Source organism: Spirosoma flavus, from assembly GCF_054778555.1.
On sequence record NZ_BAAGZL010000004.1, the window covers coordinates 346,028 to 461,370 of the forward strand.

Genomic DNA, 115,343 nt, shown 5'->3' on the forward strand with positions numbered 1-115,343 from the left:
CCTTGAGCGTTACCGACGTTGCTTATGCGGTGGGCTTTGACAATCCCCGGTACTTCAGTCGGGTTTTTTCGGAAGAGAAAGGGGTTTCTCCCAGTAATTTTCGGGAGACAAAGTAGCCGATCTACCGTTTACATTCGTTGGAAGCGGTCTGCCCTATTTCGGACTACACCTTTCTAAAGTAGTTTGGTTAAAGCGTACGAATATTGGCAGCCTCCATTCAAGCACCCCAATATTGAAACAGACACATGAGCGCTCGTTCGTCTCACGTAGGAGGGTTTTGTGAGGATTTATAAAACAGAGCTATTCTATCGGGTACAACACTCATCGAAGCGTGTCCTTTGTTATTAAGTGAACGGTCGTGGCTCCAGGCGATCAGTGTGGCTTTACAATCTTATTGTCTGAAGTTCTGTTCGGTTTGTTTACGATCAAGCCTGATGCAGGGCTCTCCGTGTTCGCGTCGAAGCGCTTTCCTTTTTGTGTGCATAGTTTTGATGTAAACTGACATCTAATGCCCTTAAACACTTTATCTCAAATTGCCCACACTTTAATTGGTGGATAGAACCAATGGAGTTAAAACAGTTGATGGCCTATCACCGCAAGGAGCATCTTTGCTCAACAATAAACAACAAGGGCACCCACACCGGGTAGCTTCATTCCAAATCAAAACAACAAAGTACTAATGAAAACATTCATTAAACGTAGTACCTTACTTACGAGTGTCTTCCTATCGATCGGTCTAACTGCCTGCGAGAAAGACAGTTTCCTCACCCCAGGTCAAACCGGTAGCGCCCGGTCAGCAGCCCCGCCCGATGGCATTGAAGTCGGCGTTCCCCAAGTGCACAAGCTTACCCAATATGGGGATGCTAAGCTGACTTATGCTGACAACGGTCAACTGCTGGCGGTGACAACTCCCGTTCGTGGCAGTATGCCTGTTCAGACCGACTACACCTACAGTCCTGGCCAGATCAGGGCGTTTACCCATCAGGGAAAGATCGTCCTTCGTGATGAAACGTTTACCCTCGACGCCAGCGGTCGCTGTACGGAATCTGTCGAAGCTGGGGCTTACAGTGATATCCACTGGATATACAGTTATACTGACAAAGGTCAATTATGGTCTTGTATGAATAAAAACAGTTGTGTTGGCGGAATCACGTACAGCTATAACTCAGATGGCGATATGACTGGAGCAAGGCTTACTACGGGTATTTCAGATGGTATCGACATCAAATTTGCTTATAATGAGCCAGTAAGTGCCCCCCTGCTGAACGATGCCTACCCATTGAACATTACTGTTCCCAAGATGGCTGCACACGATACCTACCTACGCATTTTTGGTAAACCCAGTAAGCACTTACTTAAACACGTATCGTATGAGCGGTCTCCGGGCAGTTCCTTCTTCTATGTTCCCAGTGATTTGTTTTACGTATACACGCTAGACACAGAAGGCTACGTAACGAAAAAAATTGAATATAACGGCCAAAGCGGTACGTTGCCTAAAACGTTTCTACATGAATACGTACTGACCAATATACCCTTACAGCTTTAGTACGTATATAGATCTGCGTTCGATCTTTTCTGCACCCTTGATAAATGCAGACAGTTATAAGGGTTTTACTACGTTGGGAATGGCTTCGGTATTTTCATCGGAGCCATTTTCGGGTTTATAGCTACCTGTCACATACGATGAAAAGACTCTTAACAGCCTGATAAAGTTGGTAAAACCCAAAAAACAGTTAAACGCTTTTTGCCTACTACTTAACGGCTGACGCACCCACTCAACCTGAAATTTTTTAGTGATAAGGCTTTCCGAAGCCAGATTTACATCAGGATGCTTAATCAGTAGCCATACGCTCGTGCAGGCAGCCAAATTCAGGTACAGTTTCATTACGTTCACCCTTTAGTTTATACAGTACACAAATATGAAAAAGCGATATTTACGTTCTCAAACGAATGTAGTCTCAACCCATTTTGATACGTCGATTTGGCTACGTAAGTGGCTGATCAACGCCATTCTGTTCATAACTGCATTGAGCGCCAGCGCCCAAACCAACTGGATGGCACGTCCGCAGATGGGCAGTAAACAGTTGTCCGATATAGCGTATGGAGCGGGAACTTACGCAGCTGTTGGTGCCGAAGATGGCCTTATCCGAATCTCGACCGATGGCAGTACCTGGGTTAATCAGGTTGCCGGAACCACAGCGGCTAACGGCTTAAGCGCCATCGTGTATGCTGCGGGTAAGTTCGTGACGGTGGGCAATAACGGCCGGGTTCTCTCCTCATCGGATGGTCTGACGTGGACGAGCCAGGTTTCCACTACGTCCGCACTCTTAATTGGTATTGCTTACGGAAACGGAAAATTTGTGGCGGTCGGGTACAATAGCACCATCATTACGTCGTCCGATGGTATAAGCTGGACGAGCCAGGTGGCTGGCCCACCGGGTCCTGCTATTTCATTCTTGGATGTAGCGTACGGGAGCGGCAATTTTGTCGCAGTAGCCTCAGAGGGTGTCATTAAAACGTCACCGGATGGCGTAACCTGGACCACGCGTACATCCGGCACCACCCAAAATCTGTACGGCGTTACGGCTGGAGGCAACGGCAACTTTGTCGCCGTAGGCATCAACAGCACAATAGTAACTTCGCCTGATGGGATTACCTGGACTCCGCAGACAGTTGCTAGTTCGGCGTCCTTCCTAACTGGTGTAGCTTACAAACCAACAACGGGCCAGTTTGTGGCCGTAGCCAATATAGATAATAAACTGCTTACGTCGGCGGATGGCCTGACTTGGACAGAACATTCGTCTGGTACCTATTTGTCCTTGAAAGCGGTTCATTACCTTAACGGTCAGTTTGTGGCCGTTGGAGATGAGGGTGCGATCCGTTCCTCATCCGACGGAATTAACTGGAAGCCGCTGACAATTGATTATACTATGGTTTTCAAAGGAACTGCGTATGGTAACGGACGCTACGTTGCCGTGGGTAGCTATCTGAACGAGCCGACTAATTCGACTAGCCTGGCTAATCTTGCCGTTACGTCGGGCGATGGCCTGAACTACGCCCTAGGCGATGTTCAGCAACTCAACGGAGGAGGAAATGGTTTGTACGATGTTGCTTTTGGCAATGGATTGTTTGCCGCTGTTGGGAGCGGTGCCCAGATTCATACCTCCACCGATGGTAAAGTCTGGGTTAAGCGCTACAATGTTCTGTTCGAAACACTCAACGGAATTGCCTATGGTGGCGGGCGGTTTGTGGCTGTGGGCGCGGGACTTACGGCCCGGTCAACTGATGGCATTACCTGGACTGACAATTTTACCCAATCGGCTAATATTTACGGAGGAGTTACCTACGGGGGCGGTCAGTTTGTGGCCGTTGGGTTTAACGGGGGAATCGGCACTTCGCCCGACGGAGCCCTATGGACACCCCGGACCTCGGGAACTACCAGTACGTTAAACAGTATTGCCTACGGGAATGACGCCTATGTGGCAGTTGGTGTTAATGGTAAGGCACTTCGCTCGACCGATGCCAGTAACTGGACGACGATAGCTGAGTTCGCGGGGGGAAGCGACCTTGACCACGTACTATTTGCCAATAGTCAATTTGTGGCCGTGGGCAAGAATGGTATACTTTTTACCTCACCTGATGGCATTACCTGGACGGCCCGTACTTCCAATAGTAACGGAAAGAGGCTCTATAGCCTAACCCATGGCAATGGCCAGTTCGTAGCCGTTGGAGACGGGGCAACGATTGTTACGTCGCCGGATGATAACGTAGTGCCACCTGTGAATCAGCCACCTGTGGCCCCGGTCATTGGTAATCAAAGTGGTACGGTAAATCAGATGTTTACCCAAACTCTCCCACCTTTCACCGACCCTGAGGGGTTAGCACTTACCTATAATGTGACTGGTTTGCCTGCTGGTTTGATTTTCACGGCCCCGGCCACCATCAGTGGTACTCCCACTGCCCAGGGGGTGTCAACAGTAACCATCACGGCGACCGATCCGGGTAATCTGAGTACCCAGGCTACCTTTACCATCACGATCAATCCAGTGGGTAATCCAGGTAATTTTGCCATTACGGGCGTAACGACGGTGAATTGCCAGGTGTTGGCGGCTGATCAGCGCTTGCTGACATTTACGCCAGTATACGCCGGAACTAACGGCCAGCCGGTAAGTTTCTCGGTGGTGAATGAACTACTGCCTACTACCAACTCAGGCCCCTATTCATTGCACATGTACATTGATAACCCCACTATCGCTCTTAAAGCAACGCAAAGCGGTACGGCGGGCGAAGCCAGCTTTTCCTACAACTGGCTGGCGGTTTGTGATGGCGTATCGTCAGGCAACCAGGCGCCTATTGTCGTTAATACCATTCCCGCGCAGGCTGCCACCCTAAATCAACCCTTCAACTATGTCATTCCGGCGGCCACCTTCGCCGACCCAAACGGCGATGCACTAACCCTGTCAGTAGCCAGTCTGCCAGCGGGCTTGCAATTTACCGCTCCGGCAACCATCAGTGGTGCGCCCACAAACCTGGGCACGTCAATGGTAACGATTACCGCCACCGACGGAGGCAACTTGAGTGTCAGCACCCAGTTCATCTTGGCGGTAAACCCGGAGTCAGGGAATGGCGCATTTGCCATCACAGGCGTTACACTAGTGAGTTGCCAAGTCGTTTCAGCCAACGAGCGATTACTCAATTTTAGCCCACAATATGCAGGTCTGAGCGGTCAACCGGTAAGTTTCTCGGTGGTCAATGAAATGCTCCCTACTACCAATGCAGGCCCCTATCCGCTGAAAATGTACATCGACAATCCGACTATTACCCTGAAAGCAACGCAAACCGGCACGGCGGGCGAAGCCAGCTTTACCTACAACTGGTTGACAGCTTGTAATGGAAATGGTGCTCGCAAAGGGACTAGTGAATCTGAGGAGAATGGTCTACGGGTACGCTTGCTGGGCAATCCGGTGGAGAATAACGTACTAGAGGTCGAGGTTCAGGGAGCAGCGGGCCAACTCTTAGCGTTACGTCTAACCGATTTGAGCGGGCAGGTTATTGATAGCCAGCAGGTAACACCGGCTGACGTGACTGGGCAATATCGTTTTGAGATGCATCGGCAGTCAGGAGGAATGTATTTGCTACAAGTCAGTACGTCCACTCAGGTACGGACACTCAAGGTACTCAAACGGTAACTAGTGCACTACGAATCAATCTAACAGAAAGCCCTCCGTCATTCGTGCTGGAGGGCTTTGGCATGAAATGCTTGTAAGAGCCAAAAACACGCAGTTATCTACAATAAGCCAACTGTTGATTTCTGCTTAGCGAAAAGCAATTGAATTAGTACTGAAAACTAGATTATGAAAGCCACCGATTGGTATGAAGCATCTGGTCCTTCCCAGCCTGATAATAGTGGTTGCTCGACTGTTGGCCATAAGTGGGTGGAGGTCCGACCCGGTAAATCATTTCTGTTTACCATTGTTCGTCAACGTAACGGCGACTTTGTCATTACCTGTGATCAAGCCAGTCTGGCGGCAGTTCACCTAACGTATAGGCCCTGCACAATTTATGCCTCACAAGCGCAGACGATGCCTTCTCAGGTACTTTGGAGCATCATTTTGGAAAATATAAATCCAGATAAGTAATACCTAAAATGATAATTGCCCACTCTTTAGGGTTGAATAGATAGCTAAATGTCGTCCACTAAAATTATTAAGGTCAAAGCAAGGGAACTTTCACGATGAACGTAGTGTCGGTTTCCTCAATTAAAAGCGGATGGTCGCTTAGGTAGGCATAGAGTTTTTTCAGACTATCCAGACCCTGTTTGTTCGAGGTTTTGACCAGCGGCTTTTTTTGACGGTTATTTGCCACCCACACATACGCATCCTGGACAAACACTCGGATTCGAAGCGGGCTATCCTCATCTGTGGTATTATGTTTAATGGCGTTCTCCAGGAGGTTTTGAAGCGTGACGGGTACGATTTCGTAGGATAAGTAGTCAGTAGCTATATCTATGGAAATTTGTAACCCATCTTCAAGTTGCGCTTGCTGTAAATCAATATATTGTTGTACAAAGGCCAATTCGCTAGCCAGGCTAATGGTTTCTTTCTCCTTGTTCTGTAAAATGTAGCGGTAAATCGCTGATAATTTTTGTAAAAATCCAGAGGCCTGTTTAGGATCAATAATGATCAGACTGTTGAGCGAAGTAAGGCTATTGAACAGAAAATGTGGATTGAGGTGATTGATCAGGTTCTGATACTGGATTTCGGTCTTGTCGCGTTCGAGCCGCGTCGTCTGCACCTGAAGGTGATGCAGCCGGGCGGTTTGGGCCACCCGGTAGCGAATCAGGCCGATAGTGATGGCCAGTAAGGCCAATAGCAGCAACGCTTTGAAGGCGGCTGTTTGGTAAAATACCGTGTCGATATGAATCGTGAGTCGGCGGACTGGCGTTTCCATGTTGTTGATAGACACCCCCTTCACGGCAAACACATAATCGCCACCCGGCAGTTTGGTATAGCCAGCGCTGGTTTGAGAACTGGCTTTGCTCCACTCTGTATCGTAGCCCTCCAGCTTATAGCGAAACAAATATTGCTTTTCGTGGAGCGGGCCTAGCACCGAATACTGAACGGAAAACGAATTGTCCGAAGCCTTAAGTTGCACCGTCGGTTTTGGGCCATTTAGTAAGTACGTTGAATCGCTGGCAACTAGTCCACTGAGTAAAACAGGAGCCGGCTTAACGGAGAAACGTGACAAGACTTCCGGTTTAAATTCGATCAGATACCCTTTAATCGCGGCCAGGATATGGCCATTTCTCAGCGGCCACATATGGTTAAAATACTCCTGATTATCTTCACTGTAGGGTAAACTAATAGTCAAAAACTGATTACGAGCGGGCGTAAATATGGAAAACAGGTTATAAGACCCCACCCAGATATGTCCGTATTGATCTGGTAAAGCCGCCAGACAATGGTCATCACCTAATCCATTGTGTACGCCCCAGAACCGATACTGCTGGGTGCGGGGATCATAGCGGGCCAGCCCGTAGCCATTGGTCGCCAGCCAGAAATAGCCCTTTTTGTCTTCGATAAATGAAGAAATCGTATTCTCAAACTCGGCTTCGGCAGGACCTTTTTGCAGAATAAATTGCCTTGCCTGGGGGGAGAATTTGGCAAAGCCTTCCGGATAGAGCTCCAGCCACACCTCATTATGGCGGTCAATCAGCGCATTTCTAACCCAGAATCTGGGGTGGTCTGAACTAGACAGAATAGGATACTGGTGCCATTGGCCTGTCGTAATCTGATAACAAACCGTTTGTTTATCCTCGTAAAAAAGCCACAGTAAATCGTTCTGCTGAAGCAGTCGATACCGCCCACCCCGTATCCTGTCGGTTCGAACATAGGCGGGCAGCGGGATGGGAGAAAATTGGCGAGTCTTTTTGTTGAATCGAAGCAAGTGTGTTGGGCTAGCCACATACAAATCAGGGCCGTAGGCTCCAATGCCATAGGCGAAGAAGGCACCTGGTGCCCGATACCGTTCCTGATGGTCGGTTTCAGCCGAATAGTGCAGTAGCGTCGCTGGGGTATGTACTTCGCTACCCCACCAGGAGCCATCAGAATCCTCATAGAAGCTATTGATCAGCGCTCCCGTTTTCAGGGTTGGGAACCAACGGCTTAAGGGATTGGCTTCGTATAAAGCCCGGCCTGGATTGGTGTAGGAAATGCCATTGACGGTGCCCAGCCAGATGGTGCCGTCCTCATCCTGCCAGCCCGCCCAGAAACAACTCCCCGCAATGGAGGTGCGCCGGGTGTCTTTATGCATCAGTTCGCGTATCTGGTCGGTACCCGCCTTCACATAAAACATCAGGTAACTCAGGCTGCTGATCCAGATATTATGCTGGCGATCCACAAAAATCGAGTTCAGTTCATCGACCCGGCGCCCCGTTTGGCTGATAGGTTTGATCGTTCGCAGCAGGCGACGGCTTTTCAGGTCGAAGACGACAATCTGCTCTTTGTTATTATCCGCGTACAGCATCTGGGTTCCGTCCAGCGTCAGCGCCCCCGTAAAATGGGGGGTGAAGATGGGTAATGCTTCCGGGTTGTTGCGGTAATTCTGAAATTCCCCCGTAGCAATATCCAGGTAATTTAAGCCGCCATCACGCCGGGTTCCTATCCAGATACCAGCCCGAAGAGGATCTTCCAGCAGCCCATTGCCGGAGATATAGTTTTCGGATAGGGAACGCGGATCCTGGGGGTTATGGGTAAAGAGCGTTAGGTGGTCCGTGCGTATATCATAGCGAAACAAGCCGTGATGAATCGTCGAGAACCAGATTGTCCCCGCCCTATCGCAAAGGATACTCAGGCAATTGCCCAACACGCGTCCAAGCCCCGTCGACATCGTTCGGAACTGAGCCGTCTCCGGATTGAATTCACTAATACCGGTATCGGTAGCCAGCCATAGGTGCCCGCGTTTGTCCTGACAAATGGCATGAACGGCATTATTGCCCAGCGAGTGAGGATTGGCCGGGTCGTGACGGAAGATGGTGAACTGAGCCCCATCAAACCGGTTGAGGCCGTTGGTGGTGCCAATCCATAAAAACCCATCCCGGTCTTTAAAGAGACATCTGGCATAATTAAAGGACAATCCATCGGCCTGTTGGATGTGATTGAATTCATAGGGCACCAGGGGCGGCTGTTGCGCCCACAAAGCAGAATGGATCAATAGTGTTAGCAGCCAACTTAAAAAGTCGATGCGTTTTGGGGAGGCCATCATCAACGATTTAGCCAGCGCTTAAAAGCTGGTGCTTTGTGGCGGCTGATCTGCACATCGACCGTATGGTGGGGAGACCGTAACCGAACGACCAGCTTATCATTTTCCACGCTCTTGACCGACTGAACCGTATCGCAGTTGATAATGAGCTGGCGGTTAGCTCGAAAAAACCGGGCTGGGTCAAGCAGTTCTTCGATCTGTTCCAGCGTGTCGTAATCGACCGGATAGCGTTCATTCGCCTGAGTGACGATGAAATTGATGGAATCGTATTGAAAATAAGCGATATCCGTCGTTTTTACGGGCACCCAGCCCGCCCGCGAATTACCCAAAAACGTTTCTTTATGCGTCGGCTTCAGGGACATGCCCGGCTGACCAAACAGGGCCAGCAATTGCTGCATATCGACCGGTATATTAGACCTGTTTTTATGCAGACTCCAGGCCCGCTCAATGGCTATTTTTAATTCAGTCTGATCAACGGGCTTAAGCAGGTAATCGATGCCGTTGGCTTTGAAAGCCTGAATCGCGTATTCATTATAAGCCGTCACAAAAATGACCGGGCAACTGAGCTGGAACTGTTTAAAAATGTCGAAGCTCATCCCGTCGGCTAATTCGATATCGGCAAACACCAGGTCGGGTTCTTCGTTTCGGCCAAACCAGTTGAGTGCCGTCTTCACGGATGGTAATGTTTCTACAATTCGGATAGCGGGATCAATTTCTCCGATTTTAAAGGCTAACTCTTTGGCTACCAACTTAACATCTTCAATAATAACGGCATTCATCGGCGAAAAAAGAGAGAAGCGTGAACGGGTATCCAAAGTTTAGGATAAGGCGTAAGATAGTCAAAAAAAAGCAGTTGAGTGGTGGGAAAAAAGGAATGAAGCGTAGAAACAAGACGGCCAGAAACGCCAGCAACCTGGCGCTTTGGCTAATGCAAATCAGAAGTGACTGCTGAATTACCCGTTAAACCGGTCTACATATTAAACCTGCTACGTACGTTTAAGCACTGCCTAGACTTGTCAAGTGTGCAGTTTGACGGCAGTCATGCCCCGGCTAACAACGGCCAATCCTTATCATATACATCTGCGAACGACGGCTGACTGGAGTCGGTAGCTTGACGGTCAATCTTGAAAATCTGATCACTTGTTTACTACTGCCCACCACTCGGCGGTTTTTTTTTGTCCATCCTTTGGCCACCCGCCATCTTCGTTATGTCAATCGGCGATAACTCGAGGCAACACAGGGAAGCCGAAAACTGATCAGAGTAGGCAATACGTTTCAAAGTCGCCAAAGCGGCTATGTTTTCTAGCATTCATTTTTAAAAACACAACGATTTAATGAACACATTCACCAAAACAACACTAACCGTTTTCGTTTTAGGTCTTACCTTGAGTTCCTGTGAAAAGGACAATGTACCCTATCCGACCACTCAGGTAGAGCCTCAATCGAAGGCAAGACTCGCTGCCACGTATAAAAAAATGACCAAGTATGGGCCCTGGCAACTGAGCTACAACAGCCTCGGGCAGGTAAGCAAATTGACGTCTACGCTTACCCCGGGCTTAATTCGTGAATACAACTGGGGTAGTAATGGAAAGACCCTGGGAATTCTGGAAAGTCAAAACGGAACCTGGCTCAAGAAAACAATCATGACGTTCAACGAGCATGGGTATTGCGAGGAAGCTTGGATCAAAACGTTTAGCATCGCGACCTTTGAGCAGCACTATAAGTACGATTACGATGCCAAGTACCGATTGTATGCCATTCGGGATCAGGATTCAAATGCGCGGTATGAATTCTCGTACGACAATACGTCGATTTACACCATTACCAAGATTACAGCTTTGTCAGGCAACGTGAAAAAATGGTATACTACTTTTGAGTATCAGAGCGGAAATTTGGTCTCGGCGGTACCGACTGTCGACTATCGCGCCTGGCCTAAGGGCGATCTTATCGATGAATTTATTCCGATCTATGGTGGGCTTGCTGGCAAATTAGTAAGTTCCTACAAAACGTATCGCTACCTGCCCAATTCAAGCCAAGTTGAACTCCTAGACGCTCCACAGTTTAACTACACACTGGACAATACTCAGCACTATATTCTGAAGCGGGAAGATACCAAGCAGCTTTTTGGCCAACTCGTGAAAACAGTCTACGACTATGGGTACTCTGACATACTTATAAACCCATAAAGTACGTACTTTCCAAGGCCCGAAGCTGGTATGGTTATCTGCACTGGCTTCGGGCTATTCTCTGTTAGGTAGCCAACTTTTGACAATCTTCCTTGTATTAGCTGCTACTCGTCAACCTATATTTTTCAGGTTGGTACTGGGTAACTAAGCCTGGAAAGCGGCCCATGCTTTTTTCGTCAACTATTCATGTAGTACGGGGAGCATTTGATACGAACTAGCGCAGTCGTTCCCCGAACTAACAGATTTTGAGTGTTCTATAATTTGTAAGTAATGTATCTCGAATAGAATGCACTCATCTATTTTATCGTCTCGCGAAACGACCCAATAGTAAAATAGACACATGAACGTTCCTTCGTCTCAAGTAGGAGTGTTTAACGAGACGAGTTAGAGTTGATTGCTGCTGACATAGGGCTGTCAGTAGGTACGTATAGTTTTGCTCAGTTGACACTTAATTCTAATCAATCATGAATCTTATCTCAGTTCGGATTATTACTGCCGATGTCAAGCGCTTGACTACCTTCTACCAACAGATTACGGCTACCTCGCTCACTCAGTATACAGACGATTTCGCCGAACTCAAGACGGCCATCGGTACGCTAGCCATCGGTAGTACCGCTACGTTAGCGCCCTTTGGAGGAGCCAGCGTTGCTCAAGCTGCCAGGAACCATTCCGCCATTATTGAGTTTCGAGTGGATAATGTGGATCGGGAATATGAGCGGTTAGTGGATCTACTTGGTAACAATGTTGTTCAACAACCAACGACTATGCCTTGGGGAAACCGATCGCTGCTCTTCCGGGATCCGGATGGTAATCTGGTCAATTTCTTTACGCCGGTGAGCCCAGAGGCCCTGGCAAAGTTTGATGGATAGGGCTACTTCTTGCTTTATCAAGTAGCTCAGTATTTTTTAGCAGGTACTGTGCTGCCAGTCATCTGTCTTATAGGATAGAGCGTTTGGTGAGAATTTATTATATGTCCTCTGCTTCCTACAAAAACAGCCAGATCAGAAACGGTCTGGCTGTTTTGTAGGAAGCAGAGGACAAAGGCAGGTCGGATTCCTTCCTGTATATGGCGAGCTTAGCGCTAGAGGGCTACTGGCACTAGGCCATGACGAAATATGATCGCTTTGAGTTGCTGCATATCCGGTGGTCCCCCTGCGTTCAGTACAGCGGCAATTTCTTTAAAATAGGTTGAGCCAAATACACCTGGGGTTACGTAACACAGCATTTCTACGGTTTCCTGGGTTTTGTTAACAAATCCCTGTGGTGTGCCCCGGGGAATAAAATAGTAATCCCCTGCCGCTAATTCGACAGGATTACCGTAAATGGTTTCGTCAAAATGCTGGTGATAGTGAGCAGCGGGCACCCGGGCATTGGGGTGAATGACTACTTTAAACATGGTTAACTGCTGATTAGTATCCTCTGCATCCAGGTAAAAGTAGATTGCCAAGCCACCCCCTAACGTAATTTCGGTTTGCTTCATTGAGATTGGTAATAGCGTGATTAGGGTAAAAGCGCCATAAATAGCCTTCGACGTTCTGAGCGATAGCCTGTACATCGTCGAAATCGAGTCCGTTACGTTGTTTCGTATAAGTAGTGAACTTTAAGCCATCGAAGCGGTTAAGGCCGAACTTGGTGCCGAACCACATAAAGCCCTGCTTATCCTGGAAAATAGCGTTCACCTCCCGGTGCGACGAAAAGGCTAATGGCTCCAACGACAACAGTTTTACTCATGTTAGTTACTAGGCATCACATGCCATAAGTATACTCTATCTCCCAATAACAAGATACCGCTAATATGGGTAACGTATTGATATATACGGATAAAATAAGTTACCTAGCTTCCTTGATCTTTCATCAATTAAGACGAATATGTTGTTTGACATCTATTAAATGGGCAGACTTAATTAAGGCACTTACCAACTTCATCTCACAAATTCTGCTTAATCTAAGTTTGTGATACGTTTAGAAACAAAATAGATCGGGCTAACCACTCAACCGACTCTGGCTAAACCAAGAATAACAAAAGATTCCCATCTGTATAAGAATAGAAACGATTCTAGCCTGATTTCGCACATTAACCGCTACCTCCCCGTAGGATTATTATATTGATGAACAGATAGTTATTCTGTTAGAGCAGAGCCTAGAAGCTAAATGGCGAACTTGAGGACCAGACGTGATTGAGAAGTGAGCAAAGGACTGATGCGGAACTATGTAAGATTACTATCATTACCTCGTAGCAAGCACTGGTGTAATAATAAAAATCGCTGTTATTCAGTTGATTAACAGCGATTTTGAAACCTGACCTATGAGAAATGTTTTTGCCAATAAGTATCCCTCAAAATTACTTAGTGGCGACGTAACAAAGGTAGATTGGAAACAAGCTTTGGTGAAAGAGCAAAATCCCCTTTTTTCATAGTGGAATCGTACGGGCAAAAGCACGTAATTCACTACGTAAAACTACGCATTGAAAAGTATATTGTTTGACTTAATTGGTTGATTACAAGTACATTAAACTGTGGCGCTATTTTCTTTCAAGTTTGCGTCAGTTCTACAGTTGTCGTAGGTTAGAGGTGCTTTCTGCTTCTATTATTCACATTACGTTCATTAATCACTACCATTTTATATATTATGACTATAAAGAACCCGGTTTTTAATGAAAATGCTGGTGAGTTTATCAGTGTACGTAAGGCTCAGGCGCAAAAAGATACGTATTATAATGCCAGATTAGCAGGTGGGCTAAAACAAGAAGAGGTAACCCGCTCAGAATTTTTTGGTTTAGATAATATCAAGCAGTTGCTCAATCAAAAAGGGTGCGTTGGATTACGTATTCATTACGCCAATCGCTGGGAAGATGAAAACGGCCGCGAAGTATCTCCAACGGAAGGTAAATTTAAACCCCGCATTCTGATTACGAGCGTCGATTCGAGAGGGAGAGATTTACCGGCCAATGCCGCTTCCGGGGGACTGAAAGATGATGATGGCGAAGGCGAAACAATGGTATTGGCAGATGGACCAGTATGTCCGCGACATTGCGGAGAATAAACGCTATTATGTGGGAGGAATTTAAAAGGCTATTTCTACTTTATCCTTTAGATTTTATTTCTCAAATTTTAGGGTTACTACCCATCCTTGTCGGCCTGTGTTATAGTAAACGCTTGACATTAGCTATGAAATGGGTAGTGATCTTTTTTTTTACTCTTTTCATTAAAGATTGTATTGCTTTAGTATACAGTTTAAATATAAAGAGCAACCTTTATCTTTATAATTTACAATCCTTTTTTGAGATAGGAATAGTTGCCGTTATTTATGCGTTAAATTTACCAAAGAGAGCCTTATTTATTTTAATTGCAAGTGTTTTAACGCTGATTATCAATACATTTTTCTATTCAAGTCAGGAATTGTCGGCGGGAAATCTTTCGATAGCCCGATTATTTATTTTAGTAATAGTTCTAATTTATTTGAGTCATGTGTTGAATGAAGCTGTTATCCAAAATATTATGCGGCACAATTTATTTTGGATAAGTGCTGGTTTTTTAATTTATGCAACAGGTACTTTTTTCGTATTCTTATCAGGGAAATATCTTTTTGATAAAAATACCTCTGATGAAACATTTAATTTTTACTGGGGTCTACAAGAAATTATATACATTATTTTTTGCCTGTTAGCGGCTTACGGGCTTTGGTTAAGTAAATACGATAGAGAAAACCTGGCTTAATTCATATCTGTTCACCTGATCAATTAATTACTGCCTAATAAGCCTGTTTTATCCGAAGTAAATATATCTTTTTGACCGCTCACTCAATCATAGAGTAAATCGTTGACATTCAATGCATGATTTGTCAATTTTACTATACACATCATGTTGAAAACACTATTAAATGTCTGTTGATACTGGTTTTATAATTGCCGTAGGAACGGCCGTGTTATTGATGATGGCAGTGTTCATCATTGTATTCGTGGCCTATTACCAGCAAAAACAGACGAAACAGCAACTGGCTTTTACAGAACTTCAGGCCAAGCACCGGCGCGATTTGATGGAAGCTACCCTTAGGGGGCAGGAGGAAGAACGACGGCGACTAGCCGAAGATCTTCATGATGGTATTGGAACAATGTTGTCGGTGACGAAAATGAGCCTGAATCACCTGGAGCGGCAGGTAGGTGGCGAAGTGACAATGGGATTCGAATTTCAGAAAACCCGTTCCATGATCGATGAAACAATGACTAACGTCCGTCGAATCAGTCGGAATCTGGTTCCTACTACGTTGGAGCGATTCGGCCTGCTGCCAGCTCTTGAAGAATTGGCCGAAAAAGCTACGGACGCCGACACGGAGGTTCAATTGGATTGCCCTGAATTTGTGCCGCAACTCACGCCTGCGCTCGATTTGATGCTGTACCGAATTGCCCAGGAATTGCTCAATAATGCCATCCGGCACGCCCGCGCCCGCCATATTGTTATTCAGCTATTTAATCTGGGAAGCGAGATTCGTATGTCGGTTATTGATGATGGTATTGGCTTCGACTTCGACGCGATTATGGAAAATCGCCAGAGAGGTTTGGGGCTACGTAATATTGAAAGTCGCCTGAGTGTTGTGGATGGCCATGCTACGTTCGACGTAGTGCCGGGCCGTGGATCACGAATCCATATACAGGTTAAGCAATTTGATGCCCAGCCTGTTGAATTATTACGTTAATTTGTTCTTTATCCGACTGTTAAACGTGAAGCCTAATCCTATCATCTCCATGCGTAAAATTAAACTGGCCCTCTGCGATGACCACAATCTGTTCCGCTTAGGAATGGCCACCATTCTCGGCCAGATTTCGGATTTCGAGCTGGTTCTGGAAGCAGGCAACGGCCAGGAGCTACTCGACCGAATTCCCCGGAAAACGCCCGACGTAGTACTGCTTGATCTGCAAATGCCCGTCATGGATGGAACCACCACCGCCGACCATCTTCGCGACAATTACCCGTTGATTAAAATTGTGGTGTTAACGATGCACGATGAAGATCGTATGGTGCTGCATCTGCTCGAGAAGGGCGTAAGTGGATATTTATTGAAAGATGCCGAAGCGGGTGAAGTTGAAAAGGCAATTCGTAAAGTGATGGATGAAGGCGTTTATCTGAACGAGTTTGTCTCGAAAGCCATGCTTCGCAAAATGACGAACAAGCCGAACGCTACTAAACCGGCCAACGGCTTTTATAACAGCAAAATTTTACTGTCGGAGCGCGAAAAAGAAGTGTTGACGCTCATCTGCGAAGGGTTATCGACCGTTGAAATCAGTGAAAAAATCTTCCTGAGCCCCCGCACTGTCGAAGGCCACCGACTCCGAATCCTCGAAAAAACCGGCACCAAAAACACCGCTGGTATGGTGGCGTATGCCTTTAAGAATAATCTAGTTTGAGTTATAGAGTTATAGGGTTGTAAGGTTATAAAGTTGGCTAGCGCGTGAATTGCTTTCGCGCCAGCCAACTTTATAGCCTTACAACCCTATAACTTCCTAAAGGCTTCCCGTCTTCCCTCCATCCACAGGCAGGTTAATGCCGTTGATGGAAGAGGCCGCGGGCGTACACAAAAACGCTACGGCAGCGGCTACTTCCTCCGACGTAGCGAATCGACCGATTGGAATTTCACGTTCCAGTTGTTGCGCAATTTCTTCTTCTGTTTTGTCTGCTGATTTAGCGCGCATACGTAGCGTCGATTCTAAACGAGCGGTTTTTGTGTATCCGGGTAATACGTTGTTGATTGTAATGCCCCAGTGCGCAATCTCCAGCGACAGGGTTTTGGCCCACTGAGCTACGGCCCCGCGAATAGTATTCGATACGCCCAGACCAACAATCGGTTGCTTGACCGAGGTCGAAATAATATTGACGATACGTCCATAACCTGCCTGCTTCATCGACGGAACTACAGCCTGAACCAGAATCTGGTTGTTGAGCAGATGATTATGAAACGCCTGCACAAACTCTTCCGGTTTTGCATCGAACAATGGGCCACCCGGAGGGCCGCCGGTATTGTTCACCAGAATATGGACGTCAGGAAATTGCTGTAAGTGGTGAGTAATCGCTTCAGAAACAACACCTGCCTGCCCAAAATCGGCAATAACGTAGCGATGCTGCTGCCTTTTCGACGTATCGAGTTGGGCCAGCGTTTGTTGGAGACTTTCTTCATTTCGTGCCATGAGCACTACGTTCGCGCCAAACAAAGCCAGCTCGATAGCCGACGCCCGACCGATACCCTGCGTACAGCCGCATACAAGGGCCGTTTTTCCAGTTAAATCAAGATTCATAGTTGTATTTGATAGGTCTGAATTATACTGAAACGATTGAACGTAGTGGCTTGAGCCAAACACAATTGCCAGTTAGATAGTATTATATGAGCTTGATTCGCGTTGAGAAGCATTGATAGCTACCAGTCATCAAAACAAACCCCCGGCAAAAATGAGAAAAAAGCCGCTAGCGTAGTTTTGTGATGGCAAATTATCGAGTTTTGTCAACTTTGAATCCAGTAATAACCTTTTGCATTCACAAACCATGTCAAAGTCGCTAATTATCGTAGTCGTTGTCGCCCTTATACTGGGCATGTATGGCTGTAGCTCTTATAATGGCCTAGTAGAGAAAGATACGAAAGTACAAAATGCCTGGGCCAACGTTCAAACGCAGTATCAGCGCCGGGCCGATCTGATTCCTAATCTGGTTAATACGGTTAAAGGAGCCGCTAATTTTGAGAAAAGTACACTGGAGGCCGTTGTAAACGCCCGCGCCCGCGCCACAGGTGTGACCTTAAGTGCAGACCAGTTGACGCCAGAAAACCTTCAGAAGTTTCAGGCCGCTCAAGATCAGTTGAGCGGTACGTTGTCGCGACTGCTGGCCGTAGCCGAGAATTATCCGCAGCTCCGGGCTACCCAGAATTTTTCGGAGCTGCAAGCCCAGATTGAAGGTACCGAAAACCGCATCAACGTTGCCCGCAACGATTTCAACGGTGTCGCAACGAGCTACAATCAATCGGTACGTTCGTTCCCAAACAACATCTTCGCCGGTGTTTTTGGCTTCCAGCGTAAGGGCTTATTCGAAGCGTCGCAAGCTGCCCAAAGCGCGCCAACTGTTCAGTTTTAAAGTTATGAGGTTATAGAGTTATAAAGTTGTAGAATGCCAGTTCCAATGCTACAACCTTATAACTCTATAACGCTACAGCCTTGTAACTTATGACCAATCCCTTCACTCCCGACGCTCAGCAGCGTATCATTAATGCTATCCGGCAGGCTGAAAAAGCTACGTCGGGCGAAATCCGGGTGCACGTTGAGCCGCATTGCGCCAGCTCCGATCCGGTGCAGCGGGCCATTGAGGTGTTTGCGCAGCTAGGTATGCATCGGACTAAAGACCAGAATGGCGTTCTGTTTTATCTGGCGCATATAGACCGAAAATTTGCTATTGTGGGTGATAAGGGGATTGATGCAAAAGTACCTGCCAATTTCTGGGAAAGCACCAAAGAATTGCTACGTCATCATTTTGCCGCTGGCGATTACGCCGAAGGACTAAGTCGGGGCATTGAGCGAGCCGGAGAGCAGCTAAAACACTATTTTCCGTACGCCAGCGATGATGTCAATGAACTTTCCGATGACATTTCATTTGATTCGTAGAGCCGTGAACATACCATATCTTACCAGTCTGTTACGTATCGGTTTATTTCTGCTGCTGGCAATAACTCCGCTGGCACTTCGGGCGCAGGATACCGCTACCGACATGGGCAGCACGGCCGATTCAGTTATTCCGGCCAGGCCCAATCCTCCACGTCTGGTTAACGATTATGTGGGTATACTAAGCGGTAGTGAACGGGATCGGCTGGAACGAAAACTACGCGAATACAACGATTCGACATCCACGCAGATTACCATCGTTATTGTTAAAACCACCGAACCCTATCCGATTGGTGATTTTGCCTTTCAGGTTGGCCGGAAATGGGGCGTTGGACAACAGGGTAAAAACAACGGCCTTGTATTAGCATGGGCCACGCAAACCCGAAAAATCTACATAGCAACTGGTTATGGGCTGGAAGGGGCAATTCCGGACGCTATTGCTAAACGTATCATCAGCAATACGTTGGCTCCTGCGTTCAAGCAACAAAAGTATTTTGATGGTTTAGACGAAGCCACTACAGAAATCATTCAACGCGCCAAAGGTGAGTATAAAGCCGAGCCAGATTCAGGAGGTGGGGGCGAAGGCGCCGGCGCATTTTTTATCTTCCTGATTATCTTTATTATCATTATCATCATCATTTCCCGACGAAATAGAGGTGGTGGTAACAACCGCAACCGGGGTGGGGGATGGGGACCCGTTTTCTTTCCAACTTCAACGTTCTCAGGCTGGGGCAATTCGGGCGGGGGAGGCTGGAGTAGTGGCGGATTCGGGGGTGGTAGTTTCGGGGGCGGAGGTGCCGGAGGAGACTATTAATTATCAGTATTGCATTTGCGGTGGCCTACCAGTAAACGTCTTTTTCAGGCCGTTTAACAAAATTTAGGATTCAAAACGGGTTTGAATGTCTATTTTGGGGGTTAAATCCACCATTCATGTTTCCCGGTTTTGTTCGTACTTGCTGGCTGATTGTCTGCATTCCACTTTATTTATTTGCTCAAACCAATCCCGCGGTACCTAACTCGGCTCAATCCGATAGCGTCGCTATCCGGCGTGATACGTCTAATTCACTTCTAAAAGGTCAACCATCTAGTGGACAGGCAATTATCTTCGCTCCGCCGACGATACGTAAGCAGATTCAGGCATATGCTACGTCGACAAAACTCAAAATTGACGGTCGTTTAGACGAGGCTGAGTGGCAGCTGGCAACTCCCGTTGGTGGCTTCACCCAGGTTGATCCACAGCAGGGTCGATCTGCTACGTTTGGTACCGAAGTTCGGGTGCTGTATAACCGGCATTTTCTCTACGTAGCAGCTGTCAACCACGATTCGCTTGGCCGACGATCACTACGTACTCCAAATTTCAAACGGGATTTTAATTTCAGAGCCCACGATCAGTTTGGTGTAGTAATCGATGGATTTAATGATCGTCGGAACGGAATGACCTTCGCCACCAATCCATACAGCACACAACGTGACCTGCTTTCGTTCGATGATTTACTGTATGACGAAGACTGGGATGGCCTCTGGAAAGTACGAACCACGCGCACTGATTCGGGTTGGGTGGCCGAAATGCAGATTCCATGGCAAACGTTACGTTATGCACGTAGCGCCGATTCAACCCAGGTTTGGGGGATTAATTTTTTTCGAAATCGGCGCTATTCTAACGAACTGTCGGCATGGTCGCCCTTTCCCAGGGCGTTCACGGCGAGCCGGATTGAGTATGCCGGACAGATTTCAGGCCTGAAGCCTCCACCGCCTTCGCCTAACATCCGAATTCAGCCCTACGTATTACTCAGCGACGATCGTTACAGTGGTTCCGAAGCTACCCGGGCGCCCAGTACTAAACTAAAATTTGGCGGTGATCTCAAATGGGCGATCAACCCTAATACTGTTCTCGACCTAACGTTCAACACCGATTTTGCCCAGGCCGACGTTGATCGTCAAGTCAATAACCTGACGCGGTTTTCCGTGCTTTTTCCAGAACGGAGGGCTTTTTTTCTCGAAAATGCCAGTTTGTTCAGCGCCGGTTTGCCCGGAAATCTGGGTACGGGTGAAGGGGGTAGTATGGTTATTCAACCGTTTTTCAGCCGGACCATTGGACTCGCTACGTTAGCCGATGGCACCAGCGCTCCGGTACCAATTGACGCTGGGGCGCGGTTAGTCTATCGTTCGCTCAATCGGAATTACGGCGGTATGGTCATTCGCCAGCGTGAGTTTTCAAGCAGTCCCACTACTGATTTTATTGTGGCGCGCTACGTTGAAAATGTTGGTAAACAGAACCGAATTGGGGCTTTGTTCACGATGAAAAACGTCCATGAAACCCCTACCAACGCTGGTTATCGCAATGGTACGTTTGCCATCGATGGTTTTTTTCGGCTGAATCAGGCTACCTCCTACAACGCTATGCTGATTGGCTCGCTTAATTCGGGGGGCCTGGGACAAGGTATGGCAGGTTTCAGCAGATTCCTGTACAAAAGCAATCAGCTGGTGGCGTGGCTTACTAACTCTATCGTAACCAGACAGTTTAATGCCGAAATGGGCTTTGTGTCACGTAGCGACGTAGTGGCCACTACGCCGGGAGCGTACCTGGTGTACCGGGCAAATTGGTTGCCTAAATGGATACGTAATTTTGAGCCAGGCGCTTTCGCCGAATTTTACCACAAAGCCTCAACCGGTTATTTGCAGGAAGCGCAGTACAGCTTCAACCCAATCTGGCTCACGTTTCAGAACGGCGGCTATCTGGGTTTATTCACCAACGTTTTTTTTCAGCGTCTGGACGACGAAGACTATCGCCCACTTAGCTTAAAGATACCTTCTGGCAAATATCGTTATACACGTTACGTTGCCATGTTCAGCACGGATCCGTCTAAAAAGATTTCTTTGCAAACAAATCTGGAGACTGGGCCTTACTATGACGGTTACCTGAACTATGGCCGGGCTTCAGTCATACTCGCGCCATTGCCCCATGCCTCATTCACCATTACTGGCGAATCCAATGGATTTCGGAATGTAGGTGGCTATACCGGAAACATCGCTTTATACAGCGTAGAAAGCCGCATGGCTGTCAATCCGCGGTTGCAACTCATTAGTTTTTTCCAGCGTAATACGTATACGGATAAAAACGTATGGAATATTCGCCTGTCGTGGGAGTTTCAGCCGCTTTCGTTTCTTTATATTGTCTACAATAACGGTTCGTATCCGGGGGCGTTACGAGTCATTGACCGCCAGCAGGAGCAGCACATTATTGGGAAGCTTTCTTATCTGAAACAGTTCTGATTTTACCGCCCCTAACCCAGCGTATGTCCAGTAAAATTAGATAACCTGCTTTTCAATCAGCAGAATAAACAGGTGAATCACCTTGATGTGAATTTCCTGAATGCGATCGGCGTAACCAAAGTGGGGTACGCGAATCTCTACGTCAGCTTTGCCGGCCAGTTTACCGCCATCTTTGCCCGTCAGTAAAATGACTTTCATCCCTTTTTCGCGGGCGGCTTCAACGGCACGTAGTACGTTGCCTGAATTGCCGCTGGTACTTAATCCCAGTAATACGTCGCCCTCGTTGCCTAATCCTTCGACGAATCGCGAAAAGACGAACTCATACCCGTAATCATTACCTACGCACGATAAATGACTAACATCTGAAATGGCGATAGCGGCCAACGAACGGCGATTGTCGCGATAACGTCCGGAAAGTTCTTCGGCAAAATGCATGGCGTCGCAGTGGGAGCCACCGTTACCGCAGGAAATAATTTTTTTGCCTTGTTTAAGCGCGTCGGCCATCAACGTAGCAGCCTGTTCGATGGACCGGAGATGGTCTTCGTTACGTAAAAAATTATCCAGAACTGACTGAGCTTCTGTCAGTTCGTTACGTATGATATCGAGCATTAAGATCAGTTGTAGAGTTGTAACGTTATAGGGTTGCAGAGTTGCACTGATACTTAACCTTATAACTTTATAGCTTTATTATTTTCTAACTACCTTTAAAACACTAAGTTCCGGTAGGGTAAATTCCAACGTAGCGCAAAACTTAGTACGTGGTCGGTATAGCTGTCCTGAATGTTCTGGCTACTCTGATACCGATAGAGATAACGGCCTTCCAAGAAGATGTTGTGACGTAGCATGTAAGACGCACGTAGATCAGCCGTTGTGATAACGGTTTTACGTCCCTGACCAATGAAGTTACCTTCACTACGAACACGGTCATTATAATCTTTCAGGATGTTACCACCGTAATCGCGATCTGGGGCCGGATCAGCACCATACATCATGACGCCGAAAATACCGTTGGCAGAAAGTTTTTTCTGTTGATAACGTACTATCCCCAGCCCTTCGATGAAGTTCGCCCCCAGCGGATGTGCCAATGGCTGGCTATAATGAGCATAGTTAGTTTGCCCCGCACTGACCGTGGCCGACCGCTCGTGCGAATACGTATAAGGACGCGCCAGGTTCATTTCCAACTGCAAATCGAGGTTTGGTACGTTAAACGCGTCGATATATTTGCCCCCGAGTTGAAACGCGAATTTGTTCGTCCAGTCACCTTTACCGTCCAGCAATTGACGAAGCCGGAATTCATCGAGCATAAACTGGGTATACACCAAAAATTGCGACAGGAAATTGGCTTTAAAATCAATACCAATAAACGCATTGTCGGCGCTGCCCTGACTTGACTCAACGTAGCGGTACAAAATAATTGGATTCAAATAGCCCAAGTCAACCCGGTCGCGACTGAAGACTTCGGCTTCAAACACTCCCAGATTCATATGGTCGTTCAGGTTGATGCTTAGGTGGTGCATGGCCGTGAACTTCGGCGGAATGAGTTTATCTTCTTTCCCGATTGGTTGAGCCTGAGTATTCTGCAATTGGGAAAACAAATTTGTATACTGAATTCGTTTACCCAATCGAGTCGAAAATTTCATGAACAAAGCCGGTGGACTGTTGTCGGATAAGAACAACGATCGGAAGCCGTTCCCGAAAAAATTCCGGTCGTGACCGAACTGAACGTTTATGATTTTGAGCGCATTAAACGTAATGTAACCACGTGCCGACAGAAAATCCACACCATTCGTACGGAACTTCTTGATGAAACTTTCGCCCGGCGCTACGCCTTCTGCATTGTTAAAACGGCTGCTGTAGATGTCCCCATATCGCTGAATATATTCTGGATAGGAAGCCTGATTATCAGTAAAGAACGTATAAAACCCGAGCTTGCCGCCAATAGTACCCCGAACTTCCAAACCTCGGGTATTGGTAAACAGAAGCCTACGTTCGCTGGAAGGTGTAGCATTCTGATTTACATACGCTTCACCACCAAAGCCGACATACACAACCGGATTGACGTGTAAATCAAGATCGGGTGTCTGAAGGCTATAGGCATCCGCTTTTTTATGGTAAAAATGTTTTAGAAAAGGCTTGGGACTGTCGCCGGGAGATGTCTGGATGGCCAGATGGCGGGTAAATGGATCAAGCCGATCAATAGAATCGGTGCGAGTTACCCATTCCCAACTATCGTCTCGTAAATAGTTGAAGTTGAAATAATCGGTATTCGAAAAGCCGCGGCCGGGGTGCGCTGTTAAGCTATCGACCAGTTGAATGATACTTTGCCGATTATAAGGCTTTACACTGCTATGAAATCCATCGGCCCACTTGTTCTGGTGGATTTCGAGCCGGTCAATCAGATGATAATAATCAGCGTTGAGCGGCACAAATGGGCTTTGCGCCCGAGCAGATAACGAAAGGAAAAGAAACCAGAAAAGATAAACGTTGCTACGCATGTACATTACGTTTCTCGAACCCGCTGCGCTTCGTTCGATAACTCAATGGGCTGTATGAGCCGTTAAATTAGGGAATTGGTTTGGATATACGCCAACCTTGCGGCTAATTTAGGGCTAAAGTCTACAACAAGCTATGTTTGTTTTTGCGCAGCAGTCTTCTTTGGCTAATCAGTTTATCGCCGAACTCCGTGATGTTTCCATTCAACAGGACCGGTTGCGGTTTCGTCGGAATCTCGAACGTCTTGGTGAGCTGATGGCTTATGAAATCTCAAAAAAGTTATCGTATCAGACCACCTCTGTGCAAACGCCCCTTGGTAAGGCGCAAACGCAGATACTACGTCAGCAGCCGGTTTTAGCGACTATCTTGCGGGCGGGTCTACCGTTTCATCAGGGATTTGCCAATTATTTCGACCAGGCCGAAAATGCCTTTGCTGGGGCCTACCGGGGTTACCCCGCTAATGACAGCGAAAGTTTCGAAATTGCGATGGACTATATTGTTAGTCCTAATTTAAGCGGGAAGGTGCTGATTTTATGCGACCCAATGCTGGCTACGGGCCGTTCGCTCGAAAAAGTGTATCATGCCCTGCTACGTTACGGTATTCCGGCGCAAACGCATATTGCTTCCATCATTGCCAGTCCAGAAGGCGTTCAGTACGTTCAACAACGACTTCCCCAGTGCCATTTGTGGCTGGGCGCTATCGACGATCACTTAAACGAGCATTTCTACATCGTTCCTGGTCTCGGCGATTCAGGTGATTTGGCGTTTGGGGAGAAGGTATAAAAAAAGTCGATAGTCAGCAGTTGCCAGTCTATGGCGTTCACTGACTATCGACTACCGACCGAACCAGCGGCCCGATATTGACTATCTCAAATCTACTACTTCGACGCCGGGGTATTTGGCTTTGTCGAAGACGAAAAACGTATCTGCTACGTTGACGTTTGGTGTAAACTTCGTAACGGTATACGTAGTACGTTTGCCATCTTTATTAATAATCAGCCAGTTCCGTACGGACTTGTCAACTTTGTCGACCGAAATCTGAATGGTAGCAATTGGGCTTTTAGGCCGGTTAGGTGTCAGTTCAATAACTTCCACTGTTCGGCTGCCCTGCTTCTGTTCTTTCAGAAACTTATAATCAAATCCTCGTTTATAAATCGTATAAATCTGCGTCGGATTCAATTCGCTGGTGCTACCTTTTTCGAAATCCTGGACATTTACCTCGTTCGATTCCTTGATGTATGTGTACATCGTCTTGCCATCGGTAAACACTTCCTGACCACCTAGCAACAACCGGAACTTCTCTTCTTTTACCGTCAAATCTCCTTTGTACGATTCTTTCGTACCAGCTCCAGCACTGGAGTAAGTGAATGAAGCCTGATACGATTTCAGGGATTTATATTGCTTACTCATGGCGTCCAGAATGCCTTGGGCGCGTTTATCTTTCTGGGCAAAAGCAGGAAGCGTTAACCAGAACGCTAAACTTACTATGCACGCTATTGTTCTCATTATCATAGGAATTGCTCGTCAACTCAGGTTAATAATAATTGGCTTTGTATCTCTATACAAAGACCAAAAATGATCGGAAAAGTTTAATGATGTTACGTTGCAGAATAAAGCTTTTACTCGCCTTTCAAACGTTTTAGCATTTCTTCCAGCATTTGTAAATCCTGCACCAGTACGTCGCGGGCTTTGCTGCCTTCAAACGGGCCGACAATTCTAGCCGCTTCCAATTGGTCGACCAGACGGCCTGCGCGGTTATAGCCAAGTTTGAGTTTGCGCTGAATCAGTGATGTACTGCCCTGCTGGTGAATAACAATCAATCGGGCGGCTTCATCGAACATTGGGTCGCGGTTGCCAAGATCAACGTCTTTATCGTCGCTCTGACCACCATCGTCGCCCACAAATTCAGGCAGCGCGTAGGCATCATCATAACCGCGCTGGTTGCCTACGTATTCGCAGATTTCCTCAATTTCATTCGTATCGACAAAGGGGCACTGCAACCGAATAATCTCGGAGTTAGACGAAAGCAGCATATCACCCATCCCGACCAGTTGTTCGGCACCACCCGTGTCGAGAATGGTTCGCGAGTCGATTTTAGACGTTACTTTAAACGAAAGGCGTGCCGGAAAATTCGCCTTGATCAAACCGGTGATAACGTTTACAGATGGCCGCTGCGTAGCCACAACCAGGTGAATACCAATGGCTCGGGCTAACTGCGCTAGTCGGGCGATGGGTTGTTCAACTTCTTTTCCAGCGGTCATCATCAGGTCGGCCAACTCGTCAATAATCAGGACGATATAGGGCAAGAACCGATGGCCTTTTTCTGGATTTAGCTTACGTTTTACAAACTTCGCGTTGTATTCTTTCAGATTTCGGCAACCACCGTCTTTCAGCAGATCGTAACGCCGGTCCATTTCGATACAAAGCGAATTCAACGTATTGACCACCTTTTTGGTATCAGTGATAATTGGCTCCTCCGAATCGGGCAGTTTCGCCAGGAAATGACGTTCCAGCTTATTGAACAGGGTTAATTCCACCTTTTTAGGATCAACTAACACCAGTTTTAGCTGCGACGGATGTTTTTTGTAAATAAGCGACGTCAGCAATACGTTCAAACCAACCGATTTCCCTTGTCCGGTCGCCCCAGCCATGAGCAAGTGCGGCATTTTGGCGAGGTCTGCTACGTAGATCTCGTTGGAAATGGTTTTTCCCAACACTATTGGCAGGTCGAATTTGCTGTTGCTGAAGATATCGCTCGTAATCACCGACCGCATCGACACCATTTCGCGGTTTTTGTTGGGTACCTCAATCCCGATGGTTCCCATCCCCGGCATTGGAGCAATAATCCGAATACCGAGCGCTGAAAGGCTCAAAGCAATGTCATCTTCCAGACTTTTGATCTTGGAAATACGTACCCCTTTCGCCGGTACAATTTCGTACAACGTAACAGTTGGACCGATCGATGCCTGAATGGAGTCGATTTCGATACCAAAGTTACGTAGCGTGTTCTCGATACGTTCCTTATTCGCTGTCAATTCATCGTCAGAAACCTGCGCTTTCCGGTTATTCTGATAGTCGGTCAGCAGCTCATTTGTCGGATACTGGTATTGGGCTAATTCGAGAGTGGGGTCATAAAGCCCGTGAAGCGCCACCAAATCATCTTCCTCGAACGGGTCCGGCTCAAACGTGGGCGCTGGCGTAGCACTTTGTTCTTCGTCAACAACCGGATCGTCTGCTACAGCTTCCCGGTTTTTTATTGTCAACGTAACGCCCGTCGTTTTAGCCACATTTTCCGCCATCGAAGCCGGTTGTTCTGCTACGTGTACGTCTGATGCATCCGTTTCATTTGAGTAAGGTTCTTCCTGGTACGTTGGTGTGACCCGGGGCGCATTACGTGGTTCTTCGACCACCGGCTCCTCGTACTCTTCTTCATCCTCGTACTCGCTTTCGTCGTATGTCTGCAAAGGATTTGCTGATGAACGTACCGAACGAGGAGGGCGAGATGGCAAGGAAAGAGTAGGCAATTGAATCGTCCGTATGTCCACGAAATAAACAAGGAATACGAAAAGCAGAAAGCCAATAAAAGCCAGATTCCCCCAGCCAATCAGCCCATACAGTGCTACGTTGGTTTCATAACCCAAGCCTCCGCACCATACGCTCGACGTTTGCGCCGAATTCGTTACCAGCACAATATACCCCAACAGAAGGCTAGTCCAGAAGGCGACAAACAAAAGCAGCGTAGTAGTACGGCTCAGCGGTAACAATTCGCGCCGGAAGGTGAGCTTATAGCCCGCCAGAAAAACAATGACCGGGAAAGCCAGTGCGCCAATGCCAAACCATCGAAACACAAATACGTGAGCTACATATGCTCCGACAACGCCGGCCCAGTTACGGGTTTCGTGGGCGGTTTCGGCTATTGGCTCCGAGAAAGCGGCCCCAACCACACTCTGGTCGGCAGTACCATTAAATAAGTACGAAACAAACGCAAATAGCAGTCCGAGAGCCACAGCCATGGTCAAGACCCCAAGGGTCAGGGTCGAGCGCTGGTCGGTGAACCAACGGTCGAGGGCGGCACCCCAGTTAAAAGAAGGCGCCTTCGGTCGGCTGGCCGACGGCTTTGGCCGGGGAGCTCGGGGTTCAGTACGTTCAACAGGTCGACGGATTGTGTTCTGCCGAGGAGGGGTAGTCGGTTGTGCCATACAAATGGGTCAGGACAGTAGCGGCAGGTAAATTTCCAAAATTTCAACGAAAATCTACGAAGAAACTGTGCATAAGCCTAGCTTTTTGTTTACAAATGTAAAATGTATCTCGGCTTGTTTGCTGGTAATGAATTGTATGAGCCAGGTTCCAGCTTGGCCAGTGGTCAATAAAGTTACTTTACGCCACAGGCTTATGCATTTTTAAGAGACCCCGGTTGATACGTCGGGCTAAAGCGGGACCTTCATAAATAAAGCTGGTGTATACCTGAATCAGGCTGGCTCCGGCGTTAAGTTTCTCGAATGCATCCTCGGCCGAAGCAATGCCTCCAACGCCAATTATGGGAAAGCTTCCGCCCGATTGCTGATGGAGGTATCGAATTACGTCCGTTGCCCGCTCACGTAGCGGCTGACCGCTTACGCCACCTGCACCCATCTCTTCAACAGCAGCTGCCGGAGTTTGCAATCCATCCCGACTAATGGTTGTGTTTGTGGCAATAACGCCCGAAATACCCGTTTCGGCCACAATAGCAATGATGTCGTCGAGCTGCCCATTGGTTAAATCCGGAGCGATTTTCAGCAAAACAGGTTTGGTGGAAATGTCCAGACGTGCCGACTGCTGACGGTTCTCCTCCTGAATAGCCGACAATAAACGGGTTAGTGGCTCCCGTTCCTGTAGGTCGCGCAGACCGGGCGTATTGGGCGAGCTGACGTTGACGACAAAATAATCAACTGCATCGAACAGCTCCCGAAAGTTGAACAGGTAGTCCTGCGTTGCTTCATCGTTTGGTGTGTCCTTGTTTTTGCCAATGTTGCCGCCCACAATTACTTGCCGATTTCCTCGGTTTTTAGCGAAATGACGCAGTCGTTCGGCTGCTGGGCCAGCACCTTTATTGTTGAAACCCATTCGGTTGATGATCCCTAAATCAGCTTTTAAGCGGAAGAGTCGCGGGCGAGGATTTCCGGCTTGCGGACGTGGCGTAACGGTGCCAATCTCAACAAAACCAAAACCCAGGTCGCTCAGCTCACTGACGAGTTCGGCGTTTTTATCAAAGCCGGCCGCCATACCTACCGGATTGGGAAACGTAATGCCGAATACGTTACGTATCAGCCGTTTATCTTCCACAACGTAGTAGCTTCGAAAGAGGGAAGATAGGCCGGGTAGGGCCAGGAAAAATTTTAAAAATCGTGTGACAGTGTGATGGATGGTTTCCGCATCGAAACGGAATAGTAATGGCAAGATGATACGCTTATACATGCTGCAAAGATACGTTCCAGCCAGCCGGGAGTTACGACCGGTAGAAATATTTCTCGTCAGAACATAGTCAATTGGCTGCGACAGTTAACCAAACAGATTCGATGAAAGGTAACGGTCACCCCGGTCGCAGATGATACAAACAATGGTACCTGACTCCAGTTCTTTAGCCAATTCGACGGCTGCGTGCACGGCTCCTCCACTGCTCATACCTGCAAAAACGCCTTCTACGCTCGCCAGCTTACGCGTCATGGACGTAGCATCTTCGGTCGAGATTTCCATAACCCGGTCGACACGCTGCGGCTCAAAAATTTTTGGCAGATATTCTACCGGCCATTTCCGAATGCCGGGGATAGACGAGCCATCAGTAGGTTGGCATCCTACAATTTGTACGTCTGGGTTTTGCTCTTTCAAAAAGCGCGAAGTGCCCATGATGGTGCCCGTTGTACCCATCGACGAAACAAAGTGAGTAATTGTTCCAGACGTATCACGCCAGATTTCGGGGCCTGTCGTTCGGTAGTGAGCAAGGTAGTTATCCGGATTTGCAAACTGGTTGAGCATCAGATACTCCCCTTTTTTTACTTGCTCATCGGCATAGTCGCGGGCACTTTCCATTGTTTCGGTCAGGATAACCTTCGCGCCAAACGCTTCCATCGTCAGCACACGTTCGTGCGTGGAGTTTTCGGGCATAATCAGCTCGATGTCGATGTCATAGAGCCGGGCAATCATGGCGAGGGCAATTCCGGTATTACCGCTCGTGGCCTCAATGAGTTTCATGCCGGGCTTCAGTTCACCACGGGCAATGGCTCCCTGAATCATACTGGCTGCAGCACGATCTTTTACGCTTCCGCCGGGATTGTTGCCTTCAAGTTTACCATAAAGGGTTACGTTGGGATTTGGATTCAGGCGGTTCAATTCAACTAAAGGAGTATTACCGACTAAATCAAGAAGGGTTGCCATGCTAATTCGGATCGCTTTTGTCTTATGTTTTTTCAAAGTTGAAAGCGGCTCAATTAGTTCACTACGTTTCTCCTGCATACGCTTTGTACTTCGCCCGCTACGCTATTGATTTTGGTGTCGAAATATTTTTATCTGTTAGCCAATTGATTGATAATGAATTTTGTGTAAACTTGCTATCAAGATTCTCGAACAACGTATCGGCTCACGCTAAGGTTGTTTTTGAATCGTACTATTCGCACCAAAAATTTCCACATCATGAAAAAAAAGTTAGTAGCGAAGCCGCTAGACTATGTCCTTGTAGAGCAACTGGCCGATCAGTTTGCCATGCCTGATTTAACACTTCCATTCTGGGGCTGCCGTAAGAAAATGCCCATGCATCAGATTGTACGACTGGAAGGTGAGGGTAATTACACCTTATTTCATTTTGTAGATGGTAGTCAGTTGATGGTTTCGCTGACGCTCAAGAAAATGGAAAGTCGTTTGTCGCCCAAAGTCTTTGCGCGACCTCACAAGAAAAATATTATCAACCTGCTTTACCTCGAAGCCATTCACCCGGAGCATCAGCAGTTGAGTGTGAGTCTGGTCAATGGGCACCGCGTAGAAGTGTCGCGCCGGAAAGCCAGCCGGTTTATCAAACAGGTGAGAGGATTTCAGCAGGAAGTACAACTTTTCGACGTAGCACCAACGGCTGCTTAATGCTATACAACGTAACGCCGGTAGAAATCAGTGATTTAGAGCGAGCTAATTCTCACTGATTTCTACCGGCGTTACGTTGTTTAAACCAATTATTTACTTTTTCTGCTTCTCCATTTCCTCATCCCGCAACGGCCGACGTAGTATTTTGCCGACGTTCGATTTGGGTAGTTCGTTGCGAAATTCAATCATGCGGGGCACTTTATACGGAGTGAGGTTCTCACGGCAGTAAGCTTTAATGTCATCTGCGGTGATATTAGGGTCTTTTTTGACCACAAAAATCTTCACCACCTCCGTCGATTTTTCGTCGGGAACGCCAATACAAGCTACCTCCAAGACGCCGGGGCACTGCGCTACTACGTCCTCGATTTCGTTCGGATACACGTTGAAACCCGACACCAGAATCATGTCTTTTTTACGATCAACGATTTTGAAGAATCCATCTTCGTTCATCACGCCGACATCGCCCGTTTTAAACCACTCACCCATCATGGATTTGGCGGTTTCCTCGGGCCGGTTGAAGTAGCCTTTAAACACCTGCGGGCCACGCGCTACGATTTCGCCAGGTTCGCCGACAGCGGCATCGGTGCCGTCTTCGTTAACGATTTTTATCTCCGTACTAGGCCAGGGAATACCAATGGTACCCACTCGCACTGAGCCGTCAACCGGATTCGAACAAAGCACCGGTGATGTTTCAGTCAGACCGTAACCTTCGCAGGGTGTATTGCCTGTCAATTTAGCCCAGCGCTCCGCCACGGCAGTTTGCAAGGCCATGCCCCCTGCCGATGTAACTTTCAGATGACTGAAATCGACTTCACCGATACGTGGATGATTGAGTAGGCCATTATACAACGTATTGACGCCCGTAAATGCGGTGATTTTATACTTTTTCAGGTCGTCGATAAACGCGTTCAGGTCACGTGGGTTGGTAATGAGCAGGTTCATTGAACCGCTTTTTAGGGACGCTAACGCATTGGTAGTAAGCGCGTAAACGTGATAGAGGGGTAATGCAGCTACAATAATACCTTCGCCATCGGGAATGTGCGCGGGCATCATCCAGTAATGCTGACACTCTACGTTGGAAATGATGTTCCGGTGGGTCAGCATCGCTCCTTTCGAAACGCCGGTAGTGCCACCTGTATACTGAACAAAAGCCAGGTCGCTGTTAGCAATGGTTACGGGTTTAAACGGCTGAGAACTACCACGACTCAGGGCTTCGCTGAAGGAAATAGCGTCCGGCAGGTTGTAGGCAGGCACCAGCTTCTTGACGTACTTCACAACGGCGTTTACGATGAGTTTCTTCGGGAAACCCAGCATATCGCCCAGTTGCGTAATCACTACGTGTTTAATGTCGGTGCGGTCGAGAATTTTCTCCAGATTGCTCGCGAAGTTGCTTAGAATGACGATGGCTTTCGCGCCCGAATCCTTGTATTGATGCTGCATCTCCCGTGGCGTATAGAGCGGATTGGTATTAACAACCGTTAAGCCCGTCCGTAATGCGCCAAACATCGCTATTGGATATTGCAACGTATTAGGCATCTGAATCGCAATCCGGTCGCCTTTCTGGAGCTTCAGATCATTCTGCAAAAACGACGCAAACTGAGCCGACAGTTTCTCCAGTTCACCAAACGTAATCTGCTTGCCCATACAGGCATAAGCCGGTTTATCAACGAATCGTTGGCAGCCCTCTTCCAGCAAGGCAGCCAGTGATGGATAAGCATCTGGATTGATTTCGGTGGGTACTTCTTTCGGATAGAACCGAAACCAAGGGTGAGTATTGACTGTCGACTGGGTTTTCATGAACGATACAACGGTTTAGGGTACCTCACTTGTTCAGGGTAATTTACGGGTTTCTTAGTCAAAACGAAAGGAGAAGGCTAACGTAGTAAAAACGTTATTTCCCAAATGATTTGCATTTTCTGACGTAACAAATCCTTGATGCGTGAACAAAACTATGGAAATTGTTCTATCGAAATCTGGACCCAGGCCAAACCTTTTCGAACGGCAAAAAAAGATGCCGGAACCTGGGGCTCCGGCATCTCGCGTCCAACCATTTGTATATGTATTCAACCGTTCATCATACAATGGCCTTCTGGATGCAACTACTATCTGCTTGTTGATGTCATTAGGCGGACGCCTAACAGCGTTTAAGTTAAGAAAGAAACCAGAAACGCCGGTCCGGATGAGGCCGGCGTTTTTATTGTTGCCGATTCCATTCGCAAGATAGTTAATCTTTTGTTAATAGAAAGCAATTGGAATAAACAGAACTGTTTATCAATTAACCTCCGAAATAAGATTTGGCGTTTTGGTGAAACGTTTTCGGTAAATAGAACTTTGTATCGGTCGTTCAGCGCTGACTCACTTCGAGCAAATCGGTACGCGTTTTGAGTAGCGTGGGTCGTCACTACTGGAGTAGCTAGAATAATCAGGCCGACGGTACACGAATTGCAACGTACTGGTCAATTCATCGCCCTGCCAATGGCCATGATGAAATAAAAGTTCAAGATTTTAGGTTGACATTCAGAAGCAATTGATCGCTGACAATTAGCCAAAAACAGCTGGTTATAAATTCTGTAAATAGCTCGTAATCAGGGATGTATTTTCAATTTCGATTCGTCCCAGAAGACCTTCCTGACTGCGTTGTAGGAGAATATCAACTGTGTTATTCGGTAAGCTCAGGTCGGCACCGGCTTCGACTAATAACTCCACGAGGTCAAGCCTGCCTCCGAATGGGCCAACCACGTAGTAAATGGCCGCTCTACCTTGTTCGTCTACCGTATTTACATCAAAGCCCTGTTCCAGTATAAATTTTATAGGTGCTATTTCCCACCGTTCCGCAGCGTTGAACCAAATTGGTTTCCAGTTACTGTTGGCTTCCAGCCATTCGGGCGGCAGGATTTTCCAGAGATACTGATTAGCATCCGACTCCCACCGTGACTCGGGCTGAACCAAAGGCGTTACCTCCACCTGATTTATGCTTAGGTCATACCGGTACGTTAACTGCTTCGCTTGGTTGTACCAACTAAAAACAGGGTTTTGAACAGGCCGTTCGTAATACGTCAGAAATTCAGCTTCTGATGGCGCTTCTGGATTGTTCATAAATAAACCGTGCCATTCAAGGCATTTCCAGAGGATCCCCAGTAATCGCGGAGTGATAATTAGCTTGCTACGTTCTGCGGACGTATTCACCAATTCGTTCATGCTGAACGCCTGTTAGTTAGCCAAACGATTTCGCGATTGATACGTAGCATTTTTGTCTTTTCCTGCCAAATAACCCGTTTCAACGAACGTAGCAGGGTCGGCTTCAGTAAGTTGGTCGTTGCCTAGATAGACGTGATTTTTGTCGGATGCGTAATAATTTCCCGCACTTTTCAGGGACGTAATATCTACGTTAGACATCCGATTCCAGTACGTGTCTTTGCCCAGTGCCAGCCCCCACACCCTACGTCCATCGGTGAAGGTCAAGTCCGTTATTTTTTGGAACGATTGCCCATTGGCTCCTTCAATCGGGCGATCTTGAAAATATACGTAGCGTCGGTCGGTCGTAAGATAATAGCCGTTAAACATGAGCACCACTTTGAATGTAGCAGGGTCGGTGCCAGATATAATTTTTGTGCTCCGGTAAACGTAGCGGCTATCACGGGCGTAGGCAAATCCTTCTGCCGTTACGTTGCTCGGGGTTTCGGCCGGGTTGGGCACAATGTCAAAATGCGCGCCGTCGGTGCTGATACGTTGCTCCTGAAAATAGCCGTTTGTTTCGTCTTTAGAATAGTCGCCAGCCAGATAAACGAACGTAGCGGGATCGGCCTGGGCGATGGGCTGTCCACGATAAAAAACCTGCTTTTTGTCTTTGCCGTAAACTTTATTGATGGCCTTGAACGTAGCGACATCAGCGTCTTTGACAACAGAACGATTAGCCGGGAATCCTGTATATAGCACAATCTGACCATCTTCGATGCGATAGCCACTACGTGCGCTTTCGCTACAACCAAACAAAAGTGCGGCAATAGCTGCCAAAGGTGAATAGGCCACGAACTTCTGGAATAAAATTAGCATACGATAGGTGTTGACTACCAGCTACTTCCCGAACCGCCCCCGCCCGAGCTACCCCCGCCCCAGCTGCTGGAGGAACTGCTGTAAGAACCGCCTGAATAACTACTCGACGAACTATAGCTGCTCGACGACGAGCTCGAACTGGACGAAGATGACGAACCTGATGAAAGTCGGGCAATAACATGAGCGGTTTCTTCATGACGTCCACAAGCATCACAGACAAACTTTTTGATGCTGCGACCTTCTTTTTCAGTGGTAGCTTTTGTCACTACCTGAGTATCCGTAAAATGCATAGTTCTCGAGTGGCATTTTTTGCACCGATGATACGTTGAATTCTTCAGGTTTTCGTAGCCAATAATCGCTGTTACGTTATGAGTCTGGTTATGCCAAACATCGTAATCAACGGTTTTAAGTTCCTGCTCCAGTTGCTGATACTCAGTCAGAAAAGGGGTTTCATCTGAGTCAGCTACTTTCGTGAGTTCATACCCTTCAGCCGAACGACGTGGGCGATTACGAAGACCATCCAGCCACTGTTTATCTTCGCGCCTGATCAGCCAGAAAGGTAATGGGAAAAGCATGGCCTTGAACCAGCCAGTCGACATGGCCAGTTTCCAGCGGTCGTATTGCTGCTGATCGGTCATTTTGCCAAATAGGTCGTTAAACTTGATCAGTCGACGCAAACGGGCTTCCCACAGAACCAGGCACATATAGCCATAGAGAGTCAGCAACATTTGCCAGCCGGGCATCATGCCTCTGTCGCGAAGCTGGATAAATACAGCTCCCAAAAGGATTGGCATTACCAGAGCGAGAAAAATTCCCCATAAATTCCGTTTCCAGCGGGGTTTCGAAATGGCCTGCTCGATAGCCGTTGTTGTGGCGTCGGCGCTTTTGAACCAGACGGTAAATAGTTTTATAAGGCATAAAAAAATGCCGAAATAAATACAGAGTACCATCACGCCCCCGCCACTCAGGCCAGTATAGGGAGCCGGCATATATTTGGAGTCATCATAAATCTCGCGCTGGGCTTCGGGCATCGTCAGTATACGTATCACTTGCGAAACACCAGCCACCATGGCTCTGTCGAAATCACCGACTTTAGCCAGCGGAATCATGTTCTGGGTCTGAATCCGTTTGCAGATAGCATCCGGTAGAAGGCCCTCCAGCCCATAGCCCGTTTCCATCTCAATCCGGTGCTGATCTTTCACCAGCAGAATCAGCAAACCGTTGTTTTTCTCCTTATACCCAAGTCCCCATTTACGGAACAACGTAGTGGCAAAATCTTTAGGCACGACCTCTCCAATGGAATTCACGCAAACCACCGCTACCTGCGCCGTTGTCGAATCTTCCAGCGCACCCAGCATCGAATCGATTCGACTTACTGCCAATGTCGATAAAATAGCATCAGGATTACTAACGTAGTGACTGCTACGTTGCTGTTTAGGGTTAGGAACCGTTTCGGGCGTGTAGCCTTGTGCAAGGCAATACACTGGTAAACAGGCAGTCACCAACATGCAGAGTACAAAAAAATGGTGAAGTTTCTGGCTCATAATCAGGAAATAAACGGGTGAGCAGTAAATGCATGGTAAAAATGCTGCCCTATTTCATCCCGATTCAAACAGATTGACAGATGGGTACATTTGAGCAGAAATCGGCGGGGGCAGGTTAATATTTGGTAGGCGTGGGCGCTTAAATATTATCCAGCTACAACGCCTTATCGGTTTTTGGGGTCTGCTTTAACAAATCCCCAACTTATGAAATACGTTATTTTTTTCCTCACTATGCTTTTTGGATTGAGTTGCTCGCAGCCAGAGAATACTGATCCGGCGAACGCGCTCGTTGGTACCTGGCGACTTATTAATTATTGTCAGCCCACAACCGGTTCAACCTGCGCACAAACCATTATTCCGACCGATAAAGGCGTCTTTGTCACGTTCACCAACCAAGGCGTTTTTAATGAGTACTATGAAAATACCAAGCCCGTCGATTATGCCTTTTTAGGGTGCGGCAGCGGAGATTATTCCCTCGAAGACAACGCGGTACGTATCAGGGCAATCTGCATGTCTTCCAACCAGGGCCGGCTCATGAAAATCGTTTCTGTAAATGCGAAACAGTTGGTGTTAAATCCTTTTGATACAGGTGATTACGTATTTGAGAAGAAGTAGGCCAGCCGTAGCGTCGACGTAATACGTAGCACAGCTTATTTTTGTGGAAAACATTATTGAATGAGCCAAAAGACGGGGTTGGTTTTCGGCAAATTTATGCCGGTTCATAAGGGCCATCTGGCGCTGATTGATTTCGCCCGCAAACAGTGCGATCACCTGATTGTGTCAATGACTGTTACGTCCGTTGATCGTATCGACCCAAACACTCGTCTCGGCTGGCTGACCGAATTGCTGGCTCCCTATCCAACCATCGAAGTTGTTACGGCATCCGACGATTTTCACGACCCAACGTTGCCTCTCTGGGAAGCTACTAAACTGTGGGCTGCTTTCATTAAGCGACGATTTCCGGAAGTGAGCGTCTTTTTTGCGTCAGAAGAATATGCTATTCCATTGGCTCATCATTCGGGTTTGCGCTACGTTCCGTTTGACCCGCCCCGGCAACAGGTTCCGGTTTCTGCTACGTTGATTCGGCAGCAACCCGCGCAATATTGGGAATTTATTCCCGACGTAGTACGGCCGTTTTTTGTTAAAAAAGTTTGTTTGTTCGGGCCTGAAAGTGTGGGCAAAACAACGCTGGCTCAGCAGCTGGCAACGGCGTATCAAACGCAGTATGTGCCGGAGATGGCCCGTAGATTCATTATGTCTAATACGTTCACAATTGATCAACTTATTCAGATTGGACGAGCCCAGACTGAGGCCGTAAACATTGCTGAACGTACTGCAAACCGCATTCTATTTTGCGATACAGATCTGATTACTACGCAGATATACTCTTCCGTTTACTTCAATCAGGTACCACCCGAACTCGCAGAACTGGAACGTATCGTTTTATACGATGCGTATATTCTGCTGGATATTGATGTGCCGTGGGTAGCCGATCATCTTCGCGATCAAGGCCACCGCCGGGAAGAAATGCTGAATCGGTTTCGCCAGGAACTCGACAAACGGAATCTGACGTATCATTTCATCAGCGGTTCATATTCTGAAAGGATGATAGGAAGCCGGAAGGTTATCGATGCGTTGTTACATCAACCTATGTTAGCCGGAAGATTTCACTGAAGAAGGTTGTTACTTTTTTCTTTTATCTATCAATAAAATGATACGCTGATAGTAAGCGTATCATTTTATTGATAGATCGTAACTAAATCGTTCATTTACAGAAATAGTTGTATAAACGTTTAAGCTGGCAACAGGCCGATTCACTACGTCAATCGATACTTAAAAACCTTTCATAGATACCTTTAAAATAGGACGTTTCTCAGATGTTAAATTATAAATCAAGATGCATTAATTAGAACTATATAAAGAATAATCGAGAGTAATATACTGATAATTATGATATTACTCATTTTGTATTATAACTTTGCATTGAAACCAAAAAGTGAACTTATATGGCAGTTGCCAAACAATTCCTCAAAAGCAAGCCTCTTGCGAAAGTAACGTTTGAATTGCCGGCCGAAGCCGTCAATGGTGCTAAAACGGTCGCCCTGGCCGGTGAATTCAATGGTTGGGATATCACTACCCAAGTTTTGAAAAAGCAGAAAGATGGTTCGTATAAAACGACCGTTGAACTGCCTGTAGGTGGAGAGTATCAGTTCCGTTACGTCCTGGACGGTATAACATGGGAAAACGACTGGGCTGCTGACAAATACGTAGCCAGTGGTGTATCGAGCGAAGAGAACTCTGTAGTTGTTCTCTAAGAAAGACATTTACGTAAGCAAAACGGGTAATCAGGCCAGTCAGTTAGACTGCTGATTACCCGTTTTTATTGCAGCTCTTTTGTCAGGCTGAAGAACGAAGCCTATGAACCGTTCGCCATTAGCGAGGATGCTACGTACCTCAGCATGACAAAAACAACGTGTTTAAACTAGACCGTAAAACTGTCGGATTCAACGTAGGCTTTAATCAGCGCTACTTCGCCGTCTTTACCCGGTTGCGAATTACCATGCTCCATGCCGAAAATAAACTCTTTGTTTTCGGCTTTCTGCTTCTGGTAAATATGCTTGAATACGTTTTTGTAATTGATCTCACCCGTAGTCGGTTCTTTACGTCCCGGATTGTCACCAATCTGAAAATAGCCAATTTCGCTCCAGCACCAGTTAATGTGCGGAATGATATGCCCTTCGTTTTTCTGCATGTGGTAAATATCGAACAGGATTTTGCAGGAGGGACTGTTCACCGCGCGGCAGATTTCGTAGGTCTGGTCGGAGGTGCGCAGGAACAGATTAGGCGTATCGCTGAGCGGTTCCAGCACCATGGTTAAACCGGCCGGAGCCAGAATATCGGCACCCCGACGTAGCGCGTCGATAACGTGGCCAGTCTGAATACCAATCGGCAAACTTCGATCAAAATCGCCGGGCACCACCGTCGTAAACTTGGTATTAACGCGTTTAGCGGTTTCAACGGCTTTTCGACAACCATTCAGGAAAATATCAACAAATTCTGGCTTTCCTGTTGCCAGTGAATTCTGGCTGTTGCCGCCTTTATCGAGTACGAAAACACCCATCGTCATATTGAGACGGGCCATTTCTTTAGCGATTTTTTCCTGTGTAGCCGCGTCGCGCCCCATCATGCCATTGTCTTCCAGCGCCGTAAAACCTTGGTCGGCCATAAACTTGAGCTGGTCGATAAGATCTTTTCCCGCGCTGTTTTCGAACATGCCAAAGTGCGGGGCATACTTCAGTTTAAATGTATTTTTTGCTAAAGAAGCAGGCTGTGAATGCCAGTTGCTGGCTACAGATTCACCCGTGACGGCGGCACCTGCCAGCCCAAAAGTCGATTTTACAAAATTGCGTCGTTGCATGGTTGTCTGAACCGGGATTACGCTGATTTAAGGATTTTCTGGATTTTGTTTTTTATTGTGCGCTTCAAAGAAGCGAAAAGCAAAATCCAGAAAATCCTTAAATCAGCGTAATCCCGGTTATTTTTTCTTTAAACTGGCTAAATATTCTACTAAATCTACTAAATCCTGCGTGCTCATGGCTTCCTGCAAGCCGGAAGGCATCATCGACGAATCCATTTGTTTCATCGAGACGACATCTGCCATTTTGTAGTTTTGCACAGTTCCGCCGGGGAATTTCATCTGGAGATCCGTTTCGGTTTTGCTCGACACGATACCCGTCATTGAGCTGCCATCCTTAAATTTTACTTCCCAGCCTTCGAAGCCAAAGCTTATACCGGCGTCGGGGTGTAAAATTGCCAGATACTGACCTTCTTTCGGTAGTTTCGAACCAATTTCCGAGAGTTTCGGGCCGAAGTCCATGCCTTCGCCGTTTACCTGATGGCAAGTAGAGCAATTATTTTTGAAGGTGATAACTCCTTTGGCAGCATCGCCTTTCATCGAAAGCAGGTCATTTATAGGCGGTAATTTTTTACCTTCAGCACCTTGACTACCATCCAGATAACTAGCCGCCTGCTGACGAACATTTCGGCGCCAGTCATTACTCACGCCTTGTGCGGCAGCTTTTTTGTAGTCGCCTTTAATATCGCCGGATTTCAGCAGCGCCAGTACCATATCAGCACCTTCGAGACTTCCACCCAGCGAACGGGTTGCTTCCCGACGTAGCGCGGCAGGTCGTTTTTCGTCTAATGCCACCGTTTTCAAAATGTCGATGGACTCTTTGTTGCCTACCCGACGTAGCGCAATGAGCATATTTGTAGCGGCTTCGGCATCACTGCCGTTGATGACGCCCCAAACCAACGGACCGCCCTGCTGCTTCAATAATTGGCGAGCCGCGTCGCGCCCCATGCCTTCTATGGCTTTCTGAACAGCCAGTTGCTTCAACCGTTCACTTTCTGAAGCAAGTTCATAACGCGTTGCCAGTTCGATGTATTCCGGTTTACCGTACACATCGTTCAGGAGTTTGCTCAACGCTTCCGAAGCAACAGGTGAGCTTTTCACGAACGTAGGGTCGAGGTGACGTAGCGCCAGTTTTGTTACGTCCGTCGAGCCGCTATTGGCTTTTAAAATTTCTAGCAGAGCCGTCGATTTTTCAGTGGCACCGGGGTTGAAATCGAACGCCCGGAAATAACGAAGCCGCTGATTTAGTGCTACGTTAGCATCGCCCGCCAGTTTCGCCAGCGCAGGTACTGATTCTTTAGTGCGAGCGCGCCAAACGATATCCCGTCCAGCAGCATTTGCCAATGGATCCACTTGTTTAGCCCAGGCAGCGTAATAAGTATCCCAATTTCCTTCGGCTCCGATGCCAAGTGCTTCCAGATACCAGCGATCCTGTCCATCGTACTTACTGGCAAGCTGCGCCCAAAGCTCCGGCGCATCAGGTGATGTCGGTCCGGCGTTCCGGCTCTTACGTAACGCAATGGCGCACTCGCGACGTACCTGAGGATCAGAGTCGTTAACGAGTTGTTTTACGTAAGGAATAATGTCGGCTTTACGTTCGCGGGCGGCACGTAGCGCCGTGATACGTAGGTCAGGATTCGTACTCTTCAGCGCCGTTTCTATGTATTTTTTGCCATTATCTAGCTGACTCAGCAACCAGAGCGCACGCGCCTGCATCCGGGGGTTATCGGACGATTTGTAAAGTTTCACCAATGCTTTTTCGGCCTTATTGCCCATCTCGTGCAGCTTCTGCCAGCCTGCATACCGGAACGCCATGCTTGGGCTTTGTAACGCTTCGATGGCTCCTTCGGTAGTCGATACGTCCAATTTCGGAATTGTATACGGCGTATTGGGCGGAGCAACCCGGTAAATACGTCCCCGCTTCTGATCACCGGCCTGGTGGCCACCCACGCCGGGGTCGTACCAGTCGGCAATAATTAGCGAACCATCGGGAGCAATGCACACATCGGCAGGCCGGAACCACTGATCACGCGCACCTTCGAGCAGGTTGACAATTTCAGCTTTGTAGCCCGCGCCGTTCTTTTGCACTGGATACGAACGCACTACGTTTGGGCCTGCATCGCAGTGAATCACTTGGTTTCTAAATACTTCGGGAAGTAGTTTTCCTTCGTAAACAATAATTCCCGTTGGCGATCCGGCACCCGTCTGAAGCAGATTGGGTACTACGCCGGGGTCGTTGAGGTGCCAGTGCCGGAAAGGGATTTCGGTTTCAATGTTATCACGATTTGCCTGCCAGCCTGCGCCCGTCATCTCGTCGGTGTAGCCGTAGTTTCCGTATTCCATGACGTAGTTAATCCGCACACTCTTGTTGCCATCGTCGTCATTATCCGACTGCCAGAGCGTACCATATGAATCAACCGCCACTTCGTAGTTATTACGGAAATTCTGGGCCAGTAACTCTACGTTCTTTCCGTCCGGATCGCAGCGGAACACCATGCCCTGCTTGAAATTCTGCTTGTTGATGGTCTTGCCGCTGGCGATATCGGTAATGGCGTTACCGTTTTTATCGAGTAGTTGCTCGCCCGCATTACCGAAGTTGAAATACCATTTTCCATCAGGTCCGAACACAAACGTGTGCATACCGTGGTCGTGTTGCTCACCACCGATTCCCGTAAACAACAATTCCTTTTTGTCGGCCTTGTCGTCACCGTTTTCGTCGGTAAATACCCAAACGTTGGGGCTATCGGACACAATAACTTTATTGCCCTGCACCCAGATACCCAGCGGTGATTCGATATCAGGGCCCTGATAAAACACCTTGCTCTGATCGGCCTTTCCATCGCCATTGGTATCTTCCAGAATGACAATACGATCGCCGTCTTTGTTGGTTGGGTTTCCGTTAACAGCCGGGCGATAATTGTAGGCTTCACATACCCAAACCCGACCACGGGCATCTACGTCGATGTTGGTAGGATTGACCAGCATGGGTTCGGAAGCAAACAGCGTTGCTTCGAGTCCAGCCGCAATATTCAGACTGCCAACCGCATATTTCGGGTCGTGCTTATCGTCGTCGCCCAGTTTTGCAAACAGACTGGTCAGGTACGATTGCGACGCTTTATTGAGGTTTCGATTCTGGTAAGCGCCGATAAAAAGCCCGCTAACTACCAGGCCAGTAGCTGAAACAAGAACAGTCTGTCGGGAGAAAAAAGACCGTTTTTTTGATAAAAATGGAAACATGATGTTTATCGCTCGGGTGAAGGAATTTGGTCAACGGTTCTACGTAACAAAATACGTAACACGGTGATTTATACCTATCCGTTTGCTATTTTCAGTCGATACGTTTCTGAATGTTGCTATGTTCAGAACGTAGCATAGGTAATTTCCTAGAATCGTGTTACGTTGTCAACGTTTAGAAATGTGTGGCTTTATCCTCCCAACGGCTTTTACATATTATTACGTAGTAGTTGCTACGTGGATATCTGATCACCGTAATGGAGCCGCCTTTGCCGGGATTTCACTACGTAGCGCCCGAGCCATTTCTTTCAGGATACTGCTAGAAGCCGGTTGGTCACTTAAGTTAGTACGTTCAAGCGGTTCATGGTATAGGTCGTATAATTCGCTACTTGCTACGGAGCCATCCTGATAGCGTCGCCATTCGGTGTAGCGGTAGCGATTGTTACGTAGCGAATAGCCGATTAAGTCAGGAGCCGTTTTATACGTCCACGGTCGCGGAAACTGGCTAATGGCTACTGATCGATGCGGCTGATTTGACTTGTTGAGTAGCTTTTTGAACGACTTTCCCTGCATCTGTTTTGGGGCTGGAAGCTGGCACAAATCCGTCAGGGTCGGAAACAAATCAATTAATTCAACCAACGCTTTTGTGTGCTTGCCATTGGCCTTTTGTGCAGGAACAGATACAATAAGCGGCACGCGTACATCCAGTTCGTAATTTGATGTTTTCGTCCAGAGCCCCTGTTCGCCCAGATGAAAACCGTGATCACTGACCAGTACCACAACCGTATTTTCGGCTAGCCCCAATTGATTCAGTTTCTGCAAGACAAGGCCAACCTGCGCATCAACGTAGCTGGTGCTGGCGTAATAGCCGTGTCGAAGTTGCTGCTTCATGGCATCCGACAGTTTACCTTTGGGCGGTACGTCCGTATATCCGCGAAGCTCCGGCGACTCATGACCTGCGTAAGCTGGGGCGCCTGTTGGAAGCTGTTCGTTGCTCCGGCTGGCGAATTGTTCCGGCCGATGAATTTTCCAGTAGCGTTCGGGCGCCGAAAACGGCAAGTGAGGACGCCGAAAACCAACAGCCAGAAAAAAAGATTGCATCTTCAATGTGTCAAGCGCCCGTATAGCCGCCTGTGCCACTCGCCCATCCACATAAGCCGAATCGGGTACGTCGGCACGTTCGGTAGGCGCTGCTTTCCAGAAGCCTTTGCCGCCATTGCGCATGTTTTCGGGCAAGACGTACTTCCCACCTGCCTCATCAGTAACGTGCAACTGCTCGGGCACCGACCACGATTGAGCGTCCTGATGATCGGCAGGATCGTGAAAGATTTTGCCAATGCATTGTGTTACGTATCCCTGTTGTTTAAAATATTGCGGCAGCGTTACTACGTTCGGCAGATGCGTTCGAACGGGCGTATTGAGGTCCCACACACGTAGCGAATCAGACCGTAATCCGGTCAGCATCGACGCCCGCGACGGCGCACAGACGGCCTGTTGGCAATAAGCCCGGTCGAATACAAGGCCCGATTGAGCCAGTTGGTCAATAGTTGGCGTGTGCGCTAATGAATCTCCGTAGCAGCCAAGATCAGTCCGTAAATCGTCGATGACAATGAATAGTACGTTGTAGCGATTCGCTGTCGAGTCGAATGGTACCAAAGGAAAATGCTGCACTCCCAGCCCAATCAGGCTGGTGATTCCCAGTAATATCCACCGAACGAATGCTTTCATTTGCGTTAATTGATACTGATCAGCGCGGTCAGTTTAGTATTATAAATTTGTATAAATGTACTACTTATTACGCAATTGATTACTTTAGCATATTGATGAATGAGTAGACATATCGTTCATCTGATTAATGTATAACTAATGGAAGCGACACCCAAAATAGAACCAATCATTTCGACCACCATGGCCGATCAGGTGGAGGAGCGATTACGCGAATATATTACCCATAAAGCCTTCCGGCCGGGTGACGCCATACCAAAAGAAGTGGAACTGGCTGAAGCACTGGGTGTTAGTCGGAACGTAGTGCGCGAAGCTCTAAGTCGCCTGCGGATGCTGGGTATGATTGATACCAAAAAACGCCGGGGAATGGTGCTGGCTCAGCCTGATATTCTGAGCGGTCTGGAGCGAATGATGCACCCGCACATTTTGGGGACTGACACGCGTAAGCAGATTTTCGAATTTCGGCTGGTGTTGGAAGTAGGGCAGGCTGCACTGCTATTTGCCCGTAAGACCGATGAAGGTATCCGCAAGCTGGAAGCTATCGTTAGCCAGGAATCGCAAGTGCAAAGCATTAAAGAGAAGGTAGAATGTGAAATTGCTTTCCATTCGGCTTTGTATGAAATGGCTGGAAATGAGACTATTAAACGGTTTCAAACGATGCTCATGCCTATATTTGAGTACGTAGTAGAATACGAAACAGATCATGATTTTCACACAGTCGGCTCCGTAACCCACAGGGATTTAGTCAATATTCTTAAGAAGGGTACACCTGAAGAATTTGCTAGTGGAATGCTGCGACATCTGGAGCCTCACCTATTGCGCTTAGCTTAGAATTTAACTTTCCATCTAAAAAGTAGTAGTAAAATTAGGAAATTTAGATAGAGCCGTTTTTATTTGCCGTTATATGTACTACATAAGTGCAAAATGGTTCATGATCATTACGGATATTACAACTCGACTGATTCGCGTAAGTGCCGAAGCGTGGTTTTATCCGCGCCCAATTCCGCCCGGTCACGTACCATACTGGGATTTTCCGCTTACTACGTTGCACACCGGCGAGGGAATTGAGGGTTACACAATGGATTATGGTCCGCTAGGGCAGGGGCGAGCGTCGGCTTATGCGGTGCACGATGTGTATTACCACGATTTAGTAGGTAAAGACCCGCTCAATCATGAAGCTATCTGGCAGACTTTCCGGCAAAAGCAGCGGCATTTGTATAATCTGCGAGAGTCCATTTGGGGGAATCTGGACGTAGCGCTATGGGATATAAAAGGAAAGGTAGCGGGCATGTCGATTGCGAAATTACTTGGCCAGTACCGAGATAAAGTTCCTACGTATGCCACCTGTCCACCGCAAACTATAACCACGCTCGAAGAGGTTGAGCAGGAAGTTACCCAAAAAGTAAAACAGGGATTTCGGGGTATAAAGCTTCAATTGTCAGACGGTTCAGCGCTGGATATTCCCCGGTTGCGCAAAGCGCGTGAACTGGTTGGGCCCGATTTTCCACTGATGCTGGATTCATCGGCAGTACTTACGTTCGACGATGCTTTGGTGATTGGGTATGAGCTGGATGAACTTCGCTATGAATGGTTTGAGGAGCCGTTTCCAGACGCCCACATTGGTCAGCTAAAGAAGCTTTCAGATGCCATTCGAACGCCAGTTTTAGCTGCCGAAACCGTCGGTTTATTTGAGTTACCCAATTACATGATCAACGGCGCAGTCGATCTTATTCGGGGCGACGTGCATCACAAAAGTGGGATAACGGGCATTATGAAAGCCTTGGGAATGTGCGAAATGATGGGCTACGGCCTGGAAATTCATACCGCTGGTGCGCCCTTACTCGACGTAGCAAATCTGCACGTTGGTTGTGCCACGCGATTGTCACGTTTCTTGGAAAGCCACCATCCAATGTTCCGTTTCGGATTGAAAAACAATCCTCTCGACATTCGGGACGACGGCTGCCAGCATTGCCCAACGGGTCCGGGTCTGGGTGTTGAACTGGATTGGGACTGGCTGGATAATCACACCGTTAACATAATCCAGGGATGTACGTATTAGGCAAAAATAACGTAACAGCATGAGTGATCGCCATAAACCAGCAACGTATCAGCCCCTCGAATCGACCGACATTTGGGGCAACTGGGCTACCCTGATGCTCCCAATTAGTGAAGATGATTCGATTGATTTTGAGGAGTTAGCAGCCGAAATTGATACGTTGATTGCCTTCGGCGTAGACGGTATTTATTCAAATGGCACCGCGGGCGAATTCTATAATCAGACCGAAGCCGAATTCGATCTGATTCACGAGCTACTGGCGCAAAAATGCCACGCGGCCGGAATGCCGTTTCAGATTGGCGTTAGTCACATGAGCCCGGTGTTGTCGCTGGAGCGGTTGAAACGGTCACTACGTTGGGAGCCGGGTGCCGTGCAGGTCATCCTGCCCGACTGGTTTCCGCCAACCGAAAGCGAAATCATTGCCTTTTTACGGCGCATGGCCAACGTATCGACCGATGTTCGACTAGTGCTTTATAACCCACCGCACGCTAAAGTTCGATTAACGGCCGCTCGGTTCGGTCAGTTAAAAGAGGCTATCCCTCAGTTGGTTGGCGTAAAAGTACCGGCTGGTGATTCGGAATGGTACGTTCAGATGCGCCAACATATGCAGGGGTTGTCGGTGTTTGTTCCGGGGCATTTTCTGGCAACGGGAGTGCAAGAAGGAGCTCACGGCGCTTATTCGAACGTAGCGTGTCTGCATCCAAAACTGGCGCAGGATTGGTACGATTTAATGCAAACCGATCTGCCGCAAGCGCTGGAGTGGGAGCAGGGAATCCAACAGTGGATGCGCGAGTGCATTGCGCCGTATATCACCGAAAAAGGATATCCAAATCCGGCCTGCGACAAATTTATGTCAGTAGTTGGTGGTTGGGCAAAGGTCGGTTGCCGGATGCGCTGGCCGTACCGCTCAATACCGGCCGAAAATGCCAAATTCGTCAGAGAATCGGCCAGGAAGTTGATACCAGCCTTTGCCAGCGTTGTAAGTGTCAGCTGATTATCAACTTGGAGGCACCTAGTTAAATGTTATTATTTCTCTAAAGAATACAAAAAAATAGGTTAAATACTTTGAATTTTTTAGAAATAGCTGGAATATTGTGTAATTATGTTCTACTTATTTACATAACAACAAGATAAACAACCTTATTTCTATTTAACCCAATTTGTTATGGTAAAGTGTTCTATAATTCATGTTTGTAGCTGGGTAATTGGGCTATTCCTGTGGATCGGCGCCGTCGATAGCCTGGCTCAAAACCGAGGTCAAGTTCAGGGGCAGGTTACAGGCGCAGACAATGACGGTCTGCCCGGCGTGAGCGTAGTTATAAAAGGGACAACAACGGGTACGGTCACCGATATAAATGGAGCGTATTCGCTTACTGTGCCTAACCCAAATGCTACGTTGGTCATTTCGTTTATCGGGTATGTTACCCAGGAAATTCCACTCAACGGACGTAGTCAGCTTAACGTATCACTCAAGGAAGACGTAAAAGCGCTCAGCGAAGTTGTCGTTGTGGGTTACGCCGAACAATCTCGGGCGAAAACGAGCGCATCGGTTTCGAAACTGGACAATAAAGAGCTGCAAAATATTCCGTCGGTAAGCCCGGTACAGGCGTTGCAGGGTAAAATGGCCGGTGTTTCGGTTCCGGTTTTATCAGGCCAGCCGGGGGCAGCAGCCAACATTGTGATTCGGGGTGGTACTACGTTGAATCCATACGGAACCAGCACCGGAACGGGTGGGGGAGACCTGATCGGTGCCATTCAATCGAGTAATCCACTGGTAATTATCGATGGTGTATTCCGGAACTTCACCGACGTCAATTCCGACGATATTGAATCGTTGCAGGTATTAAAAGATGCGGCATCTACGGCGGCTTACGGAGCGCGGGGTGCCAATGGCGTTATTATTATCAAAACAAAGTCCGGAAAAAACAACGCTGGTCGTGGTAACGTAACGTTTCGGTATCAGCACGGTGTTGAAACACAGGCCCGTAACTACCAATATTTGGGCGGGCGCGATTACCTGACGCTGGCCCGTAAAACCTGGGCGCGTGGGTTAGATGTATTCGACATTAATACCAAACTCTATTCGGCGGGTAATTCAGCCACTACGCCAACCTACACGCAGAAAGGCCAATACGGCGCGGCTTATTACACAACGGCTTACCTCGCGAATCTCGTTTCGGTAGAAGGCCAACCTTATGTCGATAACCTGCTGGCCAACGGCTGGGAAACCATCGATGATCCGCTCAATCCGGGGAAAACCATCATTTTCAAAGACAATCATTATCAGGACCTTGTCTGGAATACGGCTCAGACGAACAATTATAACGTAGCGGTCGATGGCGGTAACGAACGTAGCAATTATAACGTATCACTTGGCTACGTCGATCAGGGGGGCGTGTTTCTGGGAACGGGTTATAAACGCTTCAGTTCGCTGGCAAATGCGGGTTTCAAAGTAAGTGATCGCTTTAAACTAGACGCCAATTTTTCGTATCTCTGGAACGACAACAAATACGTCGATAACACGCTGAATCAGTTGATACGTGGTGTTCGCATTACGCCCCTGAACCGGATTTACGCCGACGATGGCAAACCCTATCTGGGCGAGAGCGTAACGGTTCGGAACCGCTTACACGAACTGTATTATCAGGACCTAAACGCGAATACCGAACAAACGACATTCCGGCTGGCGGGCGATCTGGAAATTGCGAAAGGACTGCATTACCGGCCTTCGGCGTCGATCTATATTAATAATTACCAGTATCTTTTCTTCGAGCGCTATTTCCCCGGTCAGCAGGTTCAGCGGCAAAAAGTTGAGCAATCGAATCAGACACGGCAGATTATGACCGATCAGATTTTGCAATACGACCACACGTTCGGCACACAGCATAATCTAACAGCGCTGGCCGGTTTCAATTATACCCGAGTTTCAGCTTTTAACCTCGGAGCAACGGGTCAACGGTCTACCAATGATTACACTTCGACCATTTCTGGTGACCCGCAGACTACTTCAGTAAATGGCGTGCAGCAACCGAACTTCACGGTTAGTTCAGCATTAAATGTCAGCAAAACGGCCAGTTTCTTCGGCCAGCTCAACTACGATTACGATGGCAAGTATCTGTTTGGCGCGTCGTTACGTTACGATGGTTTTTCAAGCTTCGCCCCGAACAATCAATACGCCCTGTTTCCTTCTTTATCGGCGGGCTGGAACATCCATCGGGAATCGTTCTGGAAAGTACCCTTCATGAATCAGTTTAAAATTCGGGCTAGCTATGGGCAAACGGGCTTATCGAACCTGAGCTATACCGATACGTATGGCGGTTACGGTGCACGGCCCTACGGTGGCAACGGCGGAATTTTACGTACTACGTTGGCTAACCCAAATCTTCTCTGGGAAACCACCGAAACTGTCGATGCAGGTATCGACCTGAGCCTGTTTAACCGCGTTACGTTGGCAGTAGACGTTTATAATAAGCTGACAAAGAACCGGCTGGATAATTTGCAGCTGCCGACTGAGTCGGGTTTCAACAGCATTCCTTACAACGTTGGGCAGCTACGTAATCGGGGGATTGAGGTGGAAATCGGCGCTACGGTATTAAAAGCGGGCGCTTTCTCCTGGAATACTAATTTTTCCTTTGCGTTCAACCGCACAACCGTTGTGAAACTGCCGCCAAATGGGCGAGATAAAAATCGCATCAATGGCGGTGCGGTTTATGATCCGGCATTGGGCCGTGACATTGAGGTAGGCGGCTACGCCGAGGGCGAACGTCCGGGCGGTGTGTGGGCTTGGCAGTCGAACGGCATCTATTCTACCGACGAAGAAGCTAAAGGCGCTCCTAAAGATCTGATTACGACAAGCGTAGCACTAGGCAAACCCAAACACGGGGGCGATGTAAACTGGGCCGATCTTAACAAAGACGGTCAGATTGACGGTAAAGATTTAGTGTTTCAGGGCTGGCGAGTACCCGACAAGATTGGCGGTATGCAGAATACGTTCAGTTGGAAGGGCATCACGGTACGTTTCACAATGGATTACGCACTGGGGCACATCATTAGCAACGGAGCACTGGCACGCTCAATGGGTCAGGCACGGGCATCCAACGAGGGTGCACCGAGTCAGGCGCTCAACGATGATGTTTGGCAAAATCCGGGCGATGTAGGCAAAAAATACCCTCGTTTCAGCTTCGGTGATGCTGATTTTGGCTACCGAAATCACCTGCGCGGAGCTTCGGCCGTTGGCTACACACAAGTTGGTCTGGAGGGGTACAGCACCGATAACTCGATCTATATTTCCAAGGGCGACTGGCTGGCTTTCCGCGAAGTTTCGGTTTCGTATCAGGTTCCGAAAACCATTACTAACCGTATTAAAACGGGCTCGGTTCAGTTGAATGCAGGCGTGTATAATCTAGGCTATTTAACGGGTTACACCGGACTGAATCCGGAAGTGTACAAAGGGTTCGATGAAGGCGGTTACCCCCGGCCTCGTCAGTTCACGTTTGGCGCAACGATCCGTTTCTAACCTTTTTTCGACATCATCCATGAAAAAGATTCTCATTACGTTTAGCTGGATTGCGGCCCTAAACTGCTTTTCCTGCAATAGTATTCTGGAGGTTAAACCCACTTCGCAGATCACAAACCAGGTTTATTGGCAAAACGAAGACGATTTCTCGGCTTACCTCACGGGCATTTACCAACTCTACCGAACCCAGATGAACGATCTCTCGTTTGGCGACGACCGCAGCGACAGTTATGTACAGGGAAGCTTGCCCCGTTTCTCGGCCTATTGGTCGCAGGTGATCAATCCGGGCAATTCGAAAGACTGGACACCCTATTATTCGGTAATCGGCCATGTCAACTTGCTGTTGAAGCAAATGGACGGTTTCAATTTCGCAAACCAGACGGTCAAGAACCGGATACGGGCCGAAGCACTTTGTCTGCGGGCAAGCATGTATTTCTACATGGCTAAAATCTGGGGCGACGTACCGCTCACGCTCGATGCTATTGTCGATGAGAACGTACCATTGCTGGAACGTAAACCCGTTGCCGACGTATTCAAACAAGTTTTTACTGACCTCGATGCTGCCATTGCAACCTTCCCGGAAGCGGGGTACGTCGATAAAAATCGTTTCTCGAAACCAGCCGCCTACGCCACCAAAGCCGACGCCAAAATGTGGACGGCCAAAGTACTGAACGGTGGTGCTGCTGATTTTAACGATGCGCTGGCGGCCATTGCCGAAGTCGAAAAATCGGGCGTGAGTCTGCTGCCCTCGTTCCGGAATATTTTCGTTTCGACCAACAAGAAAAACGCGGAAATTATCTTCTCGCTGTATTTCAACCGCAACGAAACCGGCTCGGATATGTACGGACGTAACGGGTTGCCGCTTATCAATTATTCGGGTACGGCAACCAACGCAGCCGATCTAGCTTTAGTGAAAGAACCCGGCAATGCGCAGGCCGCCTATGCCGCCAGCCCGGAAATTCGAGCCCTCATCGACAAATATCCGGGCGATACCCGCAAAGATGTCAGCTACATCTGGGAGTTGCAGGGTACTAAACAATTAGTGGCATGGCCCAATAAATTTCGAGGTACGCTCTACGCCGAAGACCGCATCGCCGACGACGACGTAATTATCTATCGACTCGCCGATATTATCCTCCTGAAAGCCGAAGCTCTGGCCGCCCTCGGTCGTTCGGCGGATGCGTTGGTCGAACTGAACAAAGTTCGCAAGCGGGCGGGCATCTCCGATTTCACAGCTACCGATAAAAAAATACTGGAAAAGGAGATTCTGGACGAACGCGGGCGGGAGCTCTTCAACGAAAACAAGCGCTGGTGGGATCTGGTACGCTTCCACAAAGGCGGTACCATCAACATATACGACGTAGTACCCAATCTGAAAGGCAAAACGACGCCCTTATACTGGCCCGTTGCGACGCGTGTACTGGCCCTGAACAGTAAGATCAAACAGACAGAAGGGTATTGATAATATTGTAGAGACAAGGCAGGCCTCCGTGTCGACGGACCGGTCTCTACAGAACACAAAACAATATGAACAGGCTATTTCTGATTGCTACGTTATTTCTAGGCATTGGTCGTTTTTCGGCAGAAACGGGCGTAACGATCAGCGAGAAACAGTTTACTACACCGGTGTTGACAGGTAAAGCTGACAATCCGATTTTGCGACTGACCGTCAACGTAGCGGAGGGAATTTCTGACAAAGAAGCTACTACGTTGGAGTTCAATACAAAAGGAACCACGAACGTAGCAGACCTGGGAAAAGCTCGTGTGTATTACTGTGGAACCGATTCGGTTTTAGCTACTGCACTTACAAAGAAAACCGCTGTTCTTTTTGGCGAAATCGATAAAATAGGCAGACAGTTTTCCATCAAAGGGAAACAGGTTTTGAAGCCGGGCGCCAACTATTTCTGGCTTTCGTATGAACTGAAAAAGAGCGCCGATTTGATGGATTACGTTGATGCGGGTTGTGAGGCAATTAACGTAGCATCGGAACGTATCAAACCGCAACAATCGCCGAACGTAGTAAAGCAACGTATCGGCGTGGCGCTACGTCAGCACAACGATGAGCACGTACATACGTACCGCATTCCGGGATTGGTCACGACCAATAGTGGTACGTTGCTGGCTGTTTACGACGCGCGTCGGGGTAGTGCGCGCGATTTGCAGGGCGATATTGATATTGGCGTCAGCCGCAGTACCGACGGTGGTGCTACGTGGGAGCCGATGCGGATTGCCCTCGATAAAGGTACGTGGGGCAATCTTCCGCAAAAATTCAACGGTGTATCAGACCCCTGTATTCTGGTTGATAAAAAATCGGGTAACATTTTCGTAGCGGGTCTGTGGATGCACGGCGTACTGAACGATCAGGGAAAATGGATTGAAGGACTGAATGAAGCCAGCACAGACTGGAATCACCAGTGGCGCAACAAAGGTTCGCAGCCCGGTTTCGACGTAAAGCAAACCGCTCAATTTCTGCTGACAAAAAGTACCGACGATGGAAAAACCTGGAGCGAACCGGTCAATTTGACCAACATGTGCAAGAAAGAAGACTGGTGGCTCTGGGCGCCCGCCCCCGGTGCAGGTATTACGTTGATCGACGGTACGTTAGTCTTTCCAACGCAGGGCCGCGAACCCGACGGACGACCCTTCTCGAATATTACGTACAGCAAAGACGGCGGCAAAACCTGGACGACCGGCACCAAAGCCAGTGCAGAAAGTACTACCGAAAACATGGCTGTTCAACTCACCGATGGCTCCGTTATGCTGAATATGCGCGCCAACAAAAATCGGGGAAACCTATCAGCCAGCAACGGTCGGATTGTCGCGGTGACGAATGATCTGGGCAAAACCTGGCGCGAACATCCGTCATCGTCTAACGCGTTGCCCGAGCCGACATGTATGGGAAGTATTCACCGACACGATTATACAGTAAGTGGCAAAAAGCGTAGCTTACTCTTATTCGTCAACCCGAACAGCAAAACCGATCGCGATCATATCACACTGAAAGTCAGCTTCGATGATGGCATGACATGGCCCCAACAACACTGGATTCTGCTGGATGAACTAAAAGGGCGCGGCTATTCCTGTATTACGTCGGTAGATGAAAAAACAATTGGTATTGTGTACGAAAGCAGTCAGGCCGATCTGGTTTTTCAGAAGATCAAATTGGATGAATTGATAAAGTAAAATCACACCTAAATCCCTTGGAGGAAACTTTGCTCACGCTCGAATTAAGTCCCTTTAGAGGATTTAGGGATAATACAGCGATTAATAAGTTGATTGGGTGCTCTACCTAAACCGCAACATTCATGAAGTATTTTCTTTCTTTTCTGACTATCGGCACACTTCTCGTTAGCAGTTGCCGAACCGCTAAAAATACGGTTAGCAATAACCAGGAGCCGATTTTTGAAACCACAGCTACCGTTTTCGATCCGGGTACTACGTATGCAACAACGCGTATTCCGGCGCTGGTCATGACCACAAAAGGAACATTATTAGCCTTCTGCGAAGCGCGCGTCAATAACACCGGCGACTGGGCGGACATCGATATCGTCATGAAACGTAGTACCGACAGCGGTAAAACCTGGGGTGATAACATTGTAATTGCCGCCCGCGAAAATAAACGGCCTACGTCCAACTGTACACCCATCGTTGATCGTGACGGCAAGACTATTCACGTACTCTATCAGCGTAACTACAGCAACTGTTACTACGTCCGCTCGACCGACGATGGTAAAACCTGGTCAGCGCCAAGTGATATTACCAATGCTTTTGAGCAGTTCCGGCCCGAATACAATTGGAAAGTGCTGGCTCCTGGTCCCGGTCATGCGATTCAGTTACAAAAAGGCGCACACGCCGGTCGGTTAGTCGTTCCCGTATGGCTTTGTGAACCGAATCCGAAGATTCCGGGTGGCGACCACCGGCCGTCCTGCATCGCTACGGTATACAGCGATGATTTCGGCAAAAGCTGGAAACGGGGCGATATTGTCACCAACACAACCGCCGAAATCAAAAATCCCAGCGAACACGTAGCGATTGAGACCGCAGATGGTCGCGTGATGCTCAACATACGTACCGAATCCGACCCGCACCGCCGGATGGTTGCCTACAGCGCCGACGGCGCGACCGGCTGGACAAAACCCGCATTCGACGACGAACTGTTCGACCCCGTTTGTATGGCGAGTCTGGTTCGGGTGAGCAGCCCGGAGAAAGGGGGTAAAAACCGAATTGTGTTCGTCAATCCCGACAGCGAAAACGACCCGGAACCGATGAACAATCGGGGTAATCGCAAACGGCAAAATTTAACTGTAAAACTGAGTTACGACGATGGGCAGAGCTGGCCGGTGAAAAAAGTAATTGATCCTGGCAAAGCTGGCTATTCCGATTTAGCCGTCGGTCCCGATGGCATGATTTACTGCCTGTACGAAACGAACGAAGCCGAAAAGCAATCCTGGCGATACAAAGTCGTGCTGAAACGGTTTAATCTGGCCTGGCTCACCGACCAGAAAGACACCGGCAACATAGCGACATTAACGAAATAAACACTCTCAGTTCATGGTAACATTTCAAAAAACAGAAGGGCTATTGGCGGCCCCTTTCACACCATTTCACGAAGACGGTTCCCTCAATTTGTCGCTGATTCCTACCTTAGTCGATAAGCTGGTAGCCGACGGACTGAGCGGGGCATTCATCTGCGGCAGCAATGGCGAAGGCCCCAACATGACTACGCAGGAGCGAATGACCGTAGCCGAAACCTTCGTAAAAGCGTCGGCGGGTCGTTTGCCAATCTGGGTTCACGTGGGGCACTCCAGCATTCGCGAATCGCAGGAACTGATGCGTCACGCCTATGCAATTGGGGCCGATGCGGCATCTTCGGTAGCTGCGTTTTATTTTAAGCCATCGTCGGTCCAGAATCTAGTCGATAGTATGGCTGAGATTGCGTCTGCGGAACCGAATATGCCGTTTTATTACTACCACATTCCGGTTTTGACAGGCATCGGAATGGATATGGTTGAATTTCTGCGACTGAGTGAAAACCGTATTCCGAACCTGCGCGGTATCAAATATACTGCGAACACACTTTGGGAATACCAAACCTGTCTCCGCTATGAAAATGGCCGTTACGACGTACTGTTTGGCTACGACGAAATGCTACTGCCCGCGCTAAGTCTGGGCGCTCAGGCGGCTATCGGCAGTACGTATAATTTCGCGGCTCCGCTGTATCTGGAAGTCCAGCGGCACTACGTAGCGGGCAATCAGGAGGAAGCCCGAACCTGTATGGCGCATCTGGTCGATATGGTACGTGCTTTTGTCAAATATCCGGCGATTCCAGCGCAGAAAGCCATTATGCACATGCTGGGCTACGACGTAGGACCCTGCCGTTTACCATTAACCAAACTGACATCCACTCAGTACGATCAGCTTTATACGGAGCTGGAAACCATCGGGTTTTGGGAACGGCTTCAGGCAGTCTCCGGAACGCAACCTGCAAACGTAGTAATCAATTCAAACGGCCTGTCGAAATAGTCGTTCATTGCTTATGAAGTATTCCGTCATACCATTTTTTTGGCTAATTCTGATGAGTCACTTTGCATTCGCCCAATCATTTTCGTGGGGGCAGTTGCCGCCTGTGCCTGATCCTGTAGGCTTCGCGGGCTCAATAGCAGGTGTCAGTAATGGTGCATTGCTGGTCGGTGGAGGAGCGAACTTCCCGGACAATATTGGTCCTTGGGGAAAAACGCCCAAAACCTGGTACGACGATGTTTTTGTACTTGAAAACAAAGAAAGTACCTGGAAAAAAGCCGGCAAATTACCCCGAAAAATGGGGTACGCCATCTCGCTGACCATTCCCGAAGGCGTCTTATGCATCGGCGGAGCGGATGGGGATCGCCATTACGCCGACGTATTTGTACTACGTTATCAAAACGGGATCATTTCAACCAAATCGCTACGTCCGCTTCCGGTACCAATGGCGAATGCGTCTGGGGTCGTTCTCAACAATACGGTATACGTAGCGGGCGGCATCGAATCGCCTACCGACACGACTGCCGAAAATCTGTTTCTGAGCCTGGATTTGACAAAGCCGGATGCGCAGTGGCAAAAACTATCGGGTTGGCCCGGCCCGGGACGAATGCTGGCCGTGGCCGGTGCGCAGGATGGAAAATTCTTTCTATTTAGTGGAACAGAAGTTTATCAGGACGTCCAAACGAAAACCATAAAGCGTCGTTATTTGACGGATGCTTACGCGTATAACCCAACTGCTAAAAGCTGGCAACGTATCGCCGATCTGCCCCACCCTAGTGTAGCGGCTGCATCGCCGGCTTACGCGGCTGGCCAGACACATCTGCTGGTTTTGGGCGGAGATGATGGTGCTAATGCTGACAAAAACGCAACCTTAAAAGAAAATCACCCTGGATTTCGAACGGATATTCTCGCGTATCATACCTTAACAAATACATGGACCGTTTCCGGAACTGTCAGCACCGATAAGAAAGCCGACGCCGTCACGAATCCGATGGGCAGTACGTGGGCACCCGTTACTACGCCACTCGTTGTCTGGAATAGCCAGCTTGTGTTGCCGGGTGGCGAAGTTAGACCGGGCGTACGTACCAATAGAGTTCTGACGGCTTCGCCCGTGCAGCAGGCCGGTACGTTCGGCGGCTGGGATTGGGGTGTAGTTGGGTTTTATTTTCTCCTGGTCATCGGCATCAGTACGTACGTAGCACGCAAAATGGGTGCGTCGACCGACGATTTTTTCCTGGGTGGTCAGAATATTCCGTGGTGGGCGGCTGGGTTGAGTATTTTCGGCTCGAAACTCAGCGCCCTGACATTCATTGCCATTCCTGCCAAAACCTTCGCTACCGACTGGACGTATCTGTTTGCCAACGTAATGATTGTGGTTGTGGCGCCCATTGTGGCGTATTGGTTTCTGCCGTATTTCCGTAAAATCAAGATTACCAGTGTTTACGAGTTTCTGGCGCTACGTTTCAACCAACGCGTCAAACTGCTGGGAAGTCTTACGTTCATCCTGTTTCAGGTCGGGCGGTTGGGTATCGTTACGTATCTGCCGGCGCTGGTGCTGAGTACGGTCACAGGGCTAAATCTGATGGCCTGCATCGTAGTGATGAGCGCGATTACCGTGCTGTACACGATTTCGGGCGGTATCGAAGCCGTCGTCTGGACTGAAGTGGCACAGGTCGGGATTCTGCTGGGCGGGGCTTTTGCGAGTTTGTTTTTTATCGCCAATGCTACGGGCGGTTTTGGTTCGATGTTTCGCGAAGCTGCCGACGCCGGAAAACTACATCTTGTCAATCAGGGCTGGGCTATTACGGAGCCGGTTTTGTGGGTAGTATTGGTCGGAAACTTCCTGTCGCAGCTCACTACGTATTCGTCCGATCAGGTAGTCGTACAACGCTATCTGACCACGCCAACCGAAGCCGAAGCACGCCAATCGATCTGGACGAACGCTCTGCTGGTCATTCCGGCAACGCTCATTTTTTTCAGCGTCGGCACGGCGCTCTGGGTCTTTTTTCGACATAATCCGGGCGGGTTAAATACCATGGGACGTACCGACGATGTGTTTCCCTGGTACATCTCTACGCAGCTTCCGGTGGGTTTGCGTGGTCTTGTAATCGCTGGCTTATTTGCCGCAACCATGTCGACGATTTCGTCAAGCATGAACTCAATTGCCACCGTTATGACCACCGATTTCTACAAGTATTTCAACCCGCAATCGTCTGATAAACAACGTTTCAATTTTGCCCGATTCGCTACGTTAGGACTTGGCGTTGCGGGCATTGGCATTGCTATCGGACTGGTTTATTTGCAAAATGCTTCCATTTGGGATCAGTATTTAAAGCTGACGGGGATGTTTGGCGGCTGTCTGGCGGGTATGTTCATCGCTGGTATTTTCTTCAAGCAAATTAACAGTCAGGGAATCCTGATCGGTTTTCTGTTAAGTGCCGTGCTGCTGTATTTTGTGCAGGCTAACAGTTGGGTGCATTTCTTTCTGTACCCCGGCGTAGGTATTGTGGGATGTATAGTTTTTGGCCTGTTATTCAGTTCGTTATTCCCTGAGAAGAAGCAGTTAATTAAAGCTGAGCCGGTTTAACGTACCAGAGGCTGCGACAGGCTCTGGCTGTCGGTTGTAGTTACAGAGTTAGTCGCTAGCGCGACTGCGAAAGCCTGAGCCTGTCGCAGCCTTGTAATGTCGCAATTACCCCTGTTTTTGTCGTTTTTACCGGCCTTTTGCGCAGATTACAATCGCTACCTTTGCTCTGTAACCAACAAATAATAGCGAACATCATGCAAAAAATCACTACGTTCCTGACGTTCAACGATCAGGCCGAAGAAGCTGCTACGTTATACACTTCTCTCTTCAAAAATGCTTCCATCAAAAACGTTTCCCGCTACGGCGAAGGTGCGCCTGCGCCCGCCGGTACGGCGATGGTGGTAGAATTTCAGATCGACGGCCAGGAATATAAGGCCCTCAACGGTGGACCCCATTTCAAATTTTCGGAAGGTATCTCGCTCTACGTCAACTGCGACACGCAGGAAGAAGTCGACACGTACTGGGAAACGCTTTCTGAAGGGGGCGAAAAAGGGCCGTGTGGCTGGCTGAAAGATAAATTCGGCGTATCCTGGCAAATTGTTCCGAACCTACTGACCAAGCGGATTCAGGATAAAGATCCGGAGAAAGCAAAACGAGTGATGCAGGCCATGATGAAAATGAGCAAAATTGACATCACTGCGATTGAAGCAGCTTATAATGGTGAGTAACGTAGCGATAACCCGAACGCCATTACTGCATATAATGGCATTCGGGTTATCCTGTTTATTACAAACTCATTCCGCCATCCACAAAAATAGTCTGCCCGGTAACGTAACGACCGGCATCAGAACAAAGCAGCAACGCCATACCTGCTACGTCCTCGGGCTGACCGGCTGAGCCCACGGGGATATTCATCCGGTCGCTGATACGTTCCGGTACGGGCGGTGTTGGTTCTTCGATGCGGGGCGTGTTGATCACACCCGGCGACAAATTATTGACCGTTACGTGCTTCTCCGCAAGTTGCAGTGCGAGATTGCGAACGGTATTAGCAACTGCCGCTTTCGTACCTGCATATACAATCATAGCCGGATGCGGTTTTTCTTCCTGAACGCTTCCGATGGTCAAGATACGTCCCCAGCCTCGCTCTGCCATGTCGGGCGCGAAACGCTGCATGAGTAAAAGTGTTGATTTCCAGTTGGCATTAACCTGCCGGTCGAATTCTTCGGGCGTAGTGTCGTCCCAATTTTCGGGTACTTGCACAGATGCATTCGTCACCAGAATATCGATCGATTTAAAAGCATCAGTGGCTTTTTTGTAGAGTTTATCCACAGCTCCTTTTTGCAACAAATCGATTCCCACCACTTCACTTGTCACGCCCTTTTTCCGAGCCTCCGCTGCTACGTTCTTTGCTTCAGTATCGCCTTTTCGGTTGTGAATCAATACGTTGGCACCAAATTCAGCCAGCGCCAGCGCAATAGCCCGCCCAATTCCCTGACTCGAACCCGTAACAAGCGCATTTTTTCCAGATAAGTCCAGCAGTTCCTTAATCATGCTGATAGTCTCAACTACGTAGTGATTTTCTTAACGAAACAACCCGAAAGTCATGATAACGGTTTTGTCCGCGTTACGATCAATACGTCTTGGTCATATCGGCCGGAATGGCCAGTACGAAATCGGCGAGGTTACGGTTATCGGAATCCGGATGCTCGAGGTCAACTAGTTCGATAGAGGAGACGGTCAAAATAGTCAGATTCGGGCGTTGTTTCCGAAGATACCAGACAATTCCTTCGAAGTTTTTCGAGTGATAATCGCCGTTGAAATGCAGCATGGTTTGCCCGGCTTTCAGGTTTTGCAGGATAAAATGGGCCATCGTAGCGTCTTTTATAGCCTGGGCGCGGGCAAAATTGGCGCTCATGTCGCTGGTAGCCCCGTGTGGATTGGCTGTTGACGAATTGGGTGTAGTGCCGTGTGCCGAACCTCCCATCATCTCCATCATCGCTTTGTAACCCGGCAGGGTGAGATCAACCGTGAGCGGGAGCGGAGCTATCTGTCGCTTGCCATCGTCGGAAATCGTATCGAGCGCAGCCAGGCCCTGCCGCGAAACGATCCGGGCGTACTTGCGGGGTACGTTCGTAGCAATGAATGGAATGTGTTGTTCACGGGCAAAATCAGCAATCGGTTTGTAGTCTGTATCGAAGTTAGGCCAAAGCCGCGCCTGTGTAGACAGTTCCTTACTGGTCGTTTGGCCCTGAACGTAATTGCTGAGCGCCGATTGATTGTCGGTTTCAAACATCTCGGCTCCTAAAACCAGATTTCCTTTTTTGGCTGCCTGCAAATCTTTCGTCAACTGTAATTCAAGCCAATGGCAAATGGGGTTATTGTGCAATTCGCCGAAAAGCACCACATCGGCCTGCGTCGCCTGACGTAGCAGTTTGGCATACGTAGTGGCTTTCAACTGAGGAGTATACAGCCGATACGCCGGTTTATCAGACCGAAAGCCGAAGGCCAGCAGGCAGATCAGAAGCAGGGAAAGACGCATGGTTAGAGTCTGGACCAAGCTCCAGCTTGGCACGTAGTAGTTATAGTTCGTTTCTATACGGCCAAACTGGAGCTTGGCCCAGACATTACTGCAATGCAGGACGTAGCACCTGCCACACAGTATTTGCCACGATTTTGTGACCTTCTGGCGTCGGGTGAATGCCATCACGCTGATTCAGTTTCGGAATTCCCCCTACACCTTCGAGCAAAAACGGTATGAGAATAGCTTTGTTTTTATCGGCCAGTTCCTTGAATAATTCCCTGAACTCTTTTGTGTACGTAGTGCCCATATTTGGTGGAATCTGCATGCCCGCCAGCACGATTTTAGCATCAGGACTTTTCATACGTACCGTATCCATAATGGCTTGCAGGTTTTGACGAGTCGATGTCAGAGGAATACCCCGAAGGCCATCATTACCACCTAATTCGAGCACAAAAACCGAAACGGGCTGACGTAGCACCCAGCTAATCCGGCTTTTACCGCCCGCCGTTGTTTCGCCACTCAGACCCGCATTGACAACGGTATAATTCAGGCCCGCCGAATCAATCTTTTCGCCTACCAGCGCTGGAAAAGCCTCTGTTGGTTCAACACCATATCCCGCAGCCAGACTGTTCCCAAAGAAAAGGACAACCTTCTTTTGGGTGGTATTCGCTGACGCTGCGGTTGTGCTGGTGGGGGCGTTGCTGGTAGTAGAATCCGTTTTTTTATCGGATGAGCCACAGTTCCAGACCGTTAAGCAGACGAATAATCCGCTTATCAAAGAAAAGAGTGTTTGGGCGTTCGGGCAGAACTTCATACAGCGTACATCGGTTTGTTAAAATAAAACGCGGCAATAGCAGCGAATCACGTAGCTAATCGGAAGAAACTTCGCCTGACCTACGATTTTTCGGTTCAGTGCTACGTTTAAGACAATGAGTGTCAATCGTTTTTTGTTCCAATGAGTATTCTGCGCGTTGAAAATCTGACCAAAACCTACTCCAGCGGTGGTCGGGAGCTGACCGTATTGCACGGCGTTAATTTCACCCTCGAACCCGGTGATACGTTCTCCATCGTTGGTCCGTCGGGAAGTGGCAAAACTACCCTGCTGGGCCTGTGCGCAGGTCTCGACCGGGCGTCGTCGGGAAGTGTTTACCTGAACGATATTCGTCTGGACGAGCTTTCCGAGGATGAGCGGGCGGCTATTCGAAATCAATACGTTGGTTTCATTTTCCAGAATTTTCAACTTCTGCCGACACTCACCGCGCTTGAGAACGTAATGGTGCCGCTTGAACTTCGTGGCGAAAAAGGTGTCGCCAAAACCGCGCAGGCGCTGCTTGATCGGGTTGGCTTGGGTCAGCGAGGACACCATTACCCCACACAATTGTCGGGTGGTGAGCAGCAACGGGTTTCGCTGGCGCGCGCTTTTGCCAACCGTCCCAAACTTCTCTTCGCCGACGAACCAACGGGTAATCTCGATGGCGATACCAGTGCCACCGTCGTTGATTTACTATTCCAACTCAACCGCGAAGCCGGCACAACCCTCGTCCTGGTCACGCACGACATGGAACTGGCCTCTCGTACCCAACGTATCATCCGCATCAAAAACGGCACGATGGTAAAGAGCGAAAGAGTGAATGAGTGAAAGAGCAAAAAAAGCTTGCGTCAGCCATTCGCTCTTTCACTCTTTCATTCTTTCGCTCTTTAACCCTGCTCTTTAAAAATGGATTCTCCTCGTTTCAATACTACGTTGCACACTAAGCCGGGTTTGAGTTGGCTGCTACGTATGGCCTGGCGCGACAGCCGCCGGAGTCGACAACGGCTGTTGCTGTTTATGTCGGCCATCGTGCTTGGTATTGCCGCGCTGGTAGCTATCAATTCGTTTGGTGATAACCTGGCACGTAGCATCGATGAGCAGGCCCGCGAGTTGCTCGGCGCCGACCTTACGCTATCCTGGACGCGGCAACCGGCGGCCAAAACGCAGGAATTCATGAAAGGTATTGGCCGCGACAGAGCGTATGAAGTTTCGTTTCCGTCGCTGGTGTCGGTTGCCAAAACGGGCGGTGTGCGGCTGGCGCAGGTGAAAGGATTGCAGGGCAATTTTCCGTATTACGGCGTTTGGGACGTAACGCCCGCATCGGCTATTCAAACGTTTCGGCAGGCAAAAACGCAGGTAGCTTTGGTTGATGATGCATTGCTGGTTCAGTTAGGCGCTCAACCCGGCGATTCGGTAAAAGTTGGAAATTTATCGTTTCTGGTTGCCGGACGCGTCATGAAAACGCCGGGGCAGGCGGCCATTACGACTACCGTTACGCCCACGGTGTTTATTCCGAATCAGTTTCTGGAAAAAACAGGCCTGTTGCAGCGCGGAAGTCGGGTAGCTTACAAATATTATTACCAGTTCGCGCCCGGCACCGACGTTGAAAAATACGTCAAAACGATTTCGGCTCGACTGGATAAAGAAGGTATTGGTTTCGATACCATTGCCGAGCGAAAACGCCAGACGGGCCGCTCCTTTGCCGATCTAACCAAATATTTGAGTCTGGTAGCGTTTGTGGCGTTGTTGCTGGGCTGCGTGGGCGTTGCCAGTGCGGTACAATTGTATGTAAAAGAAAAAATAGCTTCCGTTGCCATCCTGCGTACGCTCGGTGCCAGCGGACGGCAATCGTTTCTGATTTTCCTGCTTCAAACGGCCATTATGGGCCTGATTGGAGCTGTAATAGGAGCGGTAGTTGGGTCAAGCGTACAGTTGATTTTACCACGTGTTTTCGGGAATTTTCTGCCAATAACTGTCGATACTACGTTGTCGGCAACGGCTATTTTAGGTGGTATCGGTACGGGTTTATTGATTTCCGTATTATTCGCCCTGATACCTCTACTCGCCATTCGGAACGTAGCACCGTTACGTGCGTTGCGTACATCATACGAGGATGATCTAAGTGGGCGTGACCCGTTACGTTGGCTGGTATATCTGGTCGTCGTTGGATTTATTATCGGCTTTGCGTATTGGCAAACCGGGAATTTTATGCTGGCCCTCGGATTCACGGCTGGACTAACCATCGCTTTTGGCATTCTGACAGCCTTGGGACTGGGATTAATCTGGTTGGTACGTCGTTTTTTCCCAACCTCCTGGAGTTACGTCTGGCGACAAAGTCTGGCTAATCTGTATCGCCCTAATAATCAGACACTAATTTTGGTAACGTCCATCGGGCTGGGCGCTTTCCTGATTGCTACGTTGTATTTAACGCAGGGGCTGTTGATTGGGCGAGTTGAGTTGTCGGCCAGTGGAAAGCAACCTAATATGGTACTGTTCGACATTCAGAATGAGCAACTTACGGGTGTAAAATCGTTAGTCAATAGTCAGAAATTACCCGTTTTGCAGGAAGTACCAGTCGTTACGATGCGTCTGAGCCTGACCGACATCAACGGAAAAACTGTAGGGATAGCGGTCCGGGATACGGCGCTGAAAATACCGAAGTGGGTTTTCACGCGCGAGTACCGCGTTACGTACCGCGATTCGCTGATTTCGTCGGAAAAACTAAAATCAGGCAAAGCGCCGTATCAGGCTGATGGTAATATCTACATATCGATTGAAGACGGTTTTCTGGAGCGCATGCATCTCAAACTAGGTGATACGTTGACTTTCAACGTACAAGGCGCTCCTATTCAGACCATTGTCGGCGGCACGCGCGAAGTTGAATGGAATCGGGTACAAACGAATTTCCTGGTTGTTTTCCCGAAGGGCGTTCTGGAACAAGCCCCGCAGTTTCACGTCCTGATGACCCGCGTTCCTGATAATCAAACATCGGCGCTACTTCAGCGGGGTTTAGTCAGCAAATTCCCGAACGTATCGGCCATCGATCTGGGATTGATTCTCAAAACAATAGATGACATTCTGGCGCAAATCTCGTTTGTCATTCAGTTTATGGCCCTGTTCAGTATCCTGACTGGATTGCTGGTATTAGCCAGTTCGGTTGTCATCAGCAAATTTCAGCGATTGCGCGAGAGTGTATTGCTACGTACCCTTGGAGCCAGCCAAAGCCAGATCCTACGTATTACAGCGCTTGAGTATGGTTTGCTAGGGTTGCTGGCAGCTCTTTCCGGTATTCTGCTCTCTATTGCGGGAACCTGGGCACTGGCGCAGTTTGTCTTCGAAGTGCCGTATCGCCCCGACGTAGTGCCGCTGGTTGTGGTAACGACCGTAGTTACGATACTGACGATTGTGATTGGTTTGTTCAACAGCCGCGACGTACTGGTACGTCCACCCCTGGATGTGCTGCGGGCGGAAGGGTAGGCGTGCTACGTGAATTTTAGCGTTATTTGTAGAAACTAATTGCCAAATCAGATGAGTGTTGCAGAAGCTTTCGGCGAGGTAGCAAGCAGTATTGCTCAAGTAGCCCCCGACAAAATAAGTGCTTTGAAAGCACCTGCTTCAATGTCTAAGCGGGTAGAGGAATTAGTTAACCGGAAAAAAGACGGCGTGATAACATCAGATGAAATGATTGAATTAGAGCGTTTTCTCGCTCTTGATTTATTTATTAGCCTTGCCAAAGCACGTGCCCGCGTATTGCTGACAGAATGAGATCAGCGGTTTCTGCTAAAAAACGTCTCATAATTGCTCAACGCGCTGCACACCGTTGCGAATACTGCCGCATACACGAGGATGATCTATTTTTGGGATTTGAGATTGATCATATTATCAGTGTGAAACATGGCGGTGGAAATGAGTTAGAAAATCTTGCTTATGCCTGTCCGCACTGCAATCACAACAAAGGTTCAGATTTGACGACGTTTCTCGATTCGTATGACGACATTGTTGTTCTCTTTAATCCGAGAATGCAAAAATGGGCAGAGCATTTTTGGGCAGATAATGGCGTAATTATTCCTAAAACCCGTATTGGCCAAGCTACTGTAAAAGTATTGAAGATGAATGAGCCAGATTTAATCGTTTTACGCCAATTACTCACTCAAGCTGGTCGGTACGTATAGGTCTACCAGATAATCACCTTTATCGGTATGACTGTTACTTTGTCGAAAGGTCTTTTGCAATCTGTTTTTGTATTAGTCGTTTTGCCGTTGTTGACAGTTCAGGCTCAGCAATTAACTCAGCTCTCTGTTACAGTTCTCGATGCTTCTACAAATAAACCAACGCCTGTTCGCGTTCGGCTGACACGTGACGGGCGTCCGGTGCCGCAACTTCCTGCCGAAGCTGTTGCTGTTATGTATGGCCTTTGGGACCACGAAGATGGCTTTGGTTTTCAGCCCGATAGTTCGTTCTACGTAGCAGGAAAGTTTCACTTGGATTTGCCCGCTGGTACGTATGAATTGACACTTTCAAAAGGCAATGAATACCTCCGACAAACGCACAAACTCGTTCTATCGGCGGGAAAGAATTTTTCAAGGACGTATCGGATTAGCCGTTGGGTAAACACGGCTGCTAAAGGTTGGTATTCAACAGACGGGCACATTCACATCCGGCGTTCGCCACGCGAAAATCCGCTCATTATGACCTGGTTGCAGGCCGAAGACGTTCGGGTAGGGGCGTTGCTTCGTATGGGTGATTTCTGGGAAACGTATTATCCGCAATACGGCTATGGCGAGAAGGGAGCGTACAAACAGGATAATCACCTTCTGATTACCGGTCAGGAGGATCCACGAACGCCCGATTTAGGTCATGCTTTTGCGCTGGGGGCTACTGACCGTGTTCGTCGACGTGAACAATATTATTACTACGATACTATTTTCGATAAGGTACATGAGCTTGGTGGCGTTACGGGTTATGCGCACCAGGCCGAAACGTTTCACGGGTACAGGGGTCTCATTCTCGACGGATTACGCGGTAAAGTCGATGCGTTTGAACTGCTCCAATTCTGCGTAGACGATCATCCGCTACACACTGAGCATTACTACCACATGCTCGATCTGGGCGTTCCCCTTACGGCTACGGCTGGCTCCGATTTTCCCTGGTGCGGGCAGGATCACGGCCACGGTCCGCCTGAGCGTTTGTCACGTATCGGCAACGCCCGATTTTATACGTATCTGGGTAAAGCTGGCGAAAATTTAAGCTTGTCAAACTGGCGTTCGGCGGTGGCTGCGGGACATACGTTCGTGTCTAGCGGGCCAATCCTTGATTTTAACGTAGCAGAAACATCGGGAGGAAATGCGGCTATACCGGGCGATCGCCTGAAACTTAAACGAGGTGATGAAATTACCATCACGGCGCAGGCTTACGGACATCCGGGACAAGTTCCGCTTGATACGTTGGAAATCGTCAGCCATGGGCGAGTGATTGGCCGGGTTACAGCTCGCGACAGTGGGCAGTCGGCCGGGCAATTGTCACTTCGATTAACGATACCACTCGAACGGGGTCAGTGGATTGCTGCCCGTTGTTCAGCGGGTCCAAGTCAGGCGGCTCACACCACGCCTATCTACATAATGGTCGATGGGACAGGGTTTCACAATCCGGAAACGGCTGGGCATTACCTCGACCTCAGTGAGCAGTACCTTCAGGAAATTGAAAAGCTTCTTGATACACCGGCTACGAACGTAGAACAACAGGCTGGCCGTTATCGGGATGGGTTAAAGACACGTATTGACGAAATCCGTAAGGTTATCAGTTCACTACGTCAGAAACTACTACGTTAGTTTCGCTTCACTTCCACTGCGTTACGTCCAGTACGTTCGGGCAGAAGTCGTATTCTTCGGGCTGGTTCGAGCCAATTAACAGCAGTTGATTAGGACTAAGTTGGCGAACCTGTTCCTGATACCAGGCAGCGCCCTGACGGTCGAGGTTCGACGTGGGTTCATCAAGAATCACAACGGGAGAATCTGTGAAAAATGCCAGACCGAGTTTAACGCGCTGTTTCATTCCCGACGAAAAATACTTGATTTCTTTGTGTCGGGCGTTGGTGAGCAACAGCCGATCTGCTACGTCGTCGGGTGTCAGATTTTGCTTGAACGGTTTGAAGGTCTGGTGGAAAACAAGCAATTCCGTCAGGGTTAGTTCTTCCACCAATTCCAGATAAGGCGCAGCCAAACTAACGTGTTTAAACCAGTAATCCGGTTCAATCACGCTTCCGTTTCGTGAATAGGTGAGTTGACCTTCGGTAGCGGGTAGACTTCCGGCCAGTAGCTGCAATAGCGTCGATTTACCACTGCCGTTTGGACCAACGAAAGTATAGCTGGTTCCGGCAGTAAGGGTCAAATCGACACGCCGGAATATCCACTCTTTACGGTACTTCTTCCCTAACTGGCTGGCAATGATTTCCATATGAATAATGCAAAAATGGATAATGAATAATGGGCTCACAAGCGACATTACTCATTATCCATCATTCATTAAACTCAATTATTCCCTCTCTCCGTTCGACGAAGGACCGCGCATAATACCGCGTTCGGAACTGCGGATGAAGTTTACAATATCGTCGCGTTCATTGGATGGTGGCAATTCGAGCTCAACCTGCGTAAGGGCGTCGGCATTGTTCAGACCCCGCATATAGATGTAGCGGTAAACATCCTGAATCTGGTTGATTTTGTCGTTTTCGAATCCCCGCCGACGTAATCCGATTGAATTAATACCGGTGTAGGACAGCGGCTCACGGGCGGCTTTGGTGTAAGGCGGTACGTCCTTACGTACGAGCGAACCACCCGAAATCATGGCGTGCGCACCAATACGGGTAAACTGAAGCACCGAACTCGAACCGCCAATGATGGCCCAATCGCCCATGTGAACGTGGCCGGCCATCTGTACATTATTGGTGATAATGCAGTGATTACCAATGCGGCAGTCGTGCGCTACGTGGGCATACGCCATGATCAGGCAATGGCTGCCGATTTCGGTTTTCCAGTGTTCTTCCGTGCCCCGGCTGATGGTGGCGTATTCACGTATCGTCGTGTTATCGCCAATAAACGTCCGGGTATATTCATTGTTGAATTTCAAATCCTGTGGAGTCGATGAGATAACGGCTCCTGGATAAATCTTGCAGTTTCGTCCGATGCGGGCGCCTTCATTAATAACCGCGTGCGAACCAATCCATGTTCCTTCAGCGACCTCAACATCTTTGTGGATAATGGCAAACGGCTCAATAACCACATTTTGAGCAATCTTCGCTTCAGGATGAATATAAGCTAATGGTTGAATCATTTTTTTAGTCGTTAGTCGAAAATCGTCAGTCGATACGTGTCCGTTTACTGACGATTTATGACTTCATTTCTTTTTTACCAGACTGGCAATCATATCTGCTTCACAGACCAGTTGGTTGGCCACGTACCCGCGACCTTGCATTTTGACAATGCCTCGCTTCATTGGTGACGTAAACTCACATCGAAATATTACGGTGTCGCCAGGTAATACGTTGCGCCGGAACCGGCAATTTTCGATTCCAATCAGATATGGCCAGTAATTTTCGGGATCTGAAACTGTGCTAAGCACCAGAATACCACCCGTTTGGGCCATTGCTTCAAGCTGCATTACGCCGGGCATAACGGGATTCCCCGGAAAATGGCCCGGGAAAAACGGCTCGTTCATCGTTACGTTCTTGATACCCACCACGCTGTTTTCGTCCAGTGCGATGATTTTATCAATCATCTGGAACGGATAGCGGTGTGGCAGCATTTGCGAAATTCCATTGATGTCCAGTACGGGTGGCTGAGTTGGGTCGTACTGTGGCACCTGATTGGCCGCATTTTTCTGAATGAGCTTTTTGATCTTTTTAGCAAACGCTACGTTGGCGGCATGACCCGGCCGGGCGGCCAGAATCTGCGCTTTGATGGGTCGGCCAATCAGCGCCAAATCGCCCACTACGTCGAGCAGTTTGTGGCGCGCCATCTCGTTCGGGTGGTGCAGCTTGATATTGTTCAGAATACCATCCTGCTTATTAACGCTCACTTTGGGCTTTTTGAGCAAATCAGCCAGATAGTCAAGTTCACCATCCTGCACATCGCGGTCCACAATTACGATAGCATTGGTCAGGTCGCCCCCTTTAATCAGGTTCTGTTTGTAAAGCGTTTCGAGATCGTGCAGGAAGACAAACGTCCGGCTGCTGGCAATCTGATCGGGAAACTGGCTGATATCGTTCAGCGATGCGTGCTGACTGCTGATAACCCGCGAGTTATAATCAACCATCACCGTGAGCCGGTAATCATTCAATGGCAACGCGGCCATTTCGATATCTTTCTCCGCATTCCGGTAGTGAACGTATTCATTGACCTCGAAATAATTCCGGGTAGCGTTCTGTTCTTCGATACCGGCGTCACGTAGCGCATCGATAAACTGTATCGACGAACCGTCCATAATTGGCGGTTCCGGTCCATCTAATTGAATCAGAATGTTATCGAGTTGTAACCCTACAAGAGCAGCCAGTGTGTGCTCTACTGTGTGAATCCGGGCGCCACTTTGCTCGATCGTCGTTCCCCGCGAGAGGTCTACTACGTTATCCACATCAGCATCGACGATGGGTTGACCCGGTAAGTCGACACGCTGAAATTTATAGCCATGATTGGTAGGGGCAGGCAAAAAAGTCATCGTTGCCTGAACACCCGTGTGTAATCCTACTCCCGATACCGAAACGGCCTTCTGAATTGTCTGTTGTTTGGTATTCATTCTTTATCAGTTGTCAGTTTACGATGGGCAAACTGATAACTATTTTTCATTTTTCTTTTCTAAATCGGTCAGGCGTTGCTCCAGTGATGGCAAACGTCGGAAAACGGCCAGCGAACGCATACTTTCTTTGAGGCCAAAAGCGGGAGAACTATTAATCGATGTCCCTTCTTTGTCTACGCTTTTTCCAACGCCCGACTGGGCTCCAACTTTGGTACCGTTGGCAATCGTCAAATGCCCCGCAAAACCGACCTGTCCTGCAATAACACAGTTTTCGCCGATTTTTGTTGAGCCCGAAATGCCCGTCTGCGCGGCCACGACCGTATTTTTGCCAATTTCTACGTTATGGCCAACCTGAATCAGGTTATCTAGTTTTACCCCTTGCCGGATTATAGTAGACCCCATCGTAGCGCAGTCGATGGTTGTATTTGAACCAACATTCACGAAGTCTTCCAGAATGACATTGCCCAACTGCGGAATGGTTTTATACGTACCGTCGGGCTGGGGTGCAAAGCCAAATCCTTCGCTGCCAATTACGGCGTTTGGGTGAACGACGCAGTTTTTTCCGATAATGCAGTTGTCGAGAATACGTACGCCGGGGTGAATAATGGTATTGTCCCCAATCTGCACGTTGTTACCCACATAAGCCTGTGGATAAATCTTGACATTATGCCCAATTCGGCAGTTTCGACCAATGTGCGAAAACGCACCCCGGTAATTCTGTTCACCAATTTCAGTGCCCTCGCCCAGATAAGACGGCTGTTCAACCCCCATCCGGGCAAAAAGCAATTGTTTGTGGTATTCTTCCAGAAGCCGGGTGAAGGCCGAATAGGAATTATCAACAAAAATCAGGGCAGAATCAACAGGCTTTTTTGGCTCGAACGAACGGTCGACAATCACCGCCGAAGCCTGCGTGGTATAGAGATGGGGTTCATACTTTAGATTTGACAGAAACGAAATATCGCCGGGGCGCCCTTCTTCGATTTTGGCTAATCCAGTGATTGCCAGTGTATCATTTCCGGCTACTTCGCCCCCCAGCAGTGTTGCAATCTGCTTGACTGTAAACTTCATATACGTATGACGACCATCGCAAAACGTCTTTTTTTCGTAAGCGATTGGGCCGCTAAGGTAACTAACAAATTGCACTTTTCGTATACTATCGCTCCGAATTCGGCCAAGAAAAAACAGATGACTATAGGGAGTTGTTGCCCAAAGTCAGGTCTTTTGCCCAGCAGACGTAGTACCGGCGAACGATGTTAGTCAGTACGTGGATATTCGATAGATCCGACGCATCGGCTACGTCGATAACCTTGCCTCCTTTGAGTTTAATAGCGATTCGGTCGCCCGAGGGCAGATAGGCCGCGTTAGTTGCCTGCCCTTCAATCAGAAAATAAGATAGCATTTCGTCGTCCAGGCCGGCGCTACGTAGCTGTTTTTCCAACTCTTTTACCAGCTCATCGGCAAACGGCTCCGTCGAGAGCATGATTTTAAATAATTTCCGATCGAGGAGCATCCGGCATAGCGTCGAAAGAATCAGATCGGGGTGAAGCGACCACTGCTTAATGCACGACCAGATATCGAAATCATCGAGTCTGGTAAACGCATCCAGGTACGTCCGATTGGTCTGAAACTGAGCGAGTGAAACACTTTCCAGCAAAAACAGCCGGAACGTATCAGGTGCATAAACCGACTCGGCCTGAATTGGCTCTGTCTGAATTGATCCGGCTTGGACTGACTCGGATTGCCGAACCAAAAACCGCGCCCGACGTAGTATCTGAATCAGCATCGACTCGCAACAGATCGACGTTTTGTGCAGGTAAACCTGCCAGTACATCAGCCGCCGGGCGTTCAGGAAGTTTTCAACGCTCAGAATGCCCTTCGCTTCTACGACCAGCTGGTCATCGACCAGATCAAGCATTTTAATGATACGTTCGGCCCCGATGGCGCCTTCGGCTACACCCGTATAATAGCCGTCGCGATTGAGGTAATCCATTCGGTCCATATCCAGCTGACTCGACACCAGCTGGTGGAAAAACGGCCGGTGATACGTACCATCGAACATGCTGATGGCCAGCGATAAGGCTCCGCCAAACTGCTGATTAAGGTCGTGCATAAGCATGAGCGAAATCTGCTCGTGCGGTACGTTGTCGAGCAGGCAGCACTCCAGTACGTGTGAAAACGGCCCATGACCGATATCGTGCAGCAGAATGGCGATCTGAGCGGCTTCGCACTCGTCGGAACTAATGATATGGCCCTTACTTTGTAACGTACTCATGGCCTGCCCCATCAGGTGCATCGCGCCGAGCGCGTGGTGAAAGCGAGTGTGCAGCGCACCAGGGTACACATATTCCGACAAACCCAGTTGTTTGATACGTCGGAGTCGCTGAAAGTAAGGGTGTTCGACCAAATCGAAGAGGAGTTCGGTCGGAATGGTGATGAACCCGTATACCGGGTCGTTCAGAATTTTCTTCTTATTTGACGATGTCATCTGCACAAAGATACCAGACCTAAACGCAGGATTGCAGACGTATTGTTTTAAAATCGGGTGAATACTGTTTGTACTGCCAAAAAATTCGTAAATTTGCCCGTCGAATTCGATCTATCGATCGACAATGGGCTTGTAACTCAGTCGGTTAGAGTGCCTGACTCATAATCAGTAAGTCGTAGGTTCGAGCCCTACCTGGCCCACGTTCATTATCAAGCACTTAGCAGAAATGTTAAGTGCTTTTTTTATGCCGGTTGCAATACAACTTGGATAAAAAGCTTTGGAATGCGGCCAGCTACAAACACATTGTTTTTTAACTAGTTGATTAGTGGTAAACTAGGCTACCTAGCTGATTGATTTTTGTAGAAATAGTTTACAACTCAATTTATGCTAATTAGAAAAAACAGCACTACAGCTATGCATCTGAAAGCTAAAATCGAATACACTACTACAATTTTGTCAGCTCAATTCGGTCGAGTCCTCGGTTTAATCCTCGCCATATCATCTTTCCCGGATCGCTGGTTAACTCCAGAATGAAATTGTCGCCAACCAAGCCTATATTCTCTAAAAATGTCTCTTCATCTTCGGGTATATGACTACCTATTGGAAATTTATACATCAGCAAAAAGGTACCTTGAGGTCCTTTCTGGCTGTAAACCCAGTCCGAGTAAGCCAGTAAATCAAATTGAATGGGATAGGTTTTATTTCTAAACCGAATCGTCCCATCATATTCTCCTACACGCTTATCCCTTGGCGATGTCCGAGGCTGAGTTGTCGGAATAATGGTTATGGTAGCCAAATCACTAAAGGAGGTATCCTTGCTTATCTTAAGTTGCTTTTGGAAAACGTTATAATCTTGGTACTTCAGGTTCACACGTGGCAGCGCCCACTGGCCTACAAGCTTAGGCCGTAGCTCATTCTGAAGCTCAATGCTAGCCTGATCAGCGTTGACTTTGGGTGTAGAGCCATAATCAGGAGAGCACTGACTAAACCATAAAAAAAGCATGACGGACGTAAGAGGATTGAATTTCATAACGGAAAGTGGTTTACAGTACGGATTCGATTTTCTAGTGTAAAGTTGTAATTGTGTGCTAGGTAAGTGGTAGTTTGTTAACTAAAGCACCAAACTTCAGGCTAGTTACCGTTTCACAAACCGTCCTAATCAAGATGCCGATACATGAATTACCCTTCGTCTCTCGCTGGAAGCGTTCAATGAGATAAAGTAGATAGTGGTGGCTGTTGGTAACAAAGTCCGTTTGGCCTCCAGTACCGCATTAGCTAGACTCACCGCAACGTTTTGCTATACAACTGGCCAGTGTAGTCAGCAGCTCATCCAAACTCACCGGTTTGAGCAAATGGGCATCAAAGCCCACTTCCATCGCGGTCGCGACATCCTCCGCACGGCCATAACCTGTCAGCGCCAGTATGGCTATCTGTTCTCACCAGGGCTGAGCACGCATCCTTCGACATACTTCATAGCCATCTATGGGCGGCATGCCAATATCCAGCAGGATGGCCTCCGGTTGTTGCTCTCGGGTGGCTGCCAGCACACTGGGGCCATCATAGTAGGCACTGACCGCATACCCTGAGCGCTGTAAGAGTATTCGGGTTATAAAGACGAAGTCAGCTTCGTTGTCAACCAAAAAAATAGATTTCATCTAGCTAGGTTGTGGCGTGGTTTATTGCGATTTCTTATGATGAATGGCCTGGGTGACTTCTTGTGCCATCGTAGCTATATTGACCGGTTTCAACAGATGACCATCAAAGCCCGCCTGAGCCGCTTTTTGCTGGTCGGTTTCCATGCCGTAGCCCGTTAAGGCCAGGATCGCCATCTGTTGCCCCCAGGGTTGAGCCCGGATCTGGCAGCAAACTTCGTAGCCATCCAGATAGGGCATGCCAATGTCCAACAGCAGTGCGTCCGGCCTCAAGCTTTCCGCCCCGGCCAGCCCCTGAGCGCCAGTATAGCGGGTATAGACTTCAAACCCTTTGGATCGCAATAACCGAGCCGTCATATCGGCAGAGTCGACGTTATCATCCACCACCAGCACGCGGCCCGAGATGGGTAACTGATCGTCCCGGTGAATGGGAACCGTGTCCGCTACGTCGTTGAGGATCGGCAAGCGGATAACAAACGCGCTGCCCTGACCGAGTCCTGCGCTCAGCGCCTGTATCTGGCCCCCATGCTGTTCGACCAGGTGTTTGACCACGGCTAAGCCCAACCCTAGCCCCCCATGTGGCCGGTCCAGACTGGTGGCTCCCTGAACGAACACCTCGAAGATGCTGGTTTGCTCCTGGCTGGTCAGTCCAATGCCCGTATCCTGGACCCGAATGATGGCCTGGTCTTTGGCCTGCTCCAGACTCACCCACACCTTACCATCTGGATCGGTATATTTGGCTCCGTTGGTCAACAGATTCGTCACCACCTGGGCCAGCCGGGCTTCGTCTCCCTTAACGTAAATGGGAGCAGCTGGCAGGGATAGACTCAGGTGTCGCTGCTGATCTCGATACAGGGGTTGAGCGGCCTCTATGGTTAGTTGAAGCAATTGGCCCAGATTGACCATCTTCCACTGGAGTCGCACAATGCCCTGGCGGATACGGCTCATGTCCAGCAGATCATCGACCATCCGATTCAAATGCTGGCTATGGCGAGTCAGGATCTGAATGCCTTTGGCATAGGGCATACTTTCATCCTGTCCCCTGGTAAGATCCAGTACCAGCAAGGTATTGGTAATGGCTGCCAGAGGATTGCGCAACTCATGACCCAGCATGGCCAGAAATTCATCTTTACGCCGATATTCGTCCTTCAGCGCTTCTTCGGCTCTGGCTCGTTCCACGGCCGCCCAGCTGCGCTCAGCGATTTCCTCCAGCAGCCCTACTTCAGCTTGGGTCCAGGAACGGCTCTGGCTATCCTCCACGAAGAACGAAGCTACCCACTGGCCTTCTTTCAGCAAGGGAATCCAGATCCTGGAGCGGCTCGTTGCTGTCCCAGTAGATCCGGCTTCTGGCGGCTGGTTTCGCTCATGGTCACCTGCATCGTCCACCACCATCGTTTGTCCTGAACGGGAGTATCGAAAAAGCTCATCGCCCAAATCCGAAAGCGAATAGATTCCTTGCCGACTTGGCATCACCCCGCTGGTCCAGTCCCGGTTAATCACCAGCTGGTCATAAGGTGGAGGAACATCGGCAAACCCACATCGATCCACCTCGTAATACTGGCCAACCAGTTCACTCACCGTGGTCATAATATCCACCGAAGCGGTTAAGGGTCTGATGGCATCAGTCAGTTTAAGCAGAAGCACCTGCCGTTTTTGCTGCTGTTTGCGTTCAGTGGTATTGCTAAACAGCACTCCTACCCGTCGGCTGGCTGGTGAGCCCAAGGCAAAAACGTACACCTCAAACCAGCGACCCAGCACGGGCGAGAAGGCTTCGAAGCTAACCGTCTCGCCCGTGGCGGCCACATGGCCATAGCCCTCATACCAGGTTTCCTCTAAGCCGGGTATGAGCTGACGCGTCGTCTGGCTAAGCACGTCGGTACGGGCCAGACCCGTCAGTCGCTCAAACTGGGGGTTGACTTCCAGCCATTGGTAGTCCATGGGCGCCCCGGCCGACTCGTTGGCGGGCAGTATCTGGCCGATGCCAAAACCCTGCTCCATGGTATCAAACAAGGTACGGTATTTCACTTCGGAGACTTGCTGAGCTTCCTCGATCCGTTTGCGCTCGGTGATATTGGTGAACAGGACCGCGATTTGAGCCGGGTGTTGACTGATTTGAAAGACATTGGCCTCGATCCACAGCTCTAGCTGGGCGACATAGGTCTGAAATTGAGTAGACTGCCCGGTCAGAGCCACCTGCTCATAGAGGGCCATGGTGCTTTCTTCGATCTGTGGTATAACTTCCCGAATGGTTTTGCCGATTACGTTGGTTAAGCCAGAGTGGCTTTCAAAGGCGGGATTAACCATTTGATAGCGAAAATCAAGGCGCTGATGGGCTGGGGTATCTACTTTTTCGAGTAAGCAGAAGCCTTGGTCCATTTTAGCAAAGGCGGTGGCATAAGCAGAAGCGAACGCATCAGGCGATGCGTTCTGTTTGGGGTCGGTTGGAGCCATGGCCAAAGAAATATGATCTTAGTAAACCAAAAGCTAGCCGTAAAGTTAAGCCCTACTCTACTTGATTAGCGAACAGACTTATTGGAATCAAATGTTGCCGATGAATAGGTAATGTAGATGCCTCTAAAGCCCCATTTACGGAGTATAAGTATGATCGCTCTATCGTCTCACGTGGGAGCATTTTATGAGACAATGTTGCCTATCAATATAGGCAATTATCGATAGGCAACATATAGTAACGAAAGCTGGATAGGCTAAACGGTAGTTACTCAATCAGCAGCTGATACGCCACAAAATGTTTGACGCCAAATCGCTTGTACCATTCTCCAATAGGTACTTGACTCTGAGCCAAGGCACAGTATTGCAAATACCCATCCTTTTCATAGGGCAAGGTATAGACTAGAAACGTAAACTTTTTTCCGACCGGAATTTTCGCCTGCCCCTGACGATATGGGAGAATATCCGTTCGAAAACTATACTGACCAGCTTGCCCCGGCTCTGCCTGGAACTGCTTGGGCAGACCCACTCGGGCAAACCGGAATAAAGCGTTCAGCGTCGTGGCATCTACCGCCCGCGCATAGACATCAAAAGCCAGCTTACCGTCGGCGTCAAGTTGAAAAAAATCCTTGCGGCTGGTGAGAGGGACTTCGGGCTGAGCCACTCCGTTTCGATATTCCTGATACGTTAACTGAAAGTACTTACTCTTCAGACTAGGATCATTCAGTTCGAAATGATGTTTCTCGACACCGATGAAAGACATCAGGGCCTGTAGTTCAGGATTGGTTGAGCCAAAGACAGCTTTCACGACCGTGCTATCCGTGCGTTGAGCAGTTGCCCAAAAAGGAAGGCTACTAACCAGGACCAGAACTAGGCTTAATCGGATTGAAAAGATACAGGAAGGAAAAAAAAACGCTGTCCAGGGGCTGTCAGCAACCGATGGCATTCGGGCCGCTACCTTTGGATGGCCTTTGAGTCGTGTTGTCATGTCTTTTTTTGACAAACCACGAGTAAAAAACGCACTTTCTGAGTTAAGCCCCGTTAAGCTGGGTTAATTAAGGTTAAGGCGCAGTTGAGCCCACCCGAAATGAATTATCTTCACCTATGAAACAGCCGGTAAATCTGATCCTAACGCTGATGGCCCTTTGTATTGGGGGCATCATTGGGTTGCAGTTATTCTGGAATTACCAAAACTATCGAGCCACTGTTCAATCCTTCCAGCATGACATTAATCAAACCCTTACGCAGGCTGTAGAGCTAGAAATGGCCCAGCGTCGTCAGAAATTAATTGACCAAATGAAGCAATGGCTAGCCGATACGGCGTTGATTCAAATTACGTGTGATATCAATAACCGGGATAGTAATACCGTCTTCCACATCAATGATCGGTATCCCAAGTTTACCGGTAGTTCAGGTTTTACGTTTGGTATTGGTGATCTCAAGCCCAAATTGACGCGCGTAAGTCCCGCCCTCAAAACGATGGTAATTAATCACTTTGCGGATCGGCGGGTTCGCCAGGATTTGCAGGAGGGCATGATTTACTATTATACCCAACGGCTAGGCGATCGCTTAAAGATAGCCTTTGAGCAGAGTCATGTCCGATTGAGTGAACTAGATCGCATTTACCGGGACCTACTCATCGCCAAAGGGATTGACGCCAAGTTTTTGTTAACTCCCACCCGTCGTGGGGGGGCTGGTTATTGGACCCAGCCGGTAGCTACTTCTTTTCGGAAACCCTACGTCAAGGAGTGGGTACGGGCTCGTTTTGAGCCTCCAGCCAGCTACTTTGTCAAAACCATGAGATGGGTTATTCTAAGTACATTTTTGCTCGTTGCCATTAGCCTGTTCTGCTTTGGCTATACTGCCAAGACCTTGCTCTCCCAACAGAAATTAACTCAGCTCAAGGATAATTTTATTAACAACATGAGCCATGAACTCAATACGCCACTCACCTCCATCAAGATTACAGCCGAAGCCCTTAAATCCTTTAGCCATCCGCCCCAGGTTCAAAAAAAGTATTTAGATATCATCACCTACCAGGCGGATAAATTAACAGGATTAACCACGCAAATCTTAAACGCCAATCGGCGAACCACCTTACCCAACGAGCCCTGGCAGGTGGTCAACATAGGCCAGCTCCTGGAGCAGGCGATCCAGGAGCATTCTCTCCGCCACACTCTTCCAGATACTTGGATAACGTATCAGCCGCCAGGCAAGCCGGTATTGGCGAAGGGGCTAACGAACAGTTTGTTGGCGGTATTTACGAATGTGTTAGACAACGCCGTTAAGTACAGATCAGCTCATCCCCAGCTCGACATCCGTCTAACGGCTAAAAACCGATGGGTTGACATTAGTTTTGCCGACAACGGCATCGGAATACCAGTCGAATATCGAACTCAAATATTCGAACCCTTCTTTCGTATACCCCGCGGTAATGTTCATGATGTGAAAGGCTATGGCTTAGGCTTAAGTTACGTGCGGCAAATCCTGACGCAACATGGTGGGTCGATCCGGGCGGAAGCCAATGAGCCCCAGGGTAGTTTATTTTGGATTCGTCTTCCTTTACACTGATGGAGCCAGTTCATATTCTCTTAATAGAAGATGAGCCTTTTCTGGCTCAAGTGGTTGTCGATAGCCTGGAGCAGCGTCACTACCAAGTCACTCATGTTGGGGATGGCCAACAGGCCTTTGATCTGTTTTGTACCCATCGATACGCACTCTGTATTGTCGATGTGATGCTGCCCATCACCGATGGGTATACGTTAGTGCAGCAAATTCGCCAGATAGATCAAGCGGTACCCATCCTGTTTCTAACGGCTCGCACGGCCACCAACGATCTAATAGAAGGCTACCGAAGTGGTGGAAATGATTATTTAAAAAAACCGTTTAGTCTGGAAGAGTTATTTCTACGGATAAATGAATTGCTCAAACGTAGCCAGCCCTCGGCTTCGAGGCTAGCAGGCGCTTACTCCATTGGCCACTATACGTTTATGGTTCACCAACAAACGTTGCAACTAGGCGATCAGCCGGTCATCCGCCTGTCTTACCGAGAAACCCAACTGCTCCAAATGCTGTATGCCCATCAAAACCAAGTTTTAGAGCGTCGTCACATCTTGCTGAGCTTGTGGGGCGATGACAGTTATTTCCAGGGGCGTACGTTGGATGTGTTTATCACCAAACTACGCAAGTACTTGAAGGAAGACCCCACCGTTGAGATTCTAACGCTGAGAGGGGTTGGTTTTCGGTTGGTTTGTTGATCAGACTACTAAACTAGTGTCTCGGCCATCTTTTAAAATGTCCGTTTCAATGAGATAGCGGCTACTAGCAGAAAATTCTACTCAAATTGCCATCCACTTTGGCAGTCCGATCACAAAACAACGTATCATTTATTGATTCATAGATGACTTCAGTATAGCTTAAAGATGACGGCGACGACAAGGGCTGTTGTAGCACCGCAAACATAAATCTCGTTCTTCTACCGGGAGGCCATCAGGGCCAAGGCTCGGACACTACCACATAATTTTATGGAAAGCGTTCATTCGCTTGCTTATCCACGAATTGGCAAAAGCAGATTTCACTAAATCGGCAAATTTCTGTTGCTGGTTTCAGCCTATGAATTGTATTTAGTCAACCTTCAATTCGAGTCGTAATGAGCCGGCTATGGGTCAATGGCGACTATTCAATTGCGCAGTTTTTGTTTGTCATACCCACTGCCTAGAATTACCTAACGAGGAAAACCGTTTCTGGACAAGTTACCGGCGGCCGAAAAAATCTATTCAAGCCGTGGTACGGCTCAATCAGGTCGTGACACTACGTACCGAACGGGCCTTATAACCATATTAATTTACTGGGGATGAGGTGTTAATAGGCGGTTGTTTTAGCTGGGCTTCTAATTGCCTTAACCATGGCTACAAGGCCCGCAATGGCCAGACCAGCAAGTAAACCAATCCCAAATTCTTTTATGACAGCAGGAACATTAGGTAACAGGCTGTGTAAAAAAGGTAAATTATGAACAAAGATGCCGCCAGCAACCAACAAAAGGGCGAACGTTCCCACCACATTTAAAAATCTGATGATAATTGGCAGAGCGCCAACCAGCCCTTTTCCGAGGATAGCCAGAATGCCTTTGTTATTCGACCGTTTGATCAACTGATAGCCCGCATCATCCATCCGCACCAGCAGCGCTACCAGACCATACACGCCAATCGTCGCTAATAAGGCAACCACCGACACCGTTACGACCTGGATCAGCGAATCTTGTTCGGTAACCGTCCCTAAGGCTATGATGACAATTTCTACCGAAAGTATAAAGTCAGTAGTTATGGCGGATTTTATTTTTGTTTTTTCCTCATCAACAACTGGATTAGTTTGCTGAGCTTCTGGGATTACTGGCTGGTTTGTTTTTTTCGCCTTCAAAATATATTCTATTATTTTCTCTGCTCCCTCATACGCCAGATAACAACCACCGAGCAACAGAATAACGGTGATGGCGACAGGCAAGAACGCACTCAGCAGCAGCGCCACCGGAACGATAATCAGCTTGTTAATCAAGGAACCTTTTGTAATAGCCCAAAGGATTGGCAACTCTCGTTCTGCCAGGAAACCAGTTGCTTTTTCCGCATTAACGGCCAGATCATCCCCCAGTATACCGGCAGTCTTACGCGTAGCTATTTTTGTCGTTAGTGCTACGTCATCCATTAAGGCTGCTATATCGTCCAAGACTGCGAAAATTCCAGATGCCATTGCTTTGAATACGTTAAATTGATTAGCCTACGTAGCCGTGTTAGTTTCTATCGAATTACGAGTTCCGCACCCGGATATCCAGGGCCATAATCGTCAGGGATTTAAAGCAAAACCATTTGTTTGAGGGATCGTTTAAGAAGAATGTATAGAAAGCTACATTTCTCGAGAGCGATTTTAAGTTGGCTTTGCCCATGCCTGCTGTGTTTTAGCGTTTTCCCTGCCCGAGCTCAACTACGGCTTGACCTGGAATCGGGCCTGGTGCTGGGCACTACGTACAATGAAATCAGGATACCAAATCAGGGAGGAACCTATATTAACCTTGCTGACAATCTAAGCGCCAAACCAGTTGTATTTTACCGACTTCGGCTGGGTTACACCATCGCCAATCGCCACACCGTATCACTTTTATATGCTCCGCTTACGGTGCGGTATCAGGGTGAACTAGGGCAGAATGTCACCTTTACCAATCAACTGTTTGCGGCCAATCGACAAACAAGTGTTGATTACACGTTCAACTCCTATCGTTTAACGTACCGCTATGATTTCATCTCCCGCAGTCGATGGCAGGTAGGGCTCGGTTTGACCGCTAAAATTCGGGATGCCAATGTCCAGTTTACTAATGAGTCAGCTAGTTCACATTTCGCTAATGTAGGGTTTGTACCGCTCATTAATTTTAACGTTATCTATAAACCTGATGAGTATTGGCGTCTGATGCTGGAAGGTGATGCGTTGGGTTCGCGCTTTGGCCGGGCAGAAGATATTTTTGTGGGTGGTGCTTATGCGATTAATCGAGCATTTAGTGTGAAGGCAGGTTATCGGGTAGTGGAGGGCGGAGCCGATGTCGATGAGGTATATAATTTCACCTGGATCAACTATGCGTCTGTCGGCGTGATGCTTTCCTTGTAGGTAAGTCAAAAAAGTTTGGTGGTGCGCTCGGCTGTATGACAGATGCAGGATTCGCCTATGATTTCAGCGTTTTGGGGAGGATATAAATAACGATGCCAGACCGAATCAGATGCACACGTTCTGAAGAGATTATTGTCTGCTTATACAGCAACCATTTCGATTGATCCGCTGAGCGTTGAAAAATCCTGCATCCTTCCGTTCAAAGACTAGCTTTTGCAGAAAGGATGCAGGAATGTGTTGCTTACCGAACAATTACTTTTAGCTGCTGGCGTTGCTGATTCGCCTGCACATCCAAGATCAATACACCCGATTGACCACGTATCGGCATCTTAACTATCTCCGACTGATCAGCCGCCCGAATACGCTGCTTGGCAACGGGTTTCCCCTGTTGATCAACCAGGTTAAAATCCACCGTCTGGCCTTCAACTCCGCGAACTTGTACCTGCATCCAATCACCTTCGACCGGATTGCCCAGTAGACGAACCTGCATGGTTTGCCCCGATTCACCAATCCCCTGGCGTCCTGCTACGTTACAGGCTGCCAGCCAGTTATAGTCGTATCTGGCGCTGGTGCTGCCCTGTTGAGCCCGCAGCCGCAGTACCGTATTGTCGGTGTACAGCTCCAGCCGGTAGGGACCGCTTGCCATGGTGGGTAACAGCTCATTGACAATCGAAAAACTAATCGGCTCACCCGTTACCCCACTGTACTGGGGCATCAACCGAATCGCCCGGCGGTTGGCACCGATCGACTCACAACTAACCAACTGCGCGCCGGTGATGGCAAAGCCAACGGGAGTTGGGGGTGTTACAACCGTCGTACTGGCGGGCTGAACGGTGATCAGAAACGATGTGCTCACGCTTAATCCTTGAGGATCAGTAGCCGTTACGGTCACTGTGCTCACACCCGACATACTCGGCACACCCCCAATCTGGGTAGGTGGAGAGAAGCTCAATCCCGTCGGCAGTCCACTTACCGTCAGCACCAGACTTTGAGGAGACTCGTTGTCGGTGAAGGTAAGCTGCGGAATGGTATAGCCAAATTCCTGGCCCACTTTAGCCACTTGATCGGTAAGCGGCTGATTCACTCGCGGAGGAGTATTAGGTTGCGGACTGGTACAGTTCGCCAGCCAGTTGTAGCTATAAGTAGCCTCACCTGCACTTCCATCCTGTTTAGCTTTCAGCACAATCGTCGGATTGTCATTGTAGAGCTGGAGCGAATACGGACCGGGGGCCGTGGTAGGGGCCAGCTCGTTGACCACCTGGAAACTGATCGTCTGCCCATTAAGCCCTACGTACTGTGGAGTAAAGCTGATGGTGTAGCGGTTGTTGGCGACCTGCGTACAGGTGATCGGACTCACCCCGGTGATGGCGAAGCTACCCGTGGCGGTAGCCGAAGCGGGTTGCACCGTGAAGCCAAAGCTGGTCGAAGCGCTAAGTCCACCCGGATCAGTGGCCGTCAGCGTGACGGTTGATGTACCCGTCTGAGAAGGCGTACCCGACAACGTAGTGCCATTCAGCATCAGGCCCGCTGGCAGCCCGCTGGCTGTCAGCGTGAGGGCATTGGGCGTCTGGGCATCGGTGAAGGTAGACGCCAGATTGAGGCTGTAGGGTTGCTGAACAAGTGCCACCTGATTCGCTACCGGATTGACTAGGGTAGGTGGGGTATTGGCGGCATTTTGATCCACAACCGTCAGTCGGAAACTGGCGCTCACGCTCAGACCTTGGGGATCAGTCGCTGTTACCGTCACCATACTCACTCCCGTCGCACTAGGTACGCCCCCGATCTGAGCCGGTTGATTGAAGCTAAGTCCCGCCGGCAGTCCACTCACCGTCAGCACCAGACTTTGGGGTGACTCATTATCGGTGAACGTAGTCTGCGGAATGGTGTAACCAAAACCTTCACCAACGCGCGCTACTTGATCAACCAACGGCTGATCCACCCGTGGCGGAGTGTTGGGTTGTGGGTTGGCACAACTCGCCAGCCAGTTATACGTGAACGATACTTCTCCCGACGTACCGGCCTGTTGCGCTTTCAGGATAACGGGCGAGTTATCGGTGTAGAACTGGAGGGTGTAGGGGCCGGGTGCGGTGGTGGGCACCATTTCGTTGAGCACCGAGAAGCTGACAGGCTGCCCGTTGAGTCCGCTATACTGGGGCGTGAAGCTGACCACGTAGCGGTTGGCGGCAATCTGCTGACAGTTGTTGGTCGTAACGCCCGTAATGGCAAACGGACCGGTTGGCTGGCTGGTCTGGTAAACAGTAACCGAAGCTGGACTCGAGCAGTTACCAGTTGTGCCAGTTACCGAGTACGTACCAGTGGAACTGACTACAATCGCGCTGGCATTGACGCCGGTCGACCATTGATACGTAGTAGCCCCGTTAGCTGTTAAGGTTACGCTCTGTCCAGCGGTGATGGTCAGCGAGGGGTTCGCTGAGATCGATACGGCGGGCAGGGCATTATCCTGCATAACCTGCGCTGAGGCCGTAGTCGAACAACCATTGGTTCCCGTTAGCGTAACCGAGTAGGTGCCCGCCGACGTAACGCTAATGACCGACGTAGTGGCGCCGGTATTCCAACGTAACGAGCCACTGCCCACAGCCGTCAAACTCACGGTTGGCGTAGCGCAACTTAACGTAGCGCTGACAGGACTGATCGTGACCGAAGGCAGGTTTCCATCCTGGACTACCTGCGCCGTGGCGGTAGCGGTGCAACCGTTAGTGGCTGTCAAGGTCACCGAGTAGGTACCGGCGGACGTAGCACTGATCACGGATGTCGTAGCTCCCGTATTCCAACGGAATGAGCCATTACCCACCGCACTCAGACTGACTGTTGGAGTAGTACAAGTCAACGTAGCGCTGGATGGACTAATTGTAACGGATGGTAGGTTATTATCCTGACTCACCATAATACTGGCCGTCGATGTGCAGCCGTTGGCCCCCGTCAGGGTCACCGAATACGTACCGGCGGTGCTGACCGATAGGACTGCCGCAGTAGAACCGGTACTCCAACGGAATGAACCACTGCCCACTGCGGATAAACTTACCGTCGGACTGGCGCAGGTTAACGTAACGCCGGCCGGTGTTCCGATGGATGGGGTGATCGTGACCGTAGACAAACTATTATCCTGAATAACCTGCGCCGATGTAGCCGCTGTACACCCGTTGGTACTTGTTATCGTCACCGAATACGTTCCTGCGGTAGTCACGCTGATCGAAGACGTAGTAGCGCCCGTGCTCCAGCGTAGCGTACCACTGCCCAGGGCGCTCAAACTCACCACTGGTGTGGCACAGGTCAACGTTGCCGAGGTAGGATTGATAGCCACCGTAGGCACCGATTGATCGATACCCACCGTAGCACTGGCACTGGCCGTACAGCCGTTGGTGGCCGTTACCGTCACCGAATACGTAGCGGCCGACGTAGCGCTGATGACCGACGTAGTGGCCCCGGTGTTCCAGCGGAATGAACCACTACCCAATGCACTTAAACTTACCGAAGACGTAGCGCAACTTAACGTAGCGCTGGATGGGTTGATGCTGACAATGGGCACATTTGTGTCCTGGTAAATCTGAATGGACGCACTCGCCGTGCAACCGTTCGCTGCGGTAACCGTCACCGAATATGTACCCGAACTGCTCACCGGACGCACCGCATTAGTCGAGTTATCATCCCAGCGATACGTCCCGCCCCCCGTGGCTGTTAGGCTCAGGCTGGTCGTGGTGCAACTCAACGTGGTGCTGGCTGGCGGTAGAATTGCGGCCGTAGCCGCTGTCGTGTTGCTGCTGACGGTAGTGCTGGTCGTGCTGACACAGCCATTCGCATTGCCCACCGTCACCGAATACGTACCCACCGTGCTAACCACTATGGTACTGGTAGAGCCTGGAATGCCCACCACGCCACTGCTATTGGCGAAGGTATAGGAGCTACCGCCCGAGGCCGTCAGGGTTACCGACGTAACCGCGCAACTCAACGTACCGCTGCTCACCAGATTGGCCACCGGCAGGCTGTTGACCGTTACGCTAGTGGTCGCCGTGGTCGACTGTGTACCACTCATCACCGTCAGCGTATAGGTCTGTACGCCCGAGCCACTGGCCGGTAGATCCAGGTTGAAGTTACCGCTGGCAGTGCCGATTTGGGGACTATTTCCGTTGGTTAGCGTGTAGGTGTAGTTGCCCGTTACGTTGCCGATGGTAGCCGTGAAGGTAATAGGACTACCCACGCAGATGGTATTCACCAACGTAGTGAACCCAGCAATGGTCGGAGCGGCAGCCGTGTTGGTGAGGGCAAAATTGATGGTTGGGTTGGCCCCGTTGGCACTGGCCGTTACGCTGTATGGGCCACCCGACGTAGCATTGGCCGTGACCGAAACAGAAGCCGTTGTTCCTGCAATACTAGCCGTGACTGAAGCGGGGTTGGTGCTAGGCCCTGAGGCTGGCCCCGTAAAGGTCACCACCCCACCAGCTACGGGCTCCGAGCTGGCACTGTTGACCGAAACCACCAACGGATTGGCAAAGGCCGTGTTGACGATAGCGCTCTGGTTGTTGCCGCTGCTCTGGCTTAGGGTAAAGCCCCGTGATTCGAACGAACCGATGTCGGTAGCCCCCACGCGAGCCACTCCGCGCTGATCGGTGGTAGGCGCACCCGTGGATGTACCAGCATTGATGGCCGGGCTACCCGGCAACAGAGCGTGGGTTTGTGTAGGGCCGCCGTAATTTCCTAGTGGTGCCAGCAGGGCGTTTACTCCAATCCGGTTGCCATTAACGCCATCGGTCAAACCGCCCGTTCCGCCCGTTCCAATTATATTATTGGTTGAGGCCGGGTTGACTGTGCCTGCGATACCGTCGTTTTGTGGGTTTCCGGGGGCTATATTCCCTGCCACAATGCAGTTGATCAGGGTGAGATCGGCGGCATCATCTTTTTGTACCCCACCGATAGTTCCTGTATTACTGGTAATGCTCGTATTGATGAGTGTTTGGCTACCACCAACACAGCCAATTCCTCCACCAGTACCGCTGGTACTATTACCACTAATCGTACAATTCGTAACGGTGGCATTACCACTGAAGGAGATACCTGCATTCCCACCCCCCGTTCGGTTATTAATGAAGAGCGAATTGCTAATCGTAACACCACCTGTTAATGTTTTAATACCTCCTCCCAGAGATGATGCCGTATTATCAGTGAATATAGAGTTATATACCGTTAACAGGGATCCAAAATGCGTAAGCCCTCCACCCCCACTTCCGTTCGCGTGATTATTGCTAAACGTGCAATTATTGACCGTAAGCTGGTTGGCATTAAAAACACCTGCCCCGTTTCCAGTTGAGGTCTGATTGTTCCGAAAAACACAGTTAGTTAGGGTCAAAATTCCGTTGGAATAGATACCAGCACCATCAGTATCGAGTCCATCGGCAATGGTAAATCCGTCAAAACTGACCGTATTCGCACCAGGAATGGTAATAATGCGGTAGTTGCCGCCTGAGTTTCGGCGGATGGTCAGGGTGCTGGCTCCCGGTCCGATAAAGGCGATGTCTTTAGTAATACCGGGCAGCACACTGGCCAGGTTGATGGTGCCGCTTACGCTGGCGGTAATGGTGAAGGGAGCGGGGCACGTAGTAGCCGCTACGTCGTGCATAGCCTGGCGTAAACTGCCCGCCCCGGCATCGTTGGTGTTGGTAACGGTGTAGAGGCTGGTACAGGCTGGATTCACCGTTACGTTGGTAGCGGCCGTAGTGGTTTGCCCGAGGCTGCTCACCGTCAGGGTAAATCTCTGGGTGCCTGAATCACTGGCCGTCAGACTCTGGCTGAAGGCGGAGCTGGTGGCGGTGCCGGATAGCGGACTGCTGCCGTTGGTGAGCGTGTAGGCATAGCTACCCGTTACGTTGCCCACCGTCGCTGTGAACGTCACCGAGCTGCCGGCAAAAACCGGATTGGGACTGGCCGCCAAACCTGTGATGGTGGGAATGGCGGCATTTACTGTCAGGCTGTAGGCCGCACTCATCCCCACACAGCCGTTGGCGTCGGTCACCCGCACGGTGATTGAGTAGCTCCCCGCCTGAGTCGGTGTTCCGCTCAGGGCACCTGTCGTGGCCAGACTCAGCCCGCTGGGCAGACTACCGTCCACCATACTGAAGCTGTAGGGACCACTGCCGCCCACGGCCGTGAAGGACTGGCTGAAAGCCACGCCCTGGCTGGCCGTGGTGGGGGTGGGGTTACTGACGGCGATTGTCACTGTATTGCTGGTGACCGTGGTACTGGCTACAGCTGAGCACGCACTGCCCGAAAGTACCGTTACGGAGTACGTACCAGCCACACTTACCGCCCGAACAGGGTTGGTTGAATTATCATCCCAAACGTAGCTGGTACCTCCAATGGCCGTCAGGCTTACGGTAGGACTGGCGCAGGTTAGCGTAGCCGATTCTGGATTGATGCTGGCCGTTACCTGCGGGTTTAGGGTCACCGTCACCGATTCGGTTTTGGTGCAGGCATTTGCGCCGTAGGTGACCGAAAAATACAGGATTGTCGTGCTGCCCGCGGCCAGATTGCTGGGCGTAAACGTGTTACTGGCCTGATCATAACTGCCCGCTGGCTGGGTCAGCGCCGGGTCTTTATACCAGGTTGTACCAATGGTAAGCTGGCTGCTGTTTTCGCCCAGTTGAAGCGCCGGACTAATCCCACTGACACAGCCAATGACAGGCACGTCAAATGGGTTATTATTCGTCACGTTCGGGATTGGATTTCCCTGCGGATACTCAATATCGCCGGTGTTGATGAACGACCCCGTGTTCGTGTGCGGCTGCGTCGTACTGACCGTTAACAGGCCTGCATTGGTAAAGCTGCCGCTGTTAGCAACATTGTCGAAAACGGTTAGTGTGGCGCAGACACTGTTATTGAGTGTACCGGCGTTGGTGATGCCGTTGCCCGCAATGCTGCTCGAGGTGCCAATGCTGATCGTACCTGAATTAGTAAAGGTATTACCAGCCTCGTTGGTGATGCCGTCCCGGGTATAGGCCGCTTGGCCGATACTGATTACTCCCCCTGCCAGGTTAGTAAATAGCGCGTTGTTGGTCGTGTTTAGAATCCCCCGCTCGCCCAGGGGTGCGTTGTCACCCATTCGTATCTCGCCCCCGTTGGTAAAGGTAGTCCGGTTAACTACTCCCCGAAGCACGCCGTCGAGCTGAATACGGCCCCCGGCCAGGTTCGCGAAGGAGGTTCCGGCGTTAAGGATACCGTTACCGCCCGTAATAGAAAGGGATCTGATAATGATCATTCCGCTATTGGTAAAGGAGGAGTTCGCCACGTTCCAGATACCGTTCCCGTTACTATTGGCTGTCCGGGCGGCATAGATTACCCCCGTAGTTGTGTTAATAAATGTACCAACGGTCTGAATATTGTCCTGCGCGGAAAAAGCGACGTTACCGATGGTCAGTGTTGCGGCATTCGTGAATGTTCCATTGTTTAGCACGCCATTATTACCTGTCCGGTTGATAGTAATAGCACCACCATCGGCATTGGTAAACGTGTCTGTTCCTTTTAATATAAAGATGCCGTAGCTGGTTACAGCCGAATAACTACCGATTTGGATGACGGCTGCATTCGTGAACGTACCACCATCTAATCGAATACCATTGATTCCCGCGTTGTCGACCTGGACATAGCCTCCGGCGATGTTGCTGAACGAGCCCGTGCCGTTAATGAATAGCCCGTTTCCGCCAATAGACGCCGACTGACCGACGGTGATAGTAGCGGAGTTGGTAGCGGTGCCTGTATTCTGGATGCCGTGGCTGGTTGTCCGGTCAATACGGATACTGCCGCCCGTGTTGTTTAGGAACACCCCCTGGTTCAACACCCCTAACTGACCTACAGTAGCTGACGACAAATTACCGACAACCACTTGCCCACTGTTAACAACAGTTCCGCTTGTGAACAAGGTCACGGTATTTGTTCCAATTAACCTTGACCCGTTGAGAGTTAGTATTCCCGCGTTTGTGATAGCAAGCGATGCCCCACTCTGCACCTCCACCGAGTTGGCCACGGCGTTGGTACCCAGAACAGGCTTGATGGGCGGGGTTGCCGGAATGACCACATCATCCGTGCTGAGCGGCACCCGCGCCGGGCACCAGTTGCCGGCCGTATTCCAGTCGGTGCTGGTCTGTCCCGTCCAGGTTAGCCTTGTTGTGGCGGCCTGGTCTACGGTAGTCGATGCTACTGTCGAGCAACCGCTCCCTCCGTTGATGACCGTCACGGAGTACGTACCCCCGGTGCTCACTGTGGCCTGATTGCTGGTACCTATCGGGGTGGCTCCCGTGCTGAAACTGTACGACGTTCCGCCCGAAGCCGTCAGTGTTACACTACTCAGCGTGCAGCTCAAGGGGCCATTGTTGGTTAATCCCGCCGTGGGGGTCGCGTTGACCGTCACACCCGTTGTTGCCTGGGTACTTTGCCCGCTCTGCTCCACCGTCAGGGTAAAGCTCTGGTTTCCCGAACCAGCCGCCGTCAGGCTCTGGCTGAAGGTGGAACTGGTCGAGCTTCCCGCGATGGACGTACTGCTGCCGTTGGTGAGCGTGTAGGCATAGCTGCCCGTCAGGTTGCCGATGGTGGCCGTAAACGTCACCGGACTACCCACGCAAACCGCGGCTGGACTGGCTGCCAAATCCGCGATGGTGGGGATGGCCGCATTCACGGTCAGCCTATAGGCAGCTCCCGTTCCCGCACAGCCGTTGGCGTCGGTGGCCCGCACGGTGACCGAGTAGCTACCCGCTTGAGTCGGCGTGCCGCTCAGTTCCCCTGTGGTGGCCAGGCTTAGCCCGCTGGGCAGACTGCCGTCCACCACACTGAAGCTGTAGGGAGTCACGCCCCCCAGGGCGGTGAAGGACTGGCTGAAAGCCACGCCCTGGGTGGCGGTGGTGGTGGCGGGGTTGCTCATGATAAGCCCGGGCTCGCCCTGGTACTCGTAAGCGCCCATGTCGATGGTGCCGTTGTTGAAGAAGCGGGGGGTGCCCGCCAGATCGGTGGCGGGGCCGTTGGCGGTGAGGTAGGCCTGATTGTTACCCGCATTGATGGCGGGCGAGCAGGGTCTTAACTGCGTCGAGCTGGTGGAAGCGAAGGGGTTGGTGGTAGTGATTATGTTGTTTCCGCCATCACTGTAGCCTGTTACCGAAGCCTCAATCAGGCTATAACGCAGCAATGAGTTTGGAGAGGAGAAACTAGCAAAAATATCATAAATTGTATTACTTCCCCCGTTGCCGAACAGCAAACAATTGGTTAAGCTCGTACTGTTCCTGCTGAGAATAGCCATCCCGCCACCTAACTGAGCGGTATTGTCCTGAAAGGAGCAGTTGATCAAGATCGGACTGCTGCTATTATTATACACCCCCCCGCCAAACTGAACGGAATTGTTGCCGAACAACACACAGTTGGTTAAGCTTGGACTGCTTCCGACATTATATATACCCCCCCCGCCAAACTGAGCGGCATTAGCCACAAACGAACAATTGGTTAAGTTTGGACTGCTGCTGGAATTATGCATCCCCCCGCCCGTAAGAGCGGAATTGTTCTGGAAGGCGCAGTTAGTTAAGCTTGGACTGCTGCTGTCAGTATTATACATCCCTCCGCCCGCGCCAGCGGCATTGTCCACAAACGAGCAGTTGGTTAAGCTTGGACTGCTGTTGGAATTATACATCCCCCCGCCGAAATCGCTCGGCTGGCCGATAAAATAGGAGTTGCCCTTACTGATGAGAAAACCGTCCAGCACCGCCGTGCTGTTAAGATTACTGTTGCTGATTACACGGTAGCTGTTGTCGGTGTTGTCGCCTACCACGCCTATGTCCCCGCTCAAGGTACTGCTGGAGGGGCTGCCCGTCGCCGGATTCACCGACCCCCGCTCGCTCAGGTCGGTTTCCGTACCCACAAAGCCCCCATAGACTGCCACCCCGTTCTTCAACGAGAAACTCACATTACGGGCCGTCGTTGAGGTTGGCTTGTAAATACCTGCGGCTACCCAGACCTGCTGGGTACCGCTGAAGTTGATCTGGCTCTGCAGGTCGCCCGAGGCATCGGCCCAACTGCTACCGCTACCCGTGGCCCCCTGCCTGACGTAACGACGGGTCTGCGCGTGTCCGGGTAGCGCGGCCCCCAGCAGGATCGCCAGCAGCAGACTAGCCTGAAGCGCTTTTACTAAAAAAGAGTGTCGGTAAGAGGAAGGCGAAAAGTTGTACACGTTGTATCTCATAAAATAGAGCAGGAAAGGAATTATTTAGTCAATAGCCCCATCGCGGGTGGCTAGTTAGCGACAAGAAAAAAAGACGAACGATTTTGACAGGGACTGTGCTTCTCGAAGGCGCTGATAAACATATCCTGGGTGTAATCCGGGACGATTAATTCGTCCGTTTTTATGGACAGCCAGGTACGTAGTACCTTACCAACGTACTGACGGTAGCGTAGCTCAAATTGGCCGTCCAGATACGTAGTGGATGATGGATCAGCGGTGGGCCGATTAACCGGTTGGCTGGTTTTCATAAGCATTGAACTGCAGGGTAGCCATCGGGAATACACACGGATATTCGTTTGGCTTTGCAAGTAGGTTCGCTGCGAAAAAACCTGCTAACACGCTCGTTACATTCAGTAACAACCATGTTACATGGACATAAAAAAACCTGATAAATCAGGTTTTTAGAGGCAATAAAATACTAGTTGATTAACCTAATGGTACATTAGATTTACCGTATTGGGAAGGTAAAGCCTGGTACCGTTCCTGAAAGACTTTGGCAAAATAAGATAGGTTGTCGAAGCCAACGGAATAAGCGATCTGCGTCACGCTTTGCTGGCCTTCGGTCAGCAGTTCAGCGGCTTTTGTCAGGCGACTATCGCGGATAAATTGAGTGGCGTTGGTATTGGCTACGGCTTTCAGTTTTCGGTGGAGCTGAACCCGGCTCATGTTTAGCAATTCGGCCAATGCCTCAACCGTGAAGGACGTATCGTCCAGGTGCTGGTTAACCACCGCGGCCAGTCGATCCATAAACTGTTGCTCGGCCGTTGGCAACGTAGCGGGTAGCGGTTGGTCGCTTGTCTCGGCTTTGTCTTTACCGAACCACTGAAGCAGGCGCCGTCGCTGCTGAATTAGGTTACGTACCCGTGCCTGTAGCTCCGTTCGGTTAAACGGTTTAGTCAGGTAATCGTCGGCCCCTAACTCAAAGCCTTCAATCCGATCATTAACGGTAGCCTTCGCCGTGAGCATAACCACTGGAATATGGCTGGTGGCTTCCTGCGCTTTCAACGCCTTGCAAAAGCCAAACCCATCGAGTCGGGGCATCATCAGATCGCAGACCACAATATTGGGCAAAACAGACGTGGCAAGCTCCAGTCCCGCCTGTCCGTCGACGGCTTCCAGCACCCGGTAATCCCGCTCGAAAATGCTACGTACATAGGCGCGAATGTCGGCGTTATCATCGATGACAAGCAGGGTATCCTCATCCTCTGCTACTAGCTGATGGAGGCCAGTTTGGGGTTGAAGCAATGGTTCTATAACACTGCCTGAATAATCTGCTACGTCGTAAGTGGCTGGCGAGTCGGCTGGGGGCTGTGCTGACACCAGTGGTAACGTAACGGTGAACGTAGTACCTACCCCTTGCGTGCTTGCTACGTCGATACGTCCGTTCAGTACCTTAATCAGCTCATGCACCAGCGCCAGCCCAATGCCAGTGCCTTCATACGCGGGATTGCCTTTGTCATCGACCTGATAGAACCGTTCGAAAATGTGCGTTACGTGTTCAGGGGCAATTCCGACTCCCGTATCTTGAACAGTCAATAGAAGTTGTCTCGCTGTGCTGACGTAGCGAACACGCATCGTTACGTCGTTGCCCGCCGGGGTAAATTTTAAAGCGTTACTGAGTAGGTTGGTAACTATTTTTTCCAGCTTATCCCGGTCAAAATCAGCCCAGTATTCATCCTGCTCCTGCGTGAATGAGAACCGAATCTGTCGGCTGCTGGCCAGCGAACTAAATGAGGCTGCCAGTGTACGCAAAAAGACGGCCAGATCGCCCGGTTCGGTTTTGATACGTAGTTGACCGGCTTCCAGCTTACTAAGGTCGAGAAGCTGGTTGATCAGGTTGAGCAGTCGCTGCCCATTTCGTTCCATGAGTCCGAGCACCCCTTCGGTCGGAAATCGCTGTTTGAGGTCGGCCAGTGGGCCCAGAATCAGGGTTAGGGGCGTTCGAAATTCATGGCTGATGCTGGTAAAAAACTGCGTTTTCAGTCCATCCAGCTCCGCCAGCCGGCTGGCTTCCTTTTGCTCGTAAACGATACGTTGTTCCAGCAGGAGTCGTTGGGTCTGAACACGATTGAACTGCCAGACTGCGACCGCAAGTAGGATGGCATACAACAGATAGGCCCACCAGGTGCGGTAGAACGGCGGATGAACGCGAATCTGAAGTTCAACGGGTTTGCTCCAATTCTGCCCGTCGGATGAGCCAATCATCTGAAACGTATAGTTCCCGTCTGGGAGTTGCGCGTAGTTGGCAAATCGGTTTGTACCGCCCTCTTCCCAATCGTCGCTGGTGCCCATTAATCGGTAGCGATACCGGTTTTTGGATGGATTGGTAAAATCCATCACTGCAAACTCCAGCGTTACTCCGTTCTGATCGTACGACAAATCGATGGCTGGTGCGCTTTCGATGCTTTCTGGCAAGATTTCATCGGGATTTCCGACTATTACTGGCTCGTTGTTAATACGTAAGCCCACAATGTGCGCCTGCGGAACGGTAAGTTTACCCGCAATGTCTCGCGGATTAAATTCGGTAAGCCCGTTTACGCCCCCAAACATCAGTTTCCCCGAAGCCGCTTTAAAAAACGAACCGGTATTAAACTCGTCGTCCTGCAACCCATCCGCTTTGGTGAAATTGCGAAAAGCAAACGTCCGGGGGTTGAACTGAGCTATTCCCCGGTTTGTACTCATCCACAGATTCTTAAACGAATCGACCAGGATGCCATAGACTACTTTATTGGGTAGCCCCTGCGCTTCGGTAAAATGCCGAAAATGGCCCGTTTGCTTATCCAACTGCTCCAGGCCACCCCCTTTGGTACTGACCCATAAATAGCGAAGCGGTTGATAAGGATCATCGACCATGTTCGATACCGCATTGTTGCTGAGGCTCTGTTGATCAGTACTACTGTTTTTATAAAGCGAAAAACTTGGTTTTGTCAGCGGATAACCGGCCCGAACCAGCCCCCTGGGTGTGCCAATCCAGAGTGTGCCTGAATGGTCGAAGTAGAGAGCGTAGGTTTCGGTTTCCGCTCCGCTTTGAGGCAGCAGATGAGCATAACTGAAGATGGTAAATGTTTCCGTCACCGGATTAAAGCGGAGTAGTTTCCCTTTCGTAGCGCCAATCCAGAGTTGCCCCGTTTTGTCTTCAATCGTCTGATTTAGATAAATACCCAATACGGCCTGAGTCGGTAAGGGGTAGGCTTTCAACAACCGCCAGTCGGTTGAGTATTTTAACAATTGATACCCCCCGCGTTCAGTATCTACAGTGGAAGTCCAGAAAAAACCGGCTTTGCTTTGCATTAAATAATACTGTCGTCTACGCGGCCCCTTCTCATTTAAAAATGGATTAAGGCGGTTGTTGACTCGATCCAGCTGACTATAATGGTCTACAAAGTTCACATACGAACGTCCCTGCTGGTCTTCAAAAAGATACGTCAGGGAGGTGTTCGGCAGGTACGTTTTAAACTGTTTGACCTTCGGATTGAAGACGCGCAATCCATAGCCCATCGTACCAATCCAGATCAGCCCGGTTTTATCTTTGTTCAGGGTACGAAGCCCGTACAGGTTAGGAGGCATAGCCGTAAAGGCATTATCTGGATTCAGGCTCTCCTGCGCCATTAGTTGAGCTGGTGACATCAGCCAGATATACTCCAGCGTAGCTACCGCCACCGTGTTTACGTCAATCCGCTTTATGACCACACTGACGGTTTGATCCGGCAAATGAATGGCTTTGTGCGTGGCTCCCTGCCAACCATCAATATGGGTATTCGAGGCTGAAAACCAGTAATCGCCAATACTGATGTCAGCGCTTAACACCCAACTTTTTGCTGGGATACCGAGTGGCCGATTGATTGGCTGCATATCCGCCATGCGTCGCCAGTTGAAAGTGCACATACCGGCAGTAGTTCCCACAATGGCAGTACCATCCGCTCGAAACTGGATATGATGCGCAGAAGCATTGCCGAACATGCCCACCAATGAAATCTGCCCAAACGTTACCTGGCTAGTAAAATTAGCGACCTTAGGATAACTCGTTTTCAGTTCGTTCGGTAAGGTGATTTTAAAAAGCTTATCCTGGTCGGTATTGACCCAGATATTTCCTTCAGGGTCTTCGGTTAGCAACCTTACTTCATAGTTCCCCGCGTTGGCTGAACGCCGATCACTGATATCAATATGGTAAAATCGCTGCGTTTGGGCGTCGTACAGGTTCAGTCCCTGGTTGAGGGTTCCTACCCATAACCGTCCGCGACGATCTACCAGCAGGGCCGAGCAGGCATCGTCGGAAATGCTGTATTCATTGTAGGGATCGTGCGTGAAAACGACGAAGTTATGACCGTCGTACCGATTCAATCCGTCCTTGGTAGCCACCCAGACGAACCCTTTTTGGTCCTGTTCCACGCCAAAAATCATCCCCTGCGACAAACCATCCGAAATGGTCAGCTCGCGCCAGCCTTTTGGTTGCGCCAGCAGGGTAGATGACACTAATAGAAATAGGAAAGAGAGAAAGTGCATTACGAATCATATGTGACTTTCAAATTACGGAAATATGTAATTTTTCGATTGACTTTGACTGATAATTAATAGTAATTCTTTGAGAATTAGCTATCAATTTTTCCATTATTGGTCTGGTAGTAGCCGCAAATCGTCTACATTCTAGTAGAAGTTGTATGATACCTCGTTTGTCTCACGCAGAAGCGTTTAGTGATAATTTTCTGATGCTAATTGTAGAGCCAGTTTCTTGGCTGTTACAACAGCACCTTCCATGTAGCCCGGAGATTCAAGCGACGTTTCCGTACCTCCGAAATACAATTTCCCGTTCAGATAAGATTGTTGTAATAAAGGGTGTCCATTGTGTTGATGGGGCCGATGAATGACCGGAGAACCAGCTACCAGAAAGTCATCATTCCACACTTTGTCAAAATAAGTCGTAGGCGACAGCGCTTCTGGGCCAAATAGCTCGCCTAATTGACGTAACACCAACTCTTTACGTACTTCCTGCGTAAAGGATGATGACCCGCCGTTTAAGAAGCCGGTGAAGCCAAATCGCTGCCCGTCAGCGCTCGTATGGTCGTACATCTCCGTCACTATATCCGCTTGGCTATAGAGCATGCCCGAGTACCCATTCGTGCGCCAAAAAGGAGTCGCATATTCAACCACAAATTTAATTGAGCCGCCCATCCAGGTTTGTACTGTCGGCAATAGCTCACTGACCAACAGAGGCAGTTCAGGCGTTACGTTGACCTTTGCGGCCATCACGGGCAGGGGTATACAACTCACGACTCGATTAGCGTGGTAAGTTCGATTGTTCGCCGTTTGAATAATTACTCCCTGCTGAACTTCCTGAATCCCGGTTACTTCGCTGTCCAGGTGGATGGACGTAGCATCCAGTTTTTTGGCTAGTGCCTTAATCAACTGCCCTGTTCCGCCCGCCAATCGGTAGGAAGGTGCTTCGGAAGCAGGAATAAAGAACTTTTGGGGAGGCTCAAAGGATTTGGATTGAAATAAAGAAACCCCCTCTGAAAACTGAGGGAAAATAGTTAGTCCCAGTTCTTCTACTAGCTTCAAAAGAGTAGGATGCCTATTAGAAAACCAGGTAGCTCCTAACTCCAACGGGGTAGCTAAAACGCCCGCAACCGTATGGATTCGACCACCCAATCGGGGAGAGGCTTCTAAAATAGTCACGCTAAGTGGCTTGTTACGTAGGAAATAGGCTAAACATAGTCCGCTTAAGCCTCCACCAAGGATGATAAGATTGTCATTAGGTTTCATCCCGCAAAATTATTACCTGCTGGAATCATTCCGAATGCTTATTAAAAAACAAGAGCAAGTATGAAGTTGCAAGCGTCGCTTTACGCTTCTCCATTTGGATGAGTATAAGACGCTACGAGCGATTTTAATGGTTTAAAATTCTTTCTCACCAAATTCATTGCTCGGCAGCTTGACCGGCTTACTTCGTTGATGCAGAGAGTAACTCAGATTCAGCAGTAGAATATCCTTCTCCTGTATGTAATTAGTTGTCGTGTAAAAATTCACTCCGCGCGTCGTGATCCGCTGCTCATTACTAGTCAGCCGGCCTAAACCTATATTTTGCCATTGGAACATCACCGAAAGCCGATTTTGAACAAAGCTTTTTTTGATCGATAGGTTTGGTAAAAAGAAACGCGAATCTTCTCCCTGGGCAGTAATACGCTGAGAGAGATAATTCAAATTAGCTTGTAACAACCAGTTCGCAGCGAATTGCAGGCTTGTATTGGCGTTGACCGAGTAGGCCCAAGCCTGATTGGAAAACACTACGGTATTTTGAAATAACTGACCGGATATTATCGACCGATACACCGTACCCCCAACGTAGAGTTTCAGGCGTTTGGTGATCGTTAGGTCCGATGTGATCTCCAGGCCCAAGCGTTGTGCCCGGCCTGCATTCGTATAGATTCGGTTCAGGATTGTATCGGCATATACACTATTGACCCGGTTGACAATGTTTTGTACGTTTTGATGATACAGTGTTGCCTGCCAGGTGCTACGTCCTACGGTTCGAGTTACTCCTAATTCACTCAGGTCCACAAATTCAGGGAGCAAGGCCGGGTCACCCTGTTCAAGGGTTTCCGAGTGTTCACGTTCCGGTAGCGGGTTGAGGGCTAAATTGCTGGTACGTTGCACCCGGCGGCTGTAGCCCAAACGGAATTGCCAGTCATCCTTAGGCCGGTAGACCAAGTTCAAAGAAGGAAATAAATTGTTTAGGGTCAAGGGATAAGCTTGTCCTTGAGGGCGGATATTTACGTCACGCAGGGCCGATTCAAAGCGGATCCCGGCTGTATACTCCCACTGCTTAGCTTTATGGGTATACTGACTGTAGATACTGTGGATTTGATTATTGATGCGGGCTTGACCGGTGAACGCATCAATGAGGAGCAGCGGTGCCCCTTGTCCATCTTGATTTAAGTACCGATAATTTCCGTTGTCATGCTGATAGCGGTACTGATAGCCTGCTTCGAGCCGCCCACCCGCCAAGGGCCAACTCGCATCAACATTAGCCCGGACATTGCCAATGGGTCGATCCGTGGTAGTGAAGGTATATTGCAATGTATCCCGGACGTCGGTTCGGCGCACATTTAAATTGCGTGTAAATCCATCCAGATAATCGTATTCGTAGAGCAGGCCTGCGCTGAGTGTCGCCTTGCTGGTAAAGGTATGGGTGTAATCCAGATTGGCCGTAAAAAATGTCCCTCGCTTGCGCACCAGATTCGCGTTGAAATAATCCAGCTGGCTAATCAGTAAGCCGGTTTGCCGATCCGTTGCCCGGTTGTTGTAGACCAGATCCGCCGTCCGATCTTCCGTGCGTGACCCATAATATAAACCCGCCGACCATGCATCCGATTTAGTAGGCGTAAAGTTTACTGCCAGTCGATTGGTCAGGGTGTGGCGCTTAAAACTACGTTCACCAATACTGGGAAAACGGGTGATGCGATTACCGAGAATGGTGTATACATCGCCCTCCCGCCGACCGGCTAGATCATTGCGCAGATACGCCGTGCTAAAGTTCCAGTCCCAGCGAGCGGTCCGGTAGCTAATCGATGCATCTGCACTATAACGAACGGGATTATGGCTATTATCAAACGCGTTCAGGCTGGGTAGTCCGCCCTGGCTATTAACCACTATAGACAAACCCAGGTCAGCCCCCGATTTAGTCGTGATGGCGATAATGCCAGCTTTCCCATCAGGATCGAACCGGGCCGATGGAGTAGTAATCACGTCAATGGACTCAATAGTATTGGCCGCCAGTTGATTCAGTAAGGTGCCTAAATTGGCCTGTACGGGCTTACCATTCAACAGCACCAAAAAACCATTCGCTCCTCGTTGGGTCACTTCTCCTTCCGCGTTGATACTGATACCGGGTAGGTTTCGCAGCAGATCGGTCGCCGTTCCTCCTACGGCTGAACCAAACTGAGAAGCTCGATAAGTTTGTCGATCAGCCTTAACCATTAAATCGGACCGCTGCCCAGTGACAACCACTTCATTTAGCTGGTTTTTGGTGGGTTCGAGCAAGAGCGAGCCTAGATTAAGAACTTCGTTTCGTTTCAGGTTGAGCGTGACTACCTGGGCTTTGTAGCCGATAAAAAACGTTTTGAGTAGGTACTGACCAGGCGGTACTGGCGTAATAAGAAAGGTACCTACAGAGTCCGAAAGAGCCCCTGTTATGGCCACCGAATCGGCGGGTCTATAGAGTGCTACGCTGGCGAAGGGAATAGGCTTGGTGGTTGATGCATCTATCAATAAGCCTCGCAGCCCGGATTGTGCATGCAGGAAATGGCTATACCCCAAAAGAACGAGCAGAATAAGGAATCGTCGGTTCATCGCTGGTTACGAGTCCTACACGGACAACGATGCAGTGTTCTGCCGATGCACCGTAGCTGGCGTACGTACCACAAAGGTATTTTAGAGGAGCCGTACCAGTATGGTCAGGTTTGATTTGATTTTGGTATTTTTGAAACAAACTTACTTAATCCTCTATCTCTTTGGTCTGATGGATCAACCCGACTCTATTCCGTTTCCAGTGAAGGATAAATTGACAAACGAGCAAGTAGTCAAAGTATCTCGCTTCAAGGAAATTATCAAGCGTACCCAGCCGCATAAGCATGACGGTTATTTCGAGTTAATTCTCTTACTGGAGGGAGCTGGATTTCATTGGGTAGATACCCAACTCCTGCCGATTGCCCCGCCAATGGCCTTTTTTCTTTCCCCCGGGCAGCTCCATTGCTGGCAGCTAACGGCCATCCCCAAAGGGTTTGTGATTATGTTTCGGCCTAATTTTATCGATCCTAAACACAGTGCCGATCTATATCCGCTGGTGCAGCAACTCGAACAAAAAAAGGAAATACTTTTACCTGAACCAGCTCTCTTTTTAGACCTGCTGGTGGCTCTGGAAGCCGAATATAAAAATCCGTCGAGGCACAGTCTAGTAATTCTTCGGGCATTGACGCAAATTCTATTGGCACGCCTATTAGAGGTTGATCAGACAGAATCTGTACCAGCCAAAACCAGCGACCAGACCTTTCGACGCTTTATCGAATTGCTGCGACAGCCGGGTCATGTAGCTCATCGGGTATTTTATTACGCCGAACGACTCGGTGTATCTCCTCAGCATCTGAACATGATCTGCCGGCGCGTACAGGGCCAATCGGCCAGTGAGTTGATTACGGAACAGATTATCCTGGAGGGTAAGCGGTATCTGATCCACACCGATCAAAGCATTACAGCAGTAGCCGAACAACTAGGTTTCAGCGACCCCTCTCATTTTGTGAAATATTTCAAAAAAATGACGGGCCAGACTCCGGCCTCGTTTCGAAAACTTAATGGGTTCTAACCGGAGAAGTTCTAAAGCAGCCCGACCAGGAATTACACCTAAGCCGGGCCTATCAATTACGGTAGGTTGGAAGCGAAAGGTAGCTATATCGCTGAGGTCGATATATGATATTGATCAGACGCCCGTATGATTTTGATCAGGTAGCCAGATGAAGAATTGCTGAGCAGGATTATAAAATAGTGTTGGTCAAATTACGTCAGATTAAAGCTATTTCAATCCTTTACAGGAATCGAAAGTCTTTCAGACATAAATACGCTAAACCAGTATAAAGCACCTATTTAACAATTAGTTAAAGCGAAATTCTAGTTAGATTCTTTTTCTGCCTGGTAAATTTCAGACAACAGACTGACGGAAATCAGGTGTTGGGATGATAAAAATCAGTGTGGTGAAACAGAGTGAGCGTTAGCTTCGCCAAAAATATATAGTAAGATAATAAGGCAAACCCTATTTAACGGTATGTAATACGCAAAACTCCTGGCCATGGTCAGGCGTTTTTGTTTATACCAGTAGCAGGCGCAATACCAGCTTTAAACACGCCGTATCGTAACAGTCATTTGGCCGATAGTAAACTTCTGGGTGGAAAATCGACATGGAAACAAGAAACCGCCCCTGAAGTTTAAATCCGATGAGCCGATACGTTCATCGCTGCCTGAGAAGGGGCTACTTCACTACTATTCGCTTTAGGGGTAATAAATTCGTTCGGACGGAAACGTAGCGGTATTACCTTTAAGAAAATTACGAACTCAAATGTTCGTCAACGTATCGTTTGCCGCCATCGCTCAAACCCATGCTCGACTTTCGCCTGAATGTCTTTTATACCGTTGCCAAACGGCTCAGCTTCACCAAGGCTGCTGCGGAACTATACGTAACGCAGCCTGCCGTTACCAAACATATTCAGGAACTTGAGCATCATTTCGGTACGGCTCTCTTCGACCGGCGAGGTAATCAAATTAGCCTGACCGCGGCTGGCAACGTATTGCTACGTCATGCCGAAACCATTATGGCAACGTATCGCCAGCTTGAGTTCGATATGAACGCGCTGAAAGGAGAATCGCGTGGTACGTTGCGGGTTGGAGCCAGCACCACCGTAGCGCAATACGTCATTCCGCCCGTGCTGGCTCGCTTTCACGAACAATCGGCCGACGTATCGATTTCGCTACTGAGCGGTAATACCGAACAGATTGAACAGCAGCTTCTTAACGATAATATTGATTTAGGGCTGGTGGAAGGACGAACCCACCATAGCGATATTCGCTACACGCCTTTTGTGAAAGACGAACTGGTGCTTATCTGCCGCGCCGATCATCCGCTTGCCGACCGTGATGAGATTACACTGGATGAATTAAAAACCATTCCTGTTGTACTTCGCGAACGCGGCTCGGGTTCGCTCGAAGTTATTGAGCACGCGCTTCGGGGTGTTGGCCTGCGCCTTACTGATTTATCGATCGAGATGCAGTTGGGAAGTACTGAAACCATTAAATCATATCTCAGCAGTTCACGTTGTATGGCTTTTGTATCGGTTTTTGCCGTGCAGCATGAACTACGCGCTGGCACATTGAAAGTGCTCGACGTGCAAGGACTCACGATCGAACGTGATTTGTATTCCATTCAGATGCAGGGCGTTAGCGAAGGCTTAGCCGATACGTTTATGCGCTTTGCCCGCCAGCAATGGCGGAGGGGAGATGGTATAGGATAAAAACCAGATTCTCTCTCTACGTTACCCTGTACAGCCAGATTCGCCAGTAGCTCGTGAGATCGTCGAATGTTTTTTCCAGATGGAGCCTGTTGGCACTGGCGTTACGTATCGGGATGGCGGAGATAACGTATTTTCCGTCCAGAGCCGATAGTGCATTCGTATTGATTTGCAGGTTATTAAGAGCACAGTTCTGCGTTTTGCCGAACATGTAATTCATCCCTAATTCAGCCGTAAAGACATAGGCGCGGCACGCATAGCCGTCGTAATACGTGCGCATTTCCACCGGACCTTTGGCCAGTTCTGGAGCGATGATTTGCCGAAACGCATGTTTATAAGCCAGCAGGTAATTATTCTGATACCCATCGAGCGTAAAAAAACCATTATACAGCGCAACCGCCGGATGCATTCCGATGCTAATGACCCGGTAAGACGACTGCGGCCGCCCAATGTAATCCCGAATCTGGCTAAATAGGTGTGGGGAGTAAAACGCCCGATACGATGGGAATTCCTCATTCTGTGGTGAGCCCGCCAGCTTTCTTACGTTTGCGATGAATTCTTTATTAGCCGCGACCATAATCACTAGTTGAACCCCCAGAAATAGCCCATTCAGATAACTTCTGGGCCCGAACTCCCGAAGCGCGATAGCCAGTAAGAGCAGCCAGAGCAGGGGTAACAAAAAGTAAAAACGGTCGAATTGAAACGATTGCAGAATACTTCCTTTCCCTAGCCAGACAGCCGGGAACCGGTAAAATCCATTGATCAGACAAATCAAACCAATAGTTATCAGGAACGTAGCAAGTTGCCAGAAACGCTTCGTATTACGTCGTCGGTAAGCGAGCAGACCCGAAAATGCGGCAACCAGACCAATCCAGACCGTGAAGAAAGCGCCTGCATGATATTGCGTTTGAACAAATAAGTGATAGCTTTTGCGCAGACTTTCCGTAACCGTAATTGGTATAAGTCGCGCATAGTCATACTCTGTTCGATGTGATACGTAGGTTCGTGCCAGAAACGAATAAATCATCTGCCATTCACTTACTACATAGAGACTACTCAGCAGCGCCAATCCGCTCCAATATCTCCAATTAATTCGCTTACCCCGTGCCTGCTGCCCGATGCCAATCACGCCCAGCGCTACGCAGATAAACAAGCCTGCCCAGACAAAAAATGAGTAGAACGGAAATAGAACAATAATAAGCCAGTCAGTCCAGCGGGTGCGATACGTTAGCAGGTTCAGAAATACGAACAATAACAACGGTTGGCCGCTTACCGAAACCCCGTGAACGGTATAACAAGGCACCAGCGCAAAGAAAAATGCAATCGAAACGCGCGCCAACGCCCAGTCGGGTTCGGGCAGCACGTAGCGTTTGAGCAATACGTACATACCTATCAGCCCGATACCATGAATCACCACAAAATTGACCACATACGCTACGTAGGGAGGCATCAGCCAAAAGGACAATACTTCCAGATTCAACCCCGAACGTAGTGCTGAACGGGGAATGCCTTTGAATGGTCCTCCGCTCATTACGTTCGGAATCACCGTACTTAAGTCGAAATCGAAGGCTGTACGCGTAATTTTTAATAGATGCAAATACAGAAAATCACTATCAAGATTGTCGTGGATCGTTACGTAGGCGTCTTCGCCAAGTAGAATAAAGGGAAGAATATATAAGCTAAAAAGCCCTGTTGCGATGAGTAAATATGTTCTATCGACGTAGCGAGGAGGTTTTCTAGATGAATCGGATGACATACACAACCAGTTTCAATGGATTGAGGCCATTTAAAATGAGCGTCTTGTGAAGTATATTAAAGTTTCCTTGCTGAGTGATTTAAAATGCTTCCTGCGTTAGCTGGACAAAAACAAGTTCACCCCTGGGTCCGCGAAAGTAGTCAAATTAAGCCAATCGACCGGAACAACATAAGCCCGTGTGTTTTTCGTATTTTTACCGCCCAGACCTAAATTCATCATGCAAACATTCGCTGCTACTACGTTCTTCGCTGGGTTAACCTTACTTTCTTTTGGGACTCAGGCGCAGAACCGACCTGCTAAATCCACCGCAAAACAACCCGAGTTCTCAATGGCTCGGACCGACGTAGAAGCGCATATGCGTTTCCTGGCATCGGACGAGTTACAGGGCCGACGTACCGGAGAGCCGGGCAACCGGGTAGCTGCTCGCTACATCGCCGAGCAATTCCGGCAACTGGGCCTGAAACCGGCTGCTACGTTAGAAGGAAAATCAGATTATTTTCAGCCTGTTACGTTAGAAAAAGTAAAAGCGGCTACGTCAGCTTCGCTGCTGATTGGCAAAGACACGCTGAAGCTGGGCAAAGATTTAGTGGTGATGGCGGGCGATCCAACCGACGTAACGGGCGAAGTTATTTACGTGGGCTACGGCCTGACCGACGGCGAAGATGGTTACAAAGGTCGCGATGTGAAAGGACGTATCGTGGTGGCGCAGGGCGGTTCTCCCGAAGCCAAAGGACCCGGCGAGATTTTCCGGGCATCGACGCAGAAGCGCAAACTAGCTGCCGAAAAGGGCGCTTCGGCCCTGATTGAACTCTATAGCGAGTCAATTCCGTGGGGGATGGTAAATCAATATTTCACAAGAGAGCAGGTTGCACTTGCTACAACAGACGGACGTAGTAAACCTGTTATGCACCTTTGGCTCAATAACGCCAACAATCAGTATAAACAGTTGAAGGATGCGGGTCAATCCATTACGCTACGCAGCTCTGGACGACCAGCTATGGCCATATCGTCGGCTAACGTAGCAGGCATCATCGAAGGGACCGACCCTAAACTGAAAAATGAATACGTAATATTATCGGCTCACTTCGATCACGTGGGTATGGGCAAGCAGGGGGGAGGTTCCTATCAGCCTACCGACAGTATTTTCAACGGCGCCCGTGATAATGCCATTGGTACGGTAGCCATTCTGGAAGCCGCTAAAGCGTTGACGCAACAACGCCCCAAACGGTCGGTGCTGGTATTGGCTCTGACGGGTGAGGAAGTGGGCTTACTAGGCAGCCGCTTCTATGCCGAACATCCGCTGGTTCCGCTGAAACAAACGGTTTTTGATTTAAACACCGACGGCGCTGGTTACAGTGACACAACGATTATTTCGGTTATTGGGCTGGAACGTACTGGCGCGAAAGCTGAAATTGAAGCCGGTGCCAAAGCGTTTGGGCTAGGTGTTTTTGCCGATCCTGCTCCAGAACAAGGCCTGTTCGATCGTTCGGATAACGTGAATTTTGCGGCAAAGGGAGTTCCTGCTCCTGATTTTGCACCAGGGTTCAAGTCGTTTGATGCGGAAATCGCCAAATACTACCATCAGGCCACTGATAACCCTGAATCACTGAATTTCAGTTATGTACTTCGGTTTTGCCAAGCGTATGCGCACACGGCCCGCCTGATTGCCGACCGGGCAACGCGTCCTCAATGGTCGCCGGGCGATAAATATGAAGCCGCCGGGAAAGCGTTGTACGGGCAATAGTAAAGTTTTCAGGAATATGCTTTTATCAAAGGAGCAGACCAGTCAACATCGATTCGAACCGCCCGGACGTATCGGCAAACTAAATCGGGTTCGCTGGCGTTAACAAATTATCAACAAGACGCAGACATGTTACTTAAATATCTGTTTATCATCACGCTGATTATTTTGTTTGTACCACCGGTACGTCGATTTGTGTTTTACCTGCTGGTTGGTCGGCAATTGGTAAAAGAGCAGCGACGTAACGGCGATGTGCGAGGAGCGCGTCGTGAAGGTGATATACGGGTAGACAACCGTCCTCAACAAGATCGCGATCCGCGCAATAAGGGTGGTGAGTATGTTGATTACGAAGAAGTTAAATAGCAATAAGAATAAACATAAGACCAGCCGTCAAGCGTAATCTGCGTTTGGCGGCTGGTTTATTTTTGGGTCGTATCAACTTCGCGCTTCCATTTCACAGCCAGACCCTTCATGACGTAGCCATTGTCGTTTATAGACGTGTAATACGTATATTTTACGTCAACCAGCGCATCGGCACCGAGTTTTTTCGCCTGCATGGTGAGTCGGGCCAGCATCAAATCTTTCTGCTCCATATCATTTCCCCGGTCAATCATCCGGCGATCGGCCGACTGGTGATTTTTCAGCGGTACTTCACCTTTCACCTCCAAATCCTGCAGCGGCTCAAATGGCCGTTCTGGGCGCTGGTTATCGTAAAAGACATCGACCGGGTAGTTTCGCTTGTTACGCAGGTAAGCCACAGGTTGGAAACAGCCCACCAGCCCTGCCAGACATAGCAGCGGCAGCATCCCTTTCCTTACTACTTGATAATATAAATTTTTACTCATGATCTGACTTTAATACGTCGGCCACTATTTTCGGGTAATAGATATGCTCAAGCGCCTGTACATTTCGTGCTACGTCCTCGGGCGTGTCCGACGGCGAAACCGGGCAAGTGGCCTGAAAAATAATTTGTCCTTCGTCGTAATGCTCATTAACGTAGTGAATGGTAATGCCCGATTCCGTTTCGCCAGCCGCAACCACCGCTTCATGAACGTAGTGCCCATACATGCCTTTGCCCCCGAATTTAGGCAGGAGCGCCGGGTGGATGTTGACAATTTTATCCGGAAAAGCACGTACCAGTTCGGCGGGCATCAGCCACATAAAACCAGCCAGTACAATCAAATCAACGTTTTGATTTAAAAGAAGTTGCGTGATCTGATTAGTTTCATAGAACGTAGTACGATCGAACAAAAGGACCGGAATATGTAGCCGTCGTGCTCGCTCGATAACACCCGCTTTTGGATTGTTTGAAACAATCAGTGCTACGTCGACTTGCGAATTATCGGCAAAATAGGAGGCAATTTTTTCCGCGTTCGATCCCGAACCAGAAGCAAACAGAACGATGCGTTTCAAATGAATAGTTATTAATCGACAGTCGTTAGTCGACAGTGGTTAATTTATCCGTCAGAGTTATTGACTACTGACTAACGACTGCCGACAATCAAGCCAAAATTACAACTTTTGCCTATTTTTGTGGATACTCGCCTGAATACGATGCTGGCAACCAACCAACTTACGTTTGCATATAGCCCTGAAAAACAGTTTACGTTTCCCGACGTACGCTGCGACAACCGCGAAGCCCTGCTGATTCTGGGTAGTTCGGGTAAGGGGAAAACTACCTTTCTGCATTTACTGGCCCTGCTCCTGAAGCCCAAAAGCGGCTCGGTGGTTATCGACCAGACCGATCTGACAAAACTCAGCGCGGCTCAAACAGCGGCTTTCCGCGCGCAACACGTTGGCATTATCTATCAGAAACCTCACTTTGTAAGTTCAGTTTCGGTATTAGATAATTTGCTGATGGCGAATTATTTAGCTAAAAAGCCACAAGATAAAAGCCGCGCCCGCGATCTGGCTAACCAGCTGGGTTTTGGTGATCATCTGGACAAGAAAACGCACGAGCTCAGTCAGGGAGAGCAGCAGCGAGTTAGTATTGCCCGCGCCGTGATGAATCAGCCCGGCGTTATTCTGGCCGATGAGCCAACGTCCAGCCTCGATGATATGAATACAGACCGCGTTGTGAAACTACTACGTGAGCAATCGGAACAAATCGGTGCCAGCCTGATTGTGGTAACGCACGACCAGCGATTGAAGGATGCCTTCCAGAATCGGGTAGAATTATAACGTATCATTCCATCATCAGACATGCGTAAACTGTTATTTCTCTTCATTTTATTACCATTCCTGACTGAAGCCCAGAATCGGAAGAAAAAAGATTATCTGGTTACGCTCAACACCGAATACGGCCCCATGCGGCTCGTTCTCTACGATCAGACGCCGAAACACAAAGAGAATTTCATCAAACTGGTCAATCAAAAATTCTACGACAGCCTGCTGTTTCACCGCATCATTCCACTGTTCATGATTCAGGGGGGCGATCCGAATTCGAAGAAAAGTAAAGACGGCGAACCATTGGGAAATGGCGATATCGGGTATAAAGTACCGGCGGAAATCGTACCGAATCTGTTCCACAAAAAAGGCGCACTGGCTGCGGCCCGTGATAATAATCCAGAAAAAGCGTCGAGTGGCTGCCAGTTCTATATCGTTCAGGGGCGTGTGTGGACTGCCGATGAATTGCAGAAACAGATTGAGCGCGGTCAGGCACGGGGCGCCAGTGGTCGCGTATTCACCGATGAACAGAAAAAGGTATACCAAACACTGGGCGGAGCGCCACATTTAGACGGCAATTACACCGTTTTCGGGGAAGTTATTGACGGAATTGCCATTGTGGACAGTATTATCAAGCAGCCACGTAACGAAATGGATCGCCCAAATAAGAACCTTCGAATGAGTATGACCGGCGATTGGGTCAAGAAAAAGAAAATCACAAAACAGTTTAAATACCAGTATTAAGAGCAACGTATCAAATCGGAGAGTAGCTATTAGTACGTAAATAATATCTCCAGATACTTGGCTTCTATTACTGGCATCTCGCTTATGAAAAAACGCATTCTTATTACCGGAGCTAATGGTTTGTTAGGTCAAAAACTGGTCGATTTGTTGACTAAACAGCCTGACATCGACCTAATTGCGACGGCGCGGGGCGACAATCGTCTTCCCTACACGGATGGCTATACGTACCGGTCGATGGACATTACCGACCGCCAGCAAGTTCTCGACGTCATTGGCGACGTAGCGCCCGACGCAGTTATCCACGGTGCAGCCATGACTGATGTGGATAAGTGTGAAACGCAGAAGGATGCCTGCTGGGCGCAGAATGTTCATGCTGTTGAATACATTGTGGAGGCCTGCCGAAACACGGGCGCATTTTTGGTGCACGTATCGACCGACTTTATTTTCGACGGTTCGGCTGGCCCTTACGACGAAACGGCGGAGCCAAATCCGATCAGTTTCTACGGCTGGAGTAAGCAGGCGGGCGAATCGGTGGTACGTCACTCGGATATAAAATGGGCCATTGCCCGCACGGTACTTGTTTACGGTATTGCTCACGACATGAGCCGCAGCAACATTATTCTTTGGGTAAAAAAATCACTTGAAGACGGTAAAAATATTAAAGTAGTAACGGATCAATGGCGCAGTCCGACGTTGGCCGAAGATTTGGCGATGGGTTGTTATCTGATCGCTGATAAACAGGCAGAAGGCATTTTCAATATCTCGGGCAAAGAGGTTTTGACGCCTTACGAAATGGCCATCAAAACCGCCGATTATTTCAGCCTCGACAAATCGCTCATTGCCCAAGCCGATGCCTCTACGTTCACGCAGGTAGCGCGTCGGCCTCCGCGAACCGGTTTTGTTCTGGACAAAGCCAAAGCGGTGCTCGGTTACGATCCGCATTCGTTTGATGAAGGAATCGCCGTGTTGGCTGGACAATTAAAGCCGCAGACCGTATGAGTCAGGTAAAAATTTATGGAGAACGTCTGTATTTGCTTCCGATTCGGGAGCAACTTTCAGACGTTATTCATTCGTGCGTAGTCGATGCGCTCCAGTTTCCGCAAAACAAACGTGCTCACCGATTTTTCTACCTCGAACCTGAAGATTTTTACCGGCCCGCTACGGCTTCCGAACGCTACGTTATTCTGGAGTTTATGATGATGGAAGGACGTAGCGTCGAGACAAAAAAGAAGCTGATTCACCTGCTCTTTGAACGTATCAGTACGCAGCTAAATATGCCCGTAACTGATCTGGAAATCTGTATCATGGAAAGCCCAGCGCATAATTGGGGCTTCCGGGGCATGACTGGCGACGAGATTACGCTGAACTATAAGGTCAACGTCTAACGAGCATGACTCTGCACCTGCGTGTGAAACCCGGTAGCAAAATCGACCGATTGTTTTACGATGCCGCCGGTCAGCTTACAGCCAAAATAAAAGCCCCGGCTCAGGACGGCAAGGCCAACGCTTATCTAGTTGAGTACCTCGCTAAACAGCTTGGAATTGCCAAATCAGACGTAACGATTGTGTCTGGTTTTACCAATCCGCATAAACGTATCGATCTGAACGTAGCGCCAGACCGTTTCAATACGTTTGTGAAGAGGCTGGAAAGCGAGGGAAGCCAAGGTTAATTACCTCCACGAAACAAAGAAGCCAACCTTGTTAAAGGGTTGGCTTTCTGTTCTTTAGCTGTCGATGTATATCTTAAAAAATGTACCGGTTCTCGGCAATGATCGCGTCGGCAATCTGACGACGGGCGTTTTTGAGGTTCATTGGTTCAATTTTCGTGAACCGTTTCATCCCCATCAGCATACCACGTAGCTCGTCGCCCTCGGCAAAGGACGTAACAGCGGCCCGACCAGCGTTGTTGACTTTCTCAACGGCTTCGTGCAGATAAACGAGTGCCATTTGCTTCTGCAACGTAACGGCTTCTTCGCCTTTGATACCAATGAGCTTTTCGACACGTAGCAGCACTGATTCAGCCGCGTAGATTTCAATGGCCATATCTGCTACGTTCATCAGAATTTCCTGTTCGTCGGAAAGCGTCATCATGAATTTCTGAACAGCGGCACCGGCTACCATCAGGGCGGCTTTTTTCAGGTTCCGAAGCACTTTTTTCTCAGCAACGAATACACCTTCTTCCTCGTCAGTGCTGAAATCCGGAATCGACATAATTTCTTTAGCGACAGCCATAGCAGGTGTCATCAGGTCGAGTTCGCCTTTCATGGCACGTTTCAGTAACATGTCGACGATGAGCATCCGGTTGATTTCGTTGGTGCCTTCAAAAATCCGATTGATACGTGCGTCGCGGTAGGCCCGGTCCATCGGCGCGTCGGCTGAGTAACCCATGCCGCCGTAAATCTGAACGCCTTCGTCCACTACGTAGTCGAGGGCTTCTGAGCCGTGAACTTTCATAATGGCGCATTCAATGGCGAACTGCTCCAGGGCTTTCAGTTTAGCCTTCGCATCGTCCATACCTCCTGACTTCAGGTCTTCGATCAGGTCATCGATATTTTGACCTGCCCGGTATGAAGCCGTTTCCGAAGTATACACCTTAATCGCCATTTCAGCGATTTTGTGTTTTATCGCACCAAAATTGGCAATGGCCGTTTTGAACTGTTTGCGCTCGTTGGCATAACGTACCGCGTTGTTGATGACTTCCTTAGAACCACCAACGGCCGCGATGCCAAGTTTAATCCGACCGATGTTCAGGATATTCACGGCAATCTTAAAGCCGTTTTCCCGCTCCGATAACAGATTTTCAACCGGCACTTTTACGTCGTTGAAGAAAATCTGACGCGTATCAGAGCCTTTGATACCCATTTTATGCTCCGGCTCGTTCATCGTGATACCTTCGTAAGTACGCTCCACAATGAACGCCGACAGGTTTTTGTCGGACTTACCACCTTCCTCGATTTTGGCGAAAACGATATACACATCGGCAAATCCGCCGTTGGTAATCCACATTTTCTGGCCATTCAGAACGTAGTATTTACCATCTTCGGAAAGCACTGCTTTTGTTTTTCCCGAATTGGCATCGGAACCCGAATCGGGTTCGGTGAGGCAGTAAGCGGCCTTGAACTCGCCCGTCGCCAGTTTTGGCAAGTATTTCGCTTTCTGCTCTTCGTTACCGTAATACACTATTGGCAACGTACCAATTCCGGTGTGCGCCGATTGAGCTACCGAGAATG

At 49.2% G+C, this 115,343-nt stretch carries 86 protein-coding genes, 1 tRNA gene and 1 pseudogene (2 of these 88 running past the window's edge); 47 read left to right on the forward strand and 41 right to left on the reverse strand.

Annotated elements, in window-relative coordinates; all coding sequences use genetic code 11:
- Together ACYVF1_RS21800 and ACYVF1_RS21805 are read left to right on the forward strand one after the other, a co-directional pair.
- Positions 1-116, forward strand: partial view of a hybrid sensor histidine kinase/response regulator gene (locus ACYVF1_RS21800; protein WP_461082815.1) — the final stretch only. The gene continues 4,018 nt to the left of window position 1, outside the view; 116 of the gene's 4,134 nt are visible here — the last part of the coding sequence; its start codon lies beyond the left edge, outside the window; the stop codon is at positions 114-116.
- A 563-nt stretch (positions 117-679) separates the two neighbouring features.
- Positions 680-1,546, forward strand: coding sequence for a DUF4595 domain-containing protein (locus tag ACYVF1_RS21805; protein ID WP_461082817.1), 867 nt, complete (start codon positions 680-682; stop codon positions 1,544-1,546).
- A gap of 54 nt (positions 1,547-1,600) precedes the next feature.
- Here ACYVF1_RS21805 and ACYVF1_RS21810 read toward each other — a convergent pair whose 3' ends face one another.
- Complete coding sequence (locus ACYVF1_RS21810) at positions 1,601-1,885, reverse strand: hypothetical protein (protein WP_461082819.1); 285 nt, start codon at positions 1,883-1,885, stop codon at positions 1,601-1,603.
- 34 nt (positions 1,886-1,919) lie between these two features.
- Here ACYVF1_RS21810 and ACYVF1_RS21815 point away from each other — a divergent pair, with 34 nt between their 5' ends.
- Together ACYVF1_RS21815 and ACYVF1_RS21820 are read left to right on the forward strand one after the other, a co-directional pair.
- Positions 1,920-5,189 carry a putative Ig domain-containing protein gene (locus tag ACYVF1_RS21815; protein WP_461082821.1) on the forward strand — a complete coding sequence of 1,090 codons (3,270 nt, stop codon included), beginning with the start codon at positions 1,920-1,922 and terminating at the stop codon, positions 5,187-5,189.
- A 165-nt stretch (positions 5,190-5,354) separates the two neighbouring features.
- Positions 5,355-5,639, forward strand: coding sequence for a hypothetical protein (locus ACYVF1_RS21820; RefSeq protein WP_461082823.1), 285 nt, complete (start codon positions 5,355-5,357; stop codon positions 5,637-5,639).
- Between the two features lie 73 nt (positions 5,640-5,712).
- Here ACYVF1_RS21820 and ACYVF1_RS21825 read toward each other — a convergent pair whose 3' ends face one another.
- Positions 5,713-8,712, reverse strand: coding sequence for a ligand-binding sensor domain-containing protein (locus ACYVF1_RS21825; RefSeq protein WP_461082825.1), 3,000 nt, complete (start codon positions 8,710-8,712; stop codon positions 5,713-5,715).
- A gap of 50 nt (positions 8,713-8,762) precedes the next feature.
- Complete coding sequence (locus ACYVF1_RS21830; protein ID WP_461082827.1) at positions 8,763-9,575, reverse strand: LytR/AlgR family response regulator transcription factor; 813 nt, start codon at positions 9,573-9,575, stop codon at positions 8,763-8,765.
- Positions 9,576-10,094: 519 nt separating this feature from the next.
- On the opposite strand from ACYVF1_RS21830, the gene ACYVF1_RS21835 reads away from it, so the two are divergent.
- Together ACYVF1_RS21835 and ACYVF1_RS21840 are read left to right on the forward strand one after the other, a co-directional pair.
- The gene (locus tag ACYVF1_RS21835; protein WP_461082829.1) at positions 10,095-10,946 is read left to right on the forward strand and encodes a hypothetical protein; all 852 of its coding nucleotides are present in this window, start codon (positions 10,095-10,097) and stop codon (positions 10,944-10,946) included.
- Between the two features lie 464 nt (positions 10,947-11,410).
- Positions 11,411-11,815: a VOC family protein gene (locus ACYVF1_RS21840; RefSeq protein WP_461082831.1), complete on the forward strand. Its 405-nt coding sequence runs from the start codon at positions 11,411-11,413 to the stop codon at positions 11,813-11,815.
- Between the two features lie 212 nt (positions 11,816-12,027).
- On the opposite strand, the gene ACYVF1_RS21845 is transcribed toward ACYVF1_RS21840, so the two are convergent.
- On the reverse strand, positions 12,028-12,342 hold the full coding sequence (locus tag ACYVF1_RS21845) for a cupin domain-containing protein (protein WP_461082833.1): 315 nt from the start codon (positions 12,340-12,342) through the stop codon (positions 12,028-12,030).
- 106 nt (positions 12,343-12,448) lie between these two features.
- Positions 12,449-12,637: pseudogene (locus ACYVF1_RS21850) on the reverse strand (two-component regulator propeller domain-containing protein); the annotation flags it as partial.
- A gap of 937 nt (positions 12,638-13,574) precedes the next feature.
- Between ACYVF1_RS21850 and ACYVF1_RS21855 the strand changes: the two are divergent.
- The 4 genes from ACYVF1_RS21855 to ACYVF1_RS21870 all read left to right on the forward strand — a co-directional run bounded on the left by ACYVF1_RS21855 (position 13,575) and on the right by ACYVF1_RS21870 (position 16,347).
- Positions 13,575-13,988, forward strand: a complete 414-nt coding sequence (locus ACYVF1_RS21855) for a hypothetical protein (protein ID WP_461082835.1) — start codon at positions 13,575-13,577, stop codon at positions 13,986-13,988.
- Positions 13,989-13,996: 8 nt separating this feature from the next.
- On the forward strand, positions 13,997-14,662 hold the full coding sequence (locus tag ACYVF1_RS21860) for a hypothetical protein (protein WP_461082837.1): 666 nt from the start codon (positions 13,997-13,999) through the stop codon (positions 14,660-14,662).
- 163 nt (positions 14,663-14,825) lie between these two features.
- Complete coding sequence (locus tag ACYVF1_RS21865) at positions 14,826-15,638, forward strand: sensor histidine kinase (protein WP_461082839.1); 813 nt, start codon at positions 14,826-14,828, stop codon at positions 15,636-15,638.
- A 49-nt stretch (positions 15,639-15,687) separates the two neighbouring features.
- A complete protein-coding gene (locus ACYVF1_RS21870; protein ID WP_461082841.1) occupies positions 15,688-16,347 on the forward strand; it encodes a response regulator transcription factor in 660 nt (219 codons plus the stop codon).
- 96 nt (positions 16,348-16,443) lie between these two features.
- Here the strand turns inward: ACYVF1_RS21870 and ACYVF1_RS21875 are convergent, their stop codons facing one another.
- Positions 16,444-17,232 carry an SDR family oxidoreductase gene (locus ACYVF1_RS21875; protein WP_461082843.1) on the reverse strand — a complete coding sequence of 263 codons (789 nt, stop codon included), beginning with the start codon at positions 17,230-17,232 and terminating at the stop codon, positions 16,444-16,446.
- Between the two features lie 244 nt (positions 17,233-17,476).
- On the opposite strand from ACYVF1_RS21875, the gene ACYVF1_RS21880 reads away from it, so the two are divergent.
- The 4 genes from ACYVF1_RS21880 (at position 17,477) to ACYVF1_RS21895 (ending at position 21,852) form a co-directional block, all read left to right on the forward strand.
- Positions 17,477-18,058 carry a LemA family protein gene (locus tag ACYVF1_RS21880; RefSeq protein ID WP_461082845.1) on the forward strand — a complete coding sequence of 194 codons (582 nt, stop codon included), beginning with the start codon at positions 17,477-17,479 and terminating at the stop codon, positions 18,056-18,058.
- An 89-nt stretch (positions 18,059-18,147) separates the two neighbouring features.
- Positions 18,148-18,582 carry a TPM domain-containing protein gene (locus ACYVF1_RS21885; RefSeq protein WP_461082847.1) on the forward strand — a complete coding sequence of 145 codons (435 nt, stop codon included), beginning with the start codon at positions 18,148-18,150 and terminating at the stop codon, positions 18,580-18,582.
- Positions 18,560-19,393, forward strand: coding sequence for a TPM domain-containing protein (locus ACYVF1_RS21890; protein ID WP_461082849.1), 834 nt, complete (start codon positions 18,560-18,562; stop codon positions 19,391-19,393). The genes ACYVF1_RS21885 and ACYVF1_RS21890 overlap by 23 nt, the downstream gene beginning before the upstream one ends.
- A 116-nt stretch (positions 19,394-19,509) precedes the next feature.
- The gene (locus ACYVF1_RS21895) at positions 19,510-21,852 is read left to right on the forward strand and encodes a carbohydrate binding family 9 domain-containing protein (RefSeq protein ID WP_461082851.1); all 2,343 of its coding nucleotides are present in this window, start codon (positions 19,510-19,512) and stop codon (positions 21,850-21,852) included.
- Positions 21,853-21,888: 36 nt separating this feature from the next.
- Here the strand turns inward: ACYVF1_RS21895 and lpcA are convergent, their stop codons facing one another.
- Positions 21,889-22,461, reverse strand: coding sequence for a D-sedoheptulose 7-phosphate isomerase (gene lpcA, locus ACYVF1_RS21900; protein ID WP_461082853.1), 573 nt, complete (start codon positions 22,459-22,461; stop codon positions 21,889-21,891).
- A 95-nt stretch (positions 22,462-22,556) separates the two neighbouring features.
- Positions 22,557-24,347 (reverse strand): hypothetical protein, encoded by a 1,791-nt coding sequence (locus tag ACYVF1_RS21905; protein WP_461082855.1) that lies wholly within the window; start codon positions 24,345-24,347, stop codon positions 22,557-22,559.
- 133 nt (positions 24,348-24,480) lie between these two features.
- Between ACYVF1_RS21905 and upp the strand changes: the two genes are divergently transcribed.
- Complete coding sequence (gene upp / locus ACYVF1_RS21910) at positions 24,481-25,128, forward strand: uracil phosphoribosyltransferase (protein ID WP_461082857.1); 648 nt, start codon at positions 24,481-24,483, stop codon at positions 25,126-25,128.
- A gap of 81 nt (positions 25,129-25,209) precedes the next feature.
- Here upp and ACYVF1_RS21915 read toward each other — a convergent pair whose 3' ends face one another.
- The 4 genes from ACYVF1_RS21915 to cysM all read right to left on the reverse strand — a co-directional run bounded on the left by ACYVF1_RS21915 (position 25,210) and on the right by cysM (position 30,756).
- On the reverse strand, positions 25,210-25,851 hold the full coding sequence (locus ACYVF1_RS21915; RefSeq protein WP_461082859.1) for a LolA family protein: 642 nt from the start codon (positions 25,849-25,851) through the stop codon (positions 25,210-25,212).
- Between the two features lie 113 nt (positions 25,852-25,964).
- A complete protein-coding gene (locus ACYVF1_RS21920) occupies positions 25,965-28,544 on the reverse strand; it encodes an FtsK/SpoIIIE family DNA translocase (RefSeq protein WP_461082861.1) in 2,580 nt (859 codons plus the stop codon).
- 178 nt (positions 28,545-28,722) lie between these two features.
- Complete coding sequence (locus tag ACYVF1_RS21925; RefSeq protein WP_461082863.1) at positions 28,723-29,799, reverse strand: quinone-dependent dihydroorotate dehydrogenase; 1,077 nt, start codon at positions 29,797-29,799, stop codon at positions 28,723-28,725.
- Positions 29,800-29,883: 84 nt separating this feature from the next.
- On the reverse strand, positions 29,884-30,756 hold the full coding sequence (gene cysM / locus ACYVF1_RS21930) for a cysteine synthase CysM (protein ID WP_461082865.1): 873 nt from the start codon (positions 30,754-30,756) through the stop codon (positions 29,884-29,886).
- A 255-nt stretch (positions 30,757-31,011) separates the two neighbouring features.
- Here cysM and ACYVF1_RS21935 point away from each other — a divergent pair, with 255 nt between their 5' ends.
- A complete protein-coding gene (locus tag ACYVF1_RS21935) occupies positions 31,012-31,452 on the forward strand; it encodes a LytR/AlgR family response regulator transcription factor (RefSeq protein WP_461082867.1) in 441 nt (146 codons plus the stop codon).
- A gap of 93 nt (positions 31,453-31,545) precedes the next feature.
- Here ACYVF1_RS21935 and ACYVF1_RS21940 read toward each other — a convergent pair whose 3' ends face one another.
- The 4 genes from ACYVF1_RS21940 to ACYVF1_RS21955 all read right to left on the reverse strand — a co-directional run bounded on the left by ACYVF1_RS21940 (position 31,546) and on the right by ACYVF1_RS21955 (position 37,049).
- Positions 31,546-33,249, reverse strand: a complete 1,704-nt coding sequence (locus ACYVF1_RS21940; protein ID WP_461082869.1) for an AMP-binding protein — start codon at positions 33,247-33,249, stop codon at positions 31,546-31,548.
- 762 nt (positions 33,250-34,011) lie between these two features.
- Positions 34,012-34,650 (reverse strand): hypothetical protein, encoded by a 639-nt coding sequence (locus tag ACYVF1_RS21945; RefSeq protein ID WP_461082871.1) that lies wholly within the window; start codon positions 34,648-34,650, stop codon positions 34,012-34,014.
- Between the two features lie 12 nt (positions 34,651-34,662).
- The gene (locus tag ACYVF1_RS21950) at positions 34,663-35,505 is read right to left on the reverse strand and encodes a DKNYY domain-containing protein (RefSeq protein ID WP_461082873.1); all 843 of its coding nucleotides are present in this window, start codon (positions 35,503-35,505) and stop codon (positions 34,663-34,665) included.
- A gap of 14 nt (positions 35,506-35,519) precedes the next feature.
- Positions 35,520-37,049 (reverse strand): TPM domain-containing protein, encoded by a 1,530-nt coding sequence (locus ACYVF1_RS21955; protein WP_461082875.1) that lies wholly within the window; start codon positions 37,047-37,049, stop codon positions 35,520-35,522.
- Between the two features lie 204 nt (positions 37,050-37,253).
- On the opposite strand from ACYVF1_RS21955, the gene ACYVF1_RS21960 reads away from it, so the two are divergent.
- From ACYVF1_RS21960 to ACYVF1_RS21970, 3 genes are all read left to right on the forward strand, one after another.
- Positions 37,254-37,664, forward strand: a complete 411-nt coding sequence (locus ACYVF1_RS21960) for a lipocalin-like domain-containing protein (RefSeq protein WP_461082877.1) — start codon at positions 37,254-37,256, stop codon at positions 37,662-37,664.
- 60 nt (positions 37,665-37,724) lie between these two features.
- Positions 37,725-38,723 carry an AAA family ATPase gene (locus ACYVF1_RS21965; protein WP_461082879.1) on the forward strand — a complete coding sequence of 333 codons (999 nt, stop codon included), beginning with the start codon at positions 37,725-37,727 and terminating at the stop codon, positions 38,721-38,723.
- A 332-nt stretch (positions 38,724-39,055) separates the two neighbouring features.
- Complete coding sequence (locus ACYVF1_RS21970) at positions 39,056-39,364, forward strand: isoamylase early set domain-containing protein (protein WP_461082881.1); 309 nt, start codon at positions 39,056-39,058, stop codon at positions 39,362-39,364.
- 167 nt (positions 39,365-39,531) lie between these two features.
- Here the strand turns inward: ACYVF1_RS21970 and ACYVF1_RS21975 are convergent, their stop codons facing one another.
- The 3 genes from ACYVF1_RS21975 to ACYVF1_RS21985 all read right to left on the reverse strand — a co-directional run bounded on the left by ACYVF1_RS21975 (position 39,532) and on the right by ACYVF1_RS21985 (position 45,426).
- Entirely contained in the window at positions 39,532-40,467 is a 936-nt protein-coding gene (locus ACYVF1_RS21975; protein WP_461082883.1) for a hydroxypyruvate isomerase family protein, read from the reverse strand.
- Positions 40,468-40,584: 117 nt separating this feature from the next.
- Positions 40,585-43,701 carry a PVC-type heme-binding CxxCH protein gene (locus ACYVF1_RS21980; protein ID WP_461082885.1) on the reverse strand — a complete coding sequence of 1,039 codons (3,117 nt, stop codon included), beginning with the start codon at positions 43,699-43,701 and terminating at the stop codon, positions 40,585-40,587.
- Positions 43,702-43,947: 246 nt separating this feature from the next.
- Entirely contained in the window at positions 43,948-45,426 is a 1,479-nt protein-coding gene (locus ACYVF1_RS21985) for a sulfatase (protein ID WP_461082887.1), read from the reverse strand.
- Between the two features lie 138 nt (positions 45,427-45,564).
- Between ACYVF1_RS21985 and ACYVF1_RS21990 the strand changes: the two genes are divergently transcribed.
- The 10 genes from ACYVF1_RS21990 (at position 45,565) to ACYVF1_RS22035 (ending at position 60,770) form a co-directional block, all read left to right on the forward strand.
- Positions 45,565-46,254 (forward strand): FadR/GntR family transcriptional regulator, encoded by a 690-nt coding sequence (locus ACYVF1_RS21990; RefSeq protein ID WP_461082889.1) that lies wholly within the window; start codon positions 45,565-45,567, stop codon positions 46,252-46,254.
- 73 nt (positions 46,255-46,327) lie between these two features.
- Positions 46,328-47,482 (forward strand): mandelate racemase/muconate lactonizing enzyme family protein, encoded by a 1,155-nt coding sequence (locus tag ACYVF1_RS21995; protein ID WP_461082891.1) that lies wholly within the window; start codon positions 46,328-46,330, stop codon positions 47,480-47,482.
- 19 nt (positions 47,483-47,501) lie between these two features.
- Positions 47,502-48,473: a dihydrodipicolinate synthase family protein gene (locus ACYVF1_RS22000; RefSeq protein WP_461082893.1), complete on the forward strand. Its 972-nt coding sequence runs from the start codon at positions 47,502-47,504 to the stop codon at positions 48,471-48,473.
- A gap of 171 nt (positions 48,474-48,644) precedes the next feature.
- Positions 48,645-51,995, forward strand: coding sequence for a SusC/RagA family TonB-linked outer membrane protein (locus ACYVF1_RS22005; protein ID WP_461082895.1), 3,351 nt, complete (start codon positions 48,645-48,647; stop codon positions 51,993-51,995).
- Positions 51,996-52,014: 19 nt separating this feature from the next.
- A complete protein-coding gene (locus ACYVF1_RS22010) occupies positions 52,015-53,457 on the forward strand; it encodes a RagB/SusD family nutrient uptake outer membrane protein (protein WP_461082897.1) in 1,443 nt (480 codons plus the stop codon).
- Between the two features lie 65 nt (positions 53,458-53,522).
- Positions 53,523-55,178 carry an exo-alpha-sialidase gene (locus ACYVF1_RS22015; RefSeq protein ID WP_461082899.1) on the forward strand — a complete coding sequence of 552 codons (1,656 nt, stop codon included), beginning with the start codon at positions 53,523-53,525 and terminating at the stop codon, positions 55,176-55,178.
- Positions 55,179-55,300: 122 nt separating this feature from the next.
- Positions 55,301-56,533 (forward strand): sialidase family protein, encoded by a 1,233-nt coding sequence (locus tag ACYVF1_RS22020; protein WP_461082901.1) that lies wholly within the window; start codon positions 55,301-55,303, stop codon positions 56,531-56,533.
- A gap of 13 nt (positions 56,534-56,546) precedes the next feature.
- Positions 56,547-57,518 (forward strand): dihydrodipicolinate synthase family protein, encoded by a 972-nt coding sequence (locus ACYVF1_RS22025; RefSeq protein ID WP_461082903.1) that lies wholly within the window; start codon positions 56,547-56,549, stop codon positions 57,516-57,518.
- Between the two features lie 52 nt (positions 57,519-57,570).
- Positions 57,571-60,102, forward strand: coding sequence for a sodium:solute symporter family protein (locus ACYVF1_RS22030; RefSeq protein WP_461082905.1), 2,532 nt, complete (start codon positions 57,571-57,573; stop codon positions 60,100-60,102).
- A gap of 194 nt (positions 60,103-60,296) precedes the next feature.
- A complete protein-coding gene (locus tag ACYVF1_RS22035) occupies positions 60,297-60,770 on the forward strand; it encodes a VOC family protein (RefSeq protein WP_461082907.1) in 474 nt (157 codons plus the stop codon).
- A gap of 58 nt (positions 60,771-60,828) precedes the next feature.
- Here ACYVF1_RS22035 and ACYVF1_RS22040 read toward each other — a convergent pair whose 3' ends face one another.
- From ACYVF1_RS22040 to ACYVF1_RS22050, 3 genes are all read right to left on the reverse strand, one after another.
- Complete coding sequence (locus ACYVF1_RS22040; protein ID WP_461082909.1) at positions 60,829-61,593, reverse strand: SDR family NAD(P)-dependent oxidoreductase; 765 nt, start codon at positions 61,591-61,593, stop codon at positions 60,829-60,831.
- Positions 61,594-61,672: 79 nt separating this feature from the next.
- Positions 61,673-62,581, reverse strand: coding sequence for a ChaN family lipoprotein (locus ACYVF1_RS22045; RefSeq protein ID WP_461082911.1), 909 nt, complete (start codon positions 62,579-62,581; stop codon positions 61,673-61,675).
- Positions 62,582-62,666: 85 nt separating this feature from the next.
- Entirely contained in the window at positions 62,667-63,377 is a 711-nt protein-coding gene (locus tag ACYVF1_RS22050; RefSeq protein WP_461082913.1) for an arylesterase, read from the reverse strand.
- 141 nt (positions 63,378-63,518) lie between these two features.
- On the opposite strand from ACYVF1_RS22050, the gene ACYVF1_RS22055 reads away from it, so the two are divergent.
- From ACYVF1_RS22055 to ACYVF1_RS22075, 5 genes are all read left to right on the forward strand, one after another.
- Positions 63,519-64,202, forward strand: a complete 684-nt coding sequence (locus ACYVF1_RS22055) for an ABC transporter ATP-binding protein (RefSeq protein ID WP_461082915.1) — start codon at positions 63,519-63,521, stop codon at positions 64,200-64,202.
- A 141-nt stretch (positions 64,203-64,343) separates the two neighbouring features.
- Positions 64,344-66,851, forward strand: coding sequence for an ABC transporter permease (locus ACYVF1_RS22060; RefSeq protein ID WP_461083569.1), 2,508 nt, complete (start codon positions 64,344-64,346; stop codon positions 66,849-66,851).
- A 51-nt stretch (positions 66,852-66,902) separates the two neighbouring features.
- Positions 66,903-67,139 (forward strand): hypothetical protein, encoded by a 237-nt coding sequence (locus tag ACYVF1_RS22065; protein WP_461082917.1) that lies wholly within the window; start codon positions 66,903-66,905, stop codon positions 67,137-67,139.
- Positions 67,136-67,546: an HNH endonuclease gene (locus ACYVF1_RS22070; RefSeq protein ID WP_461082919.1), complete on the forward strand. Its 411-nt coding sequence runs from the start codon at positions 67,136-67,138 to the stop codon at positions 67,544-67,546. Before ACYVF1_RS22065 ends, ACYVF1_RS22070 begins: the two co-directional genes overlap by 4 nt.
- Positions 67,547-67,573: 27 nt before the next feature.
- Positions 67,574-69,202 (forward strand): CehA/McbA family metallohydrolase, encoded by a 1,629-nt coding sequence (locus ACYVF1_RS22075; protein ID WP_461082921.1) that lies wholly within the window; start codon positions 67,574-67,576, stop codon positions 69,200-69,202.
- A 7-nt stretch (positions 69,203-69,209) separates the two neighbouring features.
- On the opposite strand, the gene ACYVF1_RS22080 is transcribed toward ACYVF1_RS22075, so the two are convergent.
- The 5 genes from ACYVF1_RS22080 to ACYVF1_RS22100 all read right to left on the reverse strand — a co-directional run bounded on the left by ACYVF1_RS22080 (position 69,210) and on the right by ACYVF1_RS22100 (position 74,643).
- Entirely contained in the window at positions 69,210-69,827 is a 618-nt protein-coding gene (locus ACYVF1_RS22080; RefSeq protein ID WP_461082923.1) for an ABC transporter ATP-binding protein, read from the reverse strand.
- Positions 69,828-69,905: 78 nt separating this feature from the next.
- Positions 69,906-70,700 carry an acyl-ACP--UDP-N-acetylglucosamine O-acyltransferase gene (gene lpxA, locus ACYVF1_RS22085; protein ID WP_461082925.1) on the reverse strand — a complete coding sequence of 265 codons (795 nt, stop codon included), beginning with the start codon at positions 70,698-70,700 and terminating at the stop codon, positions 69,906-69,908.
- A 63-nt stretch (positions 70,701-70,763) separates the two neighbouring features.
- Entirely contained in the window at positions 70,764-72,158 is a 1,395-nt protein-coding gene (locus ACYVF1_RS22090; RefSeq protein WP_461082927.1) for a bifunctional UDP-3-O-[3-hydroxymyristoyl] N-acetylglucosamine deacetylase/3-hydroxyacyl-ACP dehydratase, read from the reverse strand.
- A gap of 39 nt (positions 72,159-72,197) precedes the next feature.
- The gene (gene lpxD, locus ACYVF1_RS22095) at positions 72,198-73,226 is read right to left on the reverse strand and encodes a UDP-3-O-(3-hydroxymyristoyl)glucosamine N-acyltransferase (RefSeq protein WP_461082929.1); all 1,029 of its coding nucleotides are present in this window, start codon (positions 73,224-73,226) and stop codon (positions 72,198-72,200) included.
- Positions 73,227-73,347: 121 nt separating this feature from the next.
- Positions 73,348-74,643, reverse strand: coding sequence for an HD domain-containing protein (locus ACYVF1_RS22100; protein WP_461082931.1), 1,296 nt, complete (start codon positions 74,641-74,643; stop codon positions 73,348-73,350).
- Between the two features lie 126 nt (positions 74,644-74,769).
- On the opposite strand from ACYVF1_RS22100, the gene ACYVF1_RS22105 reads away from it, so the two are divergent.
- Positions 74,770-74,843: transfer RNA gene (locus ACYVF1_RS22105), tRNA-Ile, on the forward strand.
- A 245-nt stretch (positions 74,844-75,088) separates the two neighbouring features.
- On the opposite strand, the gene ACYVF1_RS22110 is transcribed toward ACYVF1_RS22105, so the two are convergent.
- From ACYVF1_RS22110 to ACYVF1_RS22125, 4 genes are all read right to left on the reverse strand, one after another.
- Entirely contained in the window at positions 75,089-75,673 is a 585-nt protein-coding gene (locus ACYVF1_RS22110; RefSeq protein ID WP_461082933.1) for a hypothetical protein, read from the reverse strand.
- Between the two features lie 406 nt (positions 75,674-76,079).
- Complete coding sequence (locus ACYVF1_RS22115; RefSeq protein WP_461082935.1) at positions 76,080-76,298, reverse strand: response regulator transcription factor; 219 nt, start codon at positions 76,296-76,298, stop codon at positions 76,080-76,082.
- Positions 76,299-76,319: 21 nt separating this feature from the next.
- Positions 76,320-78,746, reverse strand: a complete 2,427-nt coding sequence (locus ACYVF1_RS22120) for a hybrid sensor histidine kinase/response regulator (RefSeq protein WP_461082937.1) — start codon at positions 78,744-78,746, stop codon at positions 76,320-76,322.
- A 265-nt stretch (positions 78,747-79,011) separates the two neighbouring features.
- A complete protein-coding gene (locus ACYVF1_RS22125; RefSeq protein WP_461082939.1) occupies positions 79,012-79,731 on the reverse strand; it encodes a hypothetical protein in 720 nt (239 codons plus the stop codon).
- 116 nt (positions 79,732-79,847) lie between these two features.
- Here ACYVF1_RS22125 and ACYVF1_RS22130 point away from each other — a divergent pair, with 116 nt between their 5' ends.
- Positions 79,848-81,314, forward strand: coding sequence for a sensor histidine kinase (locus ACYVF1_RS22130; protein ID WP_461082941.1), 1,467 nt, complete (start codon positions 79,848-79,850; stop codon positions 81,312-81,314).
- On the forward strand, positions 81,314-82,000 hold the full coding sequence (locus tag ACYVF1_RS22135) for a response regulator transcription factor (RefSeq protein ID WP_461082943.1): 687 nt from the start codon (positions 81,314-81,316) through the stop codon (positions 81,998-82,000). The genes ACYVF1_RS22130 and ACYVF1_RS22135 overlap by 1 nt, the downstream gene beginning before the upstream one ends.
- A gap of 604 nt (positions 82,001-82,604) precedes the next feature.
- Here ACYVF1_RS22135 and ACYVF1_RS22140 read toward each other — a convergent pair.
- Complete coding sequence (locus tag ACYVF1_RS22140) at positions 82,605-83,486, reverse strand: DUF808 domain-containing protein (protein WP_461082945.1); 882 nt, start codon at positions 83,484-83,486, stop codon at positions 82,605-82,607.
- 141 nt (positions 83,487-83,627) lie between these two features.
- Between ACYVF1_RS22140 and ACYVF1_RS22145 the strand changes: the two genes are divergently transcribed.
- Positions 83,628-84,392 carry a hypothetical protein gene (locus tag ACYVF1_RS22145; RefSeq protein WP_461082947.1) on the forward strand — a complete coding sequence of 255 codons (765 nt, stop codon included), beginning with the start codon at positions 83,628-83,630 and terminating at the stop codon, positions 84,390-84,392.
- 241 nt (positions 84,393-84,633) lie between these two features.
- Here ACYVF1_RS22145 and ACYVF1_RS22150 read toward each other — a convergent pair whose 3' ends face one another.
- The 5 genes from ACYVF1_RS22150 to ACYVF1_RS22170 form a co-directional block, all read right to left on the reverse strand.
- Positions 84,634-94,620 carry a putative Ig domain-containing protein gene (locus ACYVF1_RS22150; protein WP_461082949.1) on the reverse strand — a complete coding sequence of 3,329 codons (9,987 nt, stop codon included), beginning with the start codon at positions 94,618-94,620 and terminating at the stop codon, positions 84,634-84,636.
- Positions 94,621-94,670: 50 nt separating this feature from the next.
- A complete protein-coding gene (locus tag ACYVF1_RS22155; RefSeq protein WP_461082951.1) occupies positions 94,671-94,907 on the reverse strand; it encodes a hypothetical protein in 237 nt (78 codons plus the stop codon).
- A 178-nt stretch (positions 94,908-95,085) separates the two neighbouring features.
- Entirely contained in the window at positions 95,086-99,162 is a 4,077-nt protein-coding gene (locus ACYVF1_RS22160; RefSeq protein WP_461082953.1) for a hybrid sensor histidine kinase/response regulator transcription factor, read from the reverse strand.
- Positions 99,163-99,348: 186 nt separating this feature from the next.
- Positions 99,349-100,419: a flavin monoamine oxidase family protein gene (locus tag ACYVF1_RS22165; protein WP_461082955.1), complete on the reverse strand. Its 1,071-nt coding sequence runs from the start codon at positions 100,417-100,419 to the stop codon at positions 99,349-99,351.
- A gap of 132 nt (positions 100,420-100,551) precedes the next feature.
- Entirely contained in the window at positions 100,552-103,005 is a 2,454-nt protein-coding gene (locus ACYVF1_RS22170) for a TonB-dependent receptor (protein WP_461082957.1), read from the reverse strand.
- Between the two features lie 169 nt (positions 103,006-103,174).
- Between ACYVF1_RS22170 and ACYVF1_RS22175 the strand changes: the two genes are divergently transcribed.
- On the forward strand, positions 103,175-104,014 hold the full coding sequence (locus tag ACYVF1_RS22175) for an AraC family transcriptional regulator (RefSeq protein ID WP_461082959.1): 840 nt from the start codon (positions 103,175-103,177) through the stop codon (positions 104,012-104,014).
- A 787-nt stretch (positions 104,015-104,801) separates the two neighbouring features.
- Positions 104,802-105,710 carry a LysR family transcriptional regulator gene (locus tag ACYVF1_RS22180; protein WP_461082961.1) on the forward strand — a complete coding sequence of 303 codons (909 nt, stop codon included), beginning with the start codon at positions 104,802-104,804 and terminating at the stop codon, positions 105,708-105,710.
- Between the two features lie 16 nt (positions 105,711-105,726).
- Here ACYVF1_RS22180 and ACYVF1_RS22185 read toward each other — a convergent pair whose 3' ends face one another.
- Positions 105,727-107,463, reverse strand: a complete 1,737-nt coding sequence (locus ACYVF1_RS22185) for a DUF6044 family protein (RefSeq protein WP_461082963.1) — start codon at positions 107,461-107,463, stop codon at positions 105,727-105,729.
- Between the two features lie 217 nt (positions 107,464-107,680).
- Between ACYVF1_RS22185 and ACYVF1_RS22190 the strand changes: the two genes are divergently transcribed.
- Both ACYVF1_RS22190 and ACYVF1_RS22195 read left to right on the forward strand, forming a co-directional pair.
- Positions 107,681-109,207: a M28 family peptidase gene (locus ACYVF1_RS22190; RefSeq protein WP_461082965.1), complete on the forward strand. Its 1,527-nt coding sequence runs from the start codon at positions 107,681-107,683 to the stop codon at positions 109,205-109,207.
- A gap of 126 nt (positions 109,208-109,333) precedes the next feature.
- Entirely contained in the window at positions 109,334-109,567 is a 234-nt protein-coding gene (locus ACYVF1_RS22195; RefSeq protein WP_461082967.1) for a DUF4834 domain-containing protein, read from the forward strand.
- Between the two features lie 56 nt (positions 109,568-109,623).
- On the opposite strand, the gene ACYVF1_RS22200 is transcribed toward ACYVF1_RS22195, so the two are convergent.
- On the reverse strand, positions 109,624-110,049 hold the full coding sequence (locus ACYVF1_RS22200) for a hypothetical protein (protein ID WP_461082969.1): 426 nt from the start codon (positions 110,047-110,049) through the stop codon (positions 109,624-109,626).
- Positions 110,042-110,617 (reverse strand): phosphoribosylglycinamide formyltransferase, encoded by a 576-nt coding sequence (gene purN / locus ACYVF1_RS22205; RefSeq protein WP_461082971.1) that lies wholly within the window; start codon positions 110,615-110,617, stop codon positions 110,042-110,044. The genes ACYVF1_RS22200 and purN overlap by 8 nt, the downstream gene beginning before the upstream one ends.
- Before the next feature lie 141 nt (positions 110,618-110,758).
- Here purN and ACYVF1_RS22210 point away from each other — a divergent pair, with 141 nt between their 5' ends.
- From ACYVF1_RS22210 to ACYVF1_RS22230, 5 genes are all read left to right on the forward strand, one after another.
- Complete coding sequence (locus ACYVF1_RS22210; protein WP_461083571.1) at positions 110,759-111,385, forward strand: ABC transporter ATP-binding protein; 627 nt, start codon at positions 110,759-110,761, stop codon at positions 111,383-111,385.
- 21 nt (positions 111,386-111,406) lie between these two features.
- On the forward strand, positions 111,407-112,114 hold the full coding sequence (locus ACYVF1_RS22215) for a peptidylprolyl isomerase (RefSeq protein ID WP_461082973.1): 708 nt from the start codon (positions 111,407-111,409) through the stop codon (positions 112,112-112,114).
- An 84-nt stretch (positions 112,115-112,198) separates the two neighbouring features.
- Positions 112,199-113,113, forward strand: coding sequence for an SDR family oxidoreductase (locus ACYVF1_RS22220; protein WP_461082975.1), 915 nt, complete (start codon positions 112,199-112,201; stop codon positions 113,111-113,113).
- The gene (locus tag ACYVF1_RS22225; protein WP_461082977.1) at positions 113,110-113,499 is read left to right on the forward strand and encodes a tautomerase family protein; all 390 of its coding nucleotides are present in this window, start codon (positions 113,110-113,112) and stop codon (positions 113,497-113,499) included. The genes ACYVF1_RS22220 and ACYVF1_RS22225 overlap by 4 nt, the downstream gene beginning before the upstream one ends.
- 5 nt (positions 113,500-113,504) lie before the next feature.
- A complete protein-coding gene (locus ACYVF1_RS22230) occupies positions 113,505-113,783 on the forward strand; it encodes a DUF167 domain-containing protein (RefSeq protein ID WP_461082979.1) in 279 nt (92 codons plus the stop codon).
- Between the two features lie 73 nt (positions 113,784-113,856).
- Here ACYVF1_RS22230 and ACYVF1_RS22235 read toward each other — a convergent pair whose 3' ends face one another.
- On the reverse strand, positions 113,857-115,343 hold the 3' portion of the coding sequence (locus ACYVF1_RS22235; protein WP_461082981.1) for an acyl-CoA dehydrogenase family protein. Its footprint extends 325 nt past the window's final position; the window shows 1,487 of its 1,812 coding nt (coding positions 326-1,812); its start codon lies off the right edge, out of view; the stop codon is at positions 113,857-113,859.

What these genes read in the sequence shown, in the direction of transcription:
- ACYVF1_RS21805 (WP_461082817.1), top strand. Translation starts at nt 680, where the DNA reads ATGAAAACATTCATTAAACGTAGTACCTTACTTACGAGTGTCTTCCTA.
- ACYVF1_RS21810 (WP_461082819.1), bottom strand. Translation starts at nt 1,885, where the DNA reads ATGAAACTGTACCTGAATTTGGCTGCCTGCACGAGCGTATGGCTACTG.
- ACYVF1_RS21815 (WP_461082821.1), top strand. Translation starts at nt 1,920, where the DNA reads ATGAAAAAGCGATATTTACGTTCTCAAACGAATGTAGTCTCAACCCAT.
- ACYVF1_RS21820 (WP_461082823.1), top strand. Translation starts at nt 5,355, where the DNA reads ATGAAAGCCACCGATTGGTATGAAGCATCTGGTCCTTCCCAGCCTGAT.
- ACYVF1_RS21835 (WP_461082829.1), top strand. Translation starts at nt 10,095, where the DNA reads ATGAACACATTCACCAAAACAACACTAACCGTTTTCGTTTTAGGTCTT.
- ACYVF1_RS21840 (WP_461082831.1), top strand. Translation starts at nt 11,411, where the DNA reads ATGAATCTTATCTCAGTTCGGATTATTACTGCCGATGTCAAGCGCTTG.
- ACYVF1_RS21845 (WP_461082833.1), bottom strand. Translation starts at nt 12,342, where the DNA reads ATGTTTAAAGTAGTCATTCACCCCAATGCCCGGGTGCCCGCTGCTCAC.
- ACYVF1_RS21855 (WP_461082835.1), top strand. Translation starts at nt 13,575, where the DNA reads ATGACTATAAAGAACCCGGTTTTTAATGAAAATGCTGGTGAGTTTATC.
- ACYVF1_RS21860 (WP_461082837.1), top strand. Translation starts at nt 13,997, where the DNA reads ATGTGGGAGGAATTTAAAAGGCTATTTCTACTTTATCCTTTAGATTTT.
- ACYVF1_RS21865 (WP_461082839.1), top strand. Translation starts at nt 14,826, where the DNA reads ATGTCTGTTGATACTGGTTTTATAATTGCCGTAGGAACGGCCGTGTTA.
- ACYVF1_RS21870 (WP_461082841.1), top strand. Translation starts at nt 15,688, where the DNA reads ATGCGTAAAATTAAACTGGCCCTCTGCGATGACCACAATCTGTTCCGC.
- ACYVF1_RS21875 (WP_461082843.1), bottom strand. Translation starts at nt 17,232, where the DNA reads ATGAATCTTGATTTAACTGGAAAAACGGCCCTTGTATGCGGCTGTACG.
- ACYVF1_RS21880 (WP_461082845.1), top strand. Translation starts at nt 17,477, where the DNA reads ATGTCAAAGTCGCTAATTATCGTAGTCGTTGTCGCCCTTATACTGGGC.
- ACYVF1_RS21885 (WP_461082847.1), top strand. Translation starts at nt 18,148, where the DNA reads ATGACCAATCCCTTCACTCCCGACGCTCAGCAGCGTATCATTAATGCT.
- ACYVF1_RS21890 (WP_461082849.1), top strand. Translation starts at nt 18,560, where the DNA reads ATGACATTTCATTTGATTCGTAGAGCCGTGAACATACCATATCTTACC.
- ACYVF1_RS21895 (WP_461082851.1), top strand. Translation starts at nt 19,510, where the DNA reads ATGTTTCCCGGTTTTGTTCGTACTTGCTGGCTGATTGTCTGCATTCCA.
- lpcA (WP_461082853.1), bottom strand. Translation starts at nt 22,461, where the DNA reads ATGCTCGATATCATACGTAACGAACTGACAGAAGCTCAGTCAGTTCTG.
- ACYVF1_RS21905 (WP_461082855.1), bottom strand. Translation starts at nt 24,347, where the DNA reads ATGCGTAGCAACGTTTATCTTTTCTGGTTTCTTTTCCTTTCGTTATCT.
- upp (WP_461082857.1), top strand. Translation starts at nt 24,481, where the DNA reads ATGTTTGTTTTTGCGCAGCAGTCTTCTTTGGCTAATCAGTTTATCGCC.
- ACYVF1_RS21915 (WP_461082859.1), bottom strand. Translation starts at nt 25,851, where the DNA reads ATGAGAACAATAGCGTGCATAGTAAGTTTAGCGTTCTGGTTAACGCTT.
- ACYVF1_RS21920 (WP_461082861.1), bottom strand. Translation starts at nt 28,544, where the DNA reads ATGGCACAACCGACTACCCCTCCTCGGCAGAACACAATCCGTCGACCT.
- ACYVF1_RS21925 (WP_461082863.1), bottom strand. Translation starts at nt 29,799, where the DNA reads ATGTATAAGCGTATCATCTTGCCATTACTATTCCGTTTCGATGCGGAA.
- cysM (WP_461082865.1), bottom strand. Translation starts at nt 30,756, where the DNA reads ATGGCAACCCTTCTTGATTTAGTCGGTAATACTCCTTTAGTTGAATTG.
- ACYVF1_RS21935 (WP_461082867.1), top strand. Translation starts at nt 31,012, where the DNA reads ATGAAAAAAAAGTTAGTAGCGAAGCCGCTAGACTATGTCCTTGTAGAG.
- ACYVF1_RS21940 (WP_461082869.1), bottom strand. Translation starts at nt 33,249, where the DNA reads ATGAAAACCCAGTCGACAGTCAATACTCACCCTTGGTTTCGGTTCTAT.
- ACYVF1_RS21945 (WP_461082871.1), bottom strand. Translation starts at nt 34,650, where the DNA reads ATGAACGAATTGGTGAATACGTCCGCAGAACGTAGCAAGCTAATTATC.
- ACYVF1_RS21950 (WP_461082873.1), bottom strand. Translation starts at nt 35,505, where the DNA reads ATGCTAATTTTATTCCAGAAGTTCGTGGCCTATTCACCTTTGGCAGCT.
- ACYVF1_RS21955 (WP_461082875.1), bottom strand. Translation starts at nt 37,049, where the DNA reads ATGAGCCAGAAACTTCACCATTTTTTTGTACTCTGCATGTTGGTGACT.
- ACYVF1_RS21960 (WP_461082877.1), top strand. Translation starts at nt 37,254, where the DNA reads ATGAAATACGTTATTTTTTTCCTCACTATGCTTTTTGGATTGAGTTGC.
- ACYVF1_RS21965 (WP_461082879.1), top strand. Translation starts at nt 37,725, where the DNA reads ATGAGCCAAAAGACGGGGTTGGTTTTCGGCAAATTTATGCCGGTTCAT.
- ACYVF1_RS21970 (WP_461082881.1), top strand. Translation starts at nt 39,056, where the DNA reads ATGGCAGTTGCCAAACAATTCCTCAAAAGCAAGCCTCTTGCGAAAGTA.
- ACYVF1_RS21975 (WP_461082883.1), bottom strand. Translation starts at nt 40,467, where the DNA reads ATGCAACGACGCAATTTTGTAAAATCGACTTTTGGGCTGGCAGGTGCC.
- ACYVF1_RS21980 (WP_461082885.1), bottom strand. Translation starts at nt 43,701, where the DNA reads ATGTTTCCATTTTTATCAAAAAAACGGTCTTTTTTCTCCCGACAGACT.
- ACYVF1_RS21985 (WP_461082887.1), bottom strand. Translation starts at nt 45,426, where the DNA reads ATGAAAGCATTCGTTCGGTGGATATTACTGGGAATCACCAGCCTGATT.
- ACYVF1_RS21990 (WP_461082889.1), top strand. Translation starts at nt 45,565, where the DNA reads ATGGAAGCGACACCCAAAATAGAACCAATCATTTCGACCACCATGGCC.
- ACYVF1_RS21995 (WP_461082891.1), top strand. Translation starts at nt 46,328, where the DNA reads ATGTACTACATAAGTGCAAAATGGTTCATGATCATTACGGATATTACA.
- ACYVF1_RS22000 (WP_461082893.1), top strand. Translation starts at nt 47,502, where the DNA reads ATGAGTGATCGCCATAAACCAGCAACGTATCAGCCCCTCGAATCGACC.
- ACYVF1_RS22005 (WP_461082895.1), top strand. Translation starts at nt 48,645, where the DNA reads ATGGTAAAGTGTTCTATAATTCATGTTTGTAGCTGGGTAATTGGGCTA.
- ACYVF1_RS22010 (WP_461082897.1), top strand. Translation starts at nt 52,015, where the DNA reads ATGAAAAAGATTCTCATTACGTTTAGCTGGATTGCGGCCCTAAACTGC.
- ACYVF1_RS22015 (WP_461082899.1), top strand. Translation starts at nt 53,523, where the DNA reads ATGAACAGGCTATTTCTGATTGCTACGTTATTTCTAGGCATTGGTCGT.
- ACYVF1_RS22020 (WP_461082901.1), top strand. Translation starts at nt 55,301, where the DNA reads ATGAAGTATTTTCTTTCTTTTCTGACTATCGGCACACTTCTCGTTAGC.
- ACYVF1_RS22025 (WP_461082903.1), top strand. Translation starts at nt 56,547, where the DNA reads ATGGTAACATTTCAAAAAACAGAAGGGCTATTGGCGGCCCCTTTCACA.
- ACYVF1_RS22030 (WP_461082905.1), top strand. Translation starts at nt 57,571, where the DNA reads ATGAGTCACTTTGCATTCGCCCAATCATTTTCGTGGGGGCAGTTGCCG.
- ACYVF1_RS22035 (WP_461082907.1), top strand. Translation starts at nt 60,297, where the DNA reads ATGCAAAAAATCACTACGTTCCTGACGTTCAACGATCAGGCCGAAGAA.
- ACYVF1_RS22040 (WP_461082909.1), bottom strand. Translation starts at nt 61,593, where the DNA reads ATGATTAAGGAACTGCTGGACTTATCTGGAAAAAATGCGCTTGTTACG.
- ACYVF1_RS22045 (WP_461082911.1), bottom strand. Translation starts at nt 62,581, where the DNA reads ATGCGTCTTTCCCTGCTTCTGATCTGCCTGCTGGCCTTCGGCTTTCGG.
- ACYVF1_RS22050 (WP_461082913.1), bottom strand. Translation starts at nt 63,377, where the DNA reads ATGAAGTTCTGCCCGAACGCCCAAACACTCTTTTCTTTGATAAGCGGA.
- ACYVF1_RS22055 (WP_461082915.1), top strand. Translation starts at nt 63,519, where the DNA reads ATGAGTATTCTGCGCGTTGAAAATCTGACCAAAACCTACTCCAGCGGT.
- ACYVF1_RS22060 (WP_461083569.1), top strand. Translation starts at nt 64,344, where the DNA reads ATGGCCTGGCGCGACAGCCGCCGGAGTCGACAACGGCTGTTGCTGTTT.
- ACYVF1_RS22065 (WP_461082917.1), top strand. Translation starts at nt 66,903, where the DNA reads ATGAGTGTTGCAGAAGCTTTCGGCGAGGTAGCAAGCAGTATTGCTCAA.
- ACYVF1_RS22070 (WP_461082919.1), top strand. Translation starts at nt 67,136, where the DNA reads ATGAGATCAGCGGTTTCTGCTAAAAAACGTCTCATAATTGCTCAACGC.
- ACYVF1_RS22075 (WP_461082921.1), top strand. Translation starts at nt 67,574, where the DNA reads ATGACTGTTACTTTGTCGAAAGGTCTTTTGCAATCTGTTTTTGTATTA.
- ACYVF1_RS22080 (WP_461082923.1), bottom strand. Translation starts at nt 69,827, where the DNA reads ATGGAAATCATTGCCAGCCAGTTAGGGAAGAAGTACCGTAAAGAGTGG.
- lpxA (WP_461082925.1), bottom strand. Translation starts at nt 70,700, where the DNA reads ATGATTCAACCATTAGCTTATATTCATCCTGAAGCGAAGATTGCTCAA.
- ACYVF1_RS22090 (WP_461082927.1), bottom strand. Translation starts at nt 72,158, where the DNA reads ATGAATACCAAACAACAGACAATTCAGAAGGCCGTTTCGGTATCGGGA.
- lpxD (WP_461082929.1), bottom strand. Translation starts at nt 73,226, where the DNA reads ATGAAGTTTACAGTCAAGCAGATTGCAACACTGCTGGGGGGCGAAGTA.
- ACYVF1_RS22100 (WP_461082931.1), bottom strand. Translation starts at nt 74,643, where the DNA reads ATGACATCGTCAAATAAGAAGAAAATTCTGAACGACCCGGTATACGGG.
- ACYVF1_RS22110 (WP_461082933.1), bottom strand. Translation starts at nt 75,673, where the DNA reads ATGAAATTCAATCCTCTTACGTCCGTCATGCTTTTTTTATGGTTTAGT.
- ACYVF1_RS22115 (WP_461082935.1), bottom strand. Translation starts at nt 76,298, where the DNA reads ATGAAATCTATTTTTTTGGTTGACAACGAAGCTGACTTCGTCTTTATA.
- ACYVF1_RS22120 (WP_461082937.1), bottom strand. Translation starts at nt 78,746, where the DNA reads ATGGCTCCAACCGACCCCAAACAGAACGCATCGCCTGATGCGTTCGCT.
- ACYVF1_RS22125 (WP_461082939.1), bottom strand. Translation starts at nt 79,731, where the DNA reads ATGACAACACGACTCAAAGGCCATCCAAAGGTAGCGGCCCGAATGCCA.
- ACYVF1_RS22130 (WP_461082941.1), top strand. Translation starts at nt 79,848, where the DNA reads ATGAAACAGCCGGTAAATCTGATCCTAACGCTGATGGCCCTTTGTATT.
- ACYVF1_RS22135 (WP_461082943.1), top strand. Translation starts at nt 81,314, where the DNA reads ATGGAGCCAGTTCATATTCTCTTAATAGAAGATGAGCCTTTTCTGGCT.
- ACYVF1_RS22140 (WP_461082945.1), bottom strand. Translation starts at nt 83,486, where the DNA reads ATGGCATCTGGAATTTTCGCAGTCTTGGACGATATAGCAGCCTTAATG.
- ACYVF1_RS22145 (WP_461082947.1), top strand. Translation starts at nt 83,628, where the DNA reads ATGTATAGAAAGCTACATTTCTCGAGAGCGATTTTAAGTTGGCTTTGC.
- ACYVF1_RS22150 (WP_461082949.1), bottom strand. Translation starts at nt 94,620, where the DNA reads ATGAGATACAACGTGTACAACTTTTCGCCTTCCTCTTACCGACACTCT.
- ACYVF1_RS22155 (WP_461082951.1), bottom strand. Translation starts at nt 94,907, where the DNA reads ATGAAAACCAGCCAACCGGTTAATCGGCCCACCGCTGATCCATCATCC.
- ACYVF1_RS22160 (WP_461082953.1), bottom strand. Translation starts at nt 99,162, where the DNA reads ATGCACTTTCTCTCTTTCCTATTTCTATTAGTGTCATCTACCCTGCTG.
- ACYVF1_RS22165 (WP_461082955.1), bottom strand. Translation starts at nt 100,419, where the DNA reads ATGAAACCTAATGACAATCTTATCATCCTTGGTGGAGGCTTAAGCGGA.
- ACYVF1_RS22170 (WP_461082957.1), bottom strand. Translation starts at nt 103,005, where the DNA reads ATGAACCGACGATTCCTTATTCTGCTCGTTCTTTTGGGGTATAGCCAT.
- ACYVF1_RS22175 (WP_461082959.1), top strand. Translation starts at nt 103,175, where the DNA reads ATGGATCAACCCGACTCTATTCCGTTTCCAGTGAAGGATAAATTGACA.
- ACYVF1_RS22180 (WP_461082961.1), top strand. Translation starts at nt 104,802, where the DNA reads ATGCTCGACTTTCGCCTGAATGTCTTTTATACCGTTGCCAAACGGCTC.
- ACYVF1_RS22185 (WP_461082963.1), bottom strand. Translation starts at nt 107,463, where the DNA reads ATGTCATCCGATTCATCTAGAAAACCTCCTCGCTACGTCGATAGAACA.
- ACYVF1_RS22190 (WP_461082965.1), top strand. Translation starts at nt 107,681, where the DNA reads ATGCAAACATTCGCTGCTACTACGTTCTTCGCTGGGTTAACCTTACTT.
- ACYVF1_RS22195 (WP_461082967.1), top strand. Translation starts at nt 109,334, where the DNA reads ATGTTACTTAAATATCTGTTTATCATCACGCTGATTATTTTGTTTGTA.
- ACYVF1_RS22200 (WP_461082969.1), bottom strand. Translation starts at nt 110,049, where the DNA reads ATGAGTAAAAATTTATATTATCAAGTAGTAAGGAAAGGGATGCTGCCG.
- ACYVF1_RS22210 (WP_461083571.1), top strand. Translation starts at nt 110,759, where the DNA reads ATGCTGGCAACCAACCAACTTACGTTTGCATATAGCCCTGAAAAACAG.
- ACYVF1_RS22215 (WP_461082973.1), top strand. Translation starts at nt 111,407, where the DNA reads ATGCGTAAACTGTTATTTCTCTTCATTTTATTACCATTCCTGACTGAA.
- ACYVF1_RS22220 (WP_461082975.1), top strand. Translation starts at nt 112,199, where the DNA reads ATGAAAAAACGCATTCTTATTACCGGAGCTAATGGTTTGTTAGGTCAA.
- ACYVF1_RS22225 (WP_461082977.1), top strand. Translation starts at nt 113,110, where the DNA reads ATGAGTCAGGTAAAAATTTATGGAGAACGTCTGTATTTGCTTCCGATT.
- ACYVF1_RS22230 (WP_461082979.1), top strand. Translation starts at nt 113,505, where the DNA reads ATGACTCTGCACCTGCGTGTGAAACCCGGTAGCAAAATCGACCGATTG.